Source organism: Arthrobacter sp. RAF14, from assembly GCF_052114185.1.
In the GTDB taxonomy this organism is placed as follows: Bacteria; Actinomycetota; Actinomycetes; order Actinomycetales; family Micrococcaceae; genus Arthrobacter_E.
Map to the genome: position 1 here is coordinate 113303 of NZ_JBFREG010000006.1, position 113454 is coordinate 226756.

Below are 113454 nucleotides of genomic sequence, written 5' to 3' on the forward strand. Positions count from 1 at the left end.
GACCATCAGCTTCGATCCCAATTGCCGTCCGAGCCTGACCACCGATGTGGAGGCCGTCCGCGAGCAGGTGGAGCGTTTCGTGAGGCTCGCGGACGTGGTCAAGGCCTCCGATGAGGATCTCGAATGGCTCTACCCGGGTGTCGACGTGAAGGAGTCCGCCCGCCGCTGGCTGAGCCTTGCCGGCGAGAACGGCCCGGCCTTCGTGGTGGTCACGCGCGGCGCCGACGGACCGTGGGGTGTCGCGGCGTCCGGCGAGACGGAGGTTCCGGCACCGAAGGTCACCGTCGCGGACACCGTCGGGGCCGGCGACTCCTTCATGGCGGCTCTGCTGTCCGGTGTGGTGGATGCCGGCTACGACGGCGCGCTCAACCGTGAGCGTCTGCGCCGCGTGAGCGTCGAGGAACTGCGCTCGTTCCTGGCCTACGCGGCCCGCGCCGCGGCGATCACCGTGTCCCGCGCGGGAGCGAACCCTCCCAGCCGTGAGGAACTCGCCGGGCACTGATCGGCGCCCCTCCCGGGGTCCGCGCCCGGGTCACGGCCAGACGGGCTGGTCCACGCCGAGCGGACCGGCCTCCATTCTGAATTCCGCCTCCGCACCCTCCACGGAACCGGGCACCGGAACGGCCTGTGCGGGACCCCACGCGGTGGACACCGGAGAACGGAACGCTCCGAGCGTCTCCGCGAGTTCCCGGGGGCTCGGAGCCGGCTCGTGCTCCCGCGCGGTTCCGAGGGAGTACAGCAGGTTCGCGGCGCCGATGAGGGAGGCGGTCACGGTGCCCGCGCGTCCGTACTCCAGGAGGGACAGCACTCCGGCGGCCAGATGGTGCCCGGTCGAGTGGTCCAGGGCCTGCGCCGGCAGTGGCCGGGGCTGCGCTTCCGGTGTGCCCTCCGCCGGGTCCGTCCCGGAGGCCCGTGCCCCGTCGTCGGCGATCCCGCAGCTCATCTGCACCAGCGAGTCGAAGCCCCGCCGCCCGGCCCAGGGGCCCTGCCAGCCGTAGGCGTCCAGGCGGGCGGTCACCAGCCAGGGCGCGGCCTCGCGGAGCGTCTCCCCGTCCAGCCCGAGGGACTCCAGAGCGCCCGGTCGCAGTCCGTGGACCAGCACATCTGCCCCGGAAACCAGGTCCAGGAATCGTTCCTTCCCGGCCCGGGTGCCCAGATCCAGGAAGGCCCGGCGCTTGCCCTGGGTGGTGATCGGGAGCAGGGCCGGGATCTCCTCGAACCCCGGCGGATCGATCCGCAGGACCTCCGCACCGTGTGCCGCGAGGAAGCGGGTGGCCAGGGGTCCCGCGATGACCCGGGTCAGGTCGAGGACGCGCAGCCCTGCCAGGAGCCGAGTTCCCGCTGTCGGTGTCCAACGGGTCCGCTCCGTCCCGCGGAGGATCCGGACCGCTGGCTCGCCCGCGGTCGCGAGCCCGGCCGGATGGGCCTGCCAGGCCTCCCGGCTGTGCAGCTGGGCAGCGGCCCCACCGGCCCGGAGCACGGCGGACTCCAGCTCTGCGGCTTCCCGGTTCAGCACCCGTTGAGCGGCTTCGTCCCGGGTGGCATCGGCGGGCAGGCCGAGCGCGGTCAGGGCCGCCGAGCGGTGGTGTGCGTAGTTGGTGTGCAGCCGGATCCAGCCGTCCCGGCTCCGGTACACCCCGGAGAGGGCGTCCCAAGGGGAGGGGACCTCCCAGCCCTCCGGCAGGAACAGTGCCTCGGAGAGGAAGGCGGCACACGCCTGGGTGCTGTCCACCGCGACGGCGGGCGGCGCCGCCGTCGCGGTTCCGGAGGCTTGCGCGGCGCGCAGCACAGCGGCCACGCCGAGGTTTGCCGCGGCCACCGATGCGGTGGCCAGGACGGTGACGTGGAAGGCCGACGGCAGCACCGTGACGGGCCCGGTGACCCGCAGCCCGTTCAACAGCCCAGGGTCCAGCCCGAGGGTCTCCACGTGTCGTCGGATCAGGGACATCGTGTCCATGGCATCTCCTCCTGAGACCATCCTGCACCCCGGTGGCGGGTCTGCGCAGCGGCCGCTCTGCAACCTCCCGGTGGAGCGGCGCTGTCGTAGGCTGGTGACCACACACTGACAAAGGAGCCGGACCATGTCCTTCGATCCCTATGCGGCGCTTCCCGCCGTCGCGGCGTTCCAGGTGACCAGCACCGATGTGGAGAACGGGGCGGTGTTCGCGCAGCCCCAGGTGAGCGGGGTGTTCGGTGCCGGCGGCGACGACGTGTCCCCGCAGCTCAGCTGGGAAGGCGCACCCGCGGGGACCCGCAGCTACGCCGTCACCGTGTTCGACCCCGATGCTCCGACGGCCAGCGGATTCTGGCACTGGGCCGTCCTGAACATCCCCGCGGACGTCACGAGCCTGCCCTCCGGCGCCGGCTCCCCGGACGGCACCTTGCTTCCTGAGGGCGCCCTCCAGCTGCGGAACGACGCCGGATTCGCCGGGTACGTCGGTGCGGCTCCGCCTCAGGGCCACGGACCGCACCGCTACTTCGTGGTGGTCCATGCCGTGGACGTCCCCACCTTGGATGTGCCGGTGGACGCCTCGCCGGGCCTGCTCGGCTTCAACCTCTTCAGCCACTCGATCGGCCGCGCCACACTCGTCGCGAGCTACGATCGGCCATGACCATGCGGCTGGTGGCCAGCGACGTCGACGGCACCATCATGGGGCACGACGGCGTCATCTCCACGCGCACGCGGAACGCCTTCGCGGCGGTGCGGGAAGCCGGGGTTCAGGTGGTCTTCGTGACCGGCCGTCCCCCGCGCTGGCTGGGCCCACTGGCCGAACAGCTGGGTCATGACGGCACGGTGATCTGCTCCAACGGCGCCGTGGTCTGGAACATGGCGGGAGGGGAGCTCCTGAGCGCCGAGGGTCTCGGACGCGAGGAGGTGCTCCGGCTGCGCACGATCATCCGCGAGCTGCATCCCGAGGCGGGGTTCGGCGCCGAGTGCGTCAACGGCCTGCGTGTCGAGGAGAGCTTCCGGCAGGCCCATGGCGGGTCGCGCCTGGCGGAGCTGGACTTCGCTCCACTGGAGGACAGCCTCGGCCCGGAGGATCAGGTGGTCAAGTTCCTGGCCGTCTCACCGGTGCTGAGCGCCGAGGAGTTCCACGCGCTGGTGGTGGAGGCCGTGGGCCCGCTGGCCCATGTCACCCACTCCGATGCGCGGTTCGCCCTCCTGGAGATCTCCGCGCCGGGCATCACCAAGGCCCACACCCTGGAACGCTACGCTGCGTCCCTCGGGATCGACTCGTCCGAGGTGGTCGCGTTCGGCGACATGCCCAATGACGTCCAGATGCTCGCCTGGGCGGGTGAGGGCTACGCGATGACCGGCGGTCATGCGGAAGCGCTCGCGGCCACCGCCTTCCGGGCGCCTTCCCTCGCCGACGACGGCGTGGCGCAGGTTCTGGAGTCGAAGCTGGGCGGTGTCCGGGTCCGGACGGCCGGCACGTCAGGAGATATGCCAATCACGGCATCCATGGGAGGGGAAGCATGACCACCAAGGAATACTTCGAGAACCCCCGGGGAGCCGGGAAACCCTTGGTCCTGGCTCACCGGGGCTACTGCCGCGGCGCCCTGGACGGCGTGCGGCTCGAGGGTCTGGAGAACACGCTCGAATCCTTCCGTGCGGCGCAGGAACTCGGAGTCACGCATCTGGAGACGGATGTGCGGCTCACGGCGGACGGCGAGATCATCTGCTTCCATGACCCCATCCTGGACCGCATCACGGACCGGACCGGCGCCGTCGAGCGTCTGAGCTGGGAGGAGATCCGGCGAGCCAAGGTGCGTGGCCGGGTGCCCGTGGCACGGCTCGCCGATGTGGTGGATCTGCTGCCCCAGGCCCGTTTCAACATCGATGTGAAGGACGCCGCCGCTGCTCAGCCGCTGGCCGCGCTCATCGAGGAGAAGAACCTGCAGGACCGGGTCCTGGTGGCGTCGTTCGCCGACGCCGGCCGCAAAGCCGTCACCAGCCGGGTGGCGTGGCCGGTGGCCGGTTCCGCCGGGCAGGCCACCACGGCCGCGTTCCTGCTGGGCCGGTTTCTGCCGGAGAAGTTCGCCGCCTCGCTGGTGGCCGACGTGGACGCGTTCCAGGTCCCGGAGAACTTCGGCAAGGTCCCCGTGGTCACCCGCGACTTCGTGGACCGTGCGCATGCCCTGGGCAAGCAGGTCCACGTCTGGACCGTGAACGAGGAGGCGGACATGCGCCGCCTGCTGGATCTCGGCGTCGACGGGATCGTGACGGACCGTCCGGACATCGCACTGCGCGTCGTGGACGAGCGCGTCTGACCCTCCGCTCGCTTGCCCCGGCCGGTCCATCGACTGCTCCATACGTGTCGTTTCGAGGTCTCAGAACGACACCTACGGAGCAGTCGATGGAAGTGTGGGGAGGGCCGGGGCGCGGGATGGTGGTCCCGCGCCCCGACGGATCTCAGGAGTAGACCGCCGCGCTGCCGTAGAGCTCCCGCGTGAAGGAGGAGATCACGGTGGAGTAGTTCCCGGCCCGGAGGTCGTAGGTGACGTACACCCCGTAGCCGTCCGTCTTGGTGCGCTGCGCGAAGGACTTCATGGTGCTCGTGGACGTGTTGTTGAGGTCCACCGCGGCCGCGCCGAGCTGGGCCGGGCCGAGTCCGGGGATGACCGGGGCGTCGTAGCTGCCGTAATACGGGTTCCAGGCGTAGTCCACCATGTCGCCCACGCGCAGTCCGCCGTAGGAGAGGTGATCCGCGGCCGGACCGATGTTGTAGAAGGTGATGAGCTTGTCCGGCAGGCGGTTCCGGAGGGACTTCACCAGGTACACGAAGGACCAGTCGTTTGGCTGGGACGTGCCGTTCTTGCCGTACTCGGCCCACTCGTCGTCGAAGTCGATGCCGTCCAGACCGTAGCGCGTCACGGTGTCGGCGAGGCTCGCGGCGAACCGGTCCGCGGCCGCTTCGTCCGGGAAGTTGGCGAAGCCGGCGCCCTGGTGGTTGCCCAGCACGGACAGGATGACCTTGATGCCCTTCTGCTGGAGCGGGCGGATGGTGGTGGCCGCGTTGTCCAGCACCGCCTGGACCTGCGGGTTGCAGTAGAAGACGGCGTTGGTTCCGTCGTAGTTGATGTTGGCGGCGAAGATCACGGCCAGGTCGAAGGCGTTGGCTCCGGAGCCGGCCAGGGTGTAGCGGCCGACGTTGCTGATGCTGTTGCTGTTGACCTCGATGTAGGCCACGCTCTTGATCCGTCCGGCGGTGGCGGAGCGGGCGGCTGGGGCCGCTCCTGCCGCCGTCGCGCCGCCGAGCCCGGCGGCTCCGAGGAGTGCGGCCCCGCCCAGGCTGCGCAGCAGTGCGCGGCGGGGGAAGGGGGAGTGCTGGGGGGTGTGGCTGGGTGTCGTCATGGACAAGTCCTTAGGTCGATCCGGTAGGAAGGGTGATCCGTGAGGGATGAAGGGTCTTGCATCACTGGTCCCGGTCGACGTCGGCCGGGAACCCCAGTGGGAGAAACTCTTGATGACTAAACCGTTATAGTCAAGGGGTTGACCCCGCTAAACTCTGCGATATAGCGGTTTAGTCGTGGCCTCGATAGCATCTGGGCATGGTCTCTCCCTCGGCCCCCTCGGGCCCGGAACGCACATACAACTCCCTCCCCGGCGTCGGGCTCGAGTCGCCCGCTGCGCGCGCTCTCCACGGTCAGGAGCTGCCGGGATCCGGCCAGCCGCGCCGCAACCGGGAGGCGCCGGAGCAGGCTGGGTCGGAATCGGTCCCGCCCCGGGAGATCGACGCCGGGCCGCTCGCCGGGCATCTCGTCCAGGACGGCGAGGAGCTGGTGTACGACTGGTTCCCGGAGGCCGGACCCACGTTCGCCACGCGCTGGACCGCCACCGCCTTCGCCCTGGACCTGGAGTTCGACGACGGCGGCACCCTCTCCGCGGTCCTGGCCCCGGACAGCGCGGGAACCCCGATGCTGCCGTGCGCACAGGGCGCCTCTCTGCGCCACTCGGTGGACCAGTGGAACCGGCAGGTGGTGCCCCTGGACTCGTTCGCGGGCCGCCGGATCAACCGCGTCCTGTTCCGACTGCTCGCCCCGGAGACCAGTACGGTGTGGCTGGACGGACTGCGGATCCGTACTCGTGAGGAGCCCGGCGGCGAGATCCTGGACCGCGTCCTGACCACCCGGGGCAGCCATTCGAGCGACCGGTTCTCCCGTGGCAACACCGCGCCCCTCGTGGGGCTCCCGCATGGCGGAGTCTTCGGGCTGCCCATGACGGACGCCTCCGCCGGGAACTGGCCCTACGCCTACCACGCGCACAACGTCCTCCCGGAGAACCGCCCCGCGCTTCAGGCCTTCGCCACGTCCCATCTGCCAAGCCCGTGGATCGGGGACCGCGGCGTCTTCGAAATCATGCCGAGCCTCGACGCGGATCCCGACCCGGACCGCCATGCCCGCGCGATGACCTTCAGCCATGGCGCGGAGGAACCCCGGGCCCACGAATACCGCGTCACCTTCGACAATGGGCTGCGCGCCCGGATGACCGCGGGCGGGTTCGCCCTGGGGCTCCGCTTCGAATCGGGCACGCCCGTCCGTTCCTTGATCGTCGACCACCTGGGCGCCGCGCGGGACGTCTCGTTCCGTCAGGAGGAGGGCGCCTCCGTGCTGGAGCTGACCCTGGACGACGGTCCCGGCAGGCTCCCGCACCACGTCCACGTCCGGTTCCCCGCGGGGTCCTCGGCGTCCTTCACGGGGGACCCGGCGGCGGGTGCCGATAAGGCGGTCGCCGCCCACGACGCCGGAGGGCGGCTGGGAGGGCACGTGCGGCTGCCGGGGGAGGGCGCCGTCGTCGTCGAGGTGCTGGTCGGCATCTCGACCATCAGCGCGGGGCAGGCGGCGGAGAACCTGCGCGACGTCGGGGATTACGAGGCGATGCTCGCCGCGGCCGAGGCCGCGTGGCGGGAGTCGCTGGAGGTCCTCGAGGTGGAGGGCGTCTCGGCGGACCAGGAGCGGGCGCTGTATTCGGACCTGTACCGGCTGTTCCTGTACCCGAACCGGCATGACGAGCCGGACCCTGACGGCCGCCGGCACTACCGCAGCCCGGTGGACGGTGAGGTCCGGCCCGGCGTCTTCGGCGCGAACAACGGCTTCTGGGATACCTATCGGACGTGCTGGCCGCTGCTCGGGCTGCTCTCGCCGGACCGGGCCGCGCTCCTGGCGGACAGCTTCGTGCAGCACTTCCGGGACTCCGGGTGGACGAGCCGGTGGAGCGCGCCGGGGCCCGTGGACTCGATGACCGGCACCACCACGGACACGGTGTTCGCGGACCTGGTGTCGTCCGGGGTGACCGGCTGGGACGTGACCGCCGCCTACGAGTCCGCCCTGGTCAACGCCACGGTTCCCGCGCCCCGGCCCGAGGTCGGACGGAAGGGGCTGAGCGACGGCCGGTTCCGCGGGTACATCTCCACGGACGTCCACGAGGGTCTCTCCTGGACACTCGACAACGCCATCAACGACTGGGGCGCCGCCGTCCTGGCCGGCTGGCTCGCGGAGCGGGAGGAAGATGCTCCTCGCCGCGCGCGTCTGGCGACGGAGGCCGAGTATCTCGCCCGCCGCGCCCTGGGGTACCGGAAGGTGTTCCATCAGGGCCTCGGCTTCTTCCTGGGCCGGACGTCCGAGGGAGAGTGGCGCGTCTCCGATGGCGCCTACGACCCGGACGTGTGGGGCTACGACTACACCGAGACGAACGGATGGGGCACTGCGTTCACCGCCCCGCATGACGGGGCCGGGCTCGCGGCGCTGCACGGTGGCGAGGACGGACTCAGCGTCGCATTGGACGCGTTCTTCGCGCGCCCGGAGACGGCCGCCGAGGAGCTGTGCGGTTCGTACGGGTTCGTGATCCACGAGCAGACCGAGGCGCGCGACGTCCGGATGGGCATGCTGGGGCTGTCCAATCAGCCCGCGCACCACATCCCGTACATGTACTGCTTCGCCGGCCGCCATGACGCCGCCCACCGGCTGATCACCACTGCGCGGGACCGGCTGTTCAGCGGTTCCGAGATCGGCCAGGGTTTCCCGGGCGACGAGGACAATGGCGAGATGTCCGGCTGGCACCTGCTCGCCAGCCTGGGGCTGTATCCGCTGGTGCCCGGGTCCGGCCGGATGATTCTGACTCCGCCCCTCGCGCCGCGGGCGGTGCTGCGCCCGCTGGGCGGCAGGGAACTGGTCATCACGGCGGAGGGGGCCGGGAAGCCGTACATCGAGTCGGTGCGGTTCAACGGGCGGCCCTGGGACCGGATCGACATCCCGCGCAGCCTGCTGGCGGGCGGTGGGCACCTGGAATTCGTCCTCTCCGACGTGCCGCGCGGCTGGGCTTCGGATTCCCGGCCGTGGTCTCTGTCCGGCGAGGAGCCGCACGGGATCCTGGGTGCGGCGCTGCCCGGGATCGTGCTGCCGGACCGGCCGTGGCGGGATCTGCTGGCCGTGGCCGAAGGGACCGTCACGGACGATCTGGGCGACCGCGAGGTGGGGCTCGCCGCCGGGGAGACGGTGTTCGCCCCGCTCAGGGCCGCGTCGGAGCTGCCCGGGCTGTACACGGTGACCGTCGACCAGCCTCAGGAGGCGTCCTGGCGGCTGGAGGGCCTCGACGTCGCCGGCGAATGGCACCTCCTGGACCACCGCGAGGACGAGGTCTTCCAGCGGGCGGGCCAGTTGCGCCCGTTCCGCCCGCACGACGACGGCGCCGGCCGCGCCGCGCTCTTCAACGCCGTGCGCTTCACGGCGCTGAGCCCGCTGCGGCTCGTGCAGCTGGAGGTGCTGGGGTAGGGGGTTCCGGACCCGGGACCCCGCTGAGTCCGCTGCCGAGGTGGTGAATCCGCTACAGGATGTAGCGGATTCACACGTTCGATAGCGGACTCAGCCAAGGTCCTGTCCGCCCGGGCGTCCCGTGGGTCCCGCGAGCTCCGGAACAGTGGAAACCCCCGAGTGCTGTTCAAAGATGATCTGGGTCTCCGTCCGGCCGAGGTCCGGGTCGGAACCGAGATGGAGTTTGATGAATTCCCGGAGGGCGGGCACGCTCAGACAGGCGATGTGGAGCACGAAATCATGGTCTCCGCCGATCAGATAGATGCGCTGAACCCCCGGGATCGCCCGAAGGCGGTTGGCGACGAGGGGCAGGCGGTTGCGGACGGTGCTGTGCACGCTGACGAAGATCATCGCCTCGACGCTGGTCCCGACCGCCTCGGGGTCGATGTCCGCGTGGTAGCCGCGGATGACGCCCGCCTCTTCGAGGGCCCGCACGCGACCGTGGCACGTTGACCGGGGGAGTCCTACTCGGGCCGCAAGTTCCTTGTTGGACAGCCGTCCGTAACGGCTGAGTTCGGCGAGGATCCTGCGGTCTGGCTCGGAAAGCTGAATTCGGTTCACGGAACCGCCTTTCGTCGGACCACGAATTCGACTCAGAAACGCAGGCTGAGGCTGCTTCTGAATTGTGTCCGAAATTCTAGAAGTTATCCCGGAGGATTGCGAGACTTGTTGCGATCATCATGAATCCGTGGCCCATCGCAGGGGTGGTTCGCGCACCAGGATTGGAGTGGCAGTGGGGCGTGAGTGGACCGGCGACATCACCCGGGACGACTGTGAACAGGCGGATCGCGAGGACCAGATGGCGTCCTTCCGTGACGAGTTCGACCTGCCGGACGGGCTGATCTATCTCGACGGCAACTCCTTGGGGGTCCTGCCCCGCGGCGCTGCCGAACGCTGTTCCGCCGTGCTGAAAGACGAGTGGGGCACCGATCTGATCGGCAGTTGGAACAAGAACCACTGGTTCGGGCTGCCCGCCCGGATCGGGGAGAAGATCGGCCGTCTGATCGGTGCCGGAGACGGCGGCTGCGTCGCCACCGACACCACCTCGGTGAACCTCTACAAGGTGCTCGGAGCGGCGCTCAGGCTGCAAGCGGAGGATGCCCCCGGGCGACGCGTCATCGTGTCCGAGCGGGAGAACTTCCCTACGGACCTTTACATCGCCTCGGGCCTCATCGACGTTCTGGACAAGGGCTACGAACTGCGGCTGATCGACGGGCCGGAAGACCTGGACGATGCGCTGGGAGCGGAGGTCGCCGTCGTGCTCCTCACGCAGGTCAACTACCGGAGCGGCGCACTGTGGGACATGCGGGCGACGACGGCGCGCATCCACGAGGAGGGTGCGCTCGCCGTCTGGGATCTGTGCCATTCCGTGGGCGCGGTCCCGCTCTCGGTGTCGGACTCAGGCGCCGACTTCGCTGTGGGGTGCACGTACAAGTACCTGAACGGCGGGCCTGGCTCTCCTGCGTTCCTGTGGGTCGCTGGGCGGCACCTGGCCCGGGCGCAGTCGCCGTTGACCGGCTGGTGGGGGCATGCGGAGCCGTTCAGGATGGCCCCGGCGTATGCGCCGGCATCCGGCATCGACCGGTTCCTGGTGGGCACCCAGCCGATCCTGTCCCTGGCGACCATGGAAGTGGGCGTGGACCTCGCACTCCGTGTCGACCAGGAGGAACTGCGCCACAAGTCGCTGGCGCTCACGTCGCTCTTCATCGACTTGGTCGAACAGAGGCTTCCCGGGCATCCGCTGACCCTCATCACTCCACGGGACGAGGAGCGACGCGGAAGCCACGTCTCGTTCCGGCACCCCGAAGGCCACGCCGTCATGAAGGCCCTGATCGCCCTGGGAGTGGTGGGAGACTATCGCGAGCCCGAGGTGCTGCGATTCGGGATCACCCCGCTGTACCTGCGCCACGTGGACATCTGGGATGCTGTGGAGGCGTTGCGGCGGGTCCTGGATGACGAACTGTGGAGGACTCCGGAGTTTCAGCTGAGGGATGCGGTGACCTAGCCGTACACCGTGAGGTTCGGGAACTCGCTGTCGTCCGGCTCGGAGGGCAGGTGATGGCCGAGGCGATTGCGCAGCCCCGGAGCCTTCGCCTCGAGGACCACCCGCGCCCACACCAGCGCGACGCCGAGGGCCGCCCACAGGACGACCAGGACGGGCGCTCCGCCCAGCTCGCCGCCTCCCAGCACCCACCCGCCGGCGAGGACCGCGCCGACGGTCCAGAGGCGCAATGCGGCGTCGCCGGCGTCGAGCAGTGTGGCGGTGGCGGTGCGGGCGATCCGCCGCTGCCGCGGATCCTGTTCGTCCGGCGTCGCGCGCAGGATCGCCACGCAGGCGCGGAACAGCTCCACACCGCCGGTGACAGCGCTCAGCACCAGACCCACTGCGACGATCAGCCCGCCCGCCAGTGCGATCCCGCCGATGACCCGCTCGACGGGCTCCGCGTAGCTCACCTTGTCCGCGTACAGGCCGGGCTGGTGCAGGTACACGCCCGCGAACACGAGCACAGCCCCGATCACCGTCAGCGAGCCACCCGCCTGCCGCAGCCAGTCGTGCACGGTCCAGGCCCGGCGTGCCCGGCGCCGTTCGGCGCTGGTCGTGATCCGGACCGCCGGTCCACGATCCCCCCGCACAGCCTTCGGCAGGGCAGGTGCCGTCTCCTCGGTCCAGCGCCGGTTCCGGGCGGCGAGCAGGAAGCACACGGCAATGCAGAGCACGACGACGGCGAGCAGCACCCCGGTCGCGACCGCCCACCCGGCGAAGGCGGCGCGGTGGTCGGTGTCGTCCAGGCGTCCGGCCTCTTCGGCTGCGAGGACGATGCACGGAATCAGGCCCAGCGCGGCCACCGACCCCAGGCCGACCGCGCTCCACAGAGCCGGCGAATACGGCTCCGTGACCTGACCCCGAACCACCAGAGCGCCCTGGAAGCCGAGATCCCGGGAGCTCAGCCCGGCGTAGAAGCGGGCCTTGGCCAGGCGCGCCGGGACGAGCGCGACCCCGTACAGCAGGACGAGTGCCGCGATCCCGATCGAGCTCACCGCGAGGACGCCCAGTGCCCGGGAATCCATCCCCGAACCACGGACGGTCAGGCTCGCCAGCAGCATCACGAGGAGCAGGAGCCCCAGCGACACCGCACACCCGGCGATCCCCGCCCGCAGCACGGCGAGCACCGCGTCCGCCGCGACGAGGGACCGCGTCGGCAGCGCCTCCTGGTGCCTGGGCATCGTGTCTCCTGGTTCGTGAGTTGAGTGAGGTGGCCTGTACCCGCCCGCAGGACGCGGCACACCTTCAAACTACCGTGATGCCTTTCCAGCCTGTCGCGCTTCTCCGGACCTGACGGGGTTCGCGGGGCTGGTTCGGCCCGCCGAGTCCGCTATCGGAGGTGTGAGTCCGCTACATCGTGTAGCGGACTCACACCTCCGATAGCGGACTCAGCAGGGTGTGAACGCGGGTGAGTCCGGGGCCACTCCGCTCCGCCCCGCCGGGGTCGGCGCCGTCTATGGGCCGGACCTCCCAGCCCGCCCCTACGACGACGCCGGCGCCGGGCCCGAACTCTCGCGGATGCTCAGGGTCGGCTGGGCTCCCTCGATGCTGGGCACCGCGGTCTCGGCGGCGATGTGCTCCAGCAGCGTTCTGACGGCGAGGGTTCCGAAGGCCACGGTGTCGCGGGTAAGCGACGTGATCGGGGGGTTGCCGAGCTGCACCAGGAGCGAATCCTCGAAGGAGACGATCGACAGCTCCTCCGGCACCCGGAAACCGAGGCCCTGGGCGGCGCGGAGGCTCGCCATCGCCATGACGTCCGTGTCGTACATGACCGCGGTGGGCCGCGCCGGACGGGCCAGGAGCTCCCGGGTGACCCGGGCGGCGTCGTCGGCCTCATAGCCGCTGATCACGCTCAGGGAGGCGTCCAGTCCCAGCGTGGCGGCGCTCGCGGAGAACTCCTGCCGCCGGAGCTGGGTGTGCTCCAGCTCCTCCGGGCCGGCCACATAGGCGATGCGGCGGTGGCCCAGCCCATGCAGATAGCGGACCAGGGTGTCGGTGGCGGCGCGGTCGTCGGCCCAGACCGCGGGGATCGCCGCCGTCTGGGAGGGGTGGCCCGCCACCTGCACGGCGGGCAGGCCGAGGTGTTCCAGGACCTCCAGCCGGGGGTCGTCCACGCGCGGATCCACCATGATCACGCCGTCCACGATCCGGGACTGCCACCACTCCCGGTACGCCTCCAGCTCCTCCTCGACGCTGCCCACCACCATCATGTGGAGGGCGGTGTGGCTGCCGGTGAGGCCGAGCTGCATCCCGGACAGCAATTGCGGGAAGAACGTCTCCGTTCCCAGAATCCGGGCCGAGCGGTTCAGCACGAAGCCGATGGCGCCGGCCTGGGACTGGCCGAGCGCGCGGGCGGCCCGGTTGGGTTTCCAGTTCAGCTCGTCCGCGATGGCCTGGACGCGCATGCGGGTCTCCTCGCTGACGCCGGGCCGCCCGTTGAGGGCGAAGGAGACGGCGCCTTTCGAGACGCCCGCACGCGCGGCGATTTCGCTGATCGTGGCGCGCTTCGGGTGGTTCATAGCAAGGATCATACGCCGTCGAGGGGTCTTGACTATATCGGTTTAGTTTGGAAGTCTGGCTTCACTTCAGTGACGGGGAGACGTGCGACACAGTGGTCGCGCCAGGAACCCCCCAGCCTTGCCACAAAGGAGTCGCACGATGAACCAGAAAAAGACCAAGAAGAAGCTGCTCGCGGGAGCCGCCCTCCTGCTCTCGGCCGCGCTCGGCATGACGGCCTGCTCGGGCGGAAGCCAGGGAGCCGATCAGCAGAGTGACGCCATCGAAGGGGAGATCACCCTTCAGACCTGGTCCCTGACCCCCAAGTTCAGCGACTACCTGAACAAGGTGATCGCGGACTTCGAGAAGGCCAACCCCAAGGCCAAGGTCAAGCTCCTGGACCAGCCCGGTGACGGTTACTCGGAGAAGGTCCTCAGTCAGGCCGCCTCCAACTCCCTCCCGGACGTCGTCAACCTCCCGAACGACTTCGCCTACCCGCTGGCCCAGCAGGGCGTGCTGGAAGACCTGTCCCAGGGCGACGACCTCTCCAAGAGCTACGTCCAGGGAGCGCTGGACGCCTACAAGTTCCCCGGCGTCGACGGCACTTTCGCCTACCCCTGGTATCTCCAGACCGATGTGAACTACTGGAACACGGACCAGCTCTCCCAGTGCGGGCTGGACCCCGCCAAGCTGCCCTCCAGCCGTGACGAGCTGTTCACGCAGGCCAAGACCATGCACGACAAGTGCCCGGACAAGTTCCTCATCAGCACCCTGCCCGGCCTCAACGCCCTGACGGCCACCGGCCAGAAGGTCATCAACGACGAGGGCACCGAGTTCACCTTCGCCACGGACGACGCCGCCAAGGTGATCGACAAGTACCGTGACGCGTACAAGTCCGGCTACATGCCGCCGTCGATCCTCAACAACAACTACCAGGGCAACGCCAAGCTGTTCACCCAGCAGAAGGTCGCCTGGACCACCGCCGGCTCCTCGGGCGCCCTGGACTTCGTCCGGGACAACCCCAGCCTGAAGGGCAAGTTCACCGAGAACAAGGCGCTGGACACCCCGCCGCTCTACCCGCAGGGCCTGTCCGTCTCCGCCAAGAGCAAGCACCTGGCCACCGCCAAGGCGTTCGCCAAGTTCATGACCAACGCGGAGAACCAGAACTCCTTCGCCAAGCTCACCAACACCTTCCCGTCCTCCACCGGCTCCTCCGAGGACCCGTTCTACTCCAAGGACGACGGCACCGAGGCCGGCAAGGCCCGCGTGCTGGCGTTCAACAGCCTGAAGGAGGGCAAGGTCCTGAACCCGGTGCAGTGGAACTCCGCCATGGACGACTACTTCAAGCAGCAGGTGGCCCTCGCCGTCAAGGGCGACATCACCGGCAAGGAAGCCCTGCAGAAGGCCCAGGACAAGGCCAACCAGCTGCTCAAGCAGCAGAAGTGAGCCGTTCCTGAGCGGGTGGGCCGCCGGTCCCGGCGGCCCACCCGGTTCGTAGTCGAAAGGAGACGCCCATGGCGTCGACCACCATCCCGCGCCCGGTGAAGAACCCGGCGAAACCCCCGGTGGCCACCCGGGTCCGCACCAACAAGTGGTTCACGCCGTGGATCCTCGTGGCCCCGGCGCTGCTCTGGCTCCTGGTCTTCAACGTCTGGCCCTCGCTGAACACCATCCGCATGGCCTTCACCAACGCCAAGCCGCTGGGTGGCAAGGAACGCTACGTCGGCGTCCAGAACTTCCAGCAGATCCTCGAAGACGACCAGGTGATGAACGCGCTCCTGAACAGCGTGGTCTACATGGTCATCTGCGTGCCCCTGCTCACCCTGCTCCCGCTTCTGCTGGCGATCCTGGTGGAGAAGCCGCTCAAGGGCATCGCCTTCTTCCGGACCGCGTTCTACACCCCTGTCATCGCCTCCGCCGTGGTGGTGGGCCTCATGTGGAGCTGGCTGCTGGATTCCCGCGGCGCCGTCAACAACCTGGCGCAGGCGCTCCATGTGGTCACCGAGCCGATCCCGTTCCTCACCGACCGCTGGCTCGTCATCATCTCCGCCATCAGCCTGACCGTCTGGAAAGGGCTGGGCTACTACATGATCGTGTACCTGGCAGCCCTCGGGAACGTGGGCAAGGAACTGCACGAGGCCGCCGCGATCGACGGCGCGGGCGCGGTCCGCCGCTTCTGGAGCGTCACCGTCCCGGGCGTCCGCGGAGCCATGGGCCTGGTCGCCGTGCTGGTGGCCATCAGCGCCCTCCGGGTGTTCTCCGAAGTCTTCATCCTCACGGGCGGCAAGGGCGGCCCCGGCGGTGAGGACCTCACCATGGTCATGCTCATCCAGCAGTACGCCCGCGGATTCACCGGCAACCTCGGCTACGCCTCGGCCCTGAGCATCCTGCTCTTCCTGCTGACGCTGATCCCCATGCTGGTCCTGGCCCGTCTGAACAAGGGGGACAAATGAGTGCCACTGAACTGCGGCCCTCCGCACCGGACGACGCGCTGAAGGGCCCGACGCAGGCCTCCCGCCGCCGTCGTTCCCGCACCTTCGGCGCACCCTCCGCCGCCGAGAAGTTCTGGCGCTACGCGGCGCTGATCTTCGTCCTGTTCGTCACGGTGGGACCCTTCCTCTGGCAGCTGTCCACGTCGCTGCGCAGCAGCACGGAGGACATCTACACCGAGAACCTCAGCCTCCTCCCGCAGCAGCCCACGCTCAGCAACTACGTCCGGGTGTTCCAGGCGATCGACGTCTGGCGGTACATCGGCAACTCGCTGTTCGTGGCCGCGGTGGCCGTGGTGGGCAACGTGGTCTTCTCCACGGCGGCCGGATACGCCCTGGCCCGGCTGTCCTTCCGCTTCAAGAAGTGGGTCCTGGGCCTCTTCATGATCACCCTCATCCTCCCGGCCGAGGCCACGATCATCTCCCAGTACGTCACCGTCCGGGACCTGGGCCTGGCGGACACCCTGCTCGGTGTGGCGCTGCCCGGCATGGTCAGCGTCCTGAACGTGCTGCTCATGTTCAACGCCTTCCGCCAGCTCCCCTCGGAGATCGAGGAGGCCGCCGTGGTGGACGGCGCCAACGCCTGGCAGCGGCTCATCCGGGTGGCCCTGCCGTCCGTCTACGGCACCATCGCCGTGGTGGCCATCTTCTCCTTCATCGGCGCCTGGGATGATTTCCTCTGGCCGCTGATCGTCCTCACCACCCCGGAGAACTTCACCCTCACCATCGGCCTGCAGTACCTCTCCGGCACCTTCACCAACGACATGCGGCTCATCGCGGCCGGCACCATGATCGCGTTCATCCCCATCGCCGTGGTCTTCGGCGTCCTGCAGAGATTCTTCTTCAAGGGCGTGGAAGAAGGCGGCGTCAAGGGCTGAAACTGATCATCACCAACCAACAGGAGGACTTTTCCGTGCGATTCGGGGTCAACTACACACCGGCATCAGGGTGGTTCCACTCCTGGCAGCACCTCCGCGAGGAGGATGTGCGCCGGGACCTGGGCCAGATCGCCTCGCTGGGTGTGGACCACATCCGCATCTTCCCGCTCTGGCCCGTGGTCCAGCCCAATAGGAGCCTCATCAGCCAGACGGCCCTGGATGACGTCATGACGGTGGTGGATGTCGCCGCGGAATTCGGGCTGGACGTGAACCTGGACGTCCTCCAGGGGCACCTGTCCAGCTACGACTTCCTCCCGGCCTGGATCTCCACCTGGCACCGGAGGAACCTGTTCACGGACCCCGACGTGGTGCAGGCCGAGGCTGATCTGGCGGCTGAGTTCGCCCGCAGGCTGGAGGGCCGGCCGAACATCATGGGCATCACCCTGGGCAACGAGCTCAACCAGTTCGCCCCGCCCCTCCACCCGGACGCCCACCCGGTCACCCCGGAGCAGGCGTCCGCCTGGCTGGAGGCCCTCGTGGCGGGCGCCCGCTCGCAGGGGGATCCGTTCGTCACCAACGCCATGTACGACGCGTCCTGGTATGACGACCGGCAGCCTTTCGAACCCCGTCACGCCGTGGAGTTCGGCGACGCCACCGTGGTGCACTCCTGGGTGTTCAACGGGGCGGCCCAGACGTTCGGGCCCCTGCATGACGGCTCCGTCCGCCACGCCGAGTACCTGCTCCAGCTCGCCGCCGCGTGGCACGAGGACGCCGCACGCCCCGTCTGGCTCCAGGAGGTGGGCGCCCCCACCACGGTGATCCCGCGCGAGTCCGCCCCGGACTTCCTGGAAGCCACCATCCGGAACGCGGCCTCCGTGCCCGGCCTGATGGGCGTGACCTGGTGGTGCTCGCACGACGTCTCGCGGGCGCTCGCCGACTTCCCCGAGGTCGAGTACGACCTGGGGCTCTTCACCCACGACGGCGTGCTGAAGCCCACCGGGGAGCGTTTCGCCGCGCTCGTGGCGGAGTTCCGGGGGGCCGGGGCGGGCGCCCAAGCGGGCTCTGCGGGCTCCGGGGGCCGCGCCTCCGGTGAGTCTTCCGCCGGGACGGGCGGCGCGCCGTCGTCGTCCTCCACCGTCGCCGTGGTCCTGGACGACACGGCCGAAGGTTACCGCGCCACCTGCGCGCCCGGAGGGGCCTTCCACCGGGCCTGGCTGGACGCCGCGGCGGCCGGGGGACAGGGCCCGCAGGTGCTGCTGGCCTCCCGCGGACGGGACGCCGCACGCCTCGCCGAGCGGGGCATCACCACCGTCCTGGACAGCGGCGCGTCCGCTGCCGGGGCAATTACCGCAAATCGCTAGCGAAACTCCGGAAAGCGCTGCTAGTCTCGCCCTTTGCGAGCCGTTGACCTTCCAAGCCACCTGACACCAGACGTGAGGACACGAGCACATCCATGCATGACGACATCAACCTGACCACCGGACGCGTCAAGCGGGTCCTGGCCGAACGCCTGTATCCCGCCGTCTACGAGGAAAGTGTGGCGCTGGACGTCGCCTGGCATGAACTGCCGGGCGAGCCGATCGCCCCTGCCGAAGGTCTGGCCCTGGACTACTCGCCGTACCAGGTGGGGACGCCCTGGGGAGCGGCCTGGGGCACGACGTGGTTCCGCCTGACGGGCCGGATCCCCGAAGGCTGGGCCGGTCGCCGTGTGGAGATGGTGGTGGACCTCGGCTTCGATGTGAACATGACCGGCTTCCAGTGCGAAGGTCTCGTCTACACCCCCGAGGGCGAGCCGCTGAAGTCCCTCAACCCGCGGAACCAGTGGGTCCTGGTGGCCGATGAGGCCGAGGGCGGGGAAGCGGTCGAGCTGTTCATCGAAGCCGCGTCCAACCCGGTGCTCCTGGACTACCACCCCTTCCTCCCCACGCAGGAAGGCGACATCCGCACCTCCTCGCCGAAGAAGCTCTACACCACGCGCCGCATGGACCTCGCCGTGTTCAACCGCGAAGTCCACGAACTGTGCCTGGACCTGGAAGTGCTCTTCGAGCTTCAGGCCGAGCTGCCGGAGTCCTCGCCGCGACGCATGCGCATCCTCCAGGGCCTGGACGACGCCCTGGACCGCGTCGACCTCCAGCGGATCGCCGAGACCGCCGAGGAGGCCCGCGAGGTCCTGGCGCCGCTGCTCGAGCGTCCCGCCGAGGCCAGTGCCCACCAGGTGTCCGCCATCGGTCACGCCCACATCGACTCCGCCTGGCTCTGGCCGCTCCGCGAGACCATCCGCAAGGTGGCCCGCACCAGTTCCTCCATGACCGAGCTGATCGGCCAGGACGCGGACTTCCTCTACGGCATGTCCAGCGCCCAGCAGTACAAATGGCTCAAGGTCCACCGGCCCGAGGTGTACGCCAAGGTCAAGGCCGCGGTCGCGGAGGGACGCTTCGTGCCGCTGGGTGGCATGTGGGTGGAGTCGGACACGGTCATGCCCAGCGGCGAGGCCCTGTCCCGGCAGTTCCTGTACGGGCAGTCGTTCTTCCGGGACGAGTTCGGCGAGGCCTGCAAGGGCGTGTGGCTGCCGGACAGCTTCGGGTACTCGCCGGCCCTGCCGCAGCTCATGCGCCGTGCGGGCTTCGAGTGGTTCTTCACGCAGAAGATCTCCTGGAACCAGGTCAACAAGTTCCCGCACCACACCTTCAACTGGGAAGGCATCGACGGCTCCCGGGTCTTCAGCCACTTCCCGCCCATGGACACCTACAACGCGCAGCTCTCCGGCGAGGAGATGGCCCGCGCCAGCCGCCAGTTCCGTGAGGCCCGTGTGGCGTCCGGCTCGATCGCCCCGGTCGGCTGGGGCGACGGCGGAGGCGGCACCACCCGCGAGATGACGGGCAAGGCGCGCCGTCTGGCGGACCTGGAAGGCAGTGCCACGGTGCGCTGGGAGAACCCGGACGACTACTTCGCCCGGGCGCGGGCCGAGATGCCGAAGCCCCCGGTCTGGGTGGGCGAGCTGTACCTGGAACTCCACCGGGCCACCCTCACCAGCCAGCACAAGACCAAGCAGGGCAACCGCCGCGTGGAGCACCTCCTGGTGGAGGCCGAATTGTGGAGCGCCACGGCCGCGGCCCGCACGGGTTACGAGTACCCCTACGACGAACTGAACGCGCTGTGGGAGGACCTCCTGCTGCACCAGTTCCACGACATCCTCCCCGGCACCTCGATCGCCTGGGTGCACCGTGAGGCCGTCGAGACGTACCGCCGCCTCACGGAGACAGCCGAGGTTCTGATCGGCCGCGCGCTGGATGCTCTGGCCGGCGACGGCGATGTGCGGCTCACGTTCAACGCGGCGCCGTTCGGGCGCTCCGGCGTGCCCGCGCTGGGTGCCGCCGAGGCCGCCCCGCGTGGCACCGAGCCGGTCACGGTGACCGAGGAGGCGCGCGGCGTCGTGCTCCGCAATGGACTGGTGGAGGTCGTCATCAGCCGGGAGGGCCACATCGTCTCCGCGGTGGACCTGGCCAGCGGGCGCGACGCGATCCCCGCGGGCGCCGAGGCCAACGTGCTTCAGCTGCACCAGGACTTCCCGAACATGTGGGACGCCTGGGACGTGGACCGCTACTACCGCAACCGCGTGACGGAGCTGCGCTCGCTGTCCTCCTTCGCCGTGGAGGGCGACGACGCCGAGGCGCGCGTGGTGCTCGAGCGTGAGTTCTCCGGCTCCAAGGTCCGGCAGGTGCTGCGCCTGGCCGCTGATTCCCGCACGCTGCGGATCGATCAGGAGACCGATTGGCACGAGGCCGAGAAGTTCCTCAAGGTCTCCTTCCCGCTGGACGTCCGGGCCGAGCACACGGCCGCGGAGACGCAGTTCGGCTTCAACAAGCGCGTCACGCACACCAACACCAGCTGGGAGGCGGCGAAGTTCGAGACCTCCATGCACCGCTTCGTGCTGGCCGAGGAGCCCGGTTTCGGCGCGGCCCTGGTGACGGAGTCCAGCTACGGCTTCGACATGACCCGTGACGCCGATTCCGACGCCGGCGTCACCACCACCCTGCGGCTCTCCCTGCTGCGGGCCCCGCGCTTCCCGGATCCGGAGACCGATCAGGGCGTGCACCAGCACTCCTACGGGCTGGTGATCGGGGCCGACGCCCTGGTGGCGACCCGCGAGGGCATCCACCTGAACAGTCCTGTCCGTTCGCGGAGCGGCGCCGCCCCGGTCGAGTCCCTGGTGCGCGTGGACGGCGACGGCGTGCTCGTCTCCTCGGTGAAGCTCGCCCACGACCGCTCCGGCGACCTCGTGGTCCGCGTCTACGAGCCGCAGGGCCGCCGCGCGAATGCCGTGCTCCACGTCGACCCGGCGTTCGGCGCCGGCCGCGAGGTCAGCCTGATCGAGGACGAGCTGCCGGACGCCCCCGCCCTGGAGAGCGTGGGAGGTTCCGCCGGTTCCGCTGGTTCCGCTGAGGGCGCGACGTCGGGCGACGGCGTCGCGCTGTCCCTGACGCCGTTCTCGGTGCGGACGTTCCGCTTCAGCCGGGTGTAGGTGGACTAGTCGGATTCCTGGCCCGGTCGTCATTCGTGAAACCGTGGGTTTCCGTCGAAACAGTGCATTAAACACACGGTTTCGACGGAAACTCGCGGTTTCGGCGTTTCCGAGGCCCGCCCCGCCCCGGATTGTTCAACAAAGCCTTGCCGGATTGTTGAACAAAGTTCTATGATGTGAGTCACGTGGTCCCGTGACGGGCGCCACGGACAGCTCTCCCGGACCCCTCGGTCCCCGTGGAATGGACTCGCATGCTCGTACTCATCGGGGTACTGCTGGTGATCATCGGATTCGCCGTTCGCCTCAACCCCCTCATCGTCGTCACCGTCGCCGGGATCGTCACCGCACTCCTGGGCGGCATGAACCCGCTTCAGATCCTGGAGGCCTTCGGTTCCGGCTTCGCCAGCAGCCGCTCCGTGACCGTCTTCGCGGCCGTGCTCCCGGTCATCGGCATCATCGAATACTTCGGGCTCCAGGAGCAGGCCAAGAACCTGATCTCCAAGCTCGCCCGGCTCACCGCCGGACGTGTGCTCCTGGCCTACCTCGCCATCCGCCAGATCACCGCCGCCGTGGGCCTGACCAGCATCGGCGGCCACGCCCAGGCCGTCCGCCCCCTGGTCTACCCCATGGCCGAAGGCGCCGCCATGCGCCGCTACGGCAACGTCCCGGAGCAGCTCAAGGAACGCATCAAGGGCCACTCCGCAGCCGCGGACAACGTGGGCGTCTTCTTCGGGGAGGACGTCTTCGTGGCCGTCGGCTCCATCCTGCTGATCACCACCTTCGTCGACACCACGTACCACCTGCAGCTCGAACCGCTGGAGCTCGCCCTCTGGGCCATCCCCACCGCGATCGCCGCGTTCCTCATCCACGGCTTCCGGCTCCTCCGCCTGGACCGCAAGCTCGACCGCGAATACGCCCGCATCACCGGCGAGTCCGCCACCGTTCACGCAGGGAGCGCCGCATGATCAACGTCGAAGCCGTCTACTGGTTCATCGGGGCCCTCTTCATCGCCTGGGCCTCCCTCATCGCGCGGGACACCGGCCACCGGCACCGCATCGGCAGTTCCCTCTTCTGGGGCAGCCTGGGTCTCTGCTTCTTCTACGGCACCTGGGTCCAGGCCGGCAAGGCGCCCGCCTGGATCCTGGGCGTGGCCGTGCTGGTGCTCGTCGGACTGGCCTCCAGCGGTCAGCTCTCGGACGGGAAGGCGAAGTCCTCCACCCCGGCCGAGCGTGTCGCCTACGCCGCCCGCTTCGGGAACAAGCTGTTCATCCCGGCACTCCTGCTTCCCGTGGTCACGGTGGCCCTCGTGCTCGCGGCGCCGGTCCTCGTCATCGGGGGCACCCCGATCCTGGATCCCAAGAACACCACCCTGGTGGCACTGACCATCGGCGCGATCGTGGCCGCGGCGGCCGCCGTCGTGATCCTCAAGCCCCGCAACAAGCTGGCGCCGCTGCTGGAGAGCCGCCGCATCCTCGAGTCGATCGGCTGGGCGGCACTGCTGCCCCAGATGCTCTCGACCCTGGGGATCCTGTTCACCAAGGCGGGCGTCGGGACGGCGGTGGGGACCCTCACGGCGTCCATCCTGCCCGAGGGATCCCTGCTGGCCGCCGTCGCGGTCTACTGCGTGGGGATGTTCCTCTTCACCGTGCTCATGGGCAACGGCTTCGCGGCCTTCCCCATCATGACGGCGGCCATCGGCTGGCCCGTCCTGATCCAGCAGTTCCACGGCAACCCGGCGATCGTCTTCGCGATCGGCATGCTCGCGGGCTTCTGCGGCACGCTCTGCACCCCCATGGCCGCGAACTTCAACCTGGTCCCGGCCGCGCTCCTGGAGATGAAGAACCGCTACGGTGTCATCACGGCGCAGATCGGCACCGCTCTGCCGTTGCTGGTGGTCAACATCGGCCTCATGTACTTCCTCGCGTTCTAGAAAGGCACGCTCATGACCGACACCCTGTTCCCGGGCGCCGCCCAGCACTGCGCCGAGGTGGTCCTGGACAATCTGGGCCGCCCGTACCCGTACGCTTCGCACCACGTGGAGCGCTCCGAGGAGGATCTGCACACCCCCGCCGAGCTCCACCCGGCGTTCCACACCTCCTTCGACTGGCACTCCTGCGTGCACATGCACTGGCTGGGGGCGAGCGTGCTCGACGCCGTCGGGCGGGGCGAGGCGGAGCTCGACGCCGGCACGGCCGACGCCCTCCGCGCCGCCCTGGGCGTGAACCTCACCGCCGCGAAGCTCGCCGTCGAGGCGGACTACCTGCGGGCCAACCCGTCCTGGGAACGGCCCTACGGCTGGGCGTGGCTGATGCGCCTGGCCGCGACCTGCCACGTGTCGGCGGATCCCGGGATCGCCGCGTGGGGGCGGAACCTGGAGGGCTGCGTGGATGTGGTCGCAGAGCTGGTGCAGGCCTGGACCGCCACCGTGGAGTACCCGGTGCGGCACGGCCTGCACACCAACGCCGCGTTCGGACTGGCCTACCTCCTGACTGCGTTCCGCGAGCTCGGCCGCGATGACGCCGCGGAGGCCTGCGAACGGGCCGCCGTCCGCTGGTTCGGCGAGGACCGCGCCTGGGCCACCGAGTGGGAGCTGAGCGGCCAGGACTTCCTTTCGGCCGGCCTGAGCGAGGCCGACCTCATGCAGCGCGTGCTCCCCGCCGGGGAATTCGCCGCCTGGCTCAGTGGGTTCCTGCCCGGGCTGACCGCGGAGTCGCGGATGCTCGCCACCGTGGGGGTGGCCGACGAGAGCGACGGCTACATGGTCCACCTGCACGGCTTGAACCTCACGCGTGCGGGTCAGCTGGCCCGGGTGGCCGCGGTGTTGGATTCCCGGCGCGACGCGGACGCCGCGACCGGCACTCCGGCGCCCACGGCTGAGCCGGGCGGCACTCAGGCGGAGCTTCGCGCCGTCCTGGAGGCCGCCGTCGAGCCGTTGTTCGAGGCCGGGATGCGTGGACTGCAGAGCGGCGACTTCATGTCGACGCACTGGCTGGCGAGCTTCGCCTGGGACGCTGTGGACTCCGTCGGACGCCTGCGGAGCGTGACCGCGTGAGCGTGATCGACCTCAACAGCGATGTGGGCGAATCCTTCGGGAACTGGACCTTCGGGGACGATGCCGCCATCCTGGCCAACGTCTCCAGCGCCAACGTCGCGTGCGGCTTCCACGCCGGGGACCCGGTGGGCATCCGCGCCACCGTGTGCGCGGCCGTCCAGACGGGCACCACGGTCGGAGCCCACCCCGGCTACCGGGATCTGGCCGGATTCGGGCGCCGCTTCATCGACATGGACCCGGGAGAACTCCGGGACGACGTGATCTACCAGATCGGCGCGCTCCAGGCCCTGGCCCGCGCGGAGGACACAGCCGTCCGATACGTGAAACCGCACGGCGCGCTCTACAACACGATCGTGCACCACGAGACGCAGGCACGGGCCGTGGTGGACGCGGTCCTGGCCGTGGACCCGGCGCTCCCGCTTCTGGTGCTGCCCGGCTCCGCGGTGGAACGGATCGCCACTGAGGCGGGCCTGCGCACCGTCGCCGAAGCATTCGCGGACCGGGCCTACCAGCCGGACGGCACCCTGGTCCCGCGCAGCAGCCCGGGGGCGGTCCTGCATGACATCGACCAGATCCTGGACCACGTCTTCCGCCTGGTGGACGGCACGGTCCGGGCTGTGGACGGCACCGTACTGCCCGTGACCGCCGGGAGCATCTGCGTGCACGGCGACACCCCCGGCGCCGTCGCCATGGCCGCGCGGATCCACGCGGAACTGACGGCCCGTGGTGTCGTCGTCCAGAGCTTCGCCTGAGATGGGCCGTCTCCTGGGAGTGCGCCGCGTGGGGGACCGCGCGGTCCTCGCCGAACTCGACAGCCTGGACGCCGTGCTGGCGCTCCAGGCGGGCCTGCTCGCCGAGCCGCCGGCCGGCGTCGTCGACGTCGTGGCTGCGGCCCGCACCGTGCTGGTGACGGTGGCGCTGCCCCGCTCCCTGGGTGGGGTGGTGGAACGGCTTCGGACGGCCGATCTGGACGCCGGCGTGCGCTCGGCCGGGCGCGAGGTGCTCATCGAGACCTTGTACGACGGCGAGGACCTCGCCGAGGTCGCCCGCCTCACCGGCCGCAGCGTGGAGGCCGTCGTGGCCGGGCACGCGGGCACGGTGTGGACCGCGGCGTTCGGCGGATTCGCCCCGGGGTTCGCCTACCTGAGCGCTCCCGGCGTGCCCGAGGTTCCCCGCCGCACCTCCCCGCGCACCCGCGTGCCGGCGGGATCCGTGGCGCTCGCCGGCGGGTACTCCGCCGTCTACCCCAACGATTCGCCCGGCGGCTGGCAGCTGATCGGCCGCACCGGCGCGCTCCTCTGGGACGCCGCCCGCGACGAACCCGCCCTCATCAGGGCCGGTGACACCGTTCGTTTCGTCCCCGTGCGGGAGGCGGTCCAGGCCGTGCCCGCCCGGCCCGCGGCCGAGACGGGAGAACCCGTTCTGGAGGTCCGCAATCCCGGGCTCCAGACCACGGTGCAGGATCTCGGGCGGCCCGGCCACGCGGCGTCGGGCGTGAGTGACTCCGGCGCCATGGACCGCGGCGCCCTCAAGCGTGCCAACCGCATGGTCGGCAATCCCACCGGGACTCCGGGCCTCGAGGCCCTGCCGGGCGGGCTGACCTTGCGCGCGCTGAAGGACACGATCGTGGCCGTCACGGGCGCCGATGTCCCGCTGACGGTCATCGACGACGACGGCACCCCCTGGGACGCCCCGCTCGACTCCCCGCTCACACTCCTGGCCGGCGAGACGCTGCGGCTCGGCGCCCCCGACGCCGGGCTGCGCAGCTATGTGGCCGTCCGGGGCGGCCTGCGATGCGGGACCGTGCTGGGCAGCGCCGCCACCGACGTCCTGTCCGGGCTGGGTCCCGCGCCGCTCGCTGCGGGGAGCCGGCTCGGGCTGCTGGATCCCCGCCTGCCAGGTGCCGTGGGGGAGCCGGAGACGGCCCCGGACCTGCCGTCGCCGTCGGAGGTGACGGTGCTCCGCGTGGTCCCGGGGCCGCGGGACGACTGGTTCACCGAGGAGTCGCTGGAGGCGTTCCACGCGGGGGAGTGGACCGTGACGGCGGAGTCGAACCGGGTGGGCATCCGGTTCTCCGGGGAGCCCCTGGCTCGGCGGACCGAGGGTGAGCTCCAGAGCGAGGGCACGGTGCGCGGTGCCATCCAGGTTCCGGCCTCCGGGCTGCCCCTGGTGTTCATGGCGGACCATCCGGTGACCGGCGGTTACCCCGTGATCGGCGTGGTGCTCGACGCCGACCAGGACCTCCTGGCGCAGCTGCCGCCCGGGGCGAGGGTGCGCTTCGAACGGGTGACGCCGGCGTCGCTGTAGGGACGGACCGTGGGCTGACCGCACGCTGAAACAGTGAGTTCCCGACGAAACAGTGTGTTCTGATCACTGTTTCGTCGGGAACTCACTGTTTCAGCGCCGTGACGGCGATTCCGGCCCGCCCGGTTCCGCGGCATACAGTGGGCCTGTGAGTTCTGATGCTGTCCTGGCGGGGTTGCGCCGCGAAGCGCGTGCCGCCCACGCGCACACCGCCCAGTGGGTGGCGGCCACGCTGCGCCAGCGCATCGCCGACGGCGAACTGACCCCCGGCACCAAGCTCCCGGAAGAGGCGCTCCGGGAAGCCCTGGGCGTCTCACGGAACACGCTCCGCGAAGCCTTCGCCACCCTGCACGCCGAACGCGTGGTGCACCGGATCCCGAACCGGGGCGTCTTCGTGGCCCACCCCACGGCCGAGGACGTCCGGGAGATCTATCGCGTCCGGAAGCTCGTGGAACCGGCCGCGCTGCTGTGGGCTCCGGAGATCGACGTCGAGCTGCTGGCGGGGATCGTCCGCCGGGGCCGGGCGGCGGTCGCGGACGGGGACATCGCCGGGATGGCCGGGGCGAACCAGGAATTCCACCGGGCGGTCCTCTCGGCCGCGGGCAGTGGCAGGCTCGACGCGCTCATGGAGCAGGTCCTCGCGGAGATGCGCCTGGTGTTCGCGGCCATGGCCCGGGACCCCCGCTTCCACGCGCCGTACGTGGAGGGCAACGAACGGATCGTCGAACTCCTGGCAGCCGGGCAGCGGGCTGAGGCGGCCGAGTACCTCCGCGGCTACCTGGACCGGGCCGAGCAGCAGCTCGTGGAGGCGGTCGAGGAACGGGCCTAGGCGGGCCGGTTCCTCGCGAGTCCGCTATTCGGGCCGTGAATCCGCTACGAATGGTAGCGGTTTCACACCGTGGACAGCGGACTCGGCCAAGCGGACTCGGCACGACGGCGTGGTCCGCTGCGGCGCGGCCGGCGCCCGCGCGGCCGGTCAGCCCGCCGTCGTCAGCCCCGGTTCTCCTTCGGGTAGAAGCGTCCGCGGCGGCTGAGGACCCAGAACATGGAGATTCCGGCCAGCACGCCCAGGCCGATCCCGAGCAACAGGGAGTAGGGCGAATCGCGGGACACCACGGCGGCCACCACCAGAAGCAGGGCCAGGAGCCCGAAGCTGGCGGAGTTGAAGGCGAGTTTGCCCTCCAGGGCCGGCTTGATCTGCCCGTACACCGCAGCCTGGAAGACCACGAACGCCACGTACGCCCCGGCGCTCACCAGATGCCACGGCGCGGGCGCCGCGGCGTACAGACCCAGCCCCACGCCGAACGCGATGGACAGGCCCATCCAGTAGGACCGGGCCTTGGCCAGGGCCGGGGGTGTGGTGCGGGGCATGTCGTTCAGGCTCCTTCGGGGCGGTTCGTGCCGCCCGCGGGCTCGGTCGTCGGGATGATTCCGGGGGTGATCCCGGGGTCAGGGCAGGTGCAGGACGATGCAGGGACCACCGTCATAGAGCCCACCGTCAATGTCTACCACAAGGCCTTCCGCGTAGACGTCCGGGCCCCGGGTGAGCGGAGCGGGGTGCCCGTGGACGTCCGCGATGATGCTGTGACCGTGCACCAGCCGGGATCCGCCGAACTCGCGGAGGAATTCGCGCGCCACGGAGGGCCGCTCGCGGAACGCATGCCGGGTGGTCAGCCGCGCCCAGACGTCCCAGACGTCCAGGGGGTCGTCACTCTCCAGCTGGTTCCGCAGCGCGTCGTTCACCCCGGTGACGTCCGATCCCCAGTGCCGGTACTGCGTCGTGTCCGCGTGGACCAGCAGGTGCGAACCCGTCAGCGCCATGGCTGGGAGCGCCGTGAGCCAGGCGAAGTCGTCCTCGCTCAGCTCGTGCTGGTCCTGCTCGCGTCCGCCGTTGCGCTGCCATGAGTCGTGGAAGGACCGCGGGCCCGCCGGGGTCTCGAGGTGCAGCGCACCGAAGCGGCGCTTCCCCAGCGCCAGCACCTCGTGGTTGCCCAGCAGCGCGTTGACGGCGCCGCCGTCGTCGGCCGCCTGCTGCTGGAGGCGGCGCACCAGGTGCACCACACCCGAACCGTCCGGGCCCCGGTCCAGGAAGTCGCCCAGGAGCCAGAGAGTGCGACGGCCGCCGCACCAGGAGCCCATCCGGTCCAGGAGGCCCTGGCGCCGCAGAGCGTTGGACAGTGGTTCCAGCGCGCCGTGGACATCACCGATGACGACGTCGGGCGCCTGCCCGCCGTCGTCGAAAGTGAGTCCCGGCCTGGTCATTCGGTCTCCGGCTCCGCCACCGTGCCGCGTGCCTTCGCGATGGCCTTCATGCCGTGATACATGACCAGGGCCGCCGCGGACCCGAGCGCGATGCCCGTGAAGCTGAGCTCACCGAGGTTCCAGGTGTAGTCCGCGATGCCCACGATCAGGGCGACGGCGGCCGTGCTCAGGTTGATCGGGTTGGAGAAGTTGACCTTGTTCTGCACCCAGATCTTCACGCCCAGGATGCCGATCATGCCGTACAGCATGGTGGCCGCGCCGCCCAGCACACCGGCCGGGACGGTCGCGATCAGGGCGCCGAACTTGGGGGAGAAGCTGAGCACGATCGCGAAGAGGCCGGCCACCCAGTACGCGGCCGTGGAGTACACCTTGGTGGCGGCCATGACGCCGATGTTCTCCGCGTACGTGGTGGTGCCGGAGCCGCCGCCCGTGCCGGCCAGGATGGTCGCGGCGCCGTCGGCCATGAGAGCCCGGCCGGCGTAGGCGTCCAGGTTCTCCCCGGTCATGGTGGCCACGCTCTTCACGTGCCCCACGTTCTCCGCCACGAGCACCAGGACCACCGGCACGAAGAGGCCGATCACGCCCACGTTGAAGCTCGGCGCCTGGAAGTGCGGCAGGCCGATCCAGGCGGCGTCGTTCATCTGGCTGTAGTCCACTTCGCCGCGCCACATGGCCACCAGGTAGCCCAGCACCACGCCGATCAGGATGTTCAGCCGGCCGAGGATGCCTTTGAAGAGCACGCCCACCAGGATGATCGCCAGGAGCGTGACCAGGGCGGTGATGGGGGCCTTGACGAAGTTCGCCTTCGCCGCGGGGGCGAGGTTCAGACCGATGAGGGCCACGATCGCACCGGTGACCATGGGCGGCATGAGCCTGTTGATCCACTCGGAACCGAACGCCTGCACCACGAGCCCCACCACGAACAGTGCCGCGCCCGCCATGATGACGCCGCCGAGTGCCCCGGCCACGCCGTACTGCTGCTGCGAGGCCATGATGGGGGCGATGAACGCGAAGCTCGAACCCAGGTAACTGGGGACCCGGCCGCGGGTGACCACGAGGAACAGCAGCGTGCCGATGCCGGAGAAGAACAGGGTGGTGGCCGGCGGCATGCCCGTCAGGATCGGCACCAGGAAGGTGGAGCCGAACATGGCCACCACGTGCTGGGTGCCGATGCCGATGGTGCGGGGCCAGCTGAGCCGTTCGTTGGGGGAGACCACTTCGCCGGGCCGGACGGTCTTGCCGTCGCCGTGAAGGGTCCAGGAGGTTCCGAGCAGGCTCACGCGAGGCCTTTCCAGAGGGTCGGGGTGTTTCCAGAGCAACTTTACTGGGTGGCCGGGCGCACGGAACGGGTCCAGATGTGTCGCATCTCACAGCTTGTGGGGGAAGAACCGCCGATTGCTTGAAGTTGAAACCATTCGAAGCCCCCGGAACTCCCCGAAGGAACAAGCCATGAGCATTGCCCACGAAGAAGCAGTCCTGGACGCCGCCGCCGTCGACGCCCTTTTCCACGAAGCCCGCACCGCCAACGCCTTCCAGGGCGAGGTCACCGAGCAGCAGCTCCAGGCGATCTGGGAGCTGACCAAGTTCGGCCCCTCCGCCTTCAACGCCCAGCCGCTGCGCGTGACCTTCGTGCAGTCGCCGGAGAAGCGCGCCGAGCTCGTCGACGCCATGATGGCCGGCAACCAGCCGAAGACCGCGGCCGCCCCCGCCGTCGCCGTCCTGTCCTACGACACCGACTGGCACGGCAAGTGGGACGCCTTCTCCCCGGGCTGGGACGCCCCCAAGGCCATGTTCGCCGGGAACGCTGAGCTGAGCGGCACGTTCGCCAACAACAACGCCCACCTCCAGGCCGGCTACTTCATCCTGGCCGTCCGCGCCCTCGGCCTCTCCGCCGGCCCGATGACCGGCGCCGACTTCGCCGCGATCGACGCCGCCTTCTTCCCCGAGGGTGACCAGAAGAGCTTCCTCGTGGTCAACATCGGCCAGGCCGGCGAGGACGCCTGGGGCGCCCCCAAGCCGAAGTTCGGTTTCGACGAGGCCGTCACCGTCCTCTGATCCTTCCGGATTCCGAAGGCCCCGGTCCCTGGTGGGACCGGGGCCTTCGTCGTTCCGTGGGGCCGGCCGTGGTGTTCTTGCGCTCGACGACGACGGCTCACGCCTTCCGCGCCGCTCACCCTTCGGCGGGGGCGGCCTTCCGTCCGGGGGCCTGGTCTTCAGCGGCACGTTCGCGGGCACTCTGCTCCCGCAGCTCCCGGTGCTCCGCCCAGACGTGCCGGAGCTGTTTCCTCACGGTGCCCTCGCCCCAGCGGCTGACCAGTATCAGGCCGACCACGCCGGCGATCAGGGCCACGGCGCCGCCGCCGAACACGGCCCAGCGAGGACCGAATTCGTTGGAGATCCATCCCACCAGCGGCCCGCCGATCGGTGTCCCGCCCTGGATCACGGTCATGTACAGGGCCAGGACGCGTCCCCGGTATGCCGGTTCGGTCCGCATCTGCAGGAGCGTGTTGGCGCTGTTCAGGAAGGTCAGGGCGCACAGTCCCACGAGCACCAGCATGATCGCGTAGAGGATGTAGCCGGGCATGAAGGCGGCCACGCACGTCGTGACGCCGAGCCCGATCGCCCCCACCACCAGGTAGCGCATCCGGGGCGCCGCGCGCCGGGCGGCGAGCAGGGCCCCGGCCAGGGTGCCCACCGCCATGACGGAACCGAGGAGGCCATAGGCGTCCGGGCCGGCGTCGAACACGGAGGCCGCCATGACCGCGTTGGTGAGCTGGAAGTTCATGGTGAACGTCCCCACCAGGCCGGCCAGGACCATGACGAGCAGCGCGCGCGGCCGGGCGAGGACGTACTTCACGCCGTCCTTGAGCTGACCGCGGCTGCGGGGCACGGGGTCGGTGCGGTGGAGGGCCGCGGTGTTCATTCGCAGGATCCCGATCAGCACCGCCGCGAAGCTCGCCGCGTTCAGCAGGAACACCCAGCCCGTGCCGATCAGTCCGATCAGCAGGCCGGCGATGCCCGGGCCGGCCAGTCGCGCCAGGTTGAAGGAGGCGCTGTTGAGTGCGACGGCGTTGGCCACGCTGTCCCGGCCGACGATCTCGGAGACGAAGGCCTGCCGCGGCGGGGCGTCGAAGGCGCTCGCGACGCCGAGGGCGAGGGCGATGACGTAGATGTGCCAGAGCTGGGCGGTCCCGGTGAGGACGAGCACGGCCTGGAGGAGGGCCAGGAGTCCCATGGCCGACTGGGTCGTGAGGAGGATCTTCCGCTTGTCCAGGCGGTCGCCGAGCAGTCCGGCGTAGGGGCCGAGAAGAAGGATCGGCAGGAACTGGAGGCCCGTGGTGAGGCCGACCGCGGCGCCGTCGTGGTTCGTGAGCTGCGTCAGGACCAGCCAGTCCTGGGCGACCCGCTGCATCCAGGTGCCGATGTTGGACACCAGCGCTCCGGCCGCCCAGAGGCGGTAGTTGGGGTTCTTCAGTGACTGGAACATGCGGCTGCTCATGCGGTGGCTGGATTCCTCCTGGGGTCGGTGCGGGTCATGTCCAGGAGGAGGAGCGCGGCCTCGTGCAGGGTCTGCCGCTCGCGCTCGCCGAGGCCGTCGAGCCGTTCGGCGAGCCAGGCGGAGCGGAGCTTGCGGGACTCTTCGAGGATCGCGTTCCCCTCGCTGGTGAGGGAGATGAGCACCTGGCGGCCGTCCTCGGGGCGGGCGTCACGGCGGATCAGGCCCTTGTCCGCGAGGGCGTTGACGGTGCGGGTCATGCTGGGCGCCTGGACGTGTTCGGCGTCGGCCAGCTGGCCCATGGTTTGCGGGCCGTGCTTGTGCAGGAGGGCCAGAACGGTGTTCTGGCCCGGGGTGACGGCGTCGCTGCTGGCCTGAGAGCGCAGGACCCGCGACGTGCGCATGAGGGCCACGCGCAGTTCGGAGGCCAGGTCCTGGAGTTCGGGTGGGGTGTTCATCGTTATTTAGCGTAGCTAATTAGCAATGTTAAGTAAATGGAGAGTGGCCACCCTCACCACACCTTCACCCTGCCTCCATCGATTGCTCCGTAGATGTCGTTCTGGCGCCTCAAAACGACATCTACGGAGCAATCGATGAAAAGAACGACGACGGCGGGCCGCTTAAACACCGCCGCCCCGGACGGATCCGGGGCGGCGGCAGGGGGTGCGGGTGCTCCTCTGCGGCGCGGGTGCGCCTGGCGGGTGCGAGCCTGGGGAGTCTGAGGGTCAGCCGATCACCGAGTCCACGAGGGACTTGGCTTCGGCCTGGACCTGCTTGAGGTGGTCTTCGCCCTTGAAGGATTCGGCGTAGATCTTGTAGACGTCCTCCGTGCCGGACGGGCGGGCCGCGAACCAGGCGTTCTCCGTGACCACCTTGAGTCCGCCGATGGCCGCACCGTTGCCGGGGGCCTCGGTCAGCTTGGCGGTGATGGTCTCACCGGCCAGTTCCGTGGCGGTGACGTCCTCCGAGGACAACTTGCCGAGCTTGGCTTTCTGCTCGCGGTTGGCGGCGGCGTCGATGCGTGCGTACACGGGAGCGCCGAACTGGTCGGTCAGTCCGCGGTACAGCTCGGACGGGCTCGACCCCGTGACGGCCGTGATCTCACTGGCCAGCAGCGCCAGCAGGATGCCGTCCTTGTCCGTGGTCCACACGGAGCCGTCCTTGCGGTTGAAGGCGGCGCCCGCGGACTCCTCGCCGCCGAACGCGCCCTCGCCGGAGAGCAGACCCGGCACGAACCACTTGAAGCCCACCGGGACCTCCACGAGCTTGCGCCCGAGCCCACCGGCCACGCGGTCGATGATCGACGAGGACACCAGGGTCTTGCCGACCACGGAGGCCGGGTTCCAGCCGCTGCGGTTGCGGTAGAGGTAGTCGATGGCGACGGCCAGGTAGTGGTTCGGGTTCATCAGCCCGCCGTCGGGCGTGACGATGCCGTGGCGGTCCGCGTCCGCGTCGTTGCCGGTGGCGATGTCGAACGGCGCGGCGCCGTCGTCGCTCTTCATGCGGCCGATCAGCGAGGCCATCGCGGAGGGGGAGGAGCAGTCCATGCGGATCTTCTCGTCCCAGTCGAGGGTCATGAACGCCCACTGCGGATCCACCGTCGGGTTGACCACGGTGAGGTTCAGGTGGTGGCGCTCGCCGATCTCGCCCCAGTAGTCGACGCTCGCGCCGCCCATGGGGTCCGCGCCGATGCGGACGCCGGCCTCGCGGATGGCGTCCAGGTCCAGCACGGACGGCAGGGAGTCGACGTAGCTGCTCAGGTAGTCGAAGGTGCCGACGTTCTCGGCCTTCAGCGCCTCGGTGAGCGGGAGGCGCCGCACGCCGTTGAGGCCGTTCTCGAGGTACTCGTTGGCGCGGTTCGCGATCCAGCCTGTGGCGTCCGTGTCGGCCGGGCCGCCGTGCGGGGGGTTGTACTTGAAGCCGCCGTCGGCGGGCGGGTTGTGGCTGGGCGTGACGACGATCCCGTCCGCCTGGTCCGCGTGCCCCGCGTTGTTGTAGCTGAGGATCGCGTGGCTCAGCGCCGGGGTGGGGGTGTATGCGTGGCGGGCATCGAGCAGGACCGTGACGCCGTTGGCCGCCAGGACCTCGAGGGCCGTGTTCTGCGCGGGCTCGCTCAGGGCGTGGGTGTCCTTGGCGAGGAACAGCGGGCCGGTGATGCCCTGGGCCGCGCGGTATTCGACGATCGCCTGCGTGATCGCCGCGATGTGCCGTTCGTTGAAGCTCGCCTTGAGACTGGAACCGCGGTGTCCCGAGGTGCCGAACGCCACGCGCTGCCCGGGGTCCGAGGGGTCCGGCTGCACGTCGAAATACGCGTCCAGGAGTGCGGTGAGATCGACAAGGTCTTCGGGAAGGGCCACGGTGCCCGCGCGGTTAGCCATGGGGCCAGCATGCCAGAGAAGCCCCTGGTGTTCTACGACTTCGCCAGGGTTACGCCGCTGTGACGCGGAGCGGCCCCGGGCCTGCGGAAGTACCGGCGGGTAACCTGGAGGAAGAGGTCCGCAATCGTGAGGGGGATCATGAGCGATCAGACGCCGGAACGCGGCGAGCAGGAGTCCCAGGGCGCGCCGGAACGGACCGCGCCGCAGCAGGAGCCACGGCGGCCGGACGGCGCCGGGCCGCAGTCGCCGCCGCAGCAGTCCCAGCCCGCTCAGCCCGGATGGACGACGACGCCGCCTCCCGGTCCGGCGTCCACGGAACCCGGCGCTCGTCCGGGTCAGCCGCCGCGCGCCCCGCAGCCTGGGCCCCCGCTGCCGCCCGGGTACCCCGCGCAGCCATTCCCGCAGTTCCCGCCGTCGGGCCCGGTCCCCGGCGGTGCGCCTGGGCAGTTCCCAGGGCCCGGGCAGTTCCCGCCACCCGGGCAGGTTCCCGGCGCCGGGACCCGCCACGCGACGTCGGGCCGTGTGGTCCCGCCGGTGCCGCCCGCCCCGCAGGGCGGATTCGCGGCAGCCAGCTATCCCGGCGCCCCGCAGGCCGCGCCGCAGCAGTTCCCGGGCGCGCCGGTGCACCCGGCCCCGGGTCCGGGCCACGTACCGGGCCGGTTCGCGCAGCAGCCGTATAGCCAAGCGCAGCCGTATGGCCAGGCGCAGCCCTATAGCCAGGCGCAGCCCTACGGCCAGGTTCAGCCATATGGACAGCCCTCTTACCCCGGCCTGCCGCTCGCCGAGCCGAAGGGCATGAGCATCACGGCGCTGGTGCTGGGCATCGTGGGTGTGGTCTCCGGTGGCTGGTTCATCCTTCCCCAGATCCTGGCGGTGGTCTTCGGCCACATCGGTCTCAGGAAGGAGCCCTCGGTCAAGGGCATGGCGATCGCCGGACTGGTCCTGGGGTACCTCATGGTCGCGGTCTCGCTGGTGTACGGGATCTTCCTGGCCCTCGCCTTCTCCTCCTCGTCCAGCTGGGATTAGGGGCGTTCTCCCGGACTGACAGCCCGGCCTGGCGTCCCAGGGCTGCTATGAGAAGGAGCTGTAGACAAGTTGTATACAGGTAGTCTACAGTGTGAGTATCACCACAACCGGTGATATCGCCCCGATCCTCTAGGCTGCCATCATGTCGATCTATCACCAGCCCGCACCGACGGCGCCTGAAGTCGCCTACCAATGGCTGCGTCAGGAGATCTCCACCCTGCCCTGGGACCAGGAGATCTTCCTGAGCGAAGGATCCATCGCCGAGGCCTCCGGGGTCTCCCGCACCCCGGTGCGGGAAGCACTCCTCCGGCTCGAGGCGTCGGGCCTGATCAAGCGCGTCGCTCACAAGGGGGCGTTCGTCCCGGCCCTGACCGGTCGGGATATCGATGACATGGTGGAGGTCCGCCGCGTGATCGGGGACTGGGCGGTCCGCAAGGTCGCCCGGGGCGCCGTGCCCGCCGAGGAACTTCACGAGATCCTGGACCGGCAGGAAGCCGCAGTGCAGGACCCTGTGGCCTTCATCGAATGCGACATCCAGTTCCACCAGAGGATCGTCTCCGCCGCCGGCAACCCGATCCTCGCGGGGGTCTACGAGGCCCAGCGTTTCAAGCAGCTCCGGATGGGCCTCAAGGCCGTCCTGGACAGCGAAGGGCGCAGCCGCCGGGTGGTGGAGGAGCATCGTGCCATCGTCCAGGCCCTGCTGAGCGGCGACCCGGAAGCGGCCTCCGCCGCGTCCCGGGCCCATCTGGAGTCCACCCTCTCAGCACTCAACGTGCCATACGTCCCCGGTCTGCCCTCCTGAGCAGACCGGCGCAGAAACCCAGGAGCGTCAATGGAGATCTCACTGATCCAGCTGTCCAGCCCGGACACTGAAACCCAGGCGGACCGCATCGACCGTGCGGAAAGCCTGATCCGCGCCCAGGAGGGGGCGGACCTGGTGGTCCTCCCCGAACTCTGGAGCGCCGGGTACTTCCACTTCGGCCAGTACCCGGACCTCGCCGAGACCCTGGACGGCCCCACGGCCACCATGTGCGCGGCGGTGGCGCGGGATCTCAAGACCCATGTGCACCTGGGCAGCATCGTCGAGCGGGTCTCCTCGGGCCGGCTCCGCAACACCTCGGTGCTGCTGGGGCCGGACGGGAGGATCGCCCACCAGTACTCCAAGATCCACGTTTTCGGGTACCAGTCCCTCGAGGCAGAGCTCCTGACTCCCGGGACCAGCCTGCCGGTGGCCCGGACACCCTTCGGGGCCATGGCCGGCATCACGTGCTACGACCTCCGCTTCCCCGGGATCTGGTCCGAACTGAGCGCCCGCGGTGCGGGGATCGTGGTGGTCCCCGCGGCCTGGCCCGCCGCCCGCCGGGAGCACTGGAAACTCCTCACCTCCGCCCGCGCCGTCGAGCACCAGATGTTCGTGCTGGCCTGCAACGCCACGGGTGTTCAGGAAGGCGTGGAACTCGGCGGCACCAGTCGCGTGGTGGATCCCACGGGACGGCTGCTCGCCGAGGCGGGCGCCGAGGAGGACGTCCTCCGCGCCACGATCGACCCCGCTCAGATCGAGGCCGTCCGCCGGGAATTCCCCGTCATCACGGACCGCCTGGACGACTACGCCGGGCTGAGTCACTGACACCGAGCCGACTGAGCCGCTGAGCTGACCCGTCCGCCACCCGGCGGGCGGACGCCCCACACCGGACCGCTCCCCGAGCGGGCCCCTCCCGGACCACGCCTCGCGCCGTCCGCCCCCACACCCGATCCCTGATCGAACGGAACCCTCATGACCCCTGCCCTCAGCTTTGCCGTGTCCGGAACCGGCGAGCGGATCGAACTCACCGAGTTCACCGCCGTCGTCGCCGGCTACACGGGCCGCGACGCCGCGGCCGTCCAGCACCACATCGACGAGCTCGCCGCGATCGGTGTGGCGCCGCCGCCGGAGGTGCCCATGTTCTACCCGGTGGAGGCCGGCACCGTGAGCACGGAACCCGCCTTCCGGGTGGCCGGCGCCCAGACGTCCGGTGAGATCGAGCCCCTCTACATCCGGCACCAGGGCCGGTATTACCTGGGCATCGCCTCGGACCACACGGACCGCCTCCTGGAGACCGAGGACATCGGCGAATCGAAGCGGGCCTGCCCCAAGCCGGTGGCCGGAACGGTTCTGCCGGTGGAGGATCTGGACACCCTGTCCCTCGATGCGTGCACGGCGCGCAGCTGGGTGGACGGGGAGCTCTACCAGGAGGGGACCCTGAGCAACCTCCGCACGCCGGCCGACGTCGTCGGGCTCTTCCTGGAACGCCGCAGCCCCGGCGACGGCGACTTCATCTGCCTGGGCGGGACCCTCCCGCTGCTGGGCGGGACCTTCACCTACGGGACCGACTGGACGCTGGAACTGAGCTTCCCGGACGGCGCCACCATCAGCCACAGCTACACGATTTCGCAGCCCACCATCTCGCAAGGAGCACAGTCATGAGGACCGGAGCCGAGTACATCAATTCCCTCAACGACGGCCGGACCGTCCTGATCGACGGGCAGGTGGCGGGCAACGTCGCCGAGTACCCCGCGTTCAGCAAGGTGGTGGAGACGGTCGGCGAGCTGTTCGATCTCGCCGCGGACCCCGCCAACGGCATGCAGTACGACTGCCCGGAGATCGACGGGCCCGCGAACCTCGTGTTCAGCATCCCGCGCACCCCGGAGGACCTGAAGCGCCGCCGGGCCGCCGTGGAACGCTGGGCCAAGCACACGCACGGCTGGGTGGGCCGCAGCCCCGACCACGTGGGCACCTTCTTCGCCGCCTTCGCCGCGCACCCGGAGGTTTTCGCCTCCGAGGAACGTGACTACGCCGGGAACCTCACCCGCTACTACGAGCGCATCCTGCGCGAGAACCTCTACGTTTCCTACGCGATCATCCCGCCGCAGTATTCGCGCGCGACGACGGCGTCCGGCTGGGAAGGCGACTTCATCCAGGTGGGCGTCGTGGGGGAGACCGAGGAGGGCCTGATCGTCCGCGGCTCGCAGATGCTCGCCACCGGCGGCGCGATCAGCGACGAGGTCTTCGTGACCTGCATCAAGCCCCTGGGGCCGGACGATGTGGACTTCGCCGTCTCCTTCGCCCTGCCGGCAGCCACCGAGGGCTTGAAGTTCCTCTGTCGCCGCCCCTACGCCACGGCCGCGACGAGCGAGTTCGACTACCCCCTCACGAGCCGGTACGACGAACCCGACGCCCTGGTCATCTTCGACGACGTGCTGGTGCCGTGGGACCGCGTGTTCATCAACCGGAACGTGGACACCCTGCGCCGCCAGTTCTTCGACACCGGCGCCCACGCCCTGGGCAATTGGCAGGCTCAGACTCGCCTGACGGTCAAGCTCCAGTTCATCGCCGCGGTGGCCCGCAAGATCGCCGCCGTCAACGGCACCGACCGCATCCCCGGTGTGCAGGAGCGCCTGGGCGAGCTGGCCGCCGTCGTCTCCTCCGTGGAGTCCGCGCTGCTGGCCGCCGAGTACAGCGCCGAGCCGGACGCCGACGGCATGATGGTCCCGGGCAAGCGCGCCCTGTACGGCATCATGGGCCTGCAGTCCGAGACGTACCCGCGCGTCATCCAGATCCTCCGCGATCTGGCCGGCGGCGGCGTGCTCCAGCTGCCGTCCGGCGTGGCGGACATGAAGAGTGACGTCACGGCCGCGGACGTCGAGAAGTACGTGGCCTCCCCGAACGTCAGCAGCGAGGAGCGCATCAAGCTCTTCCGCCTGGCGTGGGACATCATCGGCACCGAGTTCGCCGGCCGTCACCAGCAGTACGAGCTGTTCTACGCGGGCGCGCCGTTCGTGGTGAAGGGTGTCTACACCTACCGCAACTTCGGGTATGAGAAGCATGTGGCCGAGCTGGACGCGTTCCTGGCCGGTTACACCGTGGACAGCCGGGTGACCCCGTCCTCCGCGGAGGAGGCGCTGGTGGGCGCCGGAGAGGAGGCCTGAGTCATGGCCAAGCCGGAATTCGAGTTCGGCCCGGTGGACCGGGTGGAATTCACCGACTGCAATCCCCACATCGAGGGGCTGTCCGAGGCCATCCTGGCCCGGGATGACCGCAGCGACGCGGTGACCCGCATCCTGAAGTTCGAACCGGGTACGGACACCTCGCCCAACGGCGCCCTGCGTCATGACTTCTGGGAAGAGGTCTTCATCTTCGAGGGGTCCATGCGGGACCTGCGCCTGAACCAGGTGTTCAAGGCCGGGGACTGGGCCACCCGCCCGCCGGGCATGGAGCACGGGCCGTGGATCTCCGAGGAGGGCGCCCGGATGTTCGAGGTGCGCTACTACCCGCGGGACGAGGCCTGAGATGGCGGCCCCGGCTTTCGCCACTCCAGATGCGTCCGGCATGCGGCGCACGCTGGGCCGCTTCCTGACAGGTGTGGCCGTGGTGACCGCGGAGCACGACGGCGAAAAGGTGGGCATGACCATCAGCTCGCTCACGTCGATCAGCCTCGAGCCTCCCATCCTCATGATCTCGCTGAACTTCGACACCAGGACCGGCAATGCGCTCCTGGCCAGCGGACGCTTCGGCGTCTCGATCCTGGGGGCCAAGCAGGAAGGGGTGGCCCGGCAGTTCGCGGTCCGGGGCGGGAGGCGCTTCGAGGACGGCGTATTCGATCTCACTCCGGGCGGGCTCCCCGTGGTGGCCGGGGCGTTGTCCCAGGCCGAGTGCGAGGTGGTGCAGAGCAGCACCGTCGGGGACCACCAGGTCTTCTTCGGCGAGGTGAAGTCCGCGCGGTACCGCGACGGCGAGCCACTGGCGTTCTACTCCGGCAAGTTCGGGGACTTCTGCGACTTCAACCATGACGCGGTGCCGTGGTTCTACTGAGCCGCTGACCGGCCCGCTGCACGCCTCAAACCGGCCGGCTGAACCGCTCAACCCGGCCGGCTGAACCGGCCCCGGCAAGCGCCCCGGAGGGGCCCGCGACCTGATGGTCCCGGGCCCTTCCGTCGTGCCCTGAAGGGCCCTGTGAAACCGGCTTCACAGGCCGTGAAAAATTGGTCGAAATTCGTTCCGGAAAAGTCTTGACGGGGAGTGTGGTCGGCCTCACATTTAAGTGTATGGCTTTCACTAAATCTGCTGCGGACCCCCAGCCGCACGCCTCCGGTCCCTCCCCGGCCGGCCTCAAGAAGAACTCCCTCGGCACGCGTGACATCGTCTTCATGCTGGTCTCCGCCGCCGCCCCGCTCACCATCGTGGTGGGCGTCTCCCCTCTCGCCCTGGCCGTCGGTGGCGCCGGCGCCCCCGTCATCTACCTCGCCGCGGCGCTCGGCCTGTCCCTCTTCGCCGTCGGCTTCATGGCCCTGACCCGCCACATCCTGTCTTACAGCGGCTTCTACGGCTACATCGCCAAGACCCTCGGCCGTGTGACCGGCCTCGGCGCCGGCTTCACCGCCTGGCTCAGCTACAACGGCATCCAGATCGGCCTTTACGGGCTTCTGGGCATCCAGGCGAACCTCGCCGTCAAGCAGTTCACCGGGCTGGACCTCCCGTGGTGGGTCTACGCCCTGATCTCCATCGCCGCGGTGCATTACCTCGGCTGGCGCGGGATCGACGTCGGCGCCAAGGTGGTGGGCGTGCTGCTCACCCTGGAGACGGTGGTCGTGGTGATCCTCGCCGTCGCCGTGCTGGCTCACGGAGGCGCCCAGGGGATCAACCTGGACTCCTTCACACCGGACGCGATCTTCACCCCGGGCATGGCCGCCGTGCTGACCATGGGTTTCTCCGCCTTCATGGGCTTCGAATCCGGCGCGCTGTACCGGGAGGAGGCCCGCGATCCGGACCGCACCGTCCCCCGGGCCACGTACATCTCCATCGCCTTCATCGGGGCGTTCTACGCCTTCGCGGTGTGGGTCCTCGTCCAGGCGGGCGGCTTCAGCGCCATCCAGGCCTTCGCCGGGGAACACCTCGACACCGGGGACACCGCCTACGTCCTGGCGGGCACCTTCGCCGGCGACTGGCTGGTCAACCTGATGAGCGTGCTGATCGTGACCAGCATCTTCGCCTCGCAGCTCGCCTTCCACAACACCATCAACCGCTACACGCTCTCCCTGGGCCGCGAGGGCATCTTCCCGGCCCGTCTGGCCCGCGTGAGCCGGCACTTCACCCCCGGCAACGCCGGCGTCCTCCAGACGGTGCTGAGCGCCGTGTTCGTGATCATCGGCGCCGCGCTGGCCCTGGACCCCTTCACCCAGTTCGTGGTGTGGCTGAATTCGCCCGGCATCGCCGGCATCCTGGTCCTTCAGGCGCTCATGGGCGTGGGCGTGGTGGTGTTCTTCATCCGTCACCGCGGCCTGAACACCCGTTGGTACGTCATCCCCTCCTCGGTCCTCGCCACCGCGGTGATGGTGGTGGTGATCTGGCTCAGCGTGACCAACATCCAGTACCTGACCGGGATCCCGGCGGGCGATCCCGTCAACACCACGCTCCTGGTCATCGCGCCGGTCACGTTCGCGCTGGGCCTTGCCGTAGCGTGGTGGTTGAAGAAGAACAAGCCAGAAGTCTTCGGACGGATCGGACACTCCGAATGAACCCACCGCAGGCAGCGGAACCCCAGGGCGGCCGGGTCCACCGGCTCGGCCGCCCGAGTGTGCCACGGCTCACCGTGGACAAGATCGGGCAGGAGGCCCTCGCCCTCCTGGAAGAGGAGGGCATCCTCTCGTTGCCCCGATTGGCGGAGCGCCTCGGCGTCCGCCAATCGGCGTTCTACAAGCACGTCTCCAGCCGGGCGGAAATCGTCGAGCTGGCCCGTGGCGCGCTCGCGGAGCGGACGGTGTTCGGGAAGCTCTCGCGTCAGCTGGACGTTCTGGTGGTCGAGGTCTTCGAGTCGCTCCTGAAGACCTACCAGAGCGTCCCCGCGCTGCTGCCCCTCATCCTCGTCCAGCCCGTGACCAATCCTGAGGCGCTGGCGATCTACGAACGGATCGCCACCGCCCTCTGCAGCGCGGGTGTCCCCGACCGTCTGGTCCTGCCCACCATCGAAGCCATCGACAGCGCTGCTATCGGCGCCGCTCTGGACACGCAGGCCATGGAGAACGCGTGGCAGGTCCCGGAGGGCAGCCGCGCCGACTTCCCGGGTCTCGTCCAAGCGCAGGAGGCCACGGCACGGGATCGCAGCGACCGCTTCGACTTCCTCGCCCGCACGTTGGCCGCGGGGCTGAGCGTCACGGTGGCGCAGGACCGCGTGCCGTTGCGGACCGTGCCGGACGCGGACGACGACGGCGGGGCCTGAACGGCGGTTCCCTCACCCCCGCTGCCCGCTCGCCGCTGCCCCAGCCACGCTGCGCGCTCGCCGCGGCCGGGCGGCGGGGCCGCCGTCGTCGGGCAGTCGCAGCGCGCCGGGACCGGACGTCAGTACACCGGGTACAGGGCCTCCGGGCGGAACACGAGGTAGCCGAGCTCCTTGTCGTAGCCGTGGATCTCCCGGGTGTCGAGGACGTCCATGTAGTCCAGGATGTCCGCGGAGAAGCACTGACCGGGCACGAGCACCGGGAATCCGGGCGGGTACGGGGTGACGAAGCTCGCCGAGACCACGTCGCCCATCGCCAGACGGTCGCGGATCTCGGCGGAGGACAGGTGTTCCGTGGTGCCCTTGCGGTAGCTCAGGTAGTACGCGGAGCGCATGTCGCCGGAGGCTCCGTCCGCGGTCAGGAACGCGGGCGCGAAGCGGCTGAAGTCCGGCAGCGGGATCACCGGGGCGGTGTCCGGTCCGGGCGGCAGCGGACGGGTCTTCACCCGTGACAGGGCACGCCGGCGGTCCAGGTCCTCGGCGATCTTGACCAGGACCTCGATCAGGTACGCCACGGAACTGCGGGTGGTGCCGATGGTGGTCATGATGAGCACATTGGAGCGGCTGGTCTTGTTGACCTGGATGCGGTGGCCGTCCATCAGGTAGTCGTGCTTGAAGGTGTCCCCGTCCACGCCGGTGGCCGTGATGTCCAGCGTAATGCGGCAGGGGTCCACCACGAACTCGTCCTCCGCCCAGGCCTGATCCCAGGAGGCCAGGCCGTCTTTGGCGGGATTCGGGCTGGTGGAGATCCGGTACGCGTCCGGGACCAGGTCGGAGGTGTACAGGACCCGGAAGTACTTCCGCAGCAGGGCGTGCCGGCCCACGGTCCGCCGGATGCTCATGGCGAGATCGGCCTGGCGCTGCACCAGGGCGTAGCCCTCCAGCTCCACCTGCCGGCGGCCGATGTCCAGGGACGCCAGGATCTGGTAGTTGGGTGAAGTGGAGGTGTGCGTCATGAACGCCTCCAGGAAGGACTCCTCATTCAGCTCCGCGAAGTCCTGGTCGAAGACGTGGATCATGGAGCCCTGCCGGAGCGAGGTCAGGGTCTTGTGCGTGGACTGCGTCGCGTACACGCGGAGGCGGGTCGACGTCGGGTCGGCCAGCAGGCGGGTGCGCACCAGCGTCTCCGTGTCCGCTCCGGCCAGCAGCGCCTTCTGGTCTTCGAAGCGGCGGCCGTAGTCCGCCGTCGAGAAGTCCTGCTCCAGGACCGCGGCGGCGTGCATGGCCGTGCGCTGGCGATAGACCGGGTGGAAGCCGGCGAACGCGAACCAGGCCTCGTCCCAGAGGAACACCAGATCCGGCTTGATCGCGAGGCACTCCTCCATGACGCGGCGGGGGTCGTAGACGATGCCGTCGAAGGTGCAGTTGGTCAGGGTGATCATCTTGACCCGGTCGAGCTGGCCGGCGTCGCGGATGGCCAGGAGCCGCCGCTTGATGCTCTCAAGCGGCACCGCGCCGTAGAGGGAGTGCTCGTCGAGCGGGTAGGCGTCCAGGTAGCTGACCGAGGCGCCCGCCAGGACCAGGGCGTAGTGGTGGGACTTGTGGCAGTTCCGGTCCACCAGGACGATGTCGCCTGGCCCCACGATCGACTGGTGGACGATCTTGTTGGCGGTGGACGTCCCGTTGGTGGCGAAATAGCTGCGGTGGCTGCCGAAGGCGCGGGCCGCGAGCTCCTGGGCCTCCTTGATGGCGCCGTGCGGGTCCAGCAGGGAGTCCAGACCGCCGGAGGTCGCGGAGGTCTCGGCCAGCAGGAGGTTCATGCCGTAGAAGTCGGCCATGTCCTCGATCCACGGCGAGGCCAGCACGGAGCCGCCGCGGGAAACGGGCAGGGCGTGGAACACCCCGCCGGGGCGGCGGCTGTACTCCTGGATGGCGTCGAAGAACGGGGTCTCGAAGCGCTCGGTGATGCCGCCCAGGATGGACAGGTGCAGGTCCATGGCGTCCGTCCGGGAGAAGACTCGGCGGAAGCGGCCGTTGACCGAACCGGCCAGCGATTCGAGGGCGACGCCGGCCATCAGGAACACGTCCAGTTCCGGCCGGATCTCCGCGACGGCGTCGGCGAGGTGGATGATCCGGCGGATGGACCGCGTCTCGTGCAGACGGTTCCCGGCACGGCGCTCCACGAAGCGGCGGAGCGAACTGCTGAGGCGCTGCTGGGAGTGGGCGGAGATGCGCGGCGTGAGGATCACGGCCTGGATGCTCGGGTTGATGACCAGAGCCACCAGGGCGTCCACGAAGCTGGGGACCACGTTGACGTGATAGGTGAACTTGTCGAGTCCACGGCGCTGGTCCCGCAGCTCGCGGGTGAAGCGTTCCAGTTCCTCCGTGGGGCCGGAGTCCACCACGAGCACCTCGATGTGCGGGGCGGGCCGGGAGGGGGTGGGTCCGTCGGCGTCGGGGGACAAGCCGTCCCCGGGGGCGCCTTCCTCGGTGCCGTGGAAGCCCGTCCGGAGCATCTCGTTGACACCCTCCACACGGCTCATGGCCTCGGAGTAGCGCCCCAGGCCGATCAGTTCGGAGATGTCCTTGACCGCCTGCAGGCCGGGGAGGGCCCAGTACGGTTCGAGGGATTCGAGGAGCTGGAGGATGCCGGTGAAGGACGCGGCGCTGCCGGTCTCGAGCTGCCCCATGCGGCGTTGCTGCAGGATTCCGGAGAGGGCGTAGCCGAGATACTCCCAGGTGTCCTTCCGGGTGCGCCATGCGCTTTCCGGGGTGCCGATCTCGGCACCCCACCGTCCTCCGGCTGTTGGTGCGAACGTCATTACTGTCCCTCGGCCTCAAATGGAGAAATCCGGGACTGCCCCATTGCAGTCCGGCAGGCTTGTGCGGCCTTGCGCATGACCTTACCCGCGCTCCGGGCCGCTCAGAAGGCTTCCGGGAAGATTACGGTATACACGTAATATACAACTCTCGTTCAGCAGTGCCGGCGCCCGCGGAACCGCTGAAAAACGCCGGAGGCCCGGACACCTGACGGTGTCCGGGCCTCCGGACAGGAGACTCCGTAACGGAACGGAATGCGCGTCAGCGCACGCCGCTCATGAGCTTCTTGATGGCTGGAGCGCCGGCGAGCAGAGCCAGTCCGAGCACGACTGCCACGCTGCCCACGCCGAGGAAGTACGGCGTCTCGTTGGACGGGTCGTAGTAGCCCGCCAGGATGCCGGCCAGCGTGGTGCCCAGGGACACCGACAGGAAGAACAGCGCCACCATCTGAGCCTGGAAGGCGGCCGGGGCCAGCTTCGTGGAGACGGACAGGCCGATCGGGGACAGGCACAGCTCGGCCAGCGTGAAGAGCAGCAGGATGCCCACCAGCGCCAGTAGCGGCGTCTTCTCCGAACCGGCCAGCGGCAGGAACGCCAGGAATGCCAGACCCATGACGATCAGGCCCAGCGAGAACTTCACCGGGGAGCTGGGCTGCTTTTCACCCAGACGCGTCCACAGCGCGGCGAGCACACCCGCGAAGATCACGATGAACACGGGGTTGATCGACTGAACCCAGGCCGCCGGCATCTCCCAGCCGAACAGGTGGCGGTCCAGCTTCTCATCCGAGTAGACGGCGATGAAGGTGAACTGCTGCTGGAACAGCGCCCAGAACGCGGCCGAGGCGATGTAGAGGGGGATGAACGCGAAGACGCGCTTGCGCTCCACCGGCTGGGTCTTGCTGCTGCCCAGCAGGATGAGGAAGTACGCGACGGAAGCGCCGATGGCCAGGTACGCCATCCAGGTGGCGAGGTTCTGCGCGGTCACCAGGCGGGTCAGCAGCAGGGACACGATCAGGACGACGACGGCGCCGAAGATCAGCGCGTACTTCTTCCGCTCGCCCGGGGCCAGCGGGTTCGCCACATGGTGGGCGTTCTCCGGCATGGCCTTGCGCTTGAGGCTGTAGACGATCAGGCCGAGGGCCATGCCCACGGCGGCGGCGCCGAAGCCCCAGTGGAAGCCCATGCGGCTCTGCAGGAATCCGGTGACGAGCGGGCCCAGCAGGCCGCCCAGGTTGACGCCCATGTAGAACAGGGAGAAACCGGCGTCGCGCCGATCGTCCTTCTCGGAGTACAGGGTGCCGACCAGGGCCGTGGCGTTCGCCTTGAGGCCGCCGGAGCCGAACGCCACCAGGACCAGGCCGATCACCAGGCCCAGCACGCCCGGGAGCAGGGCCAGGGCGACGTGGCCCGCCATGATCACGCAAGCGGAGAAGAACAGCACCCGCTCGGAGCCGAGCAGCCGGTCCGCCAGCCACGCGCCCAGAATGGTGGAGAGGTACACGCCGCCGCCATATGCGCCCACCAGGCTCAGCGACAGGCCCTTGTCCAGGCCCAGGCCGCCGTCCGTGACCGTGTAGTACATGTAGTAGGCTAGGATGCCCTGCATGCCGTAGAAGGAGAAGCGTTCCCACATCTCGACGGTGAAGAGATTGGCCAGCAATCGGGGGTGGCCGAAGAAGCCTTTGTCCGCGGACACGGTGGTGCCCGGTTCGGTCTGTACGGGGTTCATTTCATCCATGCTCGCAGCGGTATGTGAGTTAAGTCATCTTTAGTGGCCCCGGTCACGTTGTTCCGGGGAGGCCTGGCCCGGGCCATTCGAACCCCGGAACGCGAGGGTCACGGCCCGGAGCGCCAGCACGAATCCCGCGAACAGCAGGGTGAAGCCGAAGAAGGAGTGCCAGGAGAGCGAGGCCGTCAGCGAGGGACCGGAGTCGTCCAGGATGAGCAGGACCGCGCCGATGGTGGCCGCGGCAGCGAGCACCGCCACGATCAGCTGCTGGAAGAGCCGCGTGAGGAAGCCGCGGTCGCCGTCGTCGGCCAGGACTCGGACCCGTGCTGTGAGCGTGCCCTGTTCCAGAGCATCGGCGAGCCGGTCCACGCGCCGGGGCAGCCGGGCGAGCGTGGGGAGCAGCGTGAGTGCCTGCCGGGTGAGCTCGGTGCGGAGCCGTTCCGGGGTGACCTCGTGCTCCAGTTGTGCCGAGCCGAGCTCACGGGCCTCCGCGATCACGTCGAAGTGCGGGTCGAGGAGCCGCAAGGTGCCCTCCAGTGCAGCCAGAGCCCGGAACGCGGCGGCGATCTGGGGCGGGACGGCGAAGCCGTGATCGAGAACCAGAGTGAAGAGCTTGCCGAACATCGCGGCTCCGCCCTGAGGCCCGAACCCGCCCCGGTACCGGACCAGGAGCTGCCCGAGTTCCCGCGCCAGGCGCCGTTCATCCAGGCGGGTGGGCGGGTCCAGCAGTTCCAGCAGGGCGTCACAGGCCAGGCGTTCGTCGTCGGCGTCGATGGCGAAGAGCAGGGAGGCCAGCGCACGCCGGCTGCCGCTTTCCAAGCGCCCCACGGAGCCGAAATCCAGGAGCGCGAGCCGTCCGTCCTCGCAGAGGAGCACATTGCCCGGGTGCAGATCGGCGTGGAAAACGCCGTCCACGGTGAGCTGGCCGATGGTCGCGCGCAGGAGAGTGCGGGCGAGGGAGCGCCGGGCGTCGGGCGCGAGGGCTGCCAGCTGATCCGCGGCGCGGCCCAGGGGAACCCCGTGGATCCGCTCCATGACCAGGAGCCGGGCCGTACTGAGATCCTCGTGGACCTGAGGCACCCGGAGGTCCTCCCCGCGGACCGCGTGGGCGACCGCGCGGGTGTTCTCCGCTTCCACCCGGTAGTCCAGCTCTTCGGTCAGGGAGTCGGAGAATCCCCGGGCGAGCGCCACGGCGCCCAGCCGCCGGGCCCAGGGCGCGGTGCGTTCCAGCCAGCCGGCCAGCTGCGCGATGATCGAGATGTCCAGGCCCACCTGTTCCAGGGCGGACGGCCGCTGGATCTTGAGGATCACGTCCCGGCGGGAGGGATCCTCCGACGCCGGACTGGCCGTGGAGGATCCGGAGCCGGCCGCTCCGGCAGCCCGGGTGGCGGTGTGCACCTGCGCCACCGACGCCGCGGCGAGCGGCGTGTGGTCGACATGGCTGAACACCTCCGTGGCCGGTCTGCCGAGTTCCCGGTCCAGTGCAGGGCGGATGTCCTCCCACGGTTCGGGCTGCACCTCGCTCTGCAGGCGGGAGAGCTCCCGGATGTACGCGGCAGGCAGCAGATCACTCCTGGTGGACAGCATCTGCCCCAGCTTCACGAACGTCACCCCGGCGTCCTCCAGGGTCAGCCGCAGGGCGCGTGCCGTCCGTTCCTCCCGGCCGGGTGCATTCCGGGAGAGTCCCCGGAAGCCGAGGGCCAGTCCGTGACGGCTCGCGATCCGGACCACCTCGGTGTAACGGCCGGCCTGGCGGGACCGGGTCCGGGCGGAGCGCAGCCAGGAGAACGGGTTGGGCAGGGTTCCCGTGGGGATCATGATCTCGCAGGCCATCAGGACCGCCACTCCGAGAGCGAACGTCCAGAGCCCGGACAGGCCGGCCACCAGGAGCGCCGCGCCAGGGTCTTGAGTCATGCTCTCCGGCGTCGCGAGTCCGGCGGCCCCCAGGAACAGCCGGACGGCGGCCGAGAAGAAGAGGGTGAGCAGGAAGGCCACCAGGATCGACCTGGGCCAGCCCACGGGCACTCCCAGGAGCCTCCGGGAGACCGAGGCCAGGAACCAGGTCTGGATGAGGAAGAAGAACAGCGTGAGGAGGACTTCGACGAGGCCCCCCAACCAGGAAAGTGCGTCCACGCTCTCATTCTCGCCGGGTGCGATCCGGTCTGGCATCATCCCGGAGTGGGAATGTGGACAACTCCGGGATGACGGGATGTGAACGCTCCGCGGCGGCGCTCGCAGGATAGTCTGAGTGCAGTGTCCCGGCATTGCGCCGGGCCGGATGCAGAGGAGAACACGCAGCGTGAGCGAGGTTGAGACCGTACGGGTCCAGGACATCCCGGAAGGCGCCACCATCGTCGACGTCCGTGAGGACTACGAATGGGAAGCCGGCCATGTGGAGGGCGCGTTGCACGTCCCCTTGAACACCCTGCCCGTGCGCTTTGAGGAGCTGGACCCGGACGAGGACCTGTACATCATCTGCCGCACCGGCGGCCGCTCCTGGCAGGCGAGCCAGTGGCTCGTGGGTCAGGGCTACTCCGCCATCAACGTGGCGGGCGGCATGGACGAGTGGTTTGAGGCCGGCCGCCCCCTGGTGGCCGAGGGGTCCGAGACCCCGCGCGTCCTCTAGAACCCGTCCAGCCGACACCGGAAGAACCGAGCACCCCATGAGCGCTGCCGCCCCCCGCTACACCTACCTGGGCCCCGAAGGCACCTTCACCGAGACCGCGCTCCTCCAGGTGCCCGGAGCGGCCGAGGCCACCCGCATCCCCGTCAGCAACGCCAAGGTGGCGCTGGAGAAGGTGCGTCTGGGCGAGGCCGACGCCGCGATGATCCCCATCGAGAACTCGGTGGAGGGCGGCGTGCCCGCCACCCTGGACGCCATCGCCACGGGCAGCGAGCTGCGGATCATCCGCGAAGTGCTCGTGCCGGTCACTTTCCAGCTCGTGGCGCTGAAGGGGACGCGCCTGGAGGACATCCAGGTCGTCTCCACCCACGGCCACGCCTGGGCGCAGACCCGCGAATGGTTCGACGAGCACCGTCCCGGCGTCGAGTACCTGACTGCGCCGTCGACGGCGGCCGCCGCCGTCGCGCTGCTGGAGAAGGACCCGCAGCACCAGGCCGCGGTGTGCGCGCCGATCGTGGCGCGCAGCCACCCGGAGCTCGAGGTGCTCGCGGAGAACATCGGCGACAACCCGGATGCCGTGACCCGCTTCATCCTGGTGGCGCGGCCGGGGTCGATGCCGCGGCCCACCGGTGCCGACAAGACCACGCTGGTGGTGCCGCTGCCGGAGGACCACCCGGGCGCCCTCATGGAGATCCTGGAGCAGTTCGCCAGCCGCGGCGTGAACCTGAGCAGGATCGAATCCCGGCCCACCGGCCAGTACCTGGGCCACTACTTCTTCAGCATCGACGCCGACGGGCACGCCCACGAGGCGCGGGTCCAGCAGGCGCTCGCGGGCCTGCACCGGATCAGCCCCGCCACGCGTTTCCTGGGGTCGTACGCGCGGGCGGACGCGCAGGCTCCCGTGGTCGCGCCGCACAACTCGGACGCCGCCTTCGCCGCGGCGGAGCAGTGGGTGGCCGGAATCCTGGAGGACGGCGCGGCGGGGTAGCGCTGGCGAACGAGCGTTCGACCCGCCCCGGCGGCGAGCCGGTGGTGTGCCGGGGCGGCTTCATCGGGGAAGTGGCGGGGTCCTCCCCGTGGACGAGGTCCTGGCCGCCGCGCGGGATTCCTTGCAGATCGCCCGGAACTCCGGCCAATTCAGAAACGCTTCGCCGGGTCGTCGGATGACCTTCCCGAGGTAGGGATCGCGCTGTTCCAGTTCCTGATGGAGCCGGGGCCAGGTGGTGTAGCTGGCGCGGACTTCTTTCCGTTCTTTGGACTCGGACCACGGCCAGCAGAACATGCAGCCGACTCCCGTGGCGGACATCGTCCAGATGAGAATGTTCGTGAACCACGAAGCACCCACTCCGAGCTGCATCAGGAGCAGCGCGAGGAGTGCAAGCGACAAGGGCACGGAGAACCCGATGAAGCCTGCCCTGCGGATCGCAAACGATGACGGGCCCGGCAGGAGGTTTCTCTCCATGGTGATTATGTCTCCTGCCGGGTCGGCGTCTGAGAATCCAGGTGGCCCGCTGGAAATCAGCGACTGTTCATCCGTTCCGAAAGAGCCTTTGCTCGATCGCAAATTTCTGAAAAAACTTGCCGAGGTAGATACTCCGCGCTAGCTTCGCGTATCACTTCTCCAAGATACGGGTCTCGCTGCTGCAGGTCCTTCCGCCTACGAGGCAGGGAAGTGTAGCCTTTGCGAGCTTCTGCCCCATCCTTTAACCCGGCCCACATCAGAAAGTAGACCACTGGAACGCCGGCCAGGAGGAATATTCCGAAGAGCAAGTTTGCAAACCAGGATGGCTGGATGATTCCTGTGAATATAACAATATATATAGTTCCTGACACGCAAGCGAACAGAGTCGTCACTCGGAGGAGATATTTGTACAGCACGTAGGCGGATGGGCCGGCGAGCATACCTTGTTCCTTGTCTGGCACTCCGCCCATCCTCTCAATGTACCGATCGATATCGGTAAAATATTTGCTGGAAGAGTTCTTGAGAACTTGGACACTTCGGTTCCGCCTAGGCGTCCCCAGAGGTCTGGCCGGCGAGGGAAGATGCAAGCGAGAACAGCAGGACGGTGCCAAAATCGCGCAGGCAAAAAACCGCCCATCCCTGAAGTGCTCAATGGGACCTCATGATGCCTATCGAGTGGCGAGTGACGCCCTCCCCCGACGCCTATTGTCGATCGGAGACTACGCCCGGGTGGCACGCATCACAAGAGTGCTATGAACATTCCGGCGGAATGTTCACGGATCGGCGTAGCGGCAAGGGTCCCGAAAGTCAGCCCAAACCATGACCAGAAGCGGTCAGACACACAAGCCCTTGATCTCGCGGCCACGCCAGCGGTCCAGGGTCCAGTAGGCGTACTCGCACTGAGTGTCCCGCCCGCTCGCTCCGGCGGCGTGCCTCTATCTGACGGATGCCCGGGCGCGTATGCTTACCTGAACATTTCGGGTCTCAGCTGGTCCGCGGCACAGCGGATCGGAGCGGGCCCGTCACGCCGTCCCACGCGGGACGTTCCGGACAGGGAGGCAGCATGAGCGAGAACGATGGTCAGGGAATGATCGTCAACCCCGTGCCCGACACGGACAACCAGGACTGGGACGGCGATGAAGCGGATCGCGCCGACCGCCTGCGCTTCGCCGAGGAACAGGCCATGATCAAGGAGCAGTCGGAGCACCATCATCAGGATGACTCCCTCCGACGCGCTCAGCAGCAGGCCGACGAGGAGTCCGGCGAGGCCAAGTAGCCCGTCGTCCCGGGAGGCGTCCCGCGGTCGTCAGAGTTCGGGTCGCACCCGCACCGAGAGGGACTGCGGCCAGACCTCCACACTGATCCGCGTCGCGGGGCCGGACGGGTCGCCGTCGAGCTGTGTCTCCATGGGTTCGGGGCTCCACACGGTCATCCGGTTCACGGCGTAGGAGCGCATGATCGGCAGGACGCCGTTGTGCTTGAACACGACCTTCAGGTACATGATGATCCAGCCGGCCACGCTGCGCGGGCTGATCACCACGGCATCCAGCAGACCGTCGTCCACCATGGCGTCCGGGAGGAAGTCGAGGCCGCCCGGCACCAGACCGCAATTGGCGAAGAGGATGCTGCGGATCTTGCGCTTCTGAGGGTTCGCGCCGTCCAGGCTGATCGTGACCGCCTTGCGCCGCCCGGCCAGATGCCGGACGCCCGCGGCCATGTACGCCACCCACCCAATGGTCTTCTTGAGGTCGTCGCGCGTGTCCACCAGGACCTCGGCGTCCATGCCGATCCCGGCCATGACCAGGAAGCCGTGCCGCGTGACGGTGCCGTCCACCGAGTTCTGCAGCTCCGCCGTCGCGGTGTCGATCCGCCGCTCCCAGCCGAACAGCGCCGCTCCGATGCAGCCGCGCACGTCGGTGACGTCCATCTGAAGGTTCCGGGCCAGGAGGTTCCCGGTGCCGAGCGGGATGAGCCCGAGCGGGACGTCGCTGCCGGCCAGGACTTCGGCCACGGCGCGGACGGTGCCGTCGCCGCCCGCCGCGAGGACGGCGTCGTACCCGTCGTCCAGAGCGGTGCGCGCCTGGCCGTAGCCGGGGTCCTCCACGGTGGTCTCCAGGAAGACCGGTTCGGGCCAGCCGGCCGTCTGGACGGCGTGCCGGATCTGATCGCGGGCACCGGCGGCATTGTTCTTCACCGGATTGATCACGACGGCGACCCGTTGGGGCCCGGCCATCGGAGCGTCGACGGGACCGGCCACCGCGCTGCGGCGATGGATCGCTTTGAGCCGGCGTGCGCCCCACCAGCCGGCGACGGCGGACGCGGTGAACGCCGCCGCGCCACCCGCGAAGAGAACGTACTGACCAGTCTTCCCCATAGTGCTCCTAAGCGTACCTGCGAGGGGCCCCGTCCGAGCGAAGCGAGGAATGGGGTAGCAGGAAGCGGTACCTGCGAGGGGCCCCGTCCGAGCGAAGCGAGGAATGGGGTAGCGGGAAGCGGTACCTGCGAGGGGGACCGCTCCGGCGGGCCCCCTCCATCCCGCCACTTAGCAGGGATCGAACCCTATTCGATACCCTTGGACCGTGATCGACGTTAAAGAACTCATTGAGAATCCTGAGAAGTTCCGGGCCAGCCAGCGCGCACGCGGTGCGGACGAGTCTCTGGTGGACCAGCTGGTCTCCGCGGATGCCACACGTCGATCCGCTCTGACCCGGTACGAGAACCTGCGGGCAGAGCAGAACGCCTTCGGCAAGCGCGTCGCCCAGGCCAAGGGCGAAGAGAAGCAGGCGCTGCTCGCGGAGGTCAAGGAGCTGGCCGCCAACGTCAAGGCGGCTGCCGCCGAGGCCGACGCCGCGCAGACCACCCAGGACGAGCTGCTGCGCGTCATCCCGAACCTCGTTCTGGACGGTGTTCCGGAGGGCGGCGAGGACGACTACGTCGTGGTGAAGACCGTCGGCGAACCGCGCGAATTCCCCGACTTCGAGCCCCGCGACCACCTCGAGATCGGCGAGCTGATCGGCGCCATCGACATGGAGCGCGGCGCCAAGGTGTCCGGTTCGCGCTTCTACTTCCTCAAGGGCGTCGGCGCCCGCCTGGAGATGGCGCTGCTGCAGATGGCCATGGACCAGGCGATCGCCAACGGCTTCGTCCCCATGATCACCCCGACGCTCGTGCGCCCGGAGACCATGCAGGGCACCGGCTTCGACGTCAAGCACGACGCCGAGATCTACCGTCTCGCCGAGGATGACCTCTACCTGGTGGGCACCTCCGAGGTGGCCCTGGCCGGCTACCACGGCGACGAGATCCTGGACCTGTCCGACGGTCCCATCCGCTACGCGGGCCAGAGCTCCTGCTACCGCCGCGAGGCCGGTTCGCACGGCAAGGACACCCGCGGCATCATCCGCGTCCACCAGTTCAACAAGGTGGAGATGTTCGTCTACACCAGCCTGGAGAACGCCGCCGCCGAGCACGAGCGCCTGCTGGCCTGGGAAGAGGAGATGCTGGCCAAGTGCGAGCTGCCGTACCGCGTGATCGACACGGCCGCCGGTGACCTCGGATCCTCCGCCGCCCGCAAGTTCGACTGCGAGGCCTGGGTCCCCACGCAGGGCGCCTACCGCGAGCTGACCTCCACCTCCAACTGCACCGGGTACCAGGCCCGCCGCCTGAACATCCGTGAGCGGGTGTTCACGGAGGACGGCACCCCCAAGGGCACGCGCGCCGTCGCGACCCTGAACGGCACCCTGGCCACCACACGCTGGATCGTCGCGATCCTGGAGCACCACCAGAACGCGGACGGTTCCGTCACGGTCCCGGCCGCCCTCCGCCCGTACCTGGGTGGCCTCGAGGTGTTCCCGGTCCTCTAGGGCCGGCTGATCACCCACGGTTGACACCGCTCGGAGATCCCCGTCCCTGTGGTCTTTCCCCCGCGCTATGGCGCTAGGGAAAGACCACAGGGACGAGGATTCTGGTTTTCCACACAGAGCAATCCGCTCCCAGACCATCGCACGTCGCACGATGGACTGTTCGCATGGAATTCCCGGAATTCACCTTCCTGACCGTGGGGCGAGGTACCGATCCGCGCACCGCCCGGAGTCTCAGCCGGAATTTCGCCGCAGGCCGGCTCGTTCGGCTGCGGCGTGGCGTGTACATCCCTATGGAGGAGTGGCTCGGAACCACCGCGTGGGGGCGTTACGCCGCGACGACGGCGTCCCTTTGTGTGCCCGGCTCCCCTCCGGTCTTCTGCCGGGAGACGGCGCTGTCCCTGCACGGCTTCAGCCTTGCCAGAGTGCCGCTCACGGTGGAGTACCTGACGGGCTCGTCGTCCAGTTGGGGCCGGAAGCCATCGCCCAGGCTGTATGGCAATGTGCCCCAAGCGGCAGAGACCTGGGGCCGGATACAGCCGGACACCCGAAGGACGCTGCCTGAAGGATTTCGCGACGCGCGTCGGCCAGGAGCCGACCACAGGCCTGTTCACCTTGGGGTGGCCCATCTTGGCGTCGTGCTTCCCTTGCAGAGGCTGGAGGCTGTCCTCCTGGACACCTTGCACCGCATGCCGTTCCCCGATGCTGTTGTGGTGGTGGATGCCATCGCGTCCCGCGACCCGAGGATCAAACGTCCGTGCAGTCTCGAGAGCCTGGCGTCAGTTCTTCCCGATCTGCGATCGGCCGCTGCGCGGGCACGGACCAGGAGAGTGCTGGAATTCGCCGATCCGACGGCGGAGTCGGTCGGGGAGTCGTTCAGCAGGGCCGTGATCGAACAGCTTGGTTTCGAAGTTCCCGAATCTCAGTTCCGGGTCAGGGGGCAGTACGGGGAGATCGCTCGGACGGACTTCTGCTGGCGCAGCCGGAAACTCGTGGGTGAGTTCGATGGGGTCATGAAGTACAGCCGTGCCCGGGACTTCAGTGGCAAGGATCCGGCGCAGGTCGTGGTCGAAGAAAAGCTCCGCGAGGACAGGATCCGGGCCGAGGGATACCAGGTGGTGCGCTGGGTCTGGGGCGACCTCATGAGACCCGAACTGCTGCGGGGGAAGCTCCTGAGGGCCGGGGTTCCGAGGCAGTGACTACAATTCCCCGTGCTTGCGGTCCTTCCCTTGCGCTTCGGCGCCGGGGAAAGTCCGTAAAGCCGGGGACTTCGCCTTCCCCCGCAGCCGCCGGATTCCCTTCCCCAGGAACACGAGCGCCACCGGGATCAGCAGGAGGAACGTCACGAACATGCCGACGCCCCGGAAGTAGATGCCCCAGGTCTCGTAACCCTCCACGACGGCGCGGGACGCGTTGCCGGGTTCGTGGACCACGGTCACCTGGTCGCCCAGGGCCGGGTGGAGTTCGCCCGGGATCAGGGCCCGGACCGTCAGGGTTTCGCCGGCGTCATCGTAGTAGGCCGCGGTGATCTGGCGATTGCTCGCCTTCTGCCCATCCTCGACCGTGACCACGACGCCGGGTGTCCGGGTCCCGTGGGCGAGGAGGTCGTCGTCCTGGGCCGTCATCACGAAGCCGGCCACCGCGAACGCCGGCCCGATCAGCAGAACCGCGAAGAACACCACCGTGGTCAGCCACCCTTTGGCCCTGGTTCCGGCCCGGCTCGTCGCCTTTCCAGCAGTCGGTCGGTTCTCCTGCATCGTGCCCTCTCATGCCTCTCCGCGGGCCGTGTGCCTGCGGACCTGTGCTGTGCGTGCAGCCCGGACCGGTGCCGCCAGGCGAACATCCACACTGTGCGCAACGCTGTGAGTATTAACCTACGGGCCCCGCTGTTCACACCGAATTCACGCCCTGCTGTGACCTGGCTCCTGGCCCGGCGCGCCGGGGAGTGCTTCACTGAAGCATGACCATTTTGACTGAACATGCAGTCGCTGACATCGAAGATCAGCAGCAGAATCCCACCGCCCACCTCATCGCCCTGGACGTCGACGGAACCCTCGTGGACCACGACGGCCACATGTCGCCCGGCGTCCGCGAGGCCGCCCAGGCCGTCGTCGCCGCAGGTCACCAGGTGATCATCGCCACCGGCCGTTCGCTCGGCGCCACCCTTCCGATCGTGGAGCTCATCGGCCTCACCGAAGGCTACGTGGTGTGCTGCAACGGCGGCGTCACGCTGCGCCTGGACCCTGCCCTGACCGACGGGTACGAAGTCATCCACCGCGAGACCTTCGACCCCGCCCCCGCCCTGACCGCGCTGCGCAAGCGCCTGCCCGTGGCCAAGTACGCCCTCGAGGATTCGGAGGGCCGTTTCCTCTCCACCGAGCGCTTCCAGGACGCGAGCTTCGGCGTCGAGGCCACCGCCGTCGACTTCCACGACATGCTCCAGGCCGAGGCGGTCCGCGTGGTGGTCTTCAGCTCAGAGAACACGTCCGAGGACTTCACCGAGGCGATCGCGGGCATCGGCCTGAGCGGTGTCACGTACTCGGTCGGCTGGACGGCCTGGCTGGACATCGCCGCGGCCGGCGTCACCAAGGCCAGCGCGCTCGAACGCCTCCGTGACTCGCTGGGCTGGGACGCAACCCGCACGCTCGCCATGGGCGACGGCCGCAACGACGTCGAGATGCTCGCCTGGGCGTCCCGCGGTGTCGCCATGGGTCAGGCGCCCGAAGAGGTCCGGGCCGTGGCGGATGAAGTCACCGCCTCGGTGGACGACGACGGCGCCGCGCACGTCCTGCGCAGCCTCCTGGCGTAGCGCCCGGCTCAGCCTCAGATCCCCAGCCTCAGATCGCGCCGCCTGCGGCCTCCCGCAAGAGCCGGGCGGCCAGGGTGCGCCCGAGCAGCTCCTCATGCCAGCCGGTCCGGCTCAGGGCCTTGCTGACGGCCTGGGTCGTGATGCCGAGCGCCGAGGCCACGGTCTTGTACTGGCCGCGCACCCCCGGGGTGAGGAGATCCACCACGCGCCATTCCGCCTCGGACCGGTCCCCGATGATCCGTGCCACGAGCCGCAGGGCGCTCTCCGCATCCGCGGCGGCCTCCGGCGACTCCCCTCCGACGGCCACGGCATAGCGGACCTGGCCCTTCTCGAGCGCGATCAGGGCTCCGGTCGCCAGGTCCCGGGCGAAGCGCGCCGAGGTGTCGTCCACACCGTGCGCGGCCCCGACCGCGGCGAGCAGACCCGGATGCCGGGGCGCCAGGAGGGCGGCCAGCGCGGCGTCGTCGGGGTCCTGCGTGGTCAGCCACCAGGTCGCGGAGGCCTCAGCCTTCCGGGCCCCGAGGGCCTGCAGTGCGACGGACGCGTCCGGTGCCGTTCCGGAGACGCGGAAGCAGACGGCGTAGCTGTTCATGGGTGTCGTCCTTCGGAGACGGGGGCGCCGGCCGAGGGGGCGCCGTCCGCTGCCGGGTCGGGGACCGGCGGCATTCCGAGCGCCAGCCCGGAGCGGAGGTCGATGGCCGTGAACTTCTCCGTGTAGCCGTCGCCGCCACTGGTGCTGCCCTCTGTGAGCGAGAGGATCAAGAACACGATGTACAGCGGGGCGAACGACCAGCACAGCGCCCGCCAGCCGCCCAGCCAGGCGCCTGCGGGGGTGCCGTCGCTGATCCGGACGCCTCGCATGCCGGCGGCGAGATCTCCCAGCGTGCCCGTCCGTCCGCAGATCATCCCGTAGAGGAAGACCACCACGAACCAGATTCCCACGGCGATCCCGGCGTAGGCCCAGAAGCTGGTCTGGAGGGTGATGGACAGGGAACCCAGGGCGAAGCTCTGGACCAGGGCGTTGAACACCGCGATCAGCGAACCGGCGACCACCAGCACCACCACCGCGTCCAGGGACCTGCCCCAGAAGTGGGGCCACCCCTTCTTGGTGACGTAGAGCTGCCCGGTCCGGGGGTGCCGGAGCACGGGCCGGCCCGTGACGGCATCGACGAAGCCGGTGCGCTCCGCGGTGTTCTCACTCATCCGGTCGTCCCTCCGAAGATCCCTGGGTCCGGGCCGCGTTCCCGGCCTCTCTGCAACTGTAATGGCTGGGCCTGGCCCGGGTGGGGCGGACCCCGGCGCCTCCCGCGCTTCCCCCGCCACGACGACGGCGACCCGCCGCAGACCGTCAGTGACAGTCGCGCGGCGGGTCGCCGTCGTCGTGCGTCCGGGGCGTGCCCCGGCGGGGATCAGTGGCCCTGGGCCTGGAAACGCTCGATGGAGGCCTGGAGCTCGGCCTCGGCGGCGGCGCGGTCGGACCAGCCGGCGGCCTTGACCCACTTGCCCGGCTCGAGATCCTTGTAGCGGGTGAAGAAGTGCTCGATCTCCTTGATCAGGAACTCGTCCAGATCGCCGATCTCCTGGAGGTGGTCGAAGCGCTTGTCGGCGGGCACGCAGACCACCTTGGCGTCGCCGCCGGCCTCGTCCTCCATGTTGAAGATGGCGATGGGGCGGGCTTCCATCACGATGCCGGGGAAGAGGTCCACATCCGGGTAGTACACGAGGGCGTCCAGCGGATCGCCGTCCTCACCCAGGGTGTCGTCGAAGAAACCGTAGTGGGTGGGGTACTGCATCGAGGTGAAGAGGACGCGGTCCAGGCGGACGCGGCCGGTCTCGTGGTCCACTTCGTACTTGACGCGGGAGCCGCGCGGGATCTCGATCGTGACGTCGTGCTTCATGGGAACTCCGTAGCTTTGTCGTGCCGCCGTGCGGCGTGAGGTACTGAGCGACAGGCTCTGACCCTGCCGCCGACTACTATTGAGGATATAGCCACGGCCCGGGATTTTCTCCGGCCGGGCAGCCCGCAGCAGGCCCATGACGCCGCCGGGCCGGGACGGTGACAGGGGATTCACACTCATGAGCAGGCTGGTGCGCGCCGCGGGTTCGGCCCTCCTGGTGGTGGCCCTGCTGGCGCTGATCGTCCCCCTGGGCATCCACTGGTCCGGCGCCACGCTTTTCGCCGCACCGGAGCCCTCGGTGAGCACCCCGCCGTGGCAGCTGCCGCCCAGCACCCCCGCCGCGCAGAGCGGTGGCCTGCGCTCCAGGGCGCCGCAGCCCTCGCCGTCCGCGCTGTCCTCTCTGCTGGGCAAGACCCTGGTGCCCGACGGCGCGGGGAGCTTCGCCGCCCACGTGGTGGACGCGGAGACGGGGACCGTGCTCTACACGAACAAGGCGGAGGAGGCGCGGACCCCGGCGTCGAACATGAAGCTGCTCACCGCCGCCGCGGCACTCCAGGCGCTGGGGCCGGACAGCCGCTTCACCACGGAGACGCTCCGCACGGGACCTGCCTCCGTGTCGATCCGGGGTGGGGGAGACGTTCTGCTGACCGCGGGGGAGTCCCAGCCGGACAAGGTCATGGGCCATGCCGGACTCGCGACCCTGGCCGGCCGCACGGTCGACGCGCTGCGTGCCGCCGGGGTCAAGGGGAAGGTGACCGTCGCGGGGGACGCCGGGCTCTTCAGCGGGCCGGCGCTGAACCCCGCCGTGGATCCCGGCGACGTCGAGGCCGGGGAGACCGCCCCCGTGGCGCCCCTGGCGCTCCACTCGGCCCGCCTGGACCCCGACGTGCTGACCGGCCCCCGCCCGCAGGACCAGACCGCCACGGTGGTCAAGGCCTTCGTGGCGGCCCTCAACAAGGAGGGGGCTTCCGGCAAGGCGGGAGCCTCCGGTGGCGCCCTCACGTTCGTCGCCGGCGGTTCGGCGGGGACGGGCACCGTCCTGGCGGGCGTGGAGTCGGCCACCGTCGCCGAACAGGTGTCCTGGATGCTGCAGCATTCGGACAATTTCCTGACCGATGTGCTCGGCCGGATGGTCGCCGTGAAGTCGGGGCGCCCCGGCAGTTACACGGGCGGGATCGCGGCGGTCCGGAGCGAACTCGACCAGCTCGGACTGGACACGCGCGGCATGGTGATCGCGGATCTGAGCGGTCTCTCGGCGGCCAACCGGGTCAGCCCGGCTCAGTTCACCGCGCTGATCCGGCTCATGACCACCGGGTCCAACGCCGCGCTGCGGGCCGCTCTGGACGGCTTCCCGGTGGCGGGGCTCAGCGGAACGCTCAACGCCCGGTACGGGGACGCCTCCAGCAAGGGCGGCGCGGGCCTGGTCCGCGCCAAGACCGGGACGCTCAACACCGTGCTCAGCCTGTCGGGCTATGTGGTGGACGCCGACGGCCGGCTCCTCGTCTTCTCCTTCATCGGGAACGGCCTCACGCCGGGCGCGGCGGGCAACAAGGCCGCCCTCGACGATTCGGCGACGGTGCTCGCCGGCTGCGGCTGCCGCTGAGGCGATCCGCCCGCATCCGGACCGAAAGCCCGGTGAACTGTCAGTCCGGTAGGGCAGGATGGTGCCATGAGCTCTCAGCCCACTCCCGCACTCATCGACTGGAATCTGGCCGCGGCCACCGCGGCACGGCTTGCCCCGGCAGGTCCCCGATTGCGCCCGGCCGAGATCGCGGCCGCGGTGCAGGACATCCGCGCCAAGGCCGACGCCTCGGTGGAGCACGTGCACCGCATCACCGGCCTGGAAGCCGCCCGGGACCTGCGGGACTCCCAGGTCCTGGTGGTGGACCGGGCCGGCTGGTCGAAGGCCAACACCCAGGGCTTCGCGGCCATGATGACCCCCGCCCTGCACGCCTTCCGTGAACGGCTGGCCAAGGACATGACCCCCGGAGGGGCCAAGGTGGGCGGCGCCATCACCGGCGCGCAGATGGGCTCGGTCCTGGCCTTCCTCTCCAGCAAGGTCCTGGGACAGTACGAGCCTTTCTCCGCGCACCTCAACCAGGGGGAGGGTCAGGCGGGACGTCTCCTGCTGGTGGCCCCGAACATCGTGGAGATCGAGCGTCAGCTGGGTGTGGACCCCGACGACTTCCGCCTCTGGGTCTGCCTGCACGAACAGACGCACCGGGTGCAGTTCGCGGCCGCCCCGTGGCTCGCCGGCTTCATGATGGAACAGATCGGCCGGCTGAGCGGGTCCCTGGTGGACAACGCGGGGTCGTTCCTGGAGCGGGCCTCGCGTGCCGTGGTGTCCCTGAAGGAGGAGCGCCAGGACCCGGACGCCCCCAAGGGATCGATCACCGATCTGCTGCAGGGCCCGGAGGAGAAGGCGATCATGTCGCGGCTCACCGGGATCATGAGCCTGCTGGAGGGCCACGCGAACGTGGTCATGGACGCCGTCGACGCCGATGTGGTGCCCAGCGTCCGCACCATCCGTCAGCGCTTCAGCGCGCGCGGCAAGGACCGCGGCGTGGTGGAGAAGTTCTTCCGCCGCCTGCTGGGCCTGGACGCCAAGATGCGGCAGTACACGGACGGCGCGCGCTTCGTCCGCGCCGTGGTGGACCGCGTGGGGATGGAAGGCTTCAACAAGGTATGGGAGCGGCCCGAGAACCTGCCCACCGAGGCCGAGATCCACGACGCCGACACCTGGCTGGTGCGTATGGGGCTCGCGGGCGGTGTCTGAGCGGGAACCCACTCCGGCGCCGGACTTCACCGCCGGCGCGGCGGGGCGCGGATCCGGCACTGCTGCGGACCTGCACACCTCCGCGGACGTGGCGCACGACGTCGGCATCTGCACTGATCTGGACCTGGCAGCAGACGCTGTGACGCCGCGCGGCCCTGGTTCCGGATCTGATCTGGACGTGGCCGCGGACCCGGCCTCCGGCCCGCACGGCCCGCGCGCCGAAGCCGGCCCACATACCGGGGACGCGGGACCGGGCGACGTCGCACGGCTCCGCGGCCGGCGCAGCAAAGGGCGGCTTGCCCCGGTGCTGGGCACCGCGCGCCTGCACCTGCGCCAGACTCTCGAGGACGAAGGATTCCTCCCGAGGAATATCGCGCGCGGTCAGCGAGCCCTCGATCCCTCCGGAGCCGGGCCGGTGAAAGTGCTGGTCGCGCTCAGCGGTGGGCCCGATTCGCTGGCCCTGGCCGCAGCGGCCGCCTTCTATGCCCGGGGTGGCATGTTCCAGGCCGGGGCTGTGGTGGTGGACCATCGACTGCAGGAAGGCTCCGCCGAGGTGGCCGAACGCGCCGCGGCGCAGGCCCGGGGGCTCGGCCTGGACCCGGTGTCCGTGGTGCCGGTGACCGTTCCCGTCACCGGGGACGGTCCGGAGGCGTCCGCCCGCACCGCGCGGCATGCCGCCCTCGAGGAGGTCGCCCGGGACACCGGATCGCACGTGGTCCTCCTCGGCCACACCCTGGACGATCAGGCCGAACAGGTCCTCCTCGCTCTCGCCCGCGGTTCCGGCACCCGCGCGCTGGCGGGCATTCCGCGCCGCAGGGACTTCCGCGGCGGCAGCTACCTGAGGCCGTTCCTGGACCTGCGCCGGGAGGACACGGAGGAGGTCTGCCGTGCGGAAGAGCTGGAACCGTGGCAGGACCCGAGCAACGCGGACCCCGCCTTCGCCCGGTCCCGGGTGCGGACCGTGGTGATGCCGTTCCTGGAGGAGCAGCTCGGCCCCGGCGTCGCGGACTCGCTGCACCGCTCGGCCCACATCCTGGCCGCCGACGCCGCCTTCCTGGATGCGGAGGCCGAACGGCACTTCTCCGCGCTGGCCACGACCTCGGAGGATGGCGCCATCGAACTTCCCGAACAGGGTCTCCGCAACCTTCCGGAGGCCCTGCGTGTGAGAGTGGTCGCACTCGCGGTGACCGCGCTGGGAGGTTCGCCCAGTTACGAGAGGCTCCAGGCCGCCGTCGCGCTCCTGAAACGGCAGGGAAGCGCGGGTCCCGTGCAGTTGCCGGGCAAGGTCGGTGTCCACCGTCTGCCGCGGCCCAAGGGGGCGCGCAGAGGCAGCGGGGAGTATGGGAAACTGGTGCTCAGGAGTACCGGGGGTCGCGCGCCAGACGCGGGACTGACAGGCCAAGGCTAGAAACAACAGGAGTCAGGGTGGATTCGCAGGACGTCCAGGCAGATCTCAAGGAAATTCTTCTGACCAAGGAGGAGATCCAGCAGCGCATCACGGAACTCGCCGCACAGATCGACAAGGATTACGAAGGCCGCGATCTGCTGATCGTGGGCGTGCTGAAGGGCGCGGTCATGGTGATGGCCGACCTGGCCAGGGCGCTGCACAGCCACGTGACCATGGACTGGATGGCGGTGTCCTCGTACGGTTCCGGGACGCAGTCCTCCGGCGTGGTCCGCATCATCAAGGACCTCGAGACGGATCTGCTGGGCAAGCACGTCCTGATCGTCGAGGACATCATCGACTCCGGCCTGACCCTCTCCTGGCTCAAGGCCAACCTGGAGTCCCGCGGCCCCGCGAGCGTGGAGATCTGCACCATGCTCCGCAAGCCGGACGCCGCCAAGGTCGAGATCGACGTCAAGTACGTCGGCAAGGACATCCCCAACGAATTCGTGGTCGGCTACGGCCTGGACTACGCCGAGAAGTACCGCAACCTGGACTTCGTGGGCAGCCTGGCCCCGCACGTCTACGAGTAACCACACCCTTTCCGGAACCCCGTCCGGACACCGCCCGCGCTAAATCGGCAGGGAGGCGTTCCGGGCGGGGTTTCGTGCTGTCCGGGGCGGTGGCCGGGCCAGGCCGGGCGGGGCGTGACGGTTCAGGTGGGTGAGGTTCCGTGGGCGTCGCTTCGCGGTTCGGGCGCCCTTGCTGACTTCGGGCGCCCCCATTGCGGCGCCGGAAGTCGATAAGGGCGCCGGAATGCCGGGGAGGAAGAAGGCCCGGAAGTGTGACCCGGCTACCGTTCCGGGGGCGGATGCCGTTTAATGGCTCCATGCCCCACAATCCTTGCGCTGATCTCGACACCCTGGACCTAACACGTGTTAGGGCGGCCGCTCCCGAGCGTCGTCCGGTCCTGCACTACACGGCGGAGAAGAGCTGGCTCAACGACCCCAACGGCCTGATCTTCCACCATGGGCTCTATCACCTGTACTACCAGAACAACCCGTTCGGGAACGTGTGGGGCAACATGTCCTGGGGTCATGCGACGTCGGTTGACCTGGTGCACTGGGAGGAGCACCCCGTGGCCATCCCGTGCGAGGAGGGTGAGGCGATCTTCTCCGGCAGCGCCGTGTTCGACGCCCGGAACACCAGCGGTCTCGGAACCGAGGAACAGCCGCCTCTCGTGGCGGTCTACACGAGCGCGTACGCCGCGCCGCACCCCCTTGCGGGACGGCAGGCGCAGTCCCTCGCGTACAGCCTGGACGGTGGTTTCACCTGGACCAAGTTCGCCGGCAATCCCGTGCTGGACCGCGCCTCCAGCGACTTCCGGGACCCCAAGGTGATCCGCTGCCAGGACCCGGCCGGCGACTTCTGGCTCCTCGTAGCCGTGGAAGCGCAGGAGAAGAAGGTGGTCCTCTACCGCTCCGAGAACCTCCGGGACTGGGGGTTCCTGAGCGACTTCGGCCCCGCCAACGCCATCGGCGGCGTCTGGGAGTGCCCGGACCTGTTCCCCCTTCCCGATCCGGAGCGGCCGGGCCGGGAGAAGTGGGTCCTCATCGTGAACCTCAATCCCGGCGGGGTGGCCGGAGGCTCCGGCGGCCAGTACTTCGTGGGCGACTTCGACGGCACGCGCTTCACCCCGGACGCGGGCTCGCTGCTGAGCGACGGGCCCGTGGACGCGGACGGGCCTGTTCCGCCGGGAGCTGAGGACCGCGGTCTCGCGAACTGCCTCTGGCTGGACCACGGCCGGGACTGCTACGCCACCGTCTCCTTCGACAGCGCTCCCGGTGAAGGCCGCGTCCTGCTGGGCTGGATGAGCAATTGGGACTACGCCGGCCAGACCCCCACGGACCCCTGGCGTTCCGGCATGACGCTCGCCCGGCGGGCCACCCTGGTCGCCACACCGCACGGACTGCGCCTCGCCCAGCACCCCGTCCTTCCCGAGCCGAGGGACGGACGGCGTCTTCAGGAAGCCGCCGGGATCCCGCTCGAGCCCGGGGCGCCGTTCGCGTTGGCGCCCTTCCCCGAGGACGCTGCGCAGCGCATCCGCCTGGCGGTCCGGCCGGGTGCCGAGACGCTCACCCTGCGCCTGTTCGACGACGGCGAGCGGGCGGCCGTCGTCCGCTACTCGCCGGAGGAGGGGGTGCTGAGCCTGGACCGCCGGCGGAGCGGCGACGTCGCCTTCCACGAGAAGTTCGCCTCGGTGGAGCACGCCCGGCTCACGCTGCCCGACGGCGTCCTCCGGCTCGACATCGTCCTGGACCGCGGCTCGGTGGAGATCTTCAGCCGGGACGGCCTGGTGGTTCTGACGGATCTGGTGTTCCGCGGGGCCGGCCAGGTGGAGGCGTCGCTGGAGGGCGGCGCGGGTGCTGTGCTGGAGTCGCTGGAGGTGGACCGGCTGAGCTGAGCAGAGGACTGGGAAGTCCCCGGAAAGCGCCTCGGAACGGCTCATTCCGGGCCGGACTTTCGCCCTGAGGGAACTTTTCGCTTCCGATGTGCGTCTGATGGTGGAGACGGTGTAAAGCTAGATTCCAGAGAACTGGGTCCAGCGCCGTGCTCGGGCCAAGCATTCGCAGGAGGGATGGGGCACACGCCCCGGTAGATGAAACTCAAAAATATCGCCAAGGGTCCCTGGATCTGGATCGCCGTCGCGGTGGCCATCATGCTCCTCGCCTTCGCCACGTTCGCGCCGGGTGGACCCGCGCAGATCGACACCAACAAGGGTCTGGAGCTGCTGTCCCAGTCGGGCAAGGTGGACCAGGCCAAGATCATCGACGGCGAGAACCGGGTGAACCTCACCCTCAAGGACTCCCTCAGCGTCGACGGCCAGGACAAGGGCAAGGACGTCTACTTCAAGTACGTCGACGCCCGGGCCAAGGACGTCGTCACCGCGGTGAACGACGCCAAGCCGTCCAAGGGCTTCCAGGATCAGCCGGTGGAGAGCAACTGGTTCTCCGGCCTGCTCTCCCTGCTGCTGCCCGTGCTGCTGCTGGTCCTCCTGTTCTGGTTCCTGATGTCCCGCATGCAGGGCGGCGGCTCCAAGGTCATGCAGTTCGGCAAGTCCCGGGCCAAGATGCTCAGCAAGGACATGCCGCAGGTGACCTTCGCGGACGTCGCGGGCGCCGATGAGGCGGTGGAGGAGCTCCACGAGATCAAGGAGTTCCTGCGCGAACCCGGCAAGTTCCAGGCTCTGGGCGCCAAGATCCCCAAGGGCGTGCTGCTGTACGGCCCTCCCGGCACCGGTAAGACCCTGCTGGCCCGCGCCGTCGCCGGCGAGGCCGGGGTGCCCTTCTTCTCGATCTCCGGTTCGGACTTCGTCGAGATGTTCGTCGGTGTGGGCGCGTCCCGTGTCCGCGACCTCTTCGAACAGGCCAAGGCCAACAGCCCGGCCATCATCTTCGTGGACGAGATCGACGCCGTCGGCCGTCACCGCGGCGTCGGCATCGGCGGCGGCAATGACGAGCGCGAACAGACCCTCAACCAGATGCTGGTGGAGATGGACGGCTTCGACGCCAAGACCAACGTCATCATGATCGCGGCCACCAACCGTCCCGACATCCTGGACCCGGCCCTGCTGCGTCCCGGCCGCTTCGACCGCCAGATCCCCGTGGACGCCCCGGACCGCAAGGGCCGTGAGGACATCCTCAAGGTGCACGCCAAGGGCAAGCCGTTGGCGCCCGGCGTCGACCTGAACGCCGTCGCCAAGAAGACCCCGGGCTACACCGGCGCCGACCTGGCCAACGTGCTCAACGAGGCCGCGCTGCTGACGGCCCGCTCCAACGCGGACCTGATCGACGACCGCGCCCTGGACGAGGGTGTGGACCGCGTGATGGGCGGCCCGCAGCGCCGCAGCCGCACGCAGAAGGAACACGACCGCAAGATCACCGCGTACCACGAGGGTGGTCACGCCCTGGTGGCCGCGGCCCTGCACAACGCCCCGCCCGTCACCAAGGTGACCATCCTGCCGCGCGGCCGCGCCGGCGGTTACACCCTGGTGGTCCCGGACGACGATCCGCAGGGCTACACCCGCAACGAGCTCCTGGACCGCATGGCCTGGGCCATGGGCGGCCGCGTGGCCGAGGAGATCGTGTTCCACGACCCGACCACGGGCGCTTCCAACGACATCGAGCAGGCCACCACCACGGCCCGCCGCATGGTCACCGAGCTCGGCATGAGCGAGAAGGTCGGCGCCATCAAGGTGGCCGGTGGCGTCTCCAACGTCATGGGCGCCGGACGTGGCGGTGACGACGGCGGAGTCACGATCTCCAACGAACTCGCCGCACTGGTGGACGAAGAGGTGCGCAGGCTCCTGGACGACGCCCACGACGAGGCGTACTCGGTCCTGACCGAGAACCGCGACATCCTGGACGCCATGGCCCTGGAACTCCTCGAGAAGGAGACCATCAACCAGGCCGACGTCGAGCGCCTCACGGCCGGTGTCCGCAAGCCGGTCCAGCGCCCGATCTGGCTCTCCAAGGAGTCCCGTCCGGTCCAGCACATCGCCCCGGTGCAGTCGAGCCGCGAGAAGGCCCAGCTGGCGGCCCAGCACGTCGAGGCCCCGGCCGAGTCCGGATCCGCCCCGCACGTGGTCGAAGATGACGGACAGCCCGAAGGCCCGCAGGGTCTCTGAGCCGGACGGCTAGGATGCTTAGGTGACTCACTTCGACGACGACGTCCCCAGCACTGCTCCGGACGCCGCCTCCGCGGACGGCCCCATGGACCTGCCGCGCATCGAGGCGGCGGTCCGGGAGATCCTGATCGCCGTGGGGGAGGACCCCGACCGCTCCGGCCTGGCCGACACCCCGGCCCGGGTGGCGCGCGCCTACGCCGAGATGTTCTCCGGCATCCACCAGGACCCGGGCACGGTCCTCCAGACCATGTTCGACCTGGACCACGAAGAGCTGGTGCTGGTCAAGGACATCCCGTTCTACTCGACCTGTGAGCACCACCTGGTCCCGTTCCACGGCGTCGCGCACGTGGGGTACATCCCCTCGCATGACGGCATGGTGACGGGGCTGAGCAAGCTGGCGCGCCTCGTGGACATCATCGCCCGGAGGCCGCAGGTGCAGGAGCGGCTCACCACGCAGATCGTGGAAGCGCTCGTGACCCACCTCAAGCCGCGCGGCGCCATCGCCGTCGTGGAATGCGAACACATGTGCATGTCGATGCGGGGAATCCGCAAGCCCGGCGCCAAGACCGTCACCAGCGCGGTCCGCGGGCAGCTGCACGATCCCGCCACACGAGCGGAAGCCATGAGCCTCATACTCGGAAGGTAATACCCTATGGACTCGCTTGCCGCAGCACCGGGAACCGGCCCGGCCACCAATCCTTTGCCCGTGATCCGGAAAGCCAAAGCAGCAGCCCGATTCGAAGACCTCCCCCAGGACCGCACGCTGGTCATGGGTGTGCTGAATGTGACGCCGGATTCCTTCAGCGACGGGGGAGAGCACAGCACCGCGGACTCCGCGATCGCCCACGGCCTGCGCATGTTCTACGGTGGAGCCGACATCCTGGACGTGGGCGGCGAGTCGACCCGTCCGGGAGCCGAACCCGTGACCCCCGAGGAGGAGCAGCGCCGCGTGCTCCCCGTGGTCGCGACGCTCGTGAAGGCGGGCGCCCTGGTCAGCATCGACACCGTCAACGCCTCCACGGCCGCGGCCGCGCTGGACGTGGGCGCCGCGATCGTCAACGACGTCTCCGGTCAGCGGGTCAGTGACGAGATGATCCAGCTCGTGGCCTCGCGCCGCGTGCCGTACATCCTGACCCACTCCCGGGGCGACTCCCAGACCATGGACTCCCTGGCCGACTACACGGACGTCGTGGCCGAAGTGGTCGCCGAGCTGGAGGAGCTGCGCGCCCGTTTCCGGAGCGCCGGCCACGCGGACGAGCGCCTGATCCTGGACCCCGGCCTCGGTTTCGCCAAGCAGGGCGAGCAGAACTGGGAACTCCTCCGCGGCCTGGCCCGTCTGCGGGAGCTCGGCCACCGCGTCCTGGTGGGCGCGTCCCGCAAGCGCTTCCTGGGTGAGCTGCTCACCTCGGCGGGCAAGGCCGCCGCTCCCGTGGAGCGTGACGCCGCGACGCTCGCCGTGACCGCCCTCTCCGCCGGGCAGGGCGCCTGGGCCGTCCGCGTGCACGACGTCGGCCCGAACCTGGACGCGGTGAAGGTCGCCGCGCGCTGGGCGGCGTGAGCCTCGTGAGCGTGGGGGAGGTGCACGGGCACGTGCGTCCGCTGGACCGGATCGAACTCCGCGGCGTCACCGCCACCGGTTACCACGGGGTCTTCGATTTCGAGCGCCGCGAGGGCCAGCCCTTCGTGGTGGACCTCGTGATGCACCGGGACTTCCGCCGCGCGGCCGAGACCGATGACGTGGCCGACACCGCCCACTACGGACTCGTGGCGGAAGCCGTGACGGCCGTCATCGAAGGACCCCCGGTGAACCTCATCGAGAAGCTGGCGGTCCTGATCGCCCGTGCCGTGCTGGCGGGCTTCGACGTGGAGTCCGTCGAGGTCACCGTGCACAAGCCCAAGGCGCCCATCGAGGTGCCGTTCGGGGACGTCGCCGTCGTGGTGTCCCGTTCCCGTGCCGATTTCCCCGGACTCGAAGGAGGTTCCGCATGAGCCGCACCCGCGCCATCCTGGCCCTCGGAAGCAATCTCGGCGAGCGTCAGGGCACCCTGTCCGCCGCCGTCGCCGATCTGGTGAACCACCCGGCGGTCCACCTGGTGGACATTTCCCCGGTCATCCAGACCAAGGCCGTGGGAGGGCCCGAGGACCAGCCCGATTACCTGAACATGGTCCTGGCCGTCGACACCGAGCTGGAGCCGCTGGACCTCCTGGCACACTGCCAGGCCGTGGAGCAGATGCACCACCGGGTCCGCGAGGTCCACTGGGGCCCGCGCACCCTGGACGTCGACGTGATCGTCTTCGGCGAGGTGCAGAGTGACGATCCCGTGCTGACGCTGCCGCACCCGCGTGCCGCCGAGCGCGCTTTCGTCCTGGTCCCCTGGGCCGCGATGGATCCCGAGGCCACCCTGAACGGCGCCCTCGTCCGCGAACTGGCGGTGGCCGCTGCCGACTATCCCGACGTCGACGAGTACGACGAGTACTGATCATGCGCTTGATGCGACCCGCTCAGCTCGCCGGGCTGGCACTCGCCTTCCTGGTGGTGGGGCTCCTGGTCTCGATGATCGTGCAGCGCTACGGCCTGCCGGTGCCGCTGCTGCCCCTGGCCGCGGTGTTCAGCATGCTCGCGATCGCCCTGCTGACGTTCCTGCTGGGCTGGCGTGTGCACCGCTGGAAGACCGCCAAGGTCAAGAAGCACCTGGATCCGCTTCTGGCCGCCCGGACCCTGATCCTGGCGCAGGCTGGGGCGTACGCGGGGACGGTCCTGTTCGGCTGGCACCTGGGCATCCTGCTGGAGCAGCTGCAGTTCCTCCAGTACTCCAGCGCCGTGGACCACGTGGTCACCGCGGCCGTGATGGCCGGCGGCGGCGTGGTCATGCTGGTGGTGGGACTGATCGTGGAGCGCTTCTGCCGGATCCCCCCGGAGGACGACGGCGGAGCGGACGGCGGGAAGGACAAAGGGACCGAGGGTGAGTATGCCTGAGCCGGTGAGCGGTCCGGCGTTGTCCGGCGCCGGAGGCGGAAGCTCGCGCGCAGGACGCCTGCGCGTCGGTGTGATCGGCGCCGGCAAGGTCGGAGCCGTGCTTGGTGCGGCCCTGCGCTCCGCGGAGCACCTGGTGTCCGGCGTGGCGGCCGTGTCCGAGGCGAGCCTGGAACGGGCCGAGAACCTGCTTCCGGGTGTTCCGGTGCTGGAGCCCGGGGAGATCGTGGCCGGGAGCGACCTGGTGCTGCTGGCCGTCCCGGATGACGTGCTCGGGGAGCTGGTCTCCGGGCTGGCGGCCCTGGGGGCCTGGCGCCCGGGGCAGCTGGTGGCGCACACCTCGGGCCGCTTCGGCGTCGGGGTGCTGGCTCCGGTCCGCGCCGCCGGGGCGATTCCGCTTGCCATCCACCCGGCGATGGCGTTCACGGGGCTCAGCCTCGATCTGGGCCGCCTGCAGGACTGCGTGTTCGGGGTGAGCGCCGACCCGGCCATGCTGCCCATCGCGCAGGCCCTGGTCATCGAGATGGGCGGCGAGCCCGTGGTGATCCCGGAGGAGCAGCGCGTGCTGTATCACGCGGCTCTCGCGCACGGCTCCAACCATCTGGTGACGCTGGCCGCGCAGGCCGCTCAGGTGCTCCGGGAGATCGGTGTGGCGGAGCCGGAACGCCTGCTGGGCCCGCTGCTCCGGGCGTCCCTGGACAACGCGCTCGCCTCCGGGGAGTCGGCGCTCACCGGCCCCGTCTCCCGCGGCGACGCCGGCACGGTGGCCTCCCACCGCGAGGCTCTGACCGGGAGGGACAGGCTCCTTCAGAACTCCACGAGGCCAGACGGGGATCGGCCCGAGGTTCCGGGCGACGATATCCTGGAGTCCTATCTCTCCATGGCCCGTGCCACTCTTCAGCGCGCCGTCCGCCAGGATCGCCTCCGGGCGGATCAGGCCGCGGCGCTCGGTGATGTCCTGGGCTGAGGAGAGCCCGCATCACGTCACGGCCCCGGTTCCCGCCGGGACCGGAGAAGGCTGAAGAAGAGGTCCTCATGAGCATCGAACTGGTCACCACCAAGGCCGCGCTCCGTGCCCGCCTTGCGGAGGCAGCGGCGTCGGGAGTCTCCTCGGCCGGGTTCGTGCCGACCATGGGAGCCCTGCACCGGGGGCACGCCGCGCTGGCCCGCACGGCGGCCCAGGAGAACGACCTCGCCCTGGCCAGCATCTTCGTCAATCCTCTGCAGTTCGGCGAGGCCGTCGACCTGGAACGCTACCCGCGCACCCTCGACGCCGATCTGGCGCTTCTGGAGGAGGCGGGCGTGCGGCTCGTCTTCGCTCCCTCGGTGGAGGAGATGTACCCGCTGGGGGAGCCGGGCGTGCGGGTGACCTCCGGTCCGCTCGGAGGCGCGTGGGAGGGCGCTTCCCGCCCCGGGCATTTCGACGGCGCGCTCACGGTGGTCTCGAAGCTCCTGCACCTGGCGCATGCGCCCGTGCCGGTGAATCGCGCGTACTTCGGTCAGAAGGACGCGCAGCAGCTCGTCCTGGTGCAGCAGATGGTCGCGGATCTCGACTTCGACGTCCGGATCGTGCCGGTGCCGATCGTGCGGGACGCGGATGGGCTGGCGCTGTCCTCCCGGAACCGCTTCCTCTCGCCCGAGCAGCGGGAGTCCGCCCTGGTCCTCTCCCGTGCCCTGCGGCTCCTGGAGGAGCGGGCCGCCGCTCATGAGCCGCTCGACCTCGAATCCGCCGCCGACCTGGTGCGATCCGCCCCCGGCGTGGAACTGGACTACTTCGAGGTGGTCGATCCCCGCACGCTGGAACCCCTCGCGGAAAACTGCAAATTCACTCCGTTCAGGGGTGACGCACTGGCCATCGTTGCGGCTAAACTTGGTTCTGTGCGTCTGATCGATAACACACCGCTTTCTGCCTAGGCGAGACCCAGCTCTCCACTCGGAGTCCTCTGTCAGGGACTTTCTGGAAATGCTCGGAGTGCGCCATGCGGTGTGCCGGCTTCCGTGGCCCGGCTTCGCCGTGCCCTGACCGCCGTTTCCGCTATCCATCCCGCTCGGAAGAGCTCCGGTTTCAGGCCTGTCCTGTCCCGTGTTCCGTCCGGGAAACCACCGTTGCCGGTCCAGCGCCCCGTCGTCCCCGACGCCGGTGGGCCGTCGGCACCATCGCTCCCCTTTGATTCACTCGCAAGGACGTGACATGACCTCCGACATCAAGAACCCCTCCGGCGGGCCGCTCGACGCGCCCGCCGCCTACGATTCGCCGCCCGAGGCCGCCCAGACCGCGCCCGAGGCGGGCGCGCCGGAGAAGCTCTCCCGCGAAGTCGTGGTGATCATCAGCGTGCTCCTGGTCTCCACCTTCACGGTGTTCCTGAACGAGACCATCATGAACGTGGCACTGCCGCGCCTCATGACGGCGCTCGACGTCTCCGAAAGCACCGTCCAGTGGCTCTCCACCGGCTTCATGCTGACCATGGCCGTGGTCATCCCCACCACGGGCTTCATCCTGGAACGGCTGCGCACCCGGCAGGCGTACTTCCTGGCGATGGGACTGTTCACCCTGGGCACCGTGATCGCGGCCGTCGCCCCCGGCTTCGGCGTGCTGCTCCTGGGCCGTGTGGTGCAGGCGACCGGCACGGCCATCATGATGCCGCTGCTCATGACCACCATCCTGACCCTGGTCCCGATGAACAAGCGCGGCATGGTGATGGGCAACATCACCATCGCCATGTCCGTGGCGCCGGCGCTCGGCCCCACCGTCTCCGGGGTGATCCTGGAGCACTTCGAGTGGCGCTTCATGTTCATCTTCGTGCTGCCCGTGGCCATCGTGGCGCTGCTGGTCGGCGCCAAGTACCTGGTGAACGTCGGTGAGCCGGGCCAGCAGCGTCTGGACATGCTCTCGGTCCTGCTGACCATCCCGGCGTTCGGCGGCGTGGTCTACGGTCTCAGCCAGATCGGCGGCGGACATGGCGGCCAGGCGGGTCCCAGCACGGGAGCCATCGTGGCGCTGGCCGTGGGCGCGATCGCCATGGGCCTGTTCGTCTGGCGTCAGCTGGTCCTTCAGCGGGCGGGCGCTCCGCTCCTGGACCTGCGGGCGTTCAACCACCGCATGTTCACGGTCTCCGTGCTGCTCCTGGTGGTGGCGATGGTGGCCCTCTTCGGCACCGTGATCCTGCTTCCGTTGTTCCTGCAGAAGGTGCTGGGTGCGGAGCCGCTGGTGACCGGGCTCGTCATGCTGCCCGGTGGCCTGGCCATGGGCCTGTCCGGCCCGTTCATCGGCAGGATGTACGACAAGATCGGTCCGCGCCCGCTGACGGTCACCGGTTCGGTCCTCATGGTCCTGTGCCTGTGGCAGTTCGCCATGATGAACGCGTCGACGCCGATCTGGTACGTCACGGTCATCCAGACGGTGCTGAACTTCTCTCTGGCGCTGCTCTTCACCCCGGCGTTCACCAATGGCCTGAACCCGCTGCCGCCGCAGCTGTACTCGCACGGATCCGCGATTCTGGGCACGCTCCAGCAGGTGGCGGGCGCGGCAGGAACCGCCCTGCTGGTGGCTCTGTTCGCGGCGGGGACCGCACTGCACGGCGACCTGCTGGACGGCACCCGGATCGCCTTCCTGACGGCGTCCGGCGTGGCGGTGCTCGCCGTCGTGCTGTCCGCCATGATGCGCAGGACGGAAGGCGCCGGTCACCACTGACCTGACCTGACGCGAGAAGCCAGTTGAGCACAGTCCCGATCACCGGGACTGTGCTCAACTGGCTTCTCGCGGTGATGGAGGAGGGCGTCAGCCGGCGAAGAACTCCGCGAGGGGTTCGATCAGCCGGGCCGGGGCGCGGTTCACGCCGTCGTGGCCCAGGCCGGGGATGACGCTGTAGGCCGAGCCGGAGAGGACCTCGTGCAGACGGCCGCAGGCGACCCCGAAGTACGCGGGGCTCTTCTCGCCCACCATGATGAGCGTTTCGAGGGGCAGTTCCAGGAAGGGCTCGGCGGACATGTCCGCGGCGATCATCGCCTTGATCTCGCGGACGCCGTTGGGCAGCTGCTCGCGCATCTCCTTGCCGAACCCCGTGGTGGCGGTCAGTTTGTTGCCGAGGGTCAGCATGTGCAGCGGCATCCGGGACAGGGCGCCGTGCGGTTCCAGCCCGCGCATCACGATCGCCAGGGCCTTCTCGGTGTCGCCGGAGGCCCGGGCGGCCTCGTACTCGCCGATCCACGGGGCCTGCACGCTGCCGTCGATCGAGACGGCCGGGTCGTAGACGGCCAGGTGATCCACCGGGATGCTGCGAGCAGCGTGCAGCACCAGGGCGCCGCCGAAGCTGTGGCCGAAGAGGTCCCGCGTGCCGGTGTGTTCCAGCACCGCCTTCAAATCCTCGACGTCCTGTTCCAGGGAGTAGGAGTCGGTCTGCGGGGTCGACTTGCCCTGACCGCGCCGGTTCAGCACGTGGATGGGCCGCTTGAGCGCCTCCGCCAGGGCCTTGGCGAACTTGGCGTAATCGGCCGCGGTGACCAGCGATCCGATCACCACGACGACGCCAGGAGCCGAGGCGTGATCGTCCACGGCGTAGGTGTTCAGTTCCAGCTCGGCACCGTCAGAGGTGCGCACCGACTCGCGCTTCATGACAAGAGCCTAGCGGAGCAGTCTGGACGAGTCATGAACCCGTCAGGCGGTGACGTCGGCCGTCCCGCGCTGCGACGTTCTCCGCTTTCTTCCGCGGGGCTTCTCCTGCCGGGCGCCGTGCACGTGGAACTCGGCGAGAGCGGTGACCAGCCGCTTGCCGACGGCGGGGACGGAGCCGTGGACGCAGCGCGGCACCTGGCGCAGCGGTCCCGGCACGGACCGGTGCAGGAGGCGCGCCGTCTCCCGGAAGTACTCCGGGCTGCGGGCGCCGTAGAAGATGCAGCATTCCTGGGTGATCCCGGCGAAGTCTTCGGCGTGGGCCTCTTCCTCCAGTGCGGCCTTCAGCTCGCCGACGGAGGACGGCATGAGTTCCGCGAATAGCTTGTTGGCCTTGGTCCGGCCGAGTGCCCCGAACAGCAGCCCGAGGATGGGTTCGGGAGCCCGGGAGAGGGCGGTGCCCGGGAGCATGCCCCGCCGCATGCGCGCCATGGCGCGGGGGACGTCGCCGTCGTTCACCGCCTGGGAGAAGGCGGGCAGCCAGTCCACGGGAGTGCTGCCGTCGATGTTGACCGCCGGGTCGTAGACCGAGAGGCGGGAGACGCCGAGCCCGGATCCGCTGTGCCGCGCGGCGTTGAGCACCACGGCTCCGCCCAGTGAATGGCCCAGCACGTGCTTCGCCCCGGTCTGCCGCAGCACCGCCTCCAGATCCGCGATCTCCAGGTCCATGCCGTACTCGGGCCCCTGCTCGGGGGACTGGCCGTGGCCGCGCCGGTCGTAGACGTGCACGGCCCAGCTCTTGCCCTCGTCCTCGGATTCGAGGGCGGTCACGAAGGCCTGCGCGAAGGGCCGGTAGAGCGCCGCGGTGAGGAACGCCCCGCCGACGACGACGATGCTGCGGTCCGCGTCGGCCTCGCCATAACTGTCCATCGCCAACTCCGCCCCGTCCCCGGCACGGACGATGGACTCGGTGCGGGGAACCTCCAGGACCTTCCGGAACTTCACGACCCCATGCTAGCGTCCGGGTGGGCGCCCTCTGCGTCACGTAAACTAGGGGACTGTGACTGCTGAAAATCCCACTCCCCTTTCCGAGGCCTCCGACGCGAACGAGCAGATGCGGGTTCGCCGGGAAAAGCGCCAGAAGCTGCTCGAGCTCGGCATGGAGGCCTACCCGGTAGGCGTGGAACGCACTCACTCCCTGGGCGAGATCCGCGAGAAGTACGCCCATCTGGTGGCGGACGAGACCACGGGCGACGTCGTGGGCGTCACGGGCCGTGTGGTCTTCGTGCGCAACACCGGCAAGCTCTGCTTCGCCACGCTCCAGGACGGCAACGGCGTCCGCCTTCAGGCCATGCTGAGTCTGGCCGTGGTGGGCGAGGAGGCGCTCTCCCAGTGGAAGGCGCTGGTGGACCTGGGCGACCACGTCTTCATCAAGGGCGAGGTCATCTCCTCCCGACGCGGCGAGCTATCCATCATGGCCGAGTCCTGGCGGATGGCGTCCAAGGCGCTGCGCCCGCTGCCCGTGCTGCACGCCGGGCTCAATGAGGAGACCCGCGTGCGCCAGCGGTACGTGGACCTCCTGGTCCGCGACGAGGCCCGCCAGATGGTCTACACCCGCGCCTCCGTCACGCGGTCCATCCGCGAGACGCTCAACCGCCACGGTTACGTGGAGGTGGAGACCCCGATTCTCAACCTGGTCCACGGTGGCGCCGCGGCCCGCCCGTTCGAGACCCACCTCAACGCCTTCGACCAGAAGATGACCCTGCGCATCGCCACGGAGCTCTATTTGAAGCGAGCGGTGGTGGGCGGCATCGAACGCGTCTATGACATGGGACGCGTCTTCCGGAATGAGGGTGTCGATTCCACGCACAGCCCGGAATTCACCACGCTCGAATGCTATGAGGCCTGGGCGGATCAATTCGTCATGGCCGAACGGATGAAAGAGATCATCCTGGATGCGGCGGACGCAATTGGCGCCGGCCGGGTGATCCAGACCGAAGCCGGGGAAATCGACCTCGGTGGCGAATGGGCCTGGCTCGGTGTCTACCCGGGTCTCTCAAACGCCGTGGGTCAGGAAATCACCCCGGACACCACCGCGGAGGAACTGCGCGCCGTGGCGGAAAAGCACGGTGTGAAGATCGATCCCGCCTGGGGCGCCGAGAAACTCGTGGTGGAGCTTTTCGGCGAGATCGTGGAGCCCACTCTGCTGAATCCGACGTTCGTCTACGATTACCCGCCGTCGGCTCAGCCGCTGGCCCGCCCGCATCGTGAGGACGGCCGCCTCATCGAGGCCTGGGATCTCATCATCGGCGGCATGGAACGCGGCACGGCATTCTCTGAACTGATCGATCCCGTGATTCAGCGTGAGCGCCTCACCGAACAGTCGCGGATGGCGGCGGCCGGGGATGACGAGGCCATGCAGCTCGATGAGGACTTCCTCCGTGCGCTCGAATACGGCGCCCCGCCCATGGGTGGCATCGGGCTCGGTGTGGACCGGCTCGTGATGCTCTTCACGGGCGCCGGAATCCGGGAAACCATTCTCTTCCCCCTCCTCAAGCCAGAAGTGAACTGATATGGAATACATCGCCGTTCTTCTCCCGTCCCTCGTGGTGGGCCTGCTGTTCTGGTTCGCCATCCGCGCCTTGCTGAATGCGGACCGTTCGGAGCGCGAAGCCCTGGCCAAGGCGGAAGAAGAGTGGGACGCCGCCGCAAAGAATAACAACGGCGAATCCACTGCGACATCGAATAATTCGAGTGCTGACTAATTCGGATTATTGACTCATTGAAATGATTCGGACATACTCTAGTGCGGGGGCGCAGCCAATACGGGTCGTATGACCTGCTTTAACCACCACACGATGGGAGCCATAGTTCATGGCACAGCGAGTCAAAATCATTCTTGTCGACGATGTCGACGGCGGCGTTGCCGATGAAACCATCCGCTTCGGACTGGATGGGAACAACTATGAAATTGATCTCTCCGCTGAAAATGCTCAGAAGTTCCGGGGCGCTTTTGAGGAATACATCACAGTCGCCCGCCGGGTGACCAGCACCACTCGCGCCCCGAAGCGCGCTGCGGCGAAGGGCCAGGACACCGCCCAGATCCGCAAGTGGGCTCAGGAGAACGGTTACAAGGTCAGCTCCCGTGGCCGCGTGCACGCCGACATCATCGAGGCGTACCACAAGGCGAACAGCTGATCATCGGGAAATCCGCGGCCCGCTCATCCCGGCGAGAGCTCGCGGCATGACGCCTGATCAAGGCGGCGGTTTCACGGCCGGTTCCGGACTTCCGAGTCCGGGGCCGGCCGTTTCCGTGCCACCTCCGTGTCGCCGGATGCCGGGCTGATTCCCCCTCTGGCGAACATGCCCCACAAGGCGCTGAGACGCACGTAGCATCTAATTACGTCGTATCTGAGGAGTGTGGCGAAATGTTTGAGAGATTCACGGACAGAGCTCGCCGGGTAGTCGTCCTTGCACAGGAAGAAGCCCGGCTGCTCAACCACAATTACATCGGGACCGAGCACATCCTGCTGGGCCTCATCCACGAGGGTGACGGCATCGCCGCGAAGGCGCTCGAATCCCTGGGAATCTCGCTTGAGAGCGTCCGCGAACAGGTCCAGGAGATCATTGGACAGGGTCAGCAGGCGCCATCGGGTCACATTCCCTTCACCCCGCGTGCCAAGAAGGTCCTGGAGCTGTCTCTGCGTGAGGCCCTCCAGCTCGGCCACAACTACATCGGCACCGAGCACATCCTGCTGGGCCTCATCCGCGAGGGTGAAGGCGTCGCCGCGCAGGTGCTGGTCAAGCTGGGCGCAGACCTCTCGAAGGTCCGCCAGCAGGTCAACCAGCTCCTCACGGGATACCAGGGTGGCAAGGAGACCGCAGGCGCCGGCGTCGGTTCCAGCCAGCAGGAAGGCACCCCGGCAGGGTCCGTGGTGCTGGACCAGTTCGGCCGCAACCTGACCCAGGCCGCGCGGGAGAACAAGCTCGATCCGGTGATCGGCCGCGAGCACGAGATGGAACGCGTCATGCAGGTCCTCTCGCGCCGCACCAAGAACAACCCGGTGCTGATCGGCGAGCCCGGCGTCGGCAAGACCGCCGTCGTCGAGGGCCTGGCCCAGGCGATCGTCCGCGGTGACGTCCCGGAGACCATCAAGAACAAGCAGCTCTACACCCTGGACCTCGGGTCCCTGGTGGCGGGCTCCCGGTACCGCGGTGATTTCGAGGAGCGCCTGAAGAAGGTCCTCAAGGAGATCCGCACCCGGGGCGACATCATCCTGTTCATCGACGAGATCCACACCCTGGTGGGTGCGGGTGCCGCCGAGGGCGCGATCGACGCCGCCTCGATCCTGAAGCCGATGCTGGCCCGTGGTGAACTCCAGACCATCGGCGCCACCACGCTGGACGAGTACCGCAAGCACATCGAGAAGGACGCCGCGCTCGAGCGCCGCTTCCAGCCCATCCAGGTGGCGGAGCCGAGCGTGGACCACGCCATCCAGATCCTGAAGGGCCTGCGCGACCGCTATGAGGCGCACCACCGCGTGAGCATCACCGACGGCGCCCTCGAGGCCGCCGCCACCCTGGCTCAGCGGTACATCTCGGACCGCTTCCTGCCGGACAAGGCCATCGACCTGATCGACGAGGCCGGAGCCCGTCTGCGCATCCGCCGCATGACGCCTCCGGCGGAGCTCAAGGAGATGGACGTCGCCATCGAGGCGGTCAAGCGGGAGAAGGAATCCGCGATCGACGCTCAGGACTTCGAGGGCGCCGCGGCGCTCCGTGACCGTGAGCAGAAGCTCGTGACCGAGCGTCACGAGAAGGAAGAGGCCTGGCGCAACGGCGGTCCGGATGAGATCGCCGAGGTCGATGAGGAGCTCATCGCCGAAGTGCTGGCCAACTCCACGGGCATCCCGGTCTTCAAGCTGACGCAGGAGGAATCCAGCCGTCTGCTCAAGATGGAGGACGAACTGCACAAGCGTGTGGTCGGCCAGGACGACGCCATCAAGGCGCTGTCCCAGGCGATCCGCCGCACCCGTGCCGGGCTCAAGGATCCCAAGCGTCCGGGTGGCTCGTTCATCTTCGCCGGCCCCACCGGCGTCGGCAAGACCGAACTGGCCAAGGCACTCGCCGAGTTCCTGTTCGGTGACGAGGACGCCCTCATCACCCTCGACATGTCCGAGTACTCGGAGAAGCACACCGTGTCCCGGCTCTTCGGAGCCCCTCCCGGATACGTGGGCTACGAAGAGGGCGGCCAGCTGACGGAGAAGGTCCGTCGCCGTCCGTTCTCCGTGGTGCTGTTCGACGAGGTGGAGAAGGCCCACGCGGACCTCTTCAACTCGCTCCTGCAGATCCTGGAGGACGGCCGTCTGACCGACTCCCAGGGCCGCGTGGTGGACTTCAAGAACACCGTGATCATCATGACCACGAACCTCGGCACCCGGGACATCTCCAAGGGCGTCATGACGGGCTTCCAGTCCGGCACGGACACCAAGACGGGCTACGACCGGATGCGGGCGCGGGTCACGGAGGAGCTCAAGCAGCACTTCCGCCCCGAGTTCCTGAACCGTGTCGATGACGTCGTGGTCTTCCCGCAGCTGACGCAGGACGAGATCATCGAGATCGTCGACCTGTTCGTCACCCGCCTGGAGAACCGTCTGAAGGACCGGGACATGGGCATCGAGCTCACGCCCGCCGCGAAGGTCCTGCTGGCCACCCGTGGCTACGACCCCGCGATGGGTGCCCGTCCGCTCCGCCGGACCATCCAGCGCGAGATCGAGGACCAGCTCAGCGAGAAGATCCTCTTCGGGGAACTCAAGGCCGGGGACATCGTCCTGGTGGACGTGGACGGCGAAGGCGACGAGGCGAAGTTCACCTTCGCCGGCACCGCCAAGCCGACGGTTCCGGAGCTTGCTCCGAGCGCCCACGGTGACGGTGGCACCGGGGAGCTGGGCAGCGGAGCCGCCTGAGGTTCGCAGCACCGTGCATGACTGAACGCTGTGCATGACTGAAGGCCGGCGACGGCGGGGAGACCCGACGTCGCCGGCCTTTCGCGTGTGCCGCGTGGCCGCCGTCGCGCTGAGTACGCTACCGAGGCGGCGAATCCGCTACCACTGGTAGCGGATTCGCCGCGTGCATAGCGGACTCGGCACGGAGCCCGGCCCTTCGTCCGCCTGGATGTCCACCCTGCGTCCCGGGTTCCGGGTGGGCGGGCGCCAAGCCCTACGATGGAGGAATGCCAGCAGCCGACTTCACGCTCCGCCCCGCCCGCACCTCCGACGTCCCGGGCATCAAGCGACTCGTGGCGCCGCTGGCGGAGGAACGGATCCTCATGGCCAAGGAGACGGTGGCCTATTACGAAGGCATCCAGGAGCTGCGCGTGGCCGAGTCCACCGACGGCGAACTGGTGGGCTGCGGCGCCCTCCACGTCATGTGGGAGGACCTGGCGGAGATCCGCACGCTGGCCGCCGCGGACAGCTGGCGGGGCAGGGGCGTGGGTCATGCCCTGGTCAAGCGCCTCCTGGACGAGGCCCGCGCACTCGGGGTGAGCCGCGTCTTCTGCCTGACGTTCGAGGTCGGGTTCTTCCAGCGCCACGGATTCGAGGTCATGGAGGACCAGAGCGCCGTCGATCCGGCCGTCTACGCGGAGCTGCTGCGCTCGCATGACGAAGGTGTCGCGGAGTTCCTGGACCTCGCCCGCGTCAAGCCCAACACCCTGGGCAACACCCGCATGATCCGCCGGCTCTGAGTTTCACGGACAACCCCCAGGACGCTTCCCGCCCGTCCCTCTACCGTGCCCCGGGCGCTGGTAGTAGGGTCACAGTGAGGCGCTCCGACACAAGGCAGGTAGTCCCATGAAAAAGCTCATCAATGACCCGCGCGCAGTGGTGGAGGAGGCCGTCGAAGGATTCGGCCTGGCCCACCCCGATCTGGTGACCGTCCACCCGGATCCGATCTTCATCACCCGCAAGGACGCGCCGGCGGCCGGCAAGGTGGGGCTCGTCTCCGGCGGCGGCAGCGGGCACGAGCCGCTGCATGCGGGCTACGTGGGACTCGGGATGCTGGACGCCGCCGTTCCCGGCGCCGTCTTCACCAGCCCCACCCCGGACCAGATCCTTCCGGCGACGCTGGCCGCGGACTCGGGCGCCGGCGTCGTGCAGATCGTCAAGAACTACACGGGTGACGTGCTCAACTTCGAAACGGCCGCAGAGCTGGCCCAGGCCGAAGGCGTGGATGTGCGCTCGGTGCTGGTGAACGACGACGTCGCGGTCGAGGACTCGCTGTACACTGCCGGACGCCGTGGCGTGGGCGGCACGGTGCTGGTGGAGAAGATCGCCGGCGCCGCCGCGGAGCGGGGCGACTCGCTGGACGCCGTGGAGGAGATCGCCAACCGCGTCAACGCGAACGTCCGCACCATGGGCGTGGCTCTCAGCGCATGCACCGTCCCGCATGCCGGGGTTCCGAGCTTCGATCTGGCGGAGGACGAGATCGAGATCGGCATCGGCATCCACGGCGAGCCGGGCCGGCACCGCATCCCGCTGGAGAACGCGGACGCCATCACCGCACGCCTGCTGTCCCCGGTCTTGGAGGACCTTCAGGCCGCGCCGGGCCAGAAGGTTCTGCTGTTCGTCAATGGCATGGGAGGGACGCCGCAGAGCGAGCTCTACATCGTCTTCCGGGCCGCCACCCAGATCCTGGCCGAGGCCGGCCTCGAGGTGGAACGCAGCCTGGTGGGCAACTACATCACGGCGCTCGAGATGCAGGGCTGCTCCATCTCCGTCCTGAAACTGGACGATGAGCTGGTGGAACTCTGGGACGCCCCGGTTCACACGGCGGCACTCCGGTGGGGGGTCTGACCATGACGGAGACTCTCGGGCTGGCCTGGACCCTCGACTGGCTGCGCCGTGCGGGCGCCGTGCTCGCGGAGAACCGGATGGCGTTGATCGAACTGGACAGGGCCATCGGGGACGCCGATCACGGCGAGAACATGGAACGCGGTTTCACGGCGGCGCTGACCAAGCTGGAGGAGCAGCCGCCCTCCACCCCCGGAGCGGCGCTGAAGTCCGTGGCCATGTCTCTCATGTCCAAGGTGGGTGGCGCCGCCGGCCCCCTGTACGGGACGGCGTTCCTGCGGGCGGCCACGGCTCTGGGTGACGCTGAGGAACTCGACTCCGAGGCCCTGGCGGCCGCCCTCGCCGCGGCTCGCGACGGCATTGTGGCCCGAGGCAAGGCCGAGCAGGGCGACAAGACCATGATCGACGCCTGGACGCCGGCCGTGGAAGCAGCCCAGGCCGCGGTGGGGGAGAGCCCCGCGGTGCTCCTGGACCGCGCCGCGAAGGCGGCGGAGCAGGGCGCGGAGGCCACCGAACCGCTCGTGGCCCGCAAGGGCCGGGCCAGCTACCTCGGCGAACGCAGCGCGGGACACCGCGACCCCGGATCGCAGTCGACCGCGCTGCTCCTGCGGGCTGCCGCGGACGCCGCGGCGGACTCCTGATCCCGGACCGTTAGAATCAACCCTGCGGCCCGCTCCGGCGCGCCGCTTCCCGGTCCCTCGCGGGTCCGGGTCATCACTTCGCTCGTTTCGCCGGAAGGGTCCCATGACTGTCGGAATCGTGATCGTGTCCCACAGCACCAAGATCGCGGAGGGGGCCTGTGAGCTGGCCGCCCAGATGGCCCCGTCGGTGCGCCTCGAGGCCGCAGGCGGCACCGACGACGGCGGCCTGGGAACCAGCCTGGAAAAGGTGATGGCCGCGATCGAGGCGGCGAACTCCGGTGAAGGCGTGGTGATCCTGTGCGATCTGGGCTCGGCCGTCATGGTGGCCGAGAGCGCCGTGGAGTTCCTGGGCACGCCGCAGGACGTCTCCCTGGCTGACGCACCGCTCATCGAAGGCCTGGTGGCCGCCTCCGTGGCGGCGCAGGGCGGTGCCGGAGTGGCGGCCGTGAAGGCGGCGGCCGAGTCCGCGTTGGCCCAGCAGATGCAGGCCCGCATCGATGACAGCACCGCGCCTCCTGCACGCCCCCGCGCCGTCCAGGAGGACGCGGATGAGCCCGCCTCCGTGGGTGGGGCGATCGTGGAGGACTTCGAGGTGCTGAACCAGCTCGGCCTGCATGCCCGGCCCGCGGCGGTTCTGGCCGGTTACCTGGGCGGCCTGGACGTGGAGGTCGACATCAACGGCGCGGACGGTCAGTCCGTCATGATGCTCATGACCCTCGCCGCGGGGCAGGGCACCGTGCTGCACGTGCGCGCCAGCGGCCCCGACGCCCGCCGCGCCATGGACTTCATCGCCGAACAGTGCCGGACGGGTTTCGGGGAACTCTGAGCCTTCCCTTCTCTCTCATCGGCTGCTCCATAGGATGCCGTGTCCCGCCGATTTCGGGGTGGAATGGCGCCCTGCGGAGCAGTCGACGATTTAAAGGGTGACGCCCGCGTCGCTCTCGGTGGCCAGCCGGTCCGTCAGCAGACCCGCCAGGCAGCGCTCCAGCTGATCCGCGGGGGCCTGGAGCCGGTGCAGCGCGTCGAGTGTGCGGAACACGCCGTCCCCGGCGCTCCACGTGACGTCCACCGTACCCGAGCCCGGGCCCGAGTCCAGACCCGAGTCCAGGGCTGCGCCCGTGACGGCGCCCGTGTCCCAGCCCTCGGGACGCGCCAGGAACAGCTCCCGCGGCACCGGAGCCCCGGCCTCCCGCAGCACGGCCATCATCGCGCCCCGGACCTGCCGGTCGGTGCCGTGCCAGGACTGGCCCTTCGGTGTGTACTCGGGGTCCGGACGCCCCGCGGCGAGCCAGGCGCACTCCGCGGCGACCGGGCATTCCTCACATTTGGGCGACCTCGCCGTGCAGACCAGGGCGCCCAGCTCCATGACGGCGGCATTCCACGTCACCGACTCGGCCCGGTCCTCCGGGAGGAGCTCCTCGGCCAGCCGGGCCTCCGCCGCGGTGAAGGACGGGGCCGGCAGTGCGGAACCGGTGAAGAGCCGGGCATGGACCCGGCGGATGTTGGTGTCCACGACGCTCTCACGGCGGCCGAACGCGAAAGCGGCGATGGCCGCGGACGTGTACGTGCCGACGCCCGGGAGCGCCTGGAGGGCTTCGCGCGTGTCCGGCACGGCGCCGTCGTGCTTCTCGACGATCGCGACGGCGGCGGCATGCAGCCGCTGCGCACGCCGGGGATACCCGAGACGGCCCCAGGCGCGGACGGCTTCGGAGGCGGGCTCGGCGGCCAGGTCCGCCGGAGTGGGCCAGCGCTTCATCCAGGCCTCCCAGACAGGGAGGACCCGGACCACCGGGGTCTGCTGGAGCATGAATTCGCTGACCATGATGCCCCACGGGCTGCAGCCCCGCGAGTGGGGGAGGGCGGTCCGCCAGGGGAGGTCTCGGCCGGTGGCCAGGAACCACTCCTCAATGAGCTTGGCGGTCTTCAGCCGGGTGCTGTCGCTGGGGTACGTGGTCATGGCGGAATCCACTGTATCCCCCACCTGCGGCTTGCGGGGTCACTTATGGTCCCCTGAACCGGCTCCGGGCGGCATCAAGTGACCCCGCAATCACGGAGCGGCCCGGCCGCGGGCACCCAGGCTGACTGGGTAGGCTTGGAGGCATGGCACGGCAGGGTGTGAGCAGAGGCGGCGGGACGCAACGGAAAGTCAGTCCTGCCGTGTACCGGCGACGGCGCGTGGTGGTCCTGGGGGCTCTGATCGTGGTCCTGGCGCTTGTGGCCTGGGGCGTCTTCGGTCTCATGTCCCTGATGAAGGGCCCGGCCGGCCTGGCGTCGGCCGCGACCGGCACGGATGCGCCGAGCGCCGCACCCGTCGCCACGTCGGCCAGCCCGTCAGCTCCGGCGACCCCGGTGTGCGATGAGGGGCGGGTCAAGGTCACGGCCACCACGGACAAGAAGGTCTACGGACCCAAGGAGAACCCCGTGCTGACCCTCAAGGTCACCAACGAGGGAACCGTGGCGTGCCCCATCAACATCGGCACCTCGCAGATGGAGTTCCTCATCTCCAGCGGCCAGGACCGGATCTTCAACTCCCGCGACTGCATGGACAAGCCGAACGATCTGAAGAAGACCCTGGCGCCCGGCAAGAGCGAGACCGCCAATTTCGTATGGCAGCGCAACCGGTCGGTCGAGGGATGCCAGCTGATCACGGCGAAGCCCGGGGCGGGCGGCGCCACCTACGTCTTCCAGGCGACCCTGGGCCAGCGCACCAGCGACAAGGCCATCTTCCAGCTCGGCTGAGGTTCTGCCGGGCGGGCGTCCGGCGCTTCAGATGTAGCGGACGCTCTAGATGTAGCGGTCCAGGAGGCTCGACTCGGCCATCCGGGACAGGCCCTCGCGGACGCTGCGGGCACGCTGCTCGCCGATGCCGTCCACCTGCATGAGGTCCTCGATCGTGGCCGCCATGAGGTACTGGAGGCCCCCGAAGTGCTCGACCAGACGGTCCGCGACGGCGCCGGGCACGGCTTTCAGGCCGGACAGCAGGCGGTACCCGCGCGGTTCGACGACGGCGTCCGGTGACGCCTCGCCGCCCGCCCCGGCGATGATCGCGGCGATCCGGTGCGGATCGACCAGATCCTGCGCGCTCAGCTCGCGCAGCGCGACGACGGCCCGGTCGATGTCCTCGGAGGATGCGTCGGAACCGGCGTAGTCCCGGAGGATCACCTCGCTGCCCGGCCCGCGGCCGGCCGTGAGTTCGTCGAGCTGAAGGGCCAGCAGGCGGCCGTCCACGCCGAGCTCCAGGACGAGCTGGGAGATCTCCTCGGAGATCCGGCGGACCATCTCCTGGCGCTGCAGGGTGACGGCGACGTCGCGCACGGTCACCATCGCCTCGATCTCCAGCGAGGAGAGGGCGGCGGTCACCTGGTCCAGGCGCGAGCGGTAGCGCTCCAGTGTGGCGAGGGCCTGGTTGGCGCGGGCGGAGACCTTCTCGGAACCCTCCAGTACGTGGCGGAGGCCGTTCACGTAGAGGGCGATGATCTGCATGGACTGGCTGACCGAGATGACGGGGAAACCGGTTTGCTTGGCCACGCGCTCTGCGGTGCGGTGCCGGGTGCCGGACTCGGAGGTCTCGATGCTGGCGTCCGGGACCAGCTGGACCCCGGCGCGGACGATGTGACGGGCGTCCTTGTCGCAGACGATCGCGCCGTCCATCTTCGCCAGCTCGCGGAGGCGGGTGGGGGAGAACTCGATCCCGATCTCGAAACCGCCCGAACAGATGGAGTCGACCGTGCGGTCCGAACCCAGCACGATCAGGGCGCCGGTCCGTCCGCGGAGGATGCGTTCCAGGCCGTCACGCAGGGCGGTGCCGGGCGCGACGCGGGCGAGAGTGGCCGTGAGCGTCTCTTCTGGTGTGCGGGCCATGCTGACAGTTCCCTTCAGGCGTCCGGGCCGGAGTCTTGCGGTCCGGCTCCAAGAGCCGTTGGACGATCTGCATCGCGGCACACGCAAAGTGCACCTTCCACGGCTGAGACCATCATAGGGTCCAGCCGGGCCGGATTCCGCATCAGGACGCCGGAAAGTGCCTCATGGAGCGGCTGCGGACGCGGCCGAAAAGTGCGTCTTTGCGGACGCGGCTCCTCAGGCGGTTTCGGCCAGCACGGTCTCGATCCGGCCGATCACGCCGGGCCAGCCCCGGCCCATGCCCTCGAGTGCCTGACGTCCGGCCGGGGTGTCGAGCCGGAAGCCCGCGTGCTCGAAATGCAGGACGGTGCCGTCCACGACGCTTTCCAGGCGCCACGTGACGGTGGTGTCCAGAACGCCCTCGGCGAAGAGGATCGTGAGTGCCCTGCCGGGTTCGACGGCGAGGACTTCGCAGCGCTGCTCGCCCCAGTGGGCCATGTCGAGCGTGAACCGGTGGCCGACGACGGGCGCGATGTCTCCGGCGGCCCACCAGCGGGCGAGGAGTTCCGGCGTCGTGATGGCCTCCCAGACGCGCTCGATCGGGTGCGGGAAGTGGCGTTCGAGACGGATGGCGTTCTCGGTGGTCTCGGCGGCAGGCTGCGTGTCGGGGATCTGGTTCTCAGGCATCATTCTTCCGTTCTGCGGGGTTCTCGCGGGGTGCGGTGGAGGGGGCGCCTGGCGTTCCGGGAGCCGGCGCCGTGGCGTCGAGGAGGGATCCGAGGTCGTCGAGGCGTTCGTTCCAGTAGTGCTCGTAGTGCTTCAGCCAGTCGCCGACGTGTGACAGTCCGCCCGCCTGCAAGTGATAGACCCGGTTCCGGCCGCGGCGTTCCTCCAGGACCAGGCCTGCCTCGCGGAGCACGGCGAGGTGCTCGGAGGCAGCCGACCGGCTCAGCTCGAGCAAACCGGTGAGCTCACCGGCCGTGAGCGGGCCCTGGCGCAGGGCGTCCAGCATCCTGCGCCGGGCAGGGTTGGCGAGAGCGCCGAAGACGTCGGGAAGCACAGAGTCAGGATATGTCGGAAATATCCGACATATCAAGTCCTCCCGACTTGTGTGCTCAGTTGTTGCGGGTTGCAGGGTCCGGAATCCGCAACAACTGAGCACACAACGACGGGCACCACACCTGAGCACACAACGACGACGGCGGGCCGCCTCGGCGTCCGCGAGGGGGAACCGCGGGCTCAGCCCGGCTCAGCTCGCCGTCGTCGGGCGCAGCGCCGGCCCGTGGCCGGGCAGGATGAGGTCCACGGGCTGAGCGTTCAGCAGATCGAAACTGCGGCGGATACCGTCGTGGTCGTGGCTGAAGAACAGCGGCAGAAGCTGTGCCTGGACCGGTCCGGAGAGGAGTTCGTGGTCGCTCACGAGGGTGTCTCCGCTGATCAGGACCCGGCCGTCGGAGGAGTCGAGGAGGAACGCCACGGATCCCGAGGTGTGGCCGGGGCAGAGAAGCACCGTGGGGCGCCCGGGGACGTCGAGGCCTTCTCCGTCGGTGAACGTGCGGGCGGGGGTGACGGACAGAGGCTTGAGCGCGTCCAGCCTGATCACCATGCGCAGCCAGCGCCGCACTTTCCGTTGCAGCAATTTGCCCGCGACCTGGCCGAAGGTGAGCTGTTCCCGGCGAGGACCGACGAGATTCGCGACTTCCGCTTCGTGGCACCACACGGGGATGCCGTGCTCCTCGGACAGTTTCGCCGCACCGCCGATGTGATCCACGTGCCCGTGTGTGACCAGCAGCGCGGCGCAGTCGGCAGGTTTCAGACCCAGACGTTCGAACGATTCCAGGAGCAGTGGGTGGTCGCCCGGGTAACCACTGTCGATGAGAGTGAAAGCCGGGCCGTCCGGTTCTTTGACGATCACCCAGTTCGCGGAAGCACCCCGGACCAGGAAGACGCCCCGGGCCTCTTCGGTGATGACCGGGCCGGCGCCGTCGGCCGCCGATCCGCCCGGCAGGGATGCCAGCACCTGGAAGGAAGAGATCACGGGCAGGTCGCCTTTCGCGGGAGGGGATGAACCCTTCAGTTGTACCAGCGCGTCTTGCGGAGGCCGTGTCACATCGACTTCCGCCCTCCGCGAGGCGTCACCCGTGGAACAGCAGTTCCAGCGCCTGTGCCAGGTGTTCCACTTCCTTCACGGTGAAGCCGTCCGGGACCGGGCCGGGGCCGTTGGGGCTGGACGGGACGATGGCGTGCGTGAAGCCGAGCCGGCTCGCTTCGTGGATGCGCTTGTTGATGCCGGGCACGGGCCGGACTTCTCCGGCCAGGCCCACCTCGCCGAACGCGATCAGACGGCTGGACAGCGCCTTGCCCGCCTTGGCCGACGCGACTGCGAGGGCGACGGCTAGATCCGTGGCGGGCTCGCTGAGCTTCACGCCGCCCACCGTGGCCACATACGAATCGTCCTTGTGGAGCTGACAGCCGGCGCGCTGCTGCAGCACGGCCAGGAGCATCGAGACGCGGGAGGAATCCAGGCCGCTCGTGGCACGGCGGGGCTGGGCATTGGAGGAGGTCGCCAGGAGGGACTGCACCTCGGCCACCAGGGGGCGCCGGCCCTCCAGGGTCACGGTGATGCAGGTCCCGGACACGGGCTCCTTGGTCCGCGAGACGAACAGGCCGCTCGGGTCCGCCAGACCCTCGATGCCGTCCTCGTTCAGATCGAAGCAGCCCACCTCGTCCGTGGGCCCGTAGCGGTTCTTCACGGCGCGGATGAGCCGCAGCCGTGAATGGCGCTCGCCCTCGAACTGGCAGACCACATCCACGAGGTGCTCCAGGAGCCGGGGGCCGGCGATGGAGCCGTCCTTGGTCACATGTCCCACCAGGAGGGTGGTCATGTTCCGCTTCTTCGCGGCGGCGATCAGGGACGCCGCCACCTCCCGCACCTGTGAGACGCCGCCCGCGGAACCCTCCACTTCGGGACTGCTCAGGGTCTGGACGGAGTCGACCACGAGCAGCCGGGGCTCCACCCGTTCCACCTGGCCCAGGGCCTGGGAGAGGTCCGTCTCCGCGGAGAGGTACAGGGTGTCCGCCACGGCGTCGATCCGTTCGGCGCGGAGTTTCACCTGCGCCGCCGACTCCTCACCCGTCACGTAGAGGACGTCCTGGCCCGTGCGGGCGAACCGCGCGGCCACGTCCAGGAGCAGGGTGGACTTGCCGACCCCGGGCTCGCCGGCCAGCAGGATCACGGCCCCGGGGACCAGGCCGCCGCCGAGCACCCGGTCCAGTTCATTCACGCCGGTGGGCAGGAAGGCCGCGGCCGCCGCGTCCACCGAGGCGATCGGGAGGGCGGGCTCCAATACTGTGGCGGCCGCCGTCGTGCGTGCGACCGTGGTTCCGGTCTCCACCACCGTGCCCCAGGCCTGGCACTCGCCGCAGCGGCCCACCCACTTGATGGTGGTCCAGCCGCATTCGGTGCACTTGTATCCCGGCGCTTTGCTGCCGCGGGTGGTCTTGCTCGCCATGTCCTCAAGCCTATCGGCGGGGACCGACAGAAATTCCGGAACGCTCAGAGATCCGGCAGGTAGTCCCGGGCCTCCTTGGCCTCCACGCCGGCGGTCTCCAGGAGATCCACCATGAGGGGACGGAACAGCATGACCACCGTCTCGCCCTCCAGCCGGCTCACGCCCAGCAGGCGCGGGTGCAGGCGCGTGGCGATCGACGCCAGGTCCTGCTGCGCGTCCCGCAGCGCGGAGTCGCGGCCCCGGCCGTCGTCGCCCGCGTAGCCGACCGCCATGAGGTCCACCGCGTCGGCGGTCTCCAGCAGCACCTCCGCGATGCTCTGCGTCGCCTCATCGCTGAGCGCCGTGTGATTGATGGCGCTCGTCAGGCGGCGGGCGAACACCCGGCAATTGCGCAGGGCAAGGTCCAGGAACTCGACCGCCTCGCCCAGCTGCGAGACCTCCGAACGGTGCCGCCGGTAGAGCGGGGACATGGTGGCCACCTCGCCCGAGGCCCTCAGCGCCATCCGCAGGGCGTCCAGCTCGGGCTGGCAGTTCCTGGCCCGGACCAGGGCGTGCCAGGCCAGGGTGGAGTCGTCGTCCATGAGGCTCTTGCCGCATTCCCGCAGCACCTCGGAGGTCTGCTGAAGGGTGGACCGCAGAAGCACCCGGGGTTCCTCTCGCGGGTCCCGGGGCGTCAGGAACGTCACCAGGAGGGCGAACACCCCGCCCACCACGGCATCCAGGCTGCGGGTGAACGGCCCTCCGGCAGGCGCCGGGAGCAGCACCACCAGCAGCGATTGAAGTCCCAGCTGGGTGGCGAAGATGGCCCCGCTGTCCAGGAACCGCGCCAGGAGGATCGAGAAGAGCAGCACGACGGCGGCCTGCCAGATCCCCGACCCCAGCCAGTGGAGCAGGACGTCCCCCACCGCGATGCCCAGCGTGCAGCCGACGCCCACTTCCAGCACGCGCCGCAAGCGGGTCCCCCGCGCGAAACCGAGCGCGATCAGCGAGGAGGTCGCCGCGAACAGCGGACCCACATGCCCCAGGACCAGCTCCGCGAAGGTGTACGCCCCGACGGCGCAGAACGTCATCTGAAGTGCGGGGATGAGCGATTCGCGCATGCGGATGGCGCCCGTGGTGGCGCGCTCCTTCGCTTCCCTGCCAAGCGGCTTCACGCCGGTCATGCGCACCATGGGCCCAGTCTATTGCCGAGCCGGCGACGGCGCCCTGCGGCCGTCCGTTCATGTCGCCGTGGCCTCCGGTTCAGGAAGTGTCTTTACGGCGTGCGTCAGGCCAACGCAATGCGGCCCGGCCAGAAGTCACGGAGTATCCACGGTGGGTTAACCTCACGTTCACCTTTAACCGCGGATCCCTTTACCTCGGCTCTTTAGTTTCGTTGAAGGTACAAAGGTACGCATCGTCGGCAGGACCGTCACGCACCCGATCGGGGCGGAAGGCAGAGTCCGGGCCGACGCGACATCAGGACCCTGAAAGGGAACATTGTGAAGGCTCTCCGCTTCGGCCGCCATGCGGCACTCGCAGTCGTCGCAGCAGGCGCTCTGGCGCTGACCGCTTGCGGTTCGGACAACGCGACCGGCACCAACTCGGCTGCCCCCAGCAACAACGGGCCGAAGGTCACCGGCACGCTGACCGGCGTCGGCGCCTCCTCCCAGGGTGCGGCCATGGACGCTTGGAAGACCGGCTTCGGCGGCGCCAACTCCGGCGCCACCGTGCAGTACTCCCCGGACGGTTCCGGTGCAGGCCGCAAGGCCCTCCTGGACGGCTCCGCCCAGTTCGCCGGCTCCGACGCCTACCTGAAGGATGACGAGTACGCGTCCTCCAAGGAGAAGTGCGGCCCCAACGGCGCCATCAACATCCCGGTGTACATCTCCCCGATCGCCGTGGCCTTCAACCTGCCGGACGTCAAGGAGCTCAAGCTCGACGCCGACACCACCGCCAAGATCTTCCGCGGTCAGGTGGCCAAGTGGAACGACCAGGCCATCGCCAAGCTGAACCCGGGCGTCACCCTGCCCGATCTCAAGGTCACCCCGGTGAACCGCTCGGACGACTCCGGCACCACCAAGAACTTCACCGACTACCTGTCCGCCGTGGCCCCGTCCGTGTGGACCGACAAGGCCGATGGCGTCTGGCCGTCCTCCCTCAAGGGTGAGAACGCCAAGGGCACCTCCGGCGTGGTCAAGACCGTGACCGACACCCCCGGCGCCGTGACCTACGCGGATGACTCCGCCGTTTCCGGCAAGCTCGGTGTGGCCTCCATCAAGGTCGGCGAGACCTTCGTGAAGCCCACCGCCGAGGGCGCCGCCAAGGCCGTCGAGACCGGCAAGTCCGTGGAAGGCCGCGCTCAGGGCGACCTGTCCCTGAAGATCGACCGCAAGACCACCGACTCCGCGGCGTACCCGCTGACGCTGGCCTCCTTCCACATCCTGTGCACCACCTACAAGGACCAGGCCACCGTGGACCTCATCAAGGCGTTCGAGAACTACGTGGTGAGCGACGCCGGCCAGCAGGCCGCCGCCGACGCCGCCAAGTCCGCGCCGCTGAGCAAGAGCCTTCAGGAGAAGGCCAAGGCCGCGATCGAGCAGATCAAGGTCAAGGGCTAGCATTCCCCGCCCGGGGATGACGAGTTCCCTGTCCAGAGCATTCTCCCCGACGCCGTGGGAACCGGGTTCCACACCCGGCCCCCACGGCCAGGGGACGAGGAAGACCTGGACAGGGAACTTTGCCGTTACCCACCCGATCAGGGAATCCGGCAGGGCCGGGGCACCCCACACTGGACTGGAAGGCAGTTAAGTGAGCAGCAACACCATGACTGAGTCATCGGCCGCAGGGCGGGCCGGCGACAAGGTCTTCTCCGGGGCCACGCTCGGCGCCGGGATCCTGATCCTCCTCGTCCTCTTCGGTGTGGCGGCGTTCCTCGTCGCCCAGGCGATCCCCGCACTGGTGGCCGACCCGGCCGACATCCAGGGCGGCGCCGGGTTCTGGGCCTACATCTGGCCGATCATCATCGGCACCCTGATCGCCGCCACGATCGCCCTGGTGATCGCCACCCCGGTGGCCATCGGCGTCGCGCTCTTCATCTCGCACTACGCCCCGCGCCGTCTGGCGTCGGCGCTCGGGTACGTGATCGACCTCCTGGCCGCCATCCCCTCGGTGGTGTACGGCGCCTGGGGCGCCGCGTTCCTGGCCAAGGAGATCTCCCCGGCGTACGACTGGCTGGCGGACAACCTGGGCTGGATCCCGCTGTTCGCCGGTCCCGCCTCGGCCACGGGCAAGACGATCCTCACCGCGGGCATCGTCCTGGCGGTCATGGTCCTTCCGATCATCACCTCCCTGTCCCGCGAGATCTTCCTCCAGACCCCCAAGCTGCACGAGGAGGCCGCGCTGGCCCTCGGCGCCACCCGGTGGGAGATGGTCCGCATGGCCGTCCTGCCGTTCGGCCGCCCGGGCATCATCAGCGCCATCATGCTCGGCCTGGGCCGCGCGCTCGGCGAGACCATGGCCGTGGCCCTGGTGCTCTCCTCCGGCGCGCTGACGGCCAGCCTGATCCAGAGCGGCAACCAGACCATCGCCGCGGAGATCGCCCTGAACTTCCCGGAGGCGTCCGGCATCAAGGTCAACACCCTGATCGCGGCCGGCCTGGTCCTCTTCGTCATCACCCTCGGCGTGAACATGATCGCGCGGTGGATCATCACCAAGCACAAGGAATTCTCGGGGGCCAACTGACATGACCACCACCCTGACACCCACACCCAATCGCCGCCGCTCCGCCCTGACCAAGGGCCAGCTGCCGAAGTACGCCCCCTGGGTCGTGCTGGGCGCGTCCTTGATCGTCGGCGCGGCGCTCGTGAATCTGATCGGCTTCAACCCGTTCGGCTGGGGCCTGATCTCCGCCATCCTCTTCACCGTGGGCCTGGTGGCCTGGAGCGGTTCCGTGGAAGGCGCCCGCAAGGCCAAGGACAAGCTGGCCACCTGCCTGGTGTTCGGCTCCTTCATCATCGCCGTGCTGCCGCTGGTCTCCGTCATCTGGACGGCGCTGGTGAACGGCATCCCGGGCCTCATGACCCCCGGCTTCCTCGGCACCTCGATGAACGGCGTGACCGGTGTGGCCGACAACAAGGCCGTGGAGAACGGCACGAGGGTCCTGGGCGGCGTGTACCACGCGCTGATCGGCACCCTGCAGATCACGGCCCTGGCCACGGTCATCTCCGTGCCGGTGGGTCTGCTCACCGCGGTCTACCTGGTCGAGTACGGCAACGACCGTTTCCTGGCCCGCGCCATCACCTTCTTCGTGGACGTCATGACCGGCATCCCGTCGATCGTGGCCGGTCTGTTCGCGGCCGCGTTCTTCTTCATCGTGGTGGGCCCCGGCACCAAGACCGGCGCGGTCGCCGCGATCGCGCTCTCGGTGCTCATGATCCCCGTGGTGGTGCGCTCCAGTGAGGAGATGCTCAAGATCGTCCCGAACGAGCTCCGCGAGGCCGCCTACGCCCTGGGCGTGCGCAAGTGGCGCACGATCGTGAAGGTCGTCATCCCGACGGCGATCTCCGGCATCGCGTCCGGCGTCACCCTGGCGATCGCCCGCGTCATCGGCGAGACGGCGCCCATCCTCGTCACCGCCGGCTTCGCGACCGCGATCAACAACAACGTGTTCGGCGGGTGGATGGCTTCGCTCCCGACGTACATCTACACGCAGATCCTGAACCCGACGTCGCCGTCCAACCCCGGTCCGTCGGACCAGCGGGCCTGGGGCGCGGCCCTGGTCCTGATTATCCTGGTGATGCTGCTGAACCTCATCGCCCGCCTGATCGCACGGGTCTTCGCGCCCAAGCAGGGCCGCTAGAGACACCCACTGAAGATTCCGAAGGAACCACAGCAATGAGCAAGAGAATCGACGTCAAGGACCTGAACGTCTACTACGGCAACTTCCTGGCCGTGGAGGGTGTCAACATCAACATCGAGGCCAAGTCGGTCACGGCCTTCATCGGCCCGTCCGGCTGCGGCAAGTCCACCTTCCTCCGCACGCTGAACCGCATGCACGAGGTGCTGCCGGGCGCACACGTGGAAGGCGAGGTCCTGCTGGACGGCGCGGACATCTACGGCCCCGGCGTCGATCCGGTGACCGTCCGCACGAACATCGGCATGGTGTTCCAGCGCCCCAACCCGTTCCCCACCATGTCGATCCGGGACAACGTCCTGGCCGGCGTGAAGCTGAACAACAAGCGGATCTCCAAAGGCGAGGCCGACGCCCTGGTGGAGAAGTCCCTGCAGGGCGCCAACCTCTGGAACGAGGTCAAGGACCGTCTGGACAAGCCCGGTTCGGGCCTCTCGGGTGGCCAGCAGCAGCGTCTCTGCATCGCCCGTGCGATCGCGGTGGAACCGGCCGTGCTGCTCATGGACGAGCCGTGTTCCGCTCTGGACCCGATCTCGACCCTCGCGGTGGAGGACCTCATCAATGAGCTCAAGGACTCCTACACCGTGGTGATCGTGACCCACAACATGCAGCAGGCCGCCCGCGTCTCGGACAAGACGGCGTTCTTCAACATCGCGGGCACCGGCAAGCCGGGCAAGCTCATCGAGTTCGCGGACACCAGCACCATCTTCAACAACCCGAGCCAGAAGGCCACCGAGGACTACGTGTCCGGCCGCTTCGGGTGATCCTTGCGGACGACCCCTGGAAATGCTGAGGACCCACGGAAAATTCCGTGGGTCCTCAGCATTTCCAGGGGTGCGGCCGGGTCGGGTCAGTGCGTGAAGTCCGCGGAGATCTCGGCGAGCGAGCGGCCCTTCGTCTCCGGGGCGAGCCACTGCGAGAGGACCGCTCCCAGGAACGCGACGACGGCGGCCACGACCATGCTGGGCCCCATGCCGATGTTGGTGATCGCCCAGGGGAGGGCGAAGGTGCCGAGGGCGGCGCCAATGCGGCTGAACGATGCCGCGAATCCCATGCCGATGCCGCGCAGGTGGCCGGGGAACACTTCGGCCGGGTAGACCTGGGTCATCGTGGTGTAGCCGGCGTTGAAGAAGGAGAAGGCCAGGAAGAGGACGAGCACCAGGATCGCCGGAGCGTCCGCCCAGACGCCGATGACGAGCAGGATGCCCGCGCAGAGCCACTGGCCGGGCACGGTGAGGATCCGGCGTCCGAGCCGGTCGATCAGCAGCACCGTGGTGACGACGCCCGCGGCCGCCAGCGCCGAGAGCCCCACACCACCCGCCCAGCCGCCGCCGAAGCCGAACTGGTGGAGGACGTCGTCGGCGAAGGTGGCGATCGCGAAGTACGGGGTGACCGCGCAGAACCAGAAGCCGGACGTGAACAGCGTCGTCTTCCAGTACTGCCGGGAGAACAGCATTTTGAACGAGGCGTTCTTGATCGTCGTCTTGTCCCGTGCTGCCTGGGCCTCCTGAATGGCCCGCAGGTCGATCTCCTCGGTGATGCTGTGGTGCATCTGGGGCGATTCGACGTACTTACGGGCGATGGCGAGTGCCTCGTCGCGCCGGCCCTTCGTGATGAGCCAGCTCGGGGATTCGGGAAGGCCGATCCGGGCGACGAACAGCACGAGCGCGAGCACCGTGCTGGTGCCGATGACGAGGCGCCACGGGGTGCCGGCGTCGTGCAGGGCCGTTCCGATGATGAACGCCATCATGAAGCCGATGTACCAGGCGATCAGCGTCAGTCCGAGCAGCCGGCCGCGGAGCTTGGGAGGGGAGAACTCGGAGAGCAGTGGCCCGCCGATGGAGTACTCCCCGCCGATCGCGACACCCATGAAGAAGCGGATGAGGGCCAGCTGGATCACGGCACCGTCCCCGGAGGTCACGAAGAACTGAGCCGCGGAGGCGAGCAGGAACAAGCCCATGTCCACGAGGAACATGGGCTTGCGTCCGAACTTGTCCGCGGCCCAGCCGGCCAGGGGGGACCCGACGAAGATGCCAGCCAGCGGTCCGGCCGCGATCAGCCCGAGGGACAGCTCGTCCAGGTGGAGGTCCGCCCGCATGAGTCCCGTGACGGGGCCGATGATCCCGAGGATGTAGCCGTCCAGGAACATCCCGCCGATGAAGACGCCGACGAGTCGCACCATGAACCGGCGCTTGAACTGTGAACTGGTCTGTTTCGAAGTGTTGGGATAGACGGAGGCCGTCGTCCCTGTCGGTTGGGTCATGGAGATCTGTTCCCTTCTGGCTTCAGCGGAGACCGCTGACGGCGCCAGAGCGCCGTGTCCGAGACGCGCGGGTGACCTGCGGTCCAGGGCTCCCGGTGGACGAGCCGTGGTGGCCCGTTGCCCGCCGGGATGCCGTGCTGGACGCGCGAGGTGACGTCGGCGTCGTCATGGATCACCGTCCGCCGGGCTGGATACGGCAGGGTTTCGCTCTCCGGTTCGCGCACGACGACCCTGGAGATCAATTCCCGGATCGACGCTGGCGAGACTGTGACATATGACTCATATATCAGAACTGTAGGGGGGCGGTCCGACCGGGTCAAGAGTATGACGGCCCCCTTTCTGACGGGTTTCCGGCCCCGGTCCTTAAACGCTGAAACAGTGAGTTTCCGCTGAAACAGTGGATTAAGCACACTGTTTCAGCGGAAACTCACTGTTTCAGCGCCGAGCAGGCACCGCGGGCGCCCCGGGCCCACGCGGGCGGAGTGGGCACCGCGGGTGCCGCGGGCCCCACGCGGGCGGGGTGGGCGCCGGCTGTCACCCGCCCCGCCCCACCGGCGCTCAGACCAGTGCGTCCGCCTTCGGGGTCCGCGTCCGCTTCCACACCGCGAGGAGCAGCGGCGCCACGGCGATCAGCGCGATGATCACGTACACCGTCACGCCGACCGGCTCATTGAACAGGCCCGAGGGGTCGCCGCTGCTCAGCTGGAGAGCCTTGCGCAGCTGTCCCTCGATGCGTGGGCCGAGGATCAGGCCGATGACCAGGGGAAGCACCGGGAGGCCGAAGCGCCTCATGGCGAAGCCGAGCGCACCCAGCACCAGGAGGATCACCAGGTCGAAGGCCTGCAGATTCACCGCATAGGCCCCGAGTGAGGCGAAGAACAGGATCCCGGCGTACAGGTACGGGCGGGGGATCTGGAGCAGCTTCGCCCACAGGGGGGCCATCGGGAGGTTGATCACCAGCAGCAGCGTGTTGCCGATGAAGAGGCTCGCGATCAGACCCCAGACCAGGTCCGGCTCCTTCTGGAACAGCAGAGGTCCGGGCTGGATGTTGAACTGGGTCAGGGCCGCCAGCATGATGGCCGCCGTCGCGTTGGTCGGAAGGCCGAGCGCCAGGGCCGGGGTCAGGGTGCCGGCCGCGGACGCGTTGTTGGCCGCCTCAGGTCCTGCCACGCCCTCGATGGCGCCGTGCCCGAACTCCTCCGGATGCTTCGAGAGCTTCTTCTCCGTCACGTAGGACAGGAAGGTCGGGATCTCCGCGCCGCCGGCGGGCATGGCCCCGAAAGGGAAGCCCAGGGCGGTGCCGCGCAGCCACGGCTTCCAGGACCGCTTCCAGTCCTCCTTGCCCATCCACGGCTGACCCACCGGGATGGTGTCCATCCGCTTCCGCCGCAGGTGTGCGGCGATCCAGAGGGCCTCCCCCACCGCGAAGATGGCGACCGCCACCACCACGATGTCCAGGCCGTCCGTCAGGAGTGGGATGCCGAACACGAGCCGCTGCTGGCCACTGACCGGGTCCAGCCCGATCAGCCCGATCGCAAGGCCCAGCCCCAGGGAGGCGAAACCGCGGATCTTGGAGGAACCCAGAACCGCCGTGACGGTCAGGAGCCCCAGGATCATGATCGCCAGGTAGCTGGAGGGGCCCAGGCTCACGGCGAACTGCACGACGGCGGGCGCGAACGCCGCGAGGAGCGCCGTGCCGATGGTGCCGGCCACGAAGGAGCCGATGGCCGCCGTCGCGAGCGCCTGTGCCGCGCGTCCCGCCTTCGCCATCTTGTGGCCTTCGATGGCCGTGATGACCGTGGACGATTCACCCGGGGTGTTCAGCAGGATGGACGTGGTGGACCCGCCGTACATGCCGCCGTAGTAGATGCCGGCGAACATGATGAGCGCGCCGGTCGGTTCCAGGTTCGCGGTCACCGGCAGCAGGAGTGCCAGCGCCATGGCCGGACCGATGCCCGGAAGGACGCCCACGGCGGTGCCCAGGAGGACGCCGATGCAGGCGAAGAGCAGATTGGTGGGCGTCGCGGCGGTGGCGAAGCCGTGCATGAGGTTGTTGAGGATGTCCATGTCAGAGAATTCCCGCCAGGATTCCGGCCGGGAGATGGATCCCCAGGCCGAGGTAGAAGCCGTAGAAGGTGCCGACCGCCAGGACCACGGAGACGAGGCCGTCCCGCACGTAGTGACGGCTGCCCAGGGACCAGACGCTGCCCCAGAACATGATGGTTCCGGAGACCACCCAGCCGAGCGGGCCGATCAGCACGATGTTCAGGACGAAGAAGCCGATCAGCGGCAGCACCGTCTTCCAGTCGGTGGGGTGGCTGAGGTCCACGTCCTCGCCCTCCTCCGCCTCGCCGTGACCGCCCCGCAGCACGTTGACGGCCAGGAGCACGGCGCTGACCACGAGCAGCGATCCGATGATCACCGGCATGGTCTTCGGTCCCACCACGTCGGAGACGGAGTAGGGCACCGTGATGCGTGAGGCGTCCCAGAGCACCACGGCGCCGACCGCGCCGAGCAGGGCTGCGATGCCCAGCTCGGCGCGGCTGCGGCGGCCGGGGGCGGCGACGGCGGTGTGGTCGCCGCCGTCGTCGTGCCCGGCGCCGATGCCCCCGGGGTCTGCGTGACCCCCGGCGTCTGCGGCGGAATGGCTCACGCCAGCCCCAGCTTCTTCAGGACGTCGGCCACCCGCTGGTCCTGATCCTTCAGGAAGGTGCCGAACTCGTCGCCGGTGATGAACGCGTCGGTCCAGCCGTGGGTTTTGAGGGCGGCCTTCCATTCGTCCGTGCCGTGCATCTTCGTCAGGGCGGCGATCACCCGGTCGCGGTCCGCGTCGGAGATCCCCGGAGGGGCCACGATGCCGCGCCAGTTGGTGAACTCCAGGTCGATGCCGGATTCCTTGAACGTGGGAGCGTCCACGCCGTCCAGCCGCTGGGCGCCGCTGACGGCCAGGACGCGGATCTCGCCGGACTTGATCTGGTCGAGGTACTCGCCCGCTCCGGAGGCCGCGAAGCCGAGCTTGTTGCCGAGGATGGCGGGCAGGAGGTCGCCACCGCCGTCGAAGGAGACGAAGTTGACCTTCTTCGGCTCGATGCCCACGGCCTGTGCCAGCTGCATCGGCAGGAGATGGTCCGGGCCGCCGGGGTTGGACCCGCCGCCGACGGCGAGCTTGGAGGGGTCGGCCTTCCAGGCGTCCACCAGGTCCTTGATGGTCTTGTACGGGGAGCTCTTGGGAACCATGATGGCGCCGGGCTCCTGGATCAGGCGGGCGAGCGGCACGGTCTCGGTGAGCTTGGCCGGGGACTTGTTGGTGTAGCTGGCGCCCACCACGCCCAGGCCCATGAGCATGGTGAGATCCTTGTTGCCCTTCTCGTTGACCAGGCGGGCCAGGCCCACGGTGCCGCCGGCGCCGGCCAGGTTGAAGACCTCCACGTTGCTGGCGGTCTTGGTCTCGCCCATGACCTTCGCCGCGGTGCGGGCGGTGGTGTCGTAGCCGCCGCCGGCGGTGTTCGGGACCATGATGCGCAGGCCCTTGAGGGGTTCGGCGGCGCTGCCGGCGGCCGAGCTCTGCGGTGCGGATCCGCCGGACCCGGTCACGCCACAGCCCGTGGCGGCCAGGACCAGACCCAGCGCGGCGGCGGCCAGGCGGACGGCTTTGAGTGATCGCATTCGTGTTTCCTTTGTTCGCATGACGGCTCTGTCATGATCGTTCGCTCCAGCGGGAACGACCCTCACGCTATGCCGGGATGTGATCCGGGTCACCCTTGAGTTCTCAAAGATCGTTGTGTTCATTGTGTTCTCAGTCACATGCCCCTGAGGGCTGTCATGATGGACGCGGGGACGTCCGTCCCCGAGGAGAAAGGACAAGGACCCGTCCGGTGAGTGCCCCATGACTCGTTGGTGGCCTCGGAGGGCCAGGATGTCCCTCGCCGCCCAGTATCTGGTCCTGCAGCTCCTGATCGTCCTGGCCGTTCTGGTGGGCGTGATCGCGGTCTCCCTGGCGCAGTCGGAGGACACCTTCGAACGGGTCGAGGGCCGTCGGGCGCTGTCCGCGGCCGAGTCCGTGGCGGCGATGCCTGCGGTGCGGTCCTTGCTTCCCTCCGCCCAGCCCGGTCACGGCGCCGCCTTGCCGGCCGTGGCGGAGTCCGCCCGGACCGTCTCCGGTTCCAGTTTCGTCCTGCTCGTGCGTCCGGACCGCGTCATCCTCACCACCCCGGACCCTTCGCTGCTGGGGACTCGGCTCGATCTGGGGGAGAGCCATGTTCTCGAGGGCCGGGCCTGGACGGGTGCGGCCGACGTCTCCGGGCACCGGGCCCTCGTGGCGCATGTGCCCGTCCTGAGCGACGGCGGTGGGCTCGTGGGGTTCGTGGCCGTGGGCCGGGAGTACCCGTCGGTGCTGGACCGGCTGGGCGATGCTCTGCCGGACCTGGTCACCTACCTGGGTGTCTCCCTGGCCCTGGGCGCGGCCGGTTCGTTCCTGCTCTCCCGCAGGGTCAAGAAGCAGACCCTGGGACTGGAACCCGAAGAGATCGTGGGCCTCGTGGAACACCGCGAGGCGATCCTGCACGGTGTGAAGGAGGGCGTCCTGGCGCTGGACCAGCGCCAGCGGATCACCGTGCTCAATGAGAGCGCCCGCGCCATGCTGGGCCTGCCCCGCTCCGCGGAGGGCCACAGTCTGGAGGAGCTGGGGGTGGACCCCGGTCTGCGGGAGGTCCTGGCCGGAGAGGACGCCGTGGAGGACCGGATCGTCCTGGCGGGCGAACGACTCGTGAGCCTGAACCGCCGCCCGGTGGTGAATCGCGGCCGGGAGATCGGGTCCGTCACCACCCTGCGGGACCGGACCGAGCTCGCGGCGCTGGAGCGGGAGCTGGGCGCCACCCGCAGTGCGACGGACACCCTGCGTGCGCAGACCCACGAGTTCGCCAATCAGCTGCACACCATCTCCGGCCTCATCCAGCTTCAGGAGTACGACGACGTGCTCCGCTTCGTGGACGGCGTCCGGCTGAGCAGGACGCGGCTGTATGACGAGGTCACCGAACGTCTTCAGGACCCCGCGGTCGCCGCGCTGGTCATCGCGAAAGCCAGCCTCGCGGCCGAGCGGGCCGTGCCCCTGGACCTCGACCCGGACTCCCGGCTGGGCCGCGTGGGCGAAGGGCTGTCGCGTGACCTGTGCACCGTCGTCGGGAATCTGGTGGACAACGCGCTGGACGCGGTCACCGGTCACCCCGACGCGCGGGTCACCCTCCTGCTCAGCGACGACGGCGCCCGGGTGGGCGTGCGGGTGCGCGATACTGGACCGGGTGTGGCCGGGGACAGGATCCACGAGGTGTTCCGGCAGGGGTACACCACCAAGGACACCCAGGGCGAGGGCGGGCACGGCTTCGGCCTGGCCATCACGCAGCTGGTGTGCCGACGGCGCGGCGGGGACGTTGAGGTCCTCAACGACGGCGGCGCGGTGTTCACGGCGACGCTCGGCCGGGCCGTGGAGGCGGGGGAGCACCCGCCGGAGAGGGAGAGGACGACGGCATGATCAAGGTCCTGATCGTCGATGACGACTTCATGGTGGCCAAGGTCCATGCGGGGTTCGTCCGTCAGGTGCCAGGGTTCGGCGTCGTGGGCGTGGCCCACACCGCGGCGCAGGCGCTCGCGGAGGTCGAGCGGACGCGGCCCGAGCTGGTGCTGCTGGACATCCATCTGCCGGATATGAGCGGCCTGGAACTGCTGCAGGAGATGCGGGTGCTCCAGCCGGAGCTGGACGTGCTGGTGATCAGCGCCGCCCGAGAGATGGACACGGTCCGCAAGGCGCTGCGCGGCGGGATCGTGCATTACCTCATGAAGCCGTTCACGGCTCAGGACCTGGCCGAGCGCCTGGTCCACTATCAGCAGAGCTACCGGCCCCTCGCGGAGTCCGGCAGTGTGGCGGACCAGGCCGACGTGGACCGGGTCTTCGGGGTGGCGCATCGCGAGCGGCCCCTGCCGAAAGGGTGCAGTGTGGAGACCCTCCGGATGGTGGAGGCATTGCTGAAGGATCACGACGGCGACGTCTCCGCCACCGAGGCCGCCGCGGTCCTGGGCACATCCCGGGTGAGCGCTCGCCGGTACCTGGAGTACCTCGCCGAGGAGGGCCACGCGCTGGTGCGCCTGCGGTACGGCGGAGTCGGCCGGCCGGAACGGCGTTACGTCTGGAAGTGACGGCGGCGGGCCGTCGTTCCTGCTGTTCCGGCGGGGCGCCGCGCTGAACGGACTGCTCGCGGCCGTCCCCGCCGCCCGGTTCCGCTGTCTCGCCGCCGTCCGGTTCCTCGCCCGTCGACCTCACCGCCGAAACAGTGGTTTTCCGCTGAAACAGTGAGCTGAACACGCTGTTTCAGCGGAAAACCACTGTTTCGGCGAAGGGGGAGGTCAGCTCAGGGCGGATAGTGCCATCTGGAGCACGAAGGCCATGGCGGCCGTGGCCACCGGGGTGATCACCCAGTAGCCGAGGATCTTCAGGATGAGGGGCCGGTTGGCCTGGGAGAAACGCTGGTTCATCCCCGCGCCCCACATGCCCGCCGCCATGGTGTGCGTGGTGGAGATCGGCCAGCTGAGAGCGATCGCGCCGGCGAACTGGAGCGCGAAGCCCACGGCCTGGGTGACGAATCCCCGGAGCGGGTCGACCCGGATCATACGGTGGCCCAGGGTGTAGGAGATCCGCCAGCCTCCGAACAGCGTTCCGGCGGTCATGGCCGCGGCCACGAGCGTCACCATCATGAAGGAGAGGGACTGACCGTCGTCGTAGCCGGACACGAAGAACGCCATCAGCAGGACCAGGAAGGTGCGCTGTCCGTCCTGCAAGCCGTGCCCGAAAGCCACGGCCCCGGCCGTGATGGCCTGGGCCCGGCGCAGCCGCCGGTTCACCACATTCGGTGGCTGGTTCCGGGCCACCCAGGTGGTGGGCCACACCAGGACATAGGACAGGACGAAGGCCAGCGCGGGGGAGAGGAGCAGGGGGAGCGCCACGGAGTTCCACAGTGTGGCGGTCGCTTCCGGGATCTCCGATCCACCCTTCAGGATGGCCGCCGTGCCGGCGCCGAACAGCCCGCTCAGCAGGGCGTGTGTGGAGGAGGACGGGATCCCCTTCCACCACGTGAAGATGTTCCAGATGATGCCTGCGGTGAGCCCGGAGACCAGCAGGCTCAGGCCGTTCATCCCGTCCGGGAGGCGCAGCCAGTTGGAGCCGATCGCGACGGCCAACGGAAACGCCAGGACCACGCCGAGAAGATTGAAGAAGGCGGCCAGCACCACCGCGACGCTCGCGGTCAGCGCCCGCGAGCGGACCGCGAAGGCGATGGCCGAGGAGACGTCACGGAAGCCGTTGAGAAAGGTGAAGGTGACCGTCAGCAGGACCGTGAGGACCAGGAAGAAGGGGACCACTCATGATTCCTTGACGATGATCGCCCCGACGCACGTGGCGACGCGGCGCATGTCCTTGGTGACTTCCACCAGCTGATTGGCCACGTCCCGGTGGCGGGTGTACTGGGCGAACTTCATGTCGCGGAGCATGTCGGCCACCCAGACGCGGTGGCTGCGCTCGGCCCGCTTGGCCAGCCGGAGCACCTCGATCCAGTAGTCCTCGAGTTCGTCCAGATCGTCCAGCCGGCGCATCGCGTCCACGGTGAGCTCGGCCTGCCGGGTGATGATCTCCAACTGGTCCGCCGCCCGGGTGGGAAGACGTTCGAGTTTGTAGAGGCCGATCAGCTCGGCTGCTCCGTCCAGCTTCTCCATGGCGTCGTTGAGGTACCGGGACAGGTTGAACATGTCTTCGCGCGGCAGGGTGTTGATGAAACTGGTGCGCATGTGCGTCAGGAGCGCGTAATGCAGATTCATGGACTCGCCCTCGTGCTGGTGCATCTCCTCCACCAGGCGGTCGAAATCCGCGGCGGGGGCTCCCAGAAGTTCGGACAGCGTGCCGGTGCCGAGCACCAGTTGGCGGGCCAGCTGGGTGAGGAGCTTGAGTCCCGCAGTCTCCTGCGGGAAGAGGCTGAGTTTCACGTCTTACCGGTGTCCTTGGCTGGCGTAAAGATCTTGAGGCGCGGACGCCAGCGTGTGAAATGGTGCCGGACCGGATACGCCTCTCGGCGGTAGGCCGCTCGAAGCGGCGAATTGTTGAAGCCCGGGGGTTTCGCGGCCCGACACCAAGTTCAGTTTTCTACTTCCGAGGCTCCTAGTCAACATTGACAGCCGCCGGAATGAGTGATTCAGTGCGCCGTCAGTCCAGGTGGCCGTTACGCCATGCCGCCGCGGCGAATTCGAGGTCGTCGGCCGTGCGGACCAGTCGGTGCGAGTCGCGGGTCAGCCGGGTGGCGTTCGCTTCGTTGGCCAGTTCGGCGGCGTCGGCAAGGCGCGCCTGTCCCAGGGCGATCACTCGGCAGAACGCGGCGAAGCGTTCGAGCGCGACGTCGAATTCGCCGTCGAACGCTCCGGAGAGGATCGCGTCGGACATGTGCCGGATCTCGTCCGCGCCCGGGGGCTCGGCGGCGCCGGCCACCACATGGGACACCTGCGCGCCTTCCTTGCCGGCATTGAAGTAGAGGGCCATCCGGTCGGGGTCTTTCACGACGGCGGCGCGGAGGGCGTAGAGCCTCCAGAGTGCGCCCGGGAGCGAGTGCGCGGGGCTTTCGGCCCAGAGTTCGGCGATCACCTCGATGCCTTGCCGGTCGGCGAGCTTGACCAGGCGTTTGGTCACGTCCGGGTCGTCCGTGGCGCGGCCGTGCTTCACCAGGGCGTGCGCCGCGAGGTGTGCCGCCTCCGAGACGCGCGCGGGGTCGGCGCCTCCCGCGAACGGTTCGAAGTCGAGGGGTGCGAAGGGCTTTGGCTTGTGGTGCCGTGGGGCTGCTCCCGGGTTCTCGCTCATGCCCTTACGCTACGCCTGGTCCGGGTGCCATGCCAGAGTGGCGCGAGGGCGCCCGACGGCGGCCGGCGCCCCGCCGCGGAAGGGGAACCGGGGCGCCGGAAGGGCTGCCGGAACTGCTTGCCGGCCTACGGTAGAGTAGTGACGTCCCTAGGGACGGTTGGGCCTTTAGCTCAGTTGGTAGAGCAGTGGACTTTTAATCCATAGGTCGAGGGTTCGATCCCCTCAGGGCCCACCGGGAACGGCCCCGGAATCGTGAGATTCCGGGGCCGTCGCAGTTAAGTCACATGCCGCCGCGGTACTTCCGGACGCCTTTCCACTTCTGAATTCACCGTCTTCTGCATTCTCAAATGTCGGACATATGATGCTGTGAGACGCGCGTGCGTACGGTGCGCGGTGGGGACTCGGAGGGAGCGGGGATGAATCCAGCGGGCAGGAATGCGGTCACCATCCGCGAGGCCGGCCCCGGTGATCGGCAGGGGCTCGCAGTTGTCATGGCGGAGATGGGCCTCGACGAGGGCTTCCTGGTGGCCCTCGGCGTCGGGGATCCCCGCCTGGGGGACGCCGTCCCCCGCAGGGCGCTCGGGATGAAGGCGTTCCGCAAGGCCGTTCTCAAGGGCGCAGGGGAAGTGTGGTCCGGGGCGGCGCTCATTCTCGCCACCACGGTCTTCGTGGCGGTGGACCGGGATGGCCGGGTGGTGGGCGGCGGAGTGGTCGCGCCAAGCCTGACCTCGATCGAGGACGCGGTGGCCGGGAGTCCTGCGCGGAGGGAGGAAATCGCGCTCCGGGGCCTGGCGGACACCCCGAGGCTGGTGGCGCTCGCGGTGGCCCCCGGGTATCGGCGCCGGGGTGTCGGCAAAGCGCTTTTCGACGCGCTGGTCTGGCACTACCGCCTGTCCGGAGCCCCTCTCATCCACGGGGTGCTCGCGGTCGACGCGGACCCGTGGATCCCGGAGTTCCTGCGCCGGTCCGGGTTCCGGGTGGCCGCGCCGGACGCGTTCCTGGATTTCACGTCCGTCTACGCCACCCGTTCGTATCTGGCCAGTGGCCCGGGGCGACGCTTCTTCTATCTGGATCTCCGGAATCCCGGCGAGCTCGGATGGGAGATCCCGGCCGCGGGCCGGGCCGGCTCGGCGGACGGCCCCTTGCACCCGGTCCGAGCGGTGCCCCGCGAACACTGACCCTCACGGTCGGGGACTACTGCGGGAAGGCGAAGGTGGCCACCAGTCCCAGATGATCGCTGTCGCCGGTCCGCAGCATCGTGTTCTTCTGAGGCGACATCCCCCGCTGGAAGACGTGGTCGATGCGCGCCAGGGGGAATCCCGCGGGCCAGCTGAAGCCGAACGACGGCGTGCTCTGCGCCGGCTCCGACAGGGTCGAGCGGATCCCGGCCAGGGCGGGGTCCTGGGCGACCGCGTTGAAGTCCCCCACCGCCACCGCATGGGGTGCCGCGTCCTCCGTGATGACCTGGGAGAGATCCCGGAGCATCTCATCCCGGGCGTCCTGCTCGCCGACCCGGACCGACGCCGCGTGCACGGCATACAGGGTCAGGGTTCCCGCGGGGGTCTCCACATCCGCGGCCAGCGCCCTCTTCCAGCCCAGCCCGAGCCCCAGGGCCCGCGTATTGGTCAGCGGGTACCGGCTCCAGATCCCCACCGTGCCCACGGTGTAGGAATGGGGATGGCTCTCCGCCAGGGTTTCGCGCGCGGCGCGCCGTCCGGCGTCGTCGAGTTCCACCAGGACGACGACGTCGGAGCCCCGCTCGGCGAGAGCGCTCGCCGCCCGCGCGACCGAGTCCGTCCCGCTGCCGGCGTGCACGTTCTGGCTCGCCACCGTGATCCTTCCGCCCGTGTTCGCGCCCTGCGCCTGAAGGGGGATCAGGGCGGGAGCGGCCACCAGTCCCCAGGCCACCAGCGGAATCAGCAGCAGCAGCCGGCCGCGGCGCCTCACCCACGGCAGGAGTGTCAGGCACAGCACGGCGGGAATCCACAGCCACGGCAGGATGATCGCGAAGAACGTGCCGGCGGGGCCGGTGAGCACCAGGTGCAGGAACACCGCTGCCGTGACCACGGCCGCGCAGCCGAACAGCACGATGTCCCGCGGTCGGAGCCGTGGGGATCGGCGCCCGGTTCCGGGAGAGGGGGCGGTGGTCGGGGCTGGGGGATTCACGCGGGATGTTCCTGGGGTCGGGGACGGAGTCGGGTCAAGGGCTCGCGGCACCCACGGTGGAACCGGGTTCGCGGAGCGTTCAACCTTTACCAGCCGAATCCGGGAGCAGGCTGGGCGGCCTCCTGGTCGGGAGGAGGTGAACGGGGGCGTTCCGCGGCATGCCGGCCGCGTCCGGGAGGCTCGAATCCCGTGCTCCGGGAAGCCCCGGGCTCCCAGGAGGCCGGGCGTAAACTCTCAAGTGTCCAGCAGGCTCTCGACCCCGAACGCAGGTGACCGTCCCGTGGCAGACCCCGCCAGCACGTCCGAGGAACCCGTGGACCAGCTGCGCCGTCTGCTCAGAACCGGGGAGTGGCCGGTCGGCTCGAAGATTCCCAATGACGCCGCGCTGGTGGAGGTCCTGGCGGCCCCCCACAGCGCGGTCCGGGAAGCCGTGCGCTGCCTGGTGCATGCCGGGCTCCTGGAGTCCCTGCCCGGCAAGGGGACCTTCGTCAGGGCCGCGAGCGAGCTGCCGGGCGCCCTGGTCGGACGGGTCAAGGATGAACTCACCCTGCACGCGATGGAGGCCCGTGAGGCGCTGGAATCCTATGCGGTGCGGCTTGCCGCGGGACGGATCACCGAGGACCGGCTCGCGGAACTCCGGGCGGTCCTGGAGGCCCGGGGGAAGGCCTCCGACCTCGGGAGCGTGGCGCGGGAGGACATCCGCTTCCACCGCCTGATCGTGGCGGCCACCGGCAACTCGCTCATGATGGAGATGTATGAGGGTCTCGATCAGGGCCGGGTCTTCGATTTCAGCAGCATCAAGGAGGTCACCCGGGAGGAGTCGCTCCAGGCCGAGCATGAGGACCTCCTGGAAGCGCTGACCTCTCACGACGTGCCGGCCAGCGCCCGCGCCGTCGAGCACCTTCTGGCGCATGTCCGCGCCAAGGTGCTGTCTCTGGGCGCTCCGGACTGAACAGCACGTGCCTCCGCCGGCCCGTCCGGCACTCGGTCAATGGATGCCGGGCGGCTCAGGGGATGCGGTCGGCCAGGAGGGCTGCGGCCTTGGGCTGATGCGCCGCGATCGCCCTCAGGAGCTCCCGCCGGGCGAACTGGATCCGGCCGGCAGCGGTCACGGGGAGGGGTTCCTCGCCCTGGGTGGCGGCCTCCACGACCATGAGCCGGTCGTAGATCCGCAGCATGAGGTCATTGCCGGAGGCGACGACCACCTCCCGTTCGAAGTCACCTTCCGTCGGGCCGGACCCGTCCTCGCGGGTTGCCGCCTCGGAGAGGCTTGCGTCGTCGTCGCCGTCGTCGCCGGTCTCGCAGGGCAGGAGGCTGCTCAGCTTCGCGAGGCTCTCGTCCGTCGCCCGGGTGGCCGCGAGCCGCGCCGCCTGGGTCACGAGCGCCCTCCGGGTCTCGGACACCAGTTGCCACCGCTCTTCGTCCGGTTCCGTCCCGCCCTGCGTGGCGGCGAGGGCGGAGCTGTCGTGAGCGCTTCCCCGGACGCCGATCACCATGCGCCCGTCGTCGGGCCTGGTGGTGAGGATGCCGCGGCGGTGGAGGCCGTCGAGCACCTCATGGGCGTGCTCGAGCTCCGAGGCGCCGAAGATCGCTGTCAGTTCTTCGCGGGTGGGCAGCAGTCCGCCTGCGGGCCAGACCCCTGAATCGATCCAGTGTTCGAGCTTCCTGCCGAAGTCGTTGCGGACGGATGCGGGCATCTGGGGAGTGTGTTCGGAACGCACCCGGCAATTGTACGACAGCTGGACATTTAATTGAATGATGTTCTGTGCAATGCGTGTTCCGGTGTGCGGGATAATCCCGCTCGGGCCTATTTGGGCGCGCTGGGCCTATTGGCGCCGTCGAGCAATTGAAGGGTCGCGGCGACCGCGCCGTCCGGGTCGTGGCGTTCCAATGCGTCGAGAATCGCCTGGTGTTCCGTCAGGAGGAATCCTTCGGTGTTCAGTCCCGAGTAATTGCTCTCATCGTGAATCACCGCGGGCTCCAGGCCGTGATGCAGCTCGGTGATCAACGGGTTGCCGGACGCGGCGACGATGCCCTGGTGGAAGCGCACGTCGGCCTGCAGCCGGTCGGCCGCGGTCTCGCCTTCGTAGCGGCCCCGGAGGAGCTGCCGGAGCTCCTCGATCTGGCTTTCCGTGATCCGCAGTGCGGCGAGCCTCGCAGCCTGGACCTCCAGTGCCTCGCGGACTTCGAACACCTCGTTCACCGATTCCTCGGTGATGCGACGGCCGAGGACCGCCCCGAGCTCGCTGGTGGAACGGACGTAGGTGCCGTCTCCGGGCCGCGACTCCAGAAGCCCGAGGTGCACCAGGGCGCGCAGCGCTTCGCGCACCGTGTTGCGGCTGGTGCCGAACGTCCGGACCAGGTCATGCTCACCGGGAACCTTGGTCCCGACGGGCCAGGTTCCATTCATGATCTGCTCGCGCAGCTGCGTTCCGATCTGGACGGACAGCGGGACGTTGCGGACAGTGGGTTGTAGGTGATGCACCCCATAAGAGTAGGACATTTAGCACGGAAATGCCTGGGTGAAGCGTAAATCCGGGCGGTATGACCCGGGAAGGTGCCGAGGCTCACGGGAATTCCCCGGGCAGCGTCCTTCGCGCGGTTTCCTGAGCGGAATGACCGCGCCGGTAATCGCCGGCCCCGGGCGATTACCGAGTCATTTCTTTGACGGAATCCAGGGAAATTGAGCGGCGGTGCCACCGAGATGTTCCCCGGGTCCGCGGCGCCGGGGATTCCTAGCGGGTGCGACGATCGTCTTCAAATGTCCGA

The 113454-nt window shown here is 69.2% G+C and carries 103 protein-coding genes and 1 tRNA gene (1 of these 104 running past the window's edge); 65 read left to right on the forward strand and 39 right to left on the reverse strand.

Features of this window, described 5'->3' with window-relative positions; all coding sequences use genetic code 11:
* Nucleotides 1–502: the 3' portion of a carbohydrate kinase family protein gene (locus AB4Y75_RS13485; protein WP_441436384.1), read on the forward strand. It extends 428 nt beyond the left edge of the window; 502 of the gene's 930 nt are visible here — the last part of the coding sequence; the start codon falls outside the window, past its left edge; its stop codon occupies nt 500–502.
* Nucleotides 503–532: 30 nt separating this feature from the next.
* Here AB4Y75_RS13485 and AB4Y75_RS13490 read toward each other — a convergent pair whose 3' ends face one another.
* On the reverse strand, nt 533–1957 hold the full coding sequence (locus AB4Y75_RS13490; RefSeq protein WP_441436385.1) for a CoA transferase: 1425 nt from the start codon (nt 1955–1957) through the stop codon (nt 533–535).
* A 124-nt stretch (nt 1958–2081) separates the two neighbouring features.
* On the opposite strand from AB4Y75_RS13490, the gene AB4Y75_RS13495 reads away from it, so the two are divergent.
* The 3 genes from AB4Y75_RS13495 to AB4Y75_RS13505 are packed head-to-tail and all read left to right on the forward strand — an operon-like array spanning nt 2082 to nt 4272.
* Nucleotides 2082–2612: a YbhB/YbcL family Raf kinase inhibitor-like protein gene (locus AB4Y75_RS13495; RefSeq protein ID WP_441436386.1), complete on the forward strand. Its 531-nt coding sequence runs from the start codon at nt 2082–2084 to the stop codon at nt 2610–2612.
* Nucleotides 2609–3481: an HAD family hydrolase gene (locus tag AB4Y75_RS13500; protein ID WP_441436387.1), complete on the forward strand. Its 873-nt coding sequence runs from the start codon at nt 2609–2611 to the stop codon at nt 3479–3481. The genes AB4Y75_RS13495 and AB4Y75_RS13500 overlap by 4 nt, the downstream gene beginning before the upstream one ends.
* On the forward strand, nt 3478–4272 hold the full coding sequence (locus AB4Y75_RS13505; protein ID WP_441436388.1) for a glycerophosphodiester phosphodiesterase family protein: 795 nt from the start codon (nt 3478–3480) through the stop codon (nt 4270–4272). Before AB4Y75_RS13500 ends, AB4Y75_RS13505 begins: the two co-directional genes overlap by 4 nt.
* A 142-nt stretch (nt 4273–4414) precedes the next feature.
* On the opposite strand, the gene AB4Y75_RS13510 is transcribed toward AB4Y75_RS13505, so the two are convergent.
* Nucleotides 4415–5356: an endo-beta-N-acetylglucosaminidase H gene (locus AB4Y75_RS13510; RefSeq protein ID WP_441436389.1), complete on the reverse strand. Its 942-nt coding sequence runs from the start codon at nt 5354–5356 to the stop codon at nt 4415–4417.
* Nucleotides 5357–5553: 197 nt separating this feature from the next.
* Here AB4Y75_RS13510 and AB4Y75_RS13515 point away from each other — a divergent pair, with 197 nt between their 5' ends.
* Nucleotides 5554–8772 carry a GH92 family glycosyl hydrolase gene (locus tag AB4Y75_RS13515; protein ID WP_441436390.1) on the forward strand — a complete coding sequence of 1073 codons (3219 nt, stop codon included), beginning with the start codon at nt 5554–5556 and terminating at the stop codon, nt 8770–8772.
* Between the two features lie 90 nt (nt 8773–8862).
* Here the strand turns inward: AB4Y75_RS13515 and AB4Y75_RS13520 are convergent, their stop codons facing one another.
* Nucleotides 8863–9372, reverse strand: a complete 510-nt coding sequence (locus AB4Y75_RS13520) for an Lrp/AsnC family transcriptional regulator (RefSeq protein WP_441436391.1) — start codon at nt 9370–9372, stop codon at nt 8863–8865.
* Between the two features lie 166 nt (nt 9373–9538).
* Between AB4Y75_RS13520 and kynU the strand changes: the two genes are divergently transcribed.
* Nucleotides 9539–10816 (forward strand): kynureninase, encoded by a 1278-nt coding sequence (gene kynU / locus AB4Y75_RS13525; protein ID WP_441436392.1) that lies wholly within the window; start codon nt 9539–9541, stop codon nt 10814–10816.
* Here kynU and AB4Y75_RS13530 read toward each other — a convergent pair.
* Together AB4Y75_RS13530 and AB4Y75_RS13535 are read right to left on the reverse strand one after the other, a co-directional pair.
* A complete protein-coding gene (locus AB4Y75_RS13530) occupies nt 10813–12036 on the reverse strand; it encodes a hypothetical protein (protein WP_441436393.1) in 1224 nt (407 codons plus the stop codon). The two genes, kynU and AB4Y75_RS13530, sit on opposite strands and share 4 nt — an antisense overlap.
* 300 nt (nt 12037–12336) lie before the next feature.
* A complete protein-coding gene (locus AB4Y75_RS13535) occupies nt 12337–13374 on the reverse strand; it encodes a LacI family DNA-binding transcriptional regulator (protein ID WP_441436394.1) in 1038 nt (345 codons plus the stop codon).
* Nucleotides 13375–13513: 139 nt separating this feature from the next.
* Here AB4Y75_RS13535 and AB4Y75_RS13540 point away from each other — a divergent pair, with 139 nt between their 5' ends.
* The 11 genes from AB4Y75_RS13540 (at nt 13514) to AB4Y75_RS13590 (ending at nt 27425) form a co-directional block, all read left to right on the forward strand.
* Entirely contained in the window at nt 13514–14797 is a 1284-nt protein-coding gene (locus tag AB4Y75_RS13540; protein ID WP_441436395.1) for an ABC transporter substrate-binding protein, read from the forward strand.
* A gap of 68 nt (nt 14798–14865) precedes the next feature.
* On the forward strand, nt 14866–15804 hold the full coding sequence (locus AB4Y75_RS13545; RefSeq protein WP_441436396.1) for a carbohydrate ABC transporter permease: 939 nt from the start codon (nt 14866–14868) through the stop codon (nt 15802–15804).
* A complete protein-coding gene (locus tag AB4Y75_RS13550) occupies nt 15801–16718 on the forward strand; it encodes a carbohydrate ABC transporter permease (RefSeq protein ID WP_441436397.1) in 918 nt (305 codons plus the stop codon). The genes AB4Y75_RS13545 and AB4Y75_RS13550 overlap by 4 nt, the downstream gene beginning before the upstream one ends.
* Before the next feature lie 35 nt (nt 16719–16753).
* On the forward strand, nt 16754–18079 hold the full coding sequence (locus tag AB4Y75_RS13555) for a glycoside hydrolase 5 family protein (protein WP_441436398.1): 1326 nt from the start codon (nt 16754–16756) through the stop codon (nt 18077–18079).
* A gap of 92 nt (nt 18080–18171) precedes the next feature.
* Entirely contained in the window at nt 18172–21240 is a 3069-nt protein-coding gene (locus AB4Y75_RS13560; protein WP_441436399.1) for an alpha-mannosidase, read from the forward strand.
* A gap of 251 nt (nt 21241–21491) precedes the next feature.
* Nucleotides 21492–22205, forward strand: a complete 714-nt coding sequence (locus AB4Y75_RS13565; RefSeq protein ID WP_441436400.1) for a DUF969 domain-containing protein — start codon at nt 21492–21494, stop codon at nt 22203–22205.
* Entirely contained in the window at nt 22202–23170 is a 969-nt protein-coding gene (locus AB4Y75_RS13570; protein ID WP_441436401.1) for a DUF979 domain-containing protein, read from the forward strand. The genes AB4Y75_RS13565 and AB4Y75_RS13570 overlap by 4 nt, the downstream gene beginning before the upstream one ends.
* Before the next feature lie 12 nt (nt 23171–23182).
* Nucleotides 23183–24292 (forward strand): DUF2891 family protein, encoded by a 1110-nt coding sequence (locus AB4Y75_RS13575; RefSeq protein WP_441436402.1) that lies wholly within the window; start codon nt 23183–23185, stop codon nt 24290–24292.
* Complete coding sequence (locus tag AB4Y75_RS13580; RefSeq protein WP_441436403.1) at nt 24289–25044, forward strand: LamB/YcsF family protein; 756 nt, start codon at nt 24289–24291, stop codon at nt 25042–25044. Before AB4Y75_RS13575 ends, AB4Y75_RS13580 begins: the two co-directional genes overlap by 4 nt.
* A gap of 1 nt (nt 25045) precedes the next feature.
* Nucleotides 25046–26599: a 5-oxoprolinase/urea amidolyase family protein gene (locus AB4Y75_RS13585; protein WP_441436404.1), complete on the forward strand. Its 1554-nt coding sequence runs from the start codon at nt 25046–25048 to the stop codon at nt 26597–26599.
* Between the two features lie 145 nt (nt 26600–26744).
* Nucleotides 26745–27425 carry a GntR family transcriptional regulator gene (locus AB4Y75_RS13590; protein WP_441436405.1) on the forward strand — a complete coding sequence of 227 codons (681 nt, stop codon included), beginning with the start codon at nt 26745–26747 and terminating at the stop codon, nt 27423–27425.
* A gap of 161 nt (nt 27426–27586) precedes the next feature.
* Here AB4Y75_RS13590 and AB4Y75_RS13595 read toward each other — a convergent pair whose 3' ends face one another.
* The 3 genes from AB4Y75_RS13595 to AB4Y75_RS13605 form a co-directional block, all read right to left on the reverse strand.
* The gene (locus AB4Y75_RS13595) at nt 27587–27967 is read right to left on the reverse strand and encodes a hypothetical protein (RefSeq protein ID WP_441436406.1); all 381 of its coding nucleotides are present in this window, start codon (nt 27965–27967) and stop codon (nt 27587–27589) included.
* 78 nt (nt 27968–28045) lie between these two features.
* Nucleotides 28046–28858 (reverse strand): metallophosphoesterase, encoded by an 813-nt coding sequence (locus AB4Y75_RS13600; protein ID WP_441436407.1) that lies wholly within the window; start codon nt 28856–28858, stop codon nt 28046–28048.
* Complete coding sequence (locus AB4Y75_RS13605; protein ID WP_441436408.1) at nt 28855–30138, reverse strand: uracil-xanthine permease family protein; 1284 nt, start codon at nt 30136–30138, stop codon at nt 28855–28857. The genes AB4Y75_RS13600 and AB4Y75_RS13605 overlap by 4 nt, the downstream gene beginning before the upstream one ends.
* A 169-nt stretch (nt 30139–30307) precedes the next feature.
* Between AB4Y75_RS13605 and AB4Y75_RS13610 the strand changes: the two genes are divergently transcribed.
* A complete protein-coding gene (locus tag AB4Y75_RS13610) occupies nt 30308–30913 on the forward strand; it encodes a malonic semialdehyde reductase (RefSeq protein ID WP_441436409.1) in 606 nt (201 codons plus the stop codon).
* A gap of 115 nt (nt 30914–31028) precedes the next feature.
* Here AB4Y75_RS13610 and AB4Y75_RS13615 read toward each other — a convergent pair whose 3' ends face one another.
* The 3 genes from AB4Y75_RS13615 to pgm form a co-directional block, all read right to left on the reverse strand.
* Nucleotides 31029–32357: an MFS transporter gene (locus AB4Y75_RS13615; protein WP_441436410.1), complete on the reverse strand. Its 1329-nt coding sequence runs from the start codon at nt 32355–32357 to the stop codon at nt 31029–31031.
* On the reverse strand, nt 32354–32812 hold the full coding sequence (locus AB4Y75_RS13620) for a MarR family winged helix-turn-helix transcriptional regulator (protein WP_441436411.1): 459 nt from the start codon (nt 32810–32812) through the stop codon (nt 32354–32356). The genes AB4Y75_RS13615 and AB4Y75_RS13620 overlap by 4 nt, the downstream gene beginning before the upstream one ends.
* A 267-nt stretch (nt 32813–33079) precedes the next feature.
* Complete coding sequence (gene pgm, locus AB4Y75_RS13625; protein ID WP_441436412.1) at nt 33080–34732, reverse strand: phosphoglucomutase (alpha-D-glucose-1,6-bisphosphate-dependent); 1653 nt, start codon at nt 34730–34732, stop codon at nt 33080–33082.
* A 138-nt stretch (nt 34733–34870) separates the two neighbouring features.
* On the opposite strand from pgm, the gene AB4Y75_RS13630 reads away from it, so the two are divergent.
* From AB4Y75_RS13630 to AB4Y75_RS13670, 9 genes are all read left to right on the forward strand, one after another.
* Nucleotides 34871–35758 (forward strand): DUF4190 domain-containing protein, encoded by an 888-nt coding sequence (locus AB4Y75_RS13630; protein ID WP_441436413.1) that lies wholly within the window; start codon nt 34871–34873, stop codon nt 35756–35758.
* 142 nt (nt 35759–35900) lie between these two features.
* The gene (locus tag AB4Y75_RS13635; RefSeq protein WP_441436414.1) at nt 35901–36560 is read left to right on the forward strand and encodes a GntR family transcriptional regulator; all 660 of its coding nucleotides are present in this window, start codon (nt 35901–35903) and stop codon (nt 36558–36560) included.
* Nucleotides 36561–36590: 30 nt separating this feature from the next.
* Nucleotides 36591–37385: a carbon-nitrogen family hydrolase gene (locus AB4Y75_RS13640; protein WP_441436415.1), complete on the forward strand. Its 795-nt coding sequence runs from the start codon at nt 36591–36593 to the stop codon at nt 37383–37385.
* 147 nt (nt 37386–37532) lie between these two features.
* Nucleotides 37533–38222, forward strand: a complete 690-nt coding sequence (locus AB4Y75_RS13645; protein ID WP_441436416.1) for a DUF2848 family protein — start codon at nt 37533–37535, stop codon at nt 38220–38222.
* Nucleotides 38219–39724 carry a 4-hydroxyphenylacetate 3-hydroxylase family protein gene (locus AB4Y75_RS13650; RefSeq protein WP_441436417.1) on the forward strand — a complete coding sequence of 502 codons (1506 nt, stop codon included), beginning with the start codon at nt 38219–38221 and terminating at the stop codon, nt 39722–39724. The genes AB4Y75_RS13645 and AB4Y75_RS13650 overlap by 4 nt, the downstream gene beginning before the upstream one ends.
* 3 nt (nt 39725–39727) lie before the next feature.
* Complete coding sequence (locus AB4Y75_RS13655) at nt 39728–40084, forward strand: cupin domain-containing protein (RefSeq protein WP_278267783.1); 357 nt, start codon at nt 39728–39730, stop codon at nt 40082–40084.
* A 1-nt stretch (nt 40085) separates the two neighbouring features.
* On the forward strand, nt 40086–40607 hold the full coding sequence (locus tag AB4Y75_RS13660; RefSeq protein ID WP_441436418.1) for a flavin reductase family protein: 522 nt from the start codon (nt 40086–40088) through the stop codon (nt 40605–40607).
* A gap of 233 nt (nt 40608–40840) precedes the next feature.
* A complete protein-coding gene (locus tag AB4Y75_RS13665; RefSeq protein WP_441436419.1) occupies nt 40841–42310 on the forward strand; it encodes an APC family permease in 1470 nt (489 codons plus the stop codon).
* The gene (locus AB4Y75_RS13670; RefSeq protein WP_441436420.1) at nt 42307–43011 is read left to right on the forward strand and encodes a TetR/AcrR family transcriptional regulator; all 705 of its coding nucleotides are present in this window, start codon (nt 42307–42309) and stop codon (nt 43009–43011) included. The genes AB4Y75_RS13665 and AB4Y75_RS13670 overlap by 4 nt, the downstream gene beginning before the upstream one ends.
* Nucleotides 43012–43130: 119 nt before the next feature.
* On the opposite strand, the gene AB4Y75_RS13675 is transcribed toward AB4Y75_RS13670, so the two are convergent.
* The 3 genes from AB4Y75_RS13675 to AB4Y75_RS13685 form a co-directional block, all read right to left on the reverse strand.
* Nucleotides 43131–45830: an aminotransferase class I/II-fold pyridoxal phosphate-dependent enzyme gene (locus AB4Y75_RS13675; RefSeq protein WP_441436421.1), complete on the reverse strand. Its 2700-nt coding sequence runs from the start codon at nt 45828–45830 to the stop codon at nt 43131–43133.
* A 259-nt stretch (nt 45831–46089) separates the two neighbouring features.
* Complete coding sequence (locus AB4Y75_RS13680) at nt 46090–47565, reverse strand: peptide MFS transporter (RefSeq protein ID WP_441436422.1); 1476 nt, start codon at nt 47563–47565, stop codon at nt 46090–46092.
* Between the two features lie 30 nt (nt 47566–47595).
* Nucleotides 47596–49689, reverse strand: coding sequence for an AarF/UbiB family protein (locus AB4Y75_RS13685; RefSeq protein WP_441436423.1), 2094 nt, complete (start codon nt 49687–49689; stop codon nt 47596–47598).
* Nucleotides 49690–49855: 166 nt separating this feature from the next.
* On the opposite strand from AB4Y75_RS13685, the gene AB4Y75_RS13690 reads away from it, so the two are divergent.
* Nucleotides 49856–50182, forward strand: coding sequence for a rhodanese-like domain-containing protein (locus tag AB4Y75_RS13690; RefSeq protein ID WP_441436424.1), 327 nt, complete (start codon nt 49856–49858; stop codon nt 50180–50182).
* A 37-nt stretch (nt 50183–50219) separates the two neighbouring features.
* Nucleotides 50220–51167, forward strand: coding sequence for a prephenate dehydratase (pheA, locus tag AB4Y75_RS13695; RefSeq protein ID WP_441436425.1), 948 nt, complete (start codon nt 50220–50222; stop codon nt 51165–51167).
* A gap of 60 nt (nt 51168–51227) precedes the next feature.
* On the opposite strand, the gene AB4Y75_RS13700 is transcribed toward pheA, so the two are convergent.
* On the reverse strand, nt 51228–51641 hold the full coding sequence (locus tag AB4Y75_RS13700; RefSeq protein ID WP_441436426.1) for a hypothetical protein: 414 nt from the start codon (nt 51639–51641) through the stop codon (nt 51228–51230).
* A 1063-nt stretch (nt 51642–52704) separates the two neighbouring features.
* Between AB4Y75_RS13700 and AB4Y75_RS13705 the strand changes: the two genes are divergently transcribed.
* A complete protein-coding gene (locus AB4Y75_RS13705) occupies nt 52705–52917 on the forward strand; it encodes a hypothetical protein (protein WP_441436427.1) in 213 nt (70 codons plus the stop codon).
* Between the two features lie 30 nt (nt 52918–52947).
* Here AB4Y75_RS13705 and AB4Y75_RS13710 read toward each other — a convergent pair whose 3' ends face one another.
* Entirely contained in the window at nt 52948–54015 is a 1068-nt protein-coding gene (locus AB4Y75_RS13710) for a diacylglycerol/lipid kinase family protein (protein ID WP_441436428.1), read from the reverse strand.
* 205 nt (nt 54016–54220) lie between these two features.
* Between AB4Y75_RS13710 and serS the strand changes: the two genes are divergently transcribed.
* Both serS and AB4Y75_RS13720 read left to right on the forward strand, forming a co-directional pair.
* On the forward strand, nt 54221–55501 hold the full coding sequence (gene serS, locus AB4Y75_RS13715; protein WP_441436429.1) for a serine--tRNA ligase: 1281 nt from the start codon (nt 54221–54223) through the stop codon (nt 55499–55501).
* 635 nt (nt 55502–56136) lie between these two features.
* Entirely contained in the window at nt 56137–56697 is a 561-nt protein-coding gene (locus AB4Y75_RS13720; RefSeq protein ID WP_441436430.1) for a hypothetical protein, read from the forward strand.
* On the opposite strand, the gene AB4Y75_RS13725 is transcribed toward AB4Y75_RS13720, so the two are convergent.
* Nucleotides 56698–57255, reverse strand: coding sequence for a hypothetical protein (locus tag AB4Y75_RS13725; protein WP_441436431.1), 558 nt, complete (start codon nt 57253–57255; stop codon nt 56698–56700).
* Between the two features lie 203 nt (nt 57256–57458).
* Between AB4Y75_RS13725 and AB4Y75_RS13730 the strand changes: the two genes are divergently transcribed.
* Nucleotides 57459–58307, forward strand: coding sequence for an HAD family hydrolase (locus AB4Y75_RS13730; protein WP_441436432.1), 849 nt, complete (start codon nt 57459–57461; stop codon nt 58305–58307).
* Between the two features lie 28 nt (nt 58308–58335).
* Here the strand turns inward: AB4Y75_RS13730 and AB4Y75_RS13735 are convergent, their stop codons facing one another.
* From AB4Y75_RS13735 to AB4Y75_RS13745, 3 genes are all read right to left on the reverse strand, one after another.
* Nucleotides 58336–58899, reverse strand: a complete 564-nt coding sequence (locus AB4Y75_RS13735) for a hypothetical protein (protein WP_441436433.1) — start codon at nt 58897–58899, stop codon at nt 58336–58338.
* Nucleotides 58896–59510, reverse strand: a complete 615-nt coding sequence (locus AB4Y75_RS13740; protein WP_441436434.1) for a hypothetical protein — start codon at nt 59508–59510, stop codon at nt 58896–58898. Before AB4Y75_RS13740 ends, AB4Y75_RS13735 begins: the two co-directional genes overlap by 4 nt.
* A 206-nt stretch (nt 59511–59716) precedes the next feature.
* Entirely contained in the window at nt 59717–60205 is a 489-nt protein-coding gene (locus AB4Y75_RS13745; protein ID WP_066213343.1) for an inorganic diphosphatase, read from the reverse strand.
* A 178-nt stretch (nt 60206–60383) separates the two neighbouring features.
* Between AB4Y75_RS13745 and dacB the strand changes: the two genes are divergently transcribed.
* The 14 genes from dacB (at nt 60384) to AB4Y75_RS13815 (ending at nt 75717) form a co-directional block, all read left to right on the forward strand.
* Nucleotides 60384–61808: a D-alanyl-D-alanine carboxypeptidase/D-alanyl-D-alanine endopeptidase gene (gene dacB, locus AB4Y75_RS13750; RefSeq protein WP_441436435.1), complete on the forward strand. Its 1425-nt coding sequence runs from the start codon at nt 60384–60386 to the stop codon at nt 61806–61808.
* A gap of 66 nt (nt 61809–61874) precedes the next feature.
* A complete protein-coding gene (locus AB4Y75_RS13755) occupies nt 61875–62981 on the forward strand; it encodes a zinc-dependent metalloprotease (protein ID WP_441436436.1) in 1107 nt (368 codons plus the stop codon).
* Complete coding sequence (gene tilS / locus AB4Y75_RS13760) at nt 62974–64389, forward strand: tRNA lysidine(34) synthetase TilS (RefSeq protein WP_441436437.1); 1416 nt, start codon at nt 62974–62976, stop codon at nt 64387–64389. The genes AB4Y75_RS13755 and tilS overlap by 8 nt, the downstream gene beginning before the upstream one ends.
* Nucleotides 64390–64406: 17 nt before the next feature.
* A complete protein-coding gene (gene hpt, locus AB4Y75_RS13765) occupies nt 64407–64958 on the forward strand; it encodes a hypoxanthine phosphoribosyltransferase (protein WP_066213334.1) in 552 nt (183 codons plus the stop codon).
* A gap of 296 nt (nt 64959–65254) precedes the next feature.
* Nucleotides 65255–66829: a glycoside hydrolase family 32 protein gene (locus AB4Y75_RS13770; RefSeq protein WP_441436438.1), complete on the forward strand. Its 1575-nt coding sequence runs from the start codon at nt 65255–65257 to the stop codon at nt 66827–66829.
* Between the two features lie 195 nt (nt 66830–67024).
* Nucleotides 67025–69052 (forward strand): ATP-dependent zinc metalloprotease FtsH, encoded by a 2028-nt coding sequence (gene ftsH, locus AB4Y75_RS13775; protein ID WP_441436439.1) that lies wholly within the window; start codon nt 67025–67027, stop codon nt 69050–69052.
* Between the two features lie 22 nt (nt 69053–69074).
* On the forward strand, nt 69075–69698 hold the full coding sequence (gene folE / locus AB4Y75_RS13780; RefSeq protein ID WP_441436440.1) for a GTP cyclohydrolase I FolE: 624 nt from the start codon (nt 69075–69077) through the stop codon (nt 69696–69698).
* Nucleotides 69699–69704: 6 nt separating this feature from the next.
* Entirely contained in the window at nt 69705–70610 is a 906-nt protein-coding gene (folP, locus tag AB4Y75_RS13785; RefSeq protein WP_441436441.1) for a dihydropteroate synthase, read from the forward strand.
* 41 nt (nt 70611–70651) lie between these two features.
* A complete protein-coding gene (gene folB, locus AB4Y75_RS13790; RefSeq protein WP_441436510.1) occupies nt 70652–71041 on the forward strand; it encodes a dihydroneopterin aldolase in 390 nt (129 codons plus the stop codon).
* The gene (gene folK / locus AB4Y75_RS13795) at nt 71038–71532 is read left to right on the forward strand and encodes a 2-amino-4-hydroxy-6-hydroxymethyldihydropteridine diphosphokinase (protein WP_441436442.1); all 495 of its coding nucleotides are present in this window, start codon (nt 71038–71040) and stop codon (nt 71530–71532) included. Before folB ends, folK begins: the two co-directional genes overlap by 4 nt.
* A gap of 11 nt (nt 71533–71543) precedes the next feature.
* Complete coding sequence (locus AB4Y75_RS13800) at nt 71544–72029, forward strand: DUF3180 domain-containing protein (protein ID WP_441436443.1); 486 nt, start codon at nt 71544–71546, stop codon at nt 72027–72029.
* Nucleotides 72022–72993 carry a Rossmann-like and DUF2520 domain-containing protein gene (locus AB4Y75_RS13805; RefSeq protein ID WP_441436511.1) on the forward strand — a complete coding sequence of 324 codons (972 nt, stop codon included), beginning with the start codon at nt 72022–72024 and terminating at the stop codon, nt 72991–72993. Before AB4Y75_RS13800 ends, AB4Y75_RS13805 begins: the two co-directional genes overlap by 8 nt.
* A 68-nt stretch (nt 72994–73061) precedes the next feature.
* A complete protein-coding gene (gene panC, locus AB4Y75_RS13810) occupies nt 73062–73940 on the forward strand; it encodes a pantoate--beta-alanine ligase (protein WP_441436444.1) in 879 nt (292 codons plus the stop codon).
* 277 nt (nt 73941–74217) lie between these two features.
* Nucleotides 74218–75717: an MDR family MFS transporter gene (locus AB4Y75_RS13815; RefSeq protein WP_441436445.1), complete on the forward strand. Its 1500-nt coding sequence runs from the start codon at nt 74218–74220 to the stop codon at nt 75715–75717.
* 87 nt (nt 75718–75804) lie between these two features.
* On the opposite strand, the gene AB4Y75_RS13820 is transcribed toward AB4Y75_RS13815, so the two are convergent.
* Together AB4Y75_RS13820 and AB4Y75_RS13825 are read right to left on the reverse strand one after the other, a co-directional pair.
* Nucleotides 75805–76638 carry an alpha/beta fold hydrolase gene (locus tag AB4Y75_RS13820; RefSeq protein WP_441436446.1) on the reverse strand — a complete coding sequence of 278 codons (834 nt, stop codon included), beginning with the start codon at nt 76636–76638 and terminating at the stop codon, nt 75805–75807.
* Nucleotides 76639–76680: 42 nt separating this feature from the next.
* Entirely contained in the window at nt 76681–77640 is a 960-nt protein-coding gene (locus tag AB4Y75_RS13825) for an alpha/beta hydrolase (protein WP_441436447.1), read from the reverse strand.
* A 109-nt stretch (nt 77641–77749) separates the two neighbouring features.
* Between AB4Y75_RS13825 and lysS the strand changes: the two genes are divergently transcribed.
* The 8 genes from lysS (at nt 77750) to dhaM (ending at nt 85952) form a co-directional block, all read left to right on the forward strand.
* Nucleotides 77750–79207, forward strand: a complete 1458-nt coding sequence (lysS, locus tag AB4Y75_RS13830; protein WP_441436512.1) for a lysine--tRNA ligase — start codon at nt 77750–77752, stop codon at nt 79205–79207.
* Nucleotide 79208: 1 nt separating this feature from the next.
* Nucleotides 79209–79400, forward strand: coding sequence for a hypothetical protein (locus AB4Y75_RS13835; RefSeq protein ID WP_441436448.1), 192 nt, complete (start codon nt 79209–79211; stop codon nt 79398–79400).
* Nucleotides 79401–79509: 109 nt separating this feature from the next.
* Nucleotides 79510–79833: a histone-like nucleoid-structuring protein Lsr2 gene (locus tag AB4Y75_RS13840; protein ID WP_441436449.1), complete on the forward strand. Its 324-nt coding sequence runs from the start codon at nt 79510–79512 to the stop codon at nt 79831–79833.
* Nucleotides 79834–80063: 230 nt separating this feature from the next.
* Nucleotides 80064–82601 (forward strand): ATP-dependent Clp protease ATP-binding subunit, encoded by a 2538-nt coding sequence (locus tag AB4Y75_RS13845; RefSeq protein WP_441436450.1) that lies wholly within the window; start codon nt 80064–80066, stop codon nt 82599–82601.
* Nucleotides 82602–82867: 266 nt separating this feature from the next.
* Nucleotides 82868–83380: an amino-acid N-acetyltransferase gene (locus tag AB4Y75_RS13850; RefSeq protein WP_441436451.1), complete on the forward strand. Its 513-nt coding sequence runs from the start codon at nt 82868–82870 to the stop codon at nt 83378–83380.
* Nucleotides 83381–83486: 106 nt separating this feature from the next.
* A complete protein-coding gene (gene dhaK, locus AB4Y75_RS13855; RefSeq protein ID WP_441436452.1) occupies nt 83487–84488 on the forward strand; it encodes a dihydroxyacetone kinase subunit DhaK in 1002 nt (333 codons plus the stop codon).
* 2 nt (nt 84489–84490) lie between these two features.
* Nucleotides 84491–85126 carry a dihydroxyacetone kinase subunit DhaL gene (gene dhaL, locus AB4Y75_RS13860; protein WP_441436453.1) on the forward strand — a complete coding sequence of 212 codons (636 nt, stop codon included), beginning with the start codon at nt 84491–84493 and terminating at the stop codon, nt 85124–85126.
* A gap of 103 nt (nt 85127–85229) precedes the next feature.
* Entirely contained in the window at nt 85230–85952 is a 723-nt protein-coding gene (gene dhaM / locus AB4Y75_RS13865; RefSeq protein ID WP_441436454.1) for a dihydroxyacetone kinase phosphoryl donor subunit DhaM, read from the forward strand.
* A gap of 90 nt (nt 85953–86042) precedes the next feature.
* On the opposite strand, the gene AB4Y75_RS13870 is transcribed toward dhaM, so the two are convergent.
* A complete protein-coding gene (locus AB4Y75_RS13870; protein WP_441436455.1) occupies nt 86043–87083 on the reverse strand; it encodes an A/G-specific adenine glycosylase in 1041 nt (346 codons plus the stop codon).
* A gap of 143 nt (nt 87084–87226) precedes the next feature.
* On the opposite strand from AB4Y75_RS13870, the gene AB4Y75_RS13875 reads away from it, so the two are divergent.
* Nucleotides 87227–87865 (forward strand): hypothetical protein, encoded by a 639-nt coding sequence (locus AB4Y75_RS13875; RefSeq protein WP_441436456.1) that lies wholly within the window; start codon nt 87227–87229, stop codon nt 87863–87865.
* Nucleotides 87866–87910: 45 nt separating this feature from the next.
* On the opposite strand, the gene disA is transcribed toward AB4Y75_RS13875, so the two are convergent.
* From disA to AB4Y75_RS13905, 6 genes are all read right to left on the reverse strand, one after another.
* Nucleotides 87911–88987, reverse strand: coding sequence for a DNA integrity scanning diadenylate cyclase DisA (disA, locus tag AB4Y75_RS13880; RefSeq protein ID WP_441436457.1), 1077 nt, complete (start codon nt 88985–88987; stop codon nt 87911–87913).
* A 216-nt stretch (nt 88988–89203) separates the two neighbouring features.
* On the reverse strand, nt 89204–89653 hold the full coding sequence (locus tag AB4Y75_RS13885; protein ID WP_441436458.1) for an SRPBCC family protein: 450 nt from the start codon (nt 89651–89653) through the stop codon (nt 89204–89206).
* Nucleotides 89646–90026, reverse strand: a complete 381-nt coding sequence (locus tag AB4Y75_RS13890; RefSeq protein WP_441436459.1) for an ArsR/SmtB family transcription factor — start codon at nt 90024–90026, stop codon at nt 89646–89648. The genes AB4Y75_RS13885 and AB4Y75_RS13890 overlap by 8 nt, the downstream gene beginning before the upstream one ends.
* A 189-nt stretch (nt 90027–90215) precedes the next feature.
* Complete coding sequence (locus tag AB4Y75_RS13895; RefSeq protein ID WP_441436460.1) at nt 90216–91004, reverse strand: MBL fold metallo-hydrolase; 789 nt, start codon at nt 91002–91004, stop codon at nt 90216–90218.
* Nucleotides 91005–91101: 97 nt separating this feature from the next.
* Entirely contained in the window at nt 91102–92478 is a 1377-nt protein-coding gene (radA, locus tag AB4Y75_RS13900; protein WP_441436461.1) for a DNA repair protein RadA, read from the reverse strand.
* Nucleotides 92479–92522: 44 nt separating this feature from the next.
* Entirely contained in the window at nt 92523–93650 is a 1128-nt protein-coding gene (locus AB4Y75_RS13905) for an FUSC family protein (protein WP_441436462.1), read from the reverse strand.
* 309 nt (nt 93651–93959) lie between these two features.
* On the opposite strand from AB4Y75_RS13905, the gene pstS reads away from it, so the two are divergent.
* The 4 genes from pstS to pstB all read left to right on the forward strand — a co-directional run bounded on the left by pstS (nt 93960) and on the right by pstB (nt 98133).
* Entirely contained in the window at nt 93960–95078 is a 1119-nt protein-coding gene (pstS, locus tag AB4Y75_RS13910; RefSeq protein WP_441436463.1) for a phosphate ABC transporter substrate-binding protein PstS, read from the forward strand.
* Nucleotides 95079–95283: 205 nt separating this feature from the next.
* Complete coding sequence (gene pstC, locus AB4Y75_RS13915; protein WP_441436513.1) at nt 95284–96201, forward strand: phosphate ABC transporter permease subunit PstC; 918 nt, start codon at nt 95284–95286, stop codon at nt 96199–96201.
* Nucleotide 96202: 1 nt separating this feature from the next.
* Complete coding sequence (pstA, locus tag AB4Y75_RS13920) at nt 96203–97318, forward strand: phosphate ABC transporter permease PstA (protein WP_441436464.1); 1116 nt, start codon at nt 96203–96205, stop codon at nt 97316–97318.
* A gap of 35 nt (nt 97319–97353) precedes the next feature.
* Nucleotides 97354–98133 (forward strand): phosphate ABC transporter ATP-binding protein PstB, encoded by a 780-nt coding sequence (gene pstB, locus AB4Y75_RS13925; protein ID WP_144629715.1) that lies wholly within the window; start codon nt 97354–97356, stop codon nt 98131–98133.
* Between the two features lie 86 nt (nt 98134–98219).
* On the opposite strand, the gene AB4Y75_RS13930 is transcribed toward pstB, so the two are convergent.
* From AB4Y75_RS13930 to AB4Y75_RS13945, 4 genes are all read right to left on the reverse strand, one after another.
* Nucleotides 98220–99632, reverse strand: a complete 1413-nt coding sequence (locus AB4Y75_RS13930) for an MFS transporter (protein ID WP_441436465.1) — start codon at nt 99630–99632, stop codon at nt 98220–98222.
* A 558-nt stretch (nt 99633–100190) separates the two neighbouring features.
* Entirely contained in the window at nt 100191–101699 is a 1509-nt protein-coding gene (locus AB4Y75_RS13935; RefSeq protein ID WP_441436466.1) for a tripartite tricarboxylate transporter permease, read from the reverse strand.
* A gap of 1 nt (nt 101700) precedes the next feature.
* Complete coding sequence (locus AB4Y75_RS13940) at nt 101701–102237, reverse strand: tripartite tricarboxylate transporter TctB family protein (RefSeq protein ID WP_441436514.1); 537 nt, start codon at nt 102235–102237, stop codon at nt 101701–101703.
* Nucleotides 102238–102281: 44 nt separating this feature from the next.
* On the reverse strand, nt 102282–103298 hold the full coding sequence (locus AB4Y75_RS13945; protein WP_441436467.1) for a Bug family tripartite tricarboxylate transporter substrate binding protein: 1017 nt from the start codon (nt 103296–103298) through the stop codon (nt 102282–102284).
* Between the two features lie 250 nt (nt 103299–103548).
* Here AB4Y75_RS13945 and AB4Y75_RS13950 point away from each other — a divergent pair, with 250 nt between their 5' ends.
* Together AB4Y75_RS13950 and AB4Y75_RS13955 are read left to right on the forward strand one after the other, a co-directional pair.
* Nucleotides 103549–105159 carry a sensor histidine kinase gene (locus AB4Y75_RS13950; protein ID WP_441436468.1) on the forward strand — a complete coding sequence of 537 codons (1611 nt, stop codon included), beginning with the start codon at nt 103549–103551 and terminating at the stop codon, nt 105157–105159.
* Nucleotides 105156–105821: a response regulator gene (locus AB4Y75_RS13955; protein ID WP_441436469.1), complete on the forward strand. Its 666-nt coding sequence runs from the start codon at nt 105156–105158 to the stop codon at nt 105819–105821. Before AB4Y75_RS13950 ends, AB4Y75_RS13955 begins: the two co-directional genes overlap by 4 nt.
* 207 nt (nt 105822–106028) lie before the next feature.
* Here AB4Y75_RS13955 and AB4Y75_RS13960 read toward each other — a convergent pair whose 3' ends face one another.
* The 3 genes from AB4Y75_RS13960 to AB4Y75_RS13970 form a co-directional block, all read right to left on the reverse strand.
* Nucleotides 106029–107039 carry an anion permease gene (locus tag AB4Y75_RS13960; protein ID WP_441436470.1) on the reverse strand — a complete coding sequence of 337 codons (1011 nt, stop codon included), beginning with the start codon at nt 107037–107039 and terminating at the stop codon, nt 106029–106031.
* Nucleotides 107040–107657, reverse strand: a complete 618-nt coding sequence (locus AB4Y75_RS13965) for a DUF47 domain-containing protein (protein WP_441436471.1) — start codon at nt 107655–107657, stop codon at nt 107040–107042.
* A 217-nt stretch (nt 107658–107874) separates the two neighbouring features.
* Nucleotides 107875–108519, reverse strand: a complete 645-nt coding sequence (locus tag AB4Y75_RS13970; protein WP_441436472.1) for a hypothetical protein — start codon at nt 108517–108519, stop codon at nt 107875–107877.
* Nucleotides 108520–108678: 159 nt separating this feature from the next.
* On the opposite strand from AB4Y75_RS13970, the gene AB4Y75_RS13975 reads away from it, so the two are divergent.
* Nucleotides 108679–108751, forward strand: a tRNA-Lys gene (locus tag AB4Y75_RS13975).
* 184 nt (nt 108752–108935) lie between these two features.
* Entirely contained in the window at nt 108936–109697 is a 762-nt protein-coding gene (locus tag AB4Y75_RS13980; protein ID WP_441436473.1) for a GNAT family N-acetyltransferase, read from the forward strand.
* Nucleotides 109698–109713: 16 nt separating this feature from the next.
* On the opposite strand, the gene AB4Y75_RS13985 is transcribed toward AB4Y75_RS13980, so the two are convergent.
* Nucleotides 109714–110685 carry an endonuclease/exonuclease/phosphatase family protein gene (locus tag AB4Y75_RS13985; protein WP_441436474.1) on the reverse strand — a complete coding sequence of 324 codons (972 nt, stop codon included), beginning with the start codon at nt 110683–110685 and terminating at the stop codon, nt 109714–109716.
* Nucleotides 110686–110965: 280 nt separating this feature from the next.
* Between AB4Y75_RS13985 and AB4Y75_RS13990 the strand changes: the two genes are divergently transcribed.
* Nucleotides 110966–111637 carry a FadR/GntR family transcriptional regulator gene (locus tag AB4Y75_RS13990; protein WP_441436475.1) on the forward strand — a complete coding sequence of 224 codons (672 nt, stop codon included), beginning with the start codon at nt 110966–110968 and terminating at the stop codon, nt 111635–111637.
* A gap of 55 nt (nt 111638–111692) precedes the next feature.
* Here the strand turns inward: AB4Y75_RS13990 and AB4Y75_RS13995 are convergent, their stop codons facing one another.
* Both AB4Y75_RS13995 and AB4Y75_RS14000 read right to left on the reverse strand, forming a co-directional pair.
* The gene (locus tag AB4Y75_RS13995) at nt 111693–112382 is read right to left on the reverse strand and encodes an FCD domain-containing protein (protein ID WP_441436476.1); all 690 of its coding nucleotides are present in this window, start codon (nt 112380–112382) and stop codon (nt 111693–111695) included.
* A 110-nt stretch (nt 112383–112492) separates the two neighbouring features.
* On the reverse strand, nt 112493–113170 hold the full coding sequence (locus AB4Y75_RS14000) for a FadR/GntR family transcriptional regulator (RefSeq protein WP_441436477.1): 678 nt from the start codon (nt 113168–113170) through the stop codon (nt 112493–112495).
* Nucleotides 113171–113454 lie beyond the last annotated feature (284 nt).

Excerpts from the sequence above, each read along its gene's own strand:
- AB4Y75_RS13490 (WP_441436385.1), bottom strand. The coding sequence starts at position 1,957 with ATGGACACGATGTCCCTGATCCGACGACACGTGGAGACCCTCGGGCTG.
- AB4Y75_RS13495 (WP_441436386.1), top strand. The coding sequence starts at position 2,082 with ATGTCCTTCGATCCCTATGCGGCGCTTCCCGCCGTCGCGGCGTTCCAG.
- AB4Y75_RS13500 (WP_441436387.1), top strand. The coding sequence starts at position 2,609 with ATGACCATGCGGCTGGTGGCCAGCGACGTCGACGGCACCATCATGGGG.
- AB4Y75_RS13505 (WP_441436388.1), top strand. The coding sequence starts at position 3,478 with ATGACCACCAAGGAATACTTCGAGAACCCCCGGGGAGCCGGGAAACCC.
- AB4Y75_RS13510 (WP_441436389.1), bottom strand. The coding sequence starts at position 5,356 with ATGACGACACCCAGCCACACCCCCCAGCACTCCCCCTTCCCCCGCCGC.
- AB4Y75_RS13515 (WP_441436390.1), top strand. The coding sequence starts at position 5,554 with ATGGTCTCTCCCTCGGCCCCCTCGGGCCCGGAACGCACATACAACTCC.
- AB4Y75_RS13530 (WP_441436393.1), bottom strand. The coding sequence starts at position 12,036 with ATGCCCAGGCACCAGGAGGCGCTGCCGACGCGGTCCCTCGTCGCGGCG.
- AB4Y75_RS13535 (WP_441436394.1), bottom strand. The coding sequence starts at position 13,374 with ATGAACCACCCGAAGCGCGCCACGATCAGCGAAATCGCCGCGCGTGCG.
- AB4Y75_RS13540 (WP_441436395.1), top strand. The coding sequence starts at position 13,514 with ATGAACCAGAAAAAGACCAAGAAGAAGCTGCTCGCGGGAGCCGCCCTC.
- AB4Y75_RS13545 (WP_441436396.1), top strand. The coding sequence starts at position 14,866 with ATGGCGTCGACCACCATCCCGCGCCCGGTGAAGAACCCGGCGAAACCC.
- AB4Y75_RS13550 (WP_441436397.1), top strand. The coding sequence starts at position 15,801 with ATGAGTGCCACTGAACTGCGGCCCTCCGCACCGGACGACGCGCTGAAG.
- AB4Y75_RS13560 (WP_441436399.1), top strand. The coding sequence starts at position 18,172 with ATGCATGACGACATCAACCTGACCACCGGACGCGTCAAGCGGGTCCTG.
- AB4Y75_RS13565 (WP_441436400.1), top strand. The coding sequence starts at position 21,492 with ATGCTCGTACTCATCGGGGTACTGCTGGTGATCATCGGATTCGCCGTT.
- AB4Y75_RS13570 (WP_441436401.1), top strand. The coding sequence starts at position 22,202 with ATGATCAACGTCGAAGCCGTCTACTGGTTCATCGGGGCCCTCTTCATC.
- AB4Y75_RS13575 (WP_441436402.1), top strand. The coding sequence starts at position 23,183 with ATGACCGACACCCTGTTCCCGGGCGCCGCCCAGCACTGCGCCGAGGTG.
- AB4Y75_RS13585 (WP_441436404.1), top strand. The coding sequence starts at position 25,046 with ATGGGCCGTCTCCTGGGAGTGCGCCGCGTGGGGGACCGCGCGGTCCTC.
- AB4Y75_RS13595 (WP_441436406.1), bottom strand. The coding sequence starts at position 27,967 with ATGCCCCGCACCACACCCCCGGCCCTGGCCAAGGCCCGGTCCTACTGG.
- AB4Y75_RS13600 (WP_441436407.1), bottom strand. The coding sequence starts at position 28,858 with ATGACCAGGCCGGGACTCACTTTCGACGACGGCGGGCAGGCGCCCGAC.
- AB4Y75_RS13610 (WP_441436409.1), top strand. The coding sequence starts at position 30,308 with ATGAGCATTGCCCACGAAGAAGCAGTCCTGGACGCCGCCGCCGTCGAC.
- AB4Y75_RS13615 (WP_441436410.1), bottom strand. The coding sequence starts at position 32,357 with ATGAGCAGCCGCATGTTCCAGTCACTGAAGAACCCCAACTACCGCCTC.
- AB4Y75_RS13620 (WP_441436411.1), bottom strand. The coding sequence starts at position 32,812 with ATGAACACCCCACCCGAACTCCAGGACCTGGCCTCCGAACTGCGCGTG.
- pgm (WP_441436412.1), bottom strand. The coding sequence starts at position 34,732 with ATGGCTAACCGCGCGGGCACCGTGGCCCTTCCCGAAGACCTTGTCGAT.
- AB4Y75_RS13630 (WP_441436413.1), top strand. The coding sequence starts at position 34,871 with ATGAGCGATCAGACGCCGGAACGCGGCGAGCAGGAGTCCCAGGGCGCG.
- AB4Y75_RS13635 (WP_441436414.1), top strand. The coding sequence starts at position 35,901 with ATGTCGATCTATCACCAGCCCGCACCGACGGCGCCTGAAGTCGCCTAC.
- AB4Y75_RS13640 (WP_441436415.1), top strand. The coding sequence starts at position 36,591 with ATGGAGATCTCACTGATCCAGCTGTCCAGCCCGGACACTGAAACCCAG.
- AB4Y75_RS13645 (WP_441436416.1), top strand. The coding sequence starts at position 37,533 with ATGACCCCTGCCCTCAGCTTTGCCGTGTCCGGAACCGGCGAGCGGATC.
- AB4Y75_RS13650 (WP_441436417.1), top strand. The coding sequence starts at position 38,219 with ATGAGGACCGGAGCCGAGTACATCAATTCCCTCAACGACGGCCGGACC.
- AB4Y75_RS13655 (WP_278267783.1), top strand. The coding sequence starts at position 39,728 with ATGGCCAAGCCGGAATTCGAGTTCGGCCCGGTGGACCGGGTGGAATTC.
- AB4Y75_RS13660 (WP_441436418.1), top strand. The coding sequence starts at position 40,086 with ATGGCGGCCCCGGCTTTCGCCACTCCAGATGCGTCCGGCATGCGGCGC.
- AB4Y75_RS13665 (WP_441436419.1), top strand. The coding sequence starts at position 40,841 with ATGGCTTTCACTAAATCTGCTGCGGACCCCCAGCCGCACGCCTCCGGT.
- AB4Y75_RS13670 (WP_441436420.1), top strand. The coding sequence starts at position 42,307 with ATGAACCCACCGCAGGCAGCGGAACCCCAGGGCGGCCGGGTCCACCGG.
- AB4Y75_RS13675 (WP_441436421.1), bottom strand. The coding sequence starts at position 45,830 with ATGACGTTCGCACCAACAGCCGGAGGACGGTGGGGTGCCGAGATCGGC.
- AB4Y75_RS13680 (WP_441436422.1), bottom strand. The coding sequence starts at position 47,565 with ATGGATGAAATGAACCCCGTACAGACCGAACCGGGCACCACCGTGTCC.
- pheA (WP_441436425.1), top strand. The coding sequence starts at position 50,220 with ATGAGCGCTGCCGCCCCCCGCTACACCTACCTGGGCCCCGAAGGCACC.
- AB4Y75_RS13700 (WP_441436426.1), bottom strand. The coding sequence starts at position 51,641 with ATGGAGAGAAACCTCCTGCCGGGCCCGTCATCGTTTGCGATCCGCAGG.
- AB4Y75_RS13705 (WP_441436427.1), top strand. The coding sequence starts at position 52,705 with ATGAGCGAGAACGATGGTCAGGGAATGATCGTCAACCCCGTGCCCGAC.
- AB4Y75_RS13710 (WP_441436428.1), bottom strand. The coding sequence starts at position 54,015 with ATGGGGAAGACTGGTCAGTACGTTCTCTTCGCGGGTGGCGCGGCGGCG.
- AB4Y75_RS13725 (WP_441436431.1), bottom strand. The coding sequence starts at position 57,255 with ATGCAGGAGAACCGACCGACTGCTGGAAAGGCGACGAGCCGGGCCGGA.
- AB4Y75_RS13730 (WP_441436432.1), top strand. The coding sequence starts at position 57,459 with ATGACCATTTTGACTGAACATGCAGTCGCTGACATCGAAGATCAGCAG.
- AB4Y75_RS13735 (WP_441436433.1), bottom strand. The coding sequence starts at position 58,899 with ATGAACAGCTACGCCGTCTGCTTCCGCGTCTCCGGAACGGCACCGGAC.
- AB4Y75_RS13740 (WP_441436434.1), bottom strand. The coding sequence starts at position 59,510 with ATGAGTGAGAACACCGCGGAGCGCACCGGCTTCGTCGATGCCGTCACG.
- AB4Y75_RS13745 (WP_066213343.1), bottom strand. The coding sequence starts at position 60,205 with ATGAAGCACGACGTCACGATCGAGATCCCGCGCGGCTCCCGCGTCAAG.
- dacB (WP_441436435.1), top strand. The coding sequence starts at position 60,384 with ATGAGCAGGCTGGTGCGCGCCGCGGGTTCGGCCCTCCTGGTGGTGGCC.
- AB4Y75_RS13755 (WP_441436436.1), top strand. The coding sequence starts at position 61,875 with ATGAGCTCTCAGCCCACTCCCGCACTCATCGACTGGAATCTGGCCGCG.
- AB4Y75_RS13770 (WP_441436438.1), top strand. The coding sequence starts at position 65,255 with ATGCCCCACAATCCTTGCGCTGATCTCGACACCCTGGACCTAACACGT.
- ftsH (WP_441436439.1), top strand. The coding sequence starts at position 67,025 with ATGAAACTCAAAAATATCGCCAAGGGTCCCTGGATCTGGATCGCCGTC.
- folP (WP_441436441.1), top strand. The coding sequence starts at position 69,705 with ATGGACTCGCTTGCCGCAGCACCGGGAACCGGCCCGGCCACCAATCCT.
- folK (WP_441436442.1), top strand. The coding sequence starts at position 71,038 with ATGAGCCGCACCCGCGCCATCCTGGCCCTCGGAAGCAATCTCGGCGAG.
- AB4Y75_RS13800 (WP_441436443.1), top strand. The coding sequence starts at position 71,544 with ATGCGACCCGCTCAGCTCGCCGGGCTGGCACTCGCCTTCCTGGTGGTG.
- AB4Y75_RS13805 (WP_441436511.1), top strand. The coding sequence starts at position 72,022 with ATGCCTGAGCCGGTGAGCGGTCCGGCGTTGTCCGGCGCCGGAGGCGGA.
- panC (WP_441436444.1), top strand. The coding sequence starts at position 73,062 with ATGAGCATCGAACTGGTCACCACCAAGGCCGCGCTCCGTGCCCGCCTT.
- AB4Y75_RS13815 (WP_441436445.1), top strand. The coding sequence starts at position 74,218 with ATGACCTCCGACATCAAGAACCCCTCCGGCGGGCCGCTCGACGCGCCC.
- AB4Y75_RS13820 (WP_441436446.1), bottom strand. The coding sequence starts at position 76,638 with ATGAAGCGCGAGTCGGTGCGCACCTCTGACGGTGCCGAGCTGGAACTG.
- lysS (WP_441436512.1), top strand. The coding sequence starts at position 77,750 with ATGCGGGTTCGCCGGGAAAAGCGCCAGAAGCTGCTCGAGCTCGGCATG.
- AB4Y75_RS13835 (WP_441436448.1), top strand. The coding sequence starts at position 79,209 with ATGGAATACATCGCCGTTCTTCTCCCGTCCCTCGTGGTGGGCCTGCTG.
- AB4Y75_RS13840 (WP_441436449.1), top strand. The coding sequence starts at position 79,510 with ATGGCACAGCGAGTCAAAATCATTCTTGTCGACGATGTCGACGGCGGC.
- AB4Y75_RS13845 (WP_441436450.1), top strand. The coding sequence starts at position 80,064 with ATGTTTGAGAGATTCACGGACAGAGCTCGCCGGGTAGTCGTCCTTGCA.
- AB4Y75_RS13850 (WP_441436451.1), top strand. The coding sequence starts at position 82,868 with ATGCCAGCAGCCGACTTCACGCTCCGCCCCGCCCGCACCTCCGACGTC.
- dhaK (WP_441436452.1), top strand. The coding sequence starts at position 83,487 with ATGAAAAAGCTCATCAATGACCCGCGCGCAGTGGTGGAGGAGGCCGTC.
- dhaL (WP_441436453.1), top strand. The coding sequence starts at position 84,491 with ATGACGGAGACTCTCGGGCTGGCCTGGACCCTCGACTGGCTGCGCCGT.
- dhaM (WP_441436454.1), top strand. The coding sequence starts at position 85,230 with ATGACTGTCGGAATCGTGATCGTGTCCCACAGCACCAAGATCGCGGAG.
- AB4Y75_RS13870 (WP_441436455.1), bottom strand. The coding sequence starts at position 87,083 with ATGACCACGTACCCCAGCGACAGCACCCGGCTGAAGACCGCCAAGCTC.
- AB4Y75_RS13875 (WP_441436456.1), top strand. The coding sequence starts at position 87,227 with ATGGCACGGCAGGGTGTGAGCAGAGGCGGCGGGACGCAACGGAAAGTC.
- disA (WP_441436457.1), bottom strand. The coding sequence starts at position 88,987 with ATGGCCCGCACACCAGAAGAGACGCTCACGGCCACTCTCGCCCGCGTC.
- AB4Y75_RS13885 (WP_441436458.1), bottom strand. The coding sequence starts at position 89,653 with ATGCCTGAGAACCAGATCCCCGACACGCAGCCTGCCGCCGAGACCACC.
- radA (WP_441436461.1), bottom strand. The coding sequence starts at position 92,478 with ATGGCGAGCAAGACCACCCGCGGCAGCAAAGCGCCGGGATACAAGTGC.
- AB4Y75_RS13905 (WP_441436462.1), bottom strand. The coding sequence starts at position 93,650 with ATGGTGCGCATGACCGGCGTGAAGCCGCTTGGCAGGGAAGCGAAGGAG.
- pstC (WP_441436513.1), top strand. The coding sequence starts at position 95,284 with ATGACTGAGTCATCGGCCGCAGGGCGGGCCGGCGACAAGGTCTTCTCC.
- pstA (WP_441436464.1), top strand. The coding sequence starts at position 96,203 with ATGACCACCACCCTGACACCCACACCCAATCGCCGCCGCTCCGCCCTG.
- pstB (WP_144629715.1), top strand. The coding sequence starts at position 97,354 with ATGAGCAAGAGAATCGACGTCAAGGACCTGAACGTCTACTACGGCAAC.
- AB4Y75_RS13930 (WP_441436465.1), bottom strand. The coding sequence starts at position 99,632 with ATGACCCAACCGACAGGGACGACGGCCTCCGTCTATCCCAACACTTCG.
- AB4Y75_RS13935 (WP_441436466.1), bottom strand. The coding sequence starts at position 101,699 with ATGGACATCCTCAACAACCTCATGCACGGCTTCGCCACCGCCGCGACG.
- AB4Y75_RS13945 (WP_441436467.1), bottom strand. The coding sequence starts at position 103,298 with ATGCGATCACTCAAAGCCGTCCGCCTGGCCGCCGCCGCGCTGGGTCTG.
- AB4Y75_RS13950 (WP_441436468.1), top strand. The coding sequence starts at position 103,549 with ATGTCCCTCGCCGCCCAGTATCTGGTCCTGCAGCTCCTGATCGTCCTG.
- AB4Y75_RS13955 (WP_441436469.1), top strand. The coding sequence starts at position 105,156 with ATGATCAAGGTCCTGATCGTCGATGACGACTTCATGGTGGCCAAGGTC.
- AB4Y75_RS13970 (WP_441436472.1), bottom strand. The coding sequence starts at position 108,519 with ATGAGCGAGAACCCGGGAGCAGCCCCACGGCACCACAAGCCAAAGCCC.
- AB4Y75_RS13980 (WP_441436473.1), top strand. The coding sequence starts at position 108,936 with ATGAATCCAGCGGGCAGGAATGCGGTCACCATCCGCGAGGCCGGCCCC.
- AB4Y75_RS13995 (WP_441436476.1), bottom strand. The coding sequence starts at position 112,382 with ATGCCCGCATCCGTCCGCAACGACTTCGGCAGGAAGCTCGAACACTGG.